General features: G+C 67.3%; 101 protein-coding genes, 4 tRNA genes and 1 riboswitch (2 of these 106 only partly in view). Of the genes, 56 read left to right on the forward strand and 49 right to left on the reverse strand.

The window, feature by feature from the left end:
* From FB478_RS09175 to FB478_RS09185, 3 genes are all read left to right on the forward strand, one after another.
* Window positions 1–525, forward strand: the 3' portion of a protein-coding gene (locus FB478_RS09175; protein WP_056391473.1) for an LLM class flavin-dependent oxidoreductase. It extends 504 nt beyond the left edge of the window; the window shows 525 of its 1029 coding nt (coding positions 505–1029); its start codon lies beyond the left edge, outside the window; the stop codon is at window positions 523–525.
* Window positions 526–681: 156 nt separating this feature from the next.
* Complete coding sequence (locus FB478_RS09180) at window positions 682–1779, forward strand: ferredoxin reductase (protein WP_018770591.1); 1098 nt, start codon at window positions 682–684, stop codon at window positions 1777–1779.
* 13 nt (window positions 1780–1792) lie between these two features.
* Window positions 1793–2977 carry an acyl-CoA desaturase gene (locus FB478_RS09185; RefSeq protein ID WP_144600247.1) on the forward strand — a complete coding sequence of 395 codons (1185 nt, stop codon included), beginning with the start codon at window positions 1793–1795 and terminating at the stop codon, window positions 2975–2977.
* 73 nt (window positions 2978–3050) lie between these two features.
* Here FB478_RS09185 and FB478_RS09190 read toward each other — a convergent pair whose 3' ends face one another.
* Both FB478_RS09190 and FB478_RS09195 read right to left on the reverse strand, forming a co-directional pair.
* A complete protein-coding gene (locus FB478_RS09190) occupies window positions 3051–4097 on the reverse strand; it encodes a cation diffusion facilitator family transporter (protein WP_144600248.1) in 1047 nt (348 codons plus the stop codon).
* Window positions 4094–4501, reverse strand: coding sequence for a metalloregulator ArsR/SmtB family transcription factor (locus FB478_RS09195; protein ID WP_144600249.1), 408 nt, complete (start codon window positions 4499–4501; stop codon window positions 4094–4096). Before FB478_RS09195 ends, FB478_RS09190 begins: the two co-directional genes overlap by 4 nt.
* 174 nt (window positions 4502–4675) lie before the next feature.
* On the opposite strand from FB478_RS09195, the gene FB478_RS09200 reads away from it, so the two are divergent.
* Window positions 4676–5512 (forward strand): alpha/beta fold hydrolase, encoded by an 837-nt coding sequence (locus tag FB478_RS09200; protein ID WP_144600250.1) that lies wholly within the window; start codon window positions 4676–4678, stop codon window positions 5510–5512.
* A gap of 100 nt (window positions 5513–5612) precedes the next feature.
* On the opposite strand, the gene FB478_RS09205 is transcribed toward FB478_RS09200, so the two are convergent.
* Window positions 5613–6023 carry a response regulator transcription factor gene (locus tag FB478_RS09205; RefSeq protein WP_056391459.1) on the reverse strand — a complete coding sequence of 137 codons (411 nt, stop codon included), beginning with the start codon at window positions 6021–6023 and terminating at the stop codon, window positions 5613–5615.
* Window positions 6024–6099: 76 nt separating this feature from the next.
* Window positions 6100–6843 (reverse strand): GAF and ANTAR domain-containing protein, encoded by a 744-nt coding sequence (locus tag FB478_RS09210; RefSeq protein ID WP_144600323.1) that lies wholly within the window; start codon window positions 6841–6843, stop codon window positions 6100–6102.
* A gap of 296 nt (window positions 6844–7139) precedes the next feature.
* Between FB478_RS09210 and FB478_RS09215 the strand changes: the two genes are divergently transcribed.
* The 4 genes from FB478_RS09215 (at window position 7140) to FB478_RS09230 (ending at window position 11495) form a co-directional block, all read left to right on the forward strand.
* Window positions 7140–7733 carry an adenylate kinase gene (locus FB478_RS09215; protein ID WP_056391456.1) on the forward strand — a complete coding sequence of 198 codons (594 nt, stop codon included), beginning with the start codon at window positions 7140–7142 and terminating at the stop codon, window positions 7731–7733.
* A gap of 46 nt (window positions 7734–7779) precedes the next feature.
* Entirely contained in the window at window positions 7780–8658 is an 879-nt protein-coding gene (locus tag FB478_RS09220; RefSeq protein ID WP_018770582.1) for an NAD(P)-dependent oxidoreductase, read from the forward strand.
* 95 nt (window positions 8659–8753) lie between these two features.
* Window positions 8754–10601, forward strand: a complete 1848-nt coding sequence (locus tag FB478_RS09225) for a S8 family serine peptidase (protein ID WP_261377374.1) — start codon at window positions 8754–8756, stop codon at window positions 10599–10601.
* A 96-nt stretch (window positions 10602–10697) separates the two neighbouring features.
* Window positions 10698–11495 (forward strand): phosphatase PAP2 family protein, encoded by a 798-nt coding sequence (locus FB478_RS09230; protein WP_144600251.1) that lies wholly within the window; start codon window positions 10698–10700, stop codon window positions 11493–11495.
* Between the two features lie 61 nt (window positions 11496–11556).
* On the opposite strand, the gene FB478_RS09235 is transcribed toward FB478_RS09230, so the two are convergent.
* Window positions 11557–11874 (reverse strand): MerR family transcriptional regulator, encoded by a 318-nt coding sequence (locus FB478_RS09235; protein WP_056391447.1) that lies wholly within the window; start codon window positions 11872–11874, stop codon window positions 11557–11559.
* Window positions 11875–12018: 144 nt separating this feature from the next.
* Here FB478_RS09235 and FB478_RS09240 point away from each other — a divergent pair, with 144 nt between their 5' ends.
* The 4 genes from FB478_RS09240 (at window position 12019) to FB478_RS09255 (ending at window position 14950) form a co-directional block, all read left to right on the forward strand.
* Window positions 12019–12444: an Hsp20/alpha crystallin family protein gene (locus tag FB478_RS09240; RefSeq protein ID WP_144600325.1), complete on the forward strand. Its 426-nt coding sequence runs from the start codon at window positions 12019–12021 to the stop codon at window positions 12442–12444.
* A 64-nt stretch (window positions 12445–12508) separates the two neighbouring features.
* Window positions 12509–12886: a J domain-containing protein gene (locus FB478_RS09245; protein WP_018770577.1), complete on the forward strand. Its 378-nt coding sequence runs from the start codon at window positions 12509–12511 to the stop codon at window positions 12884–12886.
* Between the two features lie 41 nt (window positions 12887–12927).
* A complete protein-coding gene (locus FB478_RS09250) occupies window positions 12928–13305 on the forward strand; it encodes a hypothetical protein (protein WP_018770576.1) in 378 nt (125 codons plus the stop codon).
* Between the two features lie 97 nt (window positions 13306–13402).
* The gene (locus tag FB478_RS09255; protein WP_056391432.1) at window positions 13403–14950 is read left to right on the forward strand and encodes a glycoside hydrolase family 1 protein; all 1548 of its coding nucleotides are present in this window, start codon (window positions 13403–13405) and stop codon (window positions 14948–14950) included.
* Between the two features lie 21 nt (window positions 14951–14971).
* On the opposite strand, the gene FB478_RS09260 is transcribed toward FB478_RS09255, so the two are convergent.
* Both FB478_RS09260 and FB478_RS09265 read right to left on the reverse strand, forming a co-directional pair.
* A complete protein-coding gene (locus tag FB478_RS09260; RefSeq protein WP_261377375.1) occupies window positions 14972–16084 on the reverse strand; it encodes an App1 family protein in 1113 nt (370 codons plus the stop codon).
* Between the two features lie 32 nt (window positions 16085–16116).
* Window positions 16117–16848, reverse strand: a complete 732-nt coding sequence (locus FB478_RS09265) for a DUF72 domain-containing protein (protein WP_144600252.1) — start codon at window positions 16846–16848, stop codon at window positions 16117–16119.
* A 43-nt stretch (window positions 16849–16891) separates the two neighbouring features.
* Here FB478_RS09265 and FB478_RS09270 point away from each other — a divergent pair, with 43 nt between their 5' ends.
* The 3 genes from FB478_RS09270 (at window position 16892) to FB478_RS09280 (ending at window position 19836) form a co-directional block, all read left to right on the forward strand.
* Window positions 16892–18718 carry a glycoside hydrolase family 15 protein gene (locus FB478_RS09270; RefSeq protein ID WP_261377376.1) on the forward strand — a complete coding sequence of 609 codons (1827 nt, stop codon included), beginning with the start codon at window positions 16892–16894 and terminating at the stop codon, window positions 18716–18718.
* Window positions 18719–18832: 114 nt separating this feature from the next.
* Window positions 18833–19123 carry a hypothetical protein gene (locus FB478_RS09275; RefSeq protein WP_018770571.1) on the forward strand — a complete coding sequence of 97 codons (291 nt, stop codon included), beginning with the start codon at window positions 18833–18835 and terminating at the stop codon, window positions 19121–19123.
* Entirely contained in the window at window positions 19123–19836 is a 714-nt protein-coding gene (locus FB478_RS09280; RefSeq protein ID WP_144600253.1) for an HAD family hydrolase, read from the forward strand. Before FB478_RS09275 ends, FB478_RS09280 begins: the two co-directional genes overlap by 1 nt.
* 37 nt (window positions 19837–19873) lie before the next feature.
* On the opposite strand, the gene FB478_RS09285 is transcribed toward FB478_RS09280, so the two are convergent.
* Window positions 19874–20122: a hypothetical protein gene (locus FB478_RS09285; protein ID WP_134165448.1), complete on the reverse strand. Its 249-nt coding sequence runs from the start codon at window positions 20120–20122 to the stop codon at window positions 19874–19876.
* Window positions 20123–20314: 192 nt separating this feature from the next.
* Between FB478_RS09285 and FB478_RS09290 the strand changes: the two genes are divergently transcribed.
* Window positions 20315–21496: a zinc-dependent alcohol dehydrogenase gene (locus FB478_RS09290; protein WP_144600254.1), complete on the forward strand. Its 1182-nt coding sequence runs from the start codon at window positions 20315–20317 to the stop codon at window positions 21494–21496.
* Between the two features lie 85 nt (window positions 21497–21581).
* Here FB478_RS09290 and FB478_RS09295 read toward each other — a convergent pair whose 3' ends face one another.
* Genes FB478_RS09295 through FB478_RS09310 form a run of 4 tightly spaced genes read right to left on the reverse strand, consistent with a single transcriptional unit; the run spans window position 21582 to window position 26774 of the window.
* Window positions 21582–22394 carry a bifunctional allantoicase/(S)-ureidoglycine aminohydrolase gene (locus FB478_RS09295; protein WP_018770567.1) on the reverse strand — a complete coding sequence of 271 codons (813 nt, stop codon included), beginning with the start codon at window positions 22392–22394 and terminating at the stop codon, window positions 21582–21584.
* 17 nt (window positions 22395–22411) lie between these two features.
* The gene (locus FB478_RS09300; RefSeq protein ID WP_144600255.1) at window positions 22412–23689 is read right to left on the reverse strand and encodes a DUF6986 family protein; all 1278 of its coding nucleotides are present in this window, start codon (window positions 23687–23689) and stop codon (window positions 22412–22414) included.
* Between the two features lie 3 nt (window positions 23690–23692).
* Window positions 23693–25291, reverse strand: a complete 1599-nt coding sequence (gene aceB / locus FB478_RS09305; RefSeq protein ID WP_056391409.1) for a malate synthase A — start codon at window positions 25289–25291, stop codon at window positions 23693–23695.
* Window positions 25292–25325: 34 nt separating this feature from the next.
* Complete coding sequence (locus FB478_RS09310) at window positions 25326–26774, reverse strand: NAD-dependent malic enzyme (RefSeq protein WP_056391405.1); 1449 nt, start codon at window positions 26772–26774, stop codon at window positions 25326–25328.
* A 221-nt stretch (window positions 26775–26995) separates the two neighbouring features.
* On the opposite strand from FB478_RS09310, the gene FB478_RS09315 reads away from it, so the two are divergent.
* The gene (locus tag FB478_RS09315; RefSeq protein WP_144600256.1) at window positions 26996–27751 is read left to right on the forward strand and encodes an IclR family transcriptional regulator; all 756 of its coding nucleotides are present in this window, start codon (window positions 26996–26998) and stop codon (window positions 27749–27751) included.
* Window positions 27752–27840: 89 nt separating this feature from the next.
* Here the strand turns inward: FB478_RS09315 and FB478_RS09320 are convergent, their stop codons facing one another.
* Both FB478_RS09320 and pucL read right to left on the reverse strand, forming a co-directional pair.
* On the reverse strand, window positions 27841–29346 hold the full coding sequence (locus FB478_RS09320) for a nucleobase:cation symporter-2 family protein (RefSeq protein WP_018769697.1): 1506 nt from the start codon (window positions 29344–29346) through the stop codon (window positions 27841–27843).
* A 134-nt stretch (window positions 29347–29480) separates the two neighbouring features.
* A complete protein-coding gene (pucL, locus tag FB478_RS09325; protein WP_018769698.1) occupies window positions 29481–30389 on the reverse strand; it encodes a factor-independent urate hydroxylase in 909 nt (302 codons plus the stop codon).
* Between the two features lie 371 nt (window positions 30390–30760).
* On the opposite strand from pucL, the gene FB478_RS21115 reads away from it, so the two are divergent.
* A complete protein-coding gene (locus FB478_RS21115) occupies window positions 30761–30931 on the forward strand; it encodes a hypothetical protein (RefSeq protein WP_018769699.1) in 171 nt (56 codons plus the stop codon).
* A gap of 30 nt (window positions 30932–30961) precedes the next feature.
* On the opposite strand, the gene ligD is transcribed toward FB478_RS21115, so the two are convergent.
* Both ligD and FB478_RS09335 read right to left on the reverse strand, forming a co-directional pair.
* Window positions 30962–32206, reverse strand: a complete 1245-nt coding sequence (gene ligD / locus FB478_RS09330; RefSeq protein ID WP_056391399.1) for a non-homologous end-joining DNA ligase — start codon at window positions 32204–32206, stop codon at window positions 30962–30964.
* 31 nt (window positions 32207–32237) lie between these two features.
* Window positions 32238–33608, reverse strand: a complete 1371-nt coding sequence (locus FB478_RS09335; RefSeq protein WP_018769701.1) for an 8-oxoguanine deaminase — start codon at window positions 33606–33608, stop codon at window positions 32238–32240.
* Between the two features lie 401 nt (window positions 33609–34009).
* On the opposite strand from FB478_RS09335, the gene FB478_RS09340 reads away from it, so the two are divergent.
* The 12 genes from FB478_RS09340 to FB478_RS09395 all read left to right on the forward strand — a co-directional run bounded on the left by FB478_RS09340 (window position 34010) and on the right by FB478_RS09395 (window position 48016).
* A complete protein-coding gene (locus FB478_RS09340) occupies window positions 34010–34504 on the forward strand; it encodes a nucleoside deaminase (RefSeq protein ID WP_018769702.1) in 495 nt (164 codons plus the stop codon).
* A gap of 9 nt (window positions 34505–34513) precedes the next feature.
* On the forward strand, window positions 34514–36055 hold the full coding sequence (locus FB478_RS09345; protein WP_056391396.1) for an NCS2 family permease: 1542 nt from the start codon (window positions 34514–34516) through the stop codon (window positions 36053–36055).
* A 99-nt stretch (window positions 36056–36154) separates the two neighbouring features.
* The gene (locus FB478_RS09350) at window positions 36155–37372 is read left to right on the forward strand and encodes an XdhC family protein (RefSeq protein WP_144600257.1); all 1218 of its coding nucleotides are present in this window, start codon (window positions 36155–36157) and stop codon (window positions 37370–37372) included.
* A complete protein-coding gene (locus FB478_RS09355) occupies window positions 37363–38298 on the forward strand; it encodes an FAD binding domain-containing protein (RefSeq protein WP_144600258.1) in 936 nt (311 codons plus the stop codon). Before FB478_RS09350 ends, FB478_RS09355 begins: the two co-directional genes overlap by 10 nt.
* Window positions 38299–38300: 2 nt before the next feature.
* The gene (locus FB478_RS09360) at window positions 38301–41144 is read left to right on the forward strand and encodes a molybdopterin-dependent oxidoreductase (RefSeq protein ID WP_144600259.1); all 2844 of its coding nucleotides are present in this window, start codon (window positions 38301–38303) and stop codon (window positions 41142–41144) included.
* Between the two features lie 98 nt (window positions 41145–41242).
* Entirely contained in the window at window positions 41243–42223 is a 981-nt protein-coding gene (locus tag FB478_RS09365) for an aldo/keto reductase (RefSeq protein ID WP_144600260.1), read from the forward strand.
* A gap of 43 nt (window positions 42224–42266) precedes the next feature.
* Entirely contained in the window at window positions 42267–43007 is a 741-nt protein-coding gene (locus tag FB478_RS09370; RefSeq protein WP_144600261.1) for a HEAT repeat domain-containing protein, read from the forward strand.
* Window positions 43004–43654, forward strand: coding sequence for a uracil-DNA glycosylase (locus FB478_RS09375; protein ID WP_056391385.1), 651 nt, complete (start codon window positions 43004–43006; stop codon window positions 43652–43654). The genes FB478_RS09370 and FB478_RS09375 overlap by 4 nt, the downstream gene beginning before the upstream one ends.
* 49 nt (window positions 43655–43703) lie before the next feature.
* The gene (locus FB478_RS09380) at window positions 43704–45206 is read left to right on the forward strand and encodes an HNH endonuclease signature motif containing protein (protein WP_144600262.1); all 1503 of its coding nucleotides are present in this window, start codon (window positions 43704–43706) and stop codon (window positions 45204–45206) included.
* Window positions 45207–45471: 265 nt separating this feature from the next.
* Complete coding sequence (locus tag FB478_RS09385) at window positions 45472–46512, forward strand: zinc-binding alcohol dehydrogenase (protein WP_144600263.1); 1041 nt, start codon at window positions 45472–45474, stop codon at window positions 46510–46512.
* 2 nt (window positions 46513–46514) lie between these two features.
* The gene (locus FB478_RS09390; protein WP_018771245.1) at window positions 46515–46910 is read left to right on the forward strand and encodes a 6-carboxytetrahydropterin synthase; all 396 of its coding nucleotides are present in this window, start codon (window positions 46515–46517) and stop codon (window positions 46908–46910) included.
* 2 nt (window positions 46911–46912) lie between these two features.
* On the forward strand, window positions 46913–48016 hold the full coding sequence (locus tag FB478_RS09395; protein WP_144600264.1) for a glycosyltransferase family 4 protein: 1104 nt from the start codon (window positions 46913–46915) through the stop codon (window positions 48014–48016).
* On the opposite strand, the gene tadA is transcribed toward FB478_RS09395, so the two are convergent.
* A complete protein-coding gene (gene tadA / locus FB478_RS09400; protein WP_144600265.1) occupies window positions 48013–48519 on the reverse strand; it encodes a tRNA adenosine(34) deaminase TadA in 507 nt (168 codons plus the stop codon). The genes FB478_RS09395 and tadA overlap by 4 nt on opposite strands.
* A 55-nt stretch (window positions 48520–48574) precedes the next feature.
* Here tadA and FB478_RS09405 point away from each other — a divergent pair, with 55 nt between their 5' ends.
* The 3 genes from FB478_RS09405 to FB478_RS09415 all read left to right on the forward strand — a co-directional run bounded on the left by FB478_RS09405 (window position 48575) and on the right by FB478_RS09415 (window position 50513).
* Entirely contained in the window at window positions 48575–49378 is an 804-nt protein-coding gene (locus FB478_RS09405; RefSeq protein ID WP_043425400.1) for a phosphatase PAP2 family protein, read from the forward strand.
* A gap of 12 nt (window positions 49379–49390) precedes the next feature.
* On the forward strand, window positions 49391–50026 hold the full coding sequence (upp, locus tag FB478_RS09410) for a uracil phosphoribosyltransferase (protein ID WP_018771241.1): 636 nt from the start codon (window positions 49391–49393) through the stop codon (window positions 50024–50026).
* Between the two features lie 61 nt (window positions 50027–50087).
* Window positions 50088–50513, forward strand: coding sequence for a VOC family protein (locus FB478_RS09415; RefSeq protein ID WP_056389305.1), 426 nt, complete (start codon window positions 50088–50090; stop codon window positions 50511–50513).
* Window positions 50514–50599: 86 nt separating this feature from the next.
* Here the strand turns inward: FB478_RS09415 and FB478_RS09420 are convergent, their stop codons facing one another.
* The 6 genes from FB478_RS09420 to FB478_RS09445 form a co-directional block, all read right to left on the reverse strand.
* The gene (locus tag FB478_RS09420; RefSeq protein WP_018771239.1) at window positions 50600–51313 is read right to left on the reverse strand and encodes a hypothetical protein; all 714 of its coding nucleotides are present in this window, start codon (window positions 51311–51313) and stop codon (window positions 50600–50602) included.
* 5 nt (window positions 51314–51318) lie between these two features.
* A riboswitch (cyclic di-AMP (ydaO/yuaA leader) is annotated at window positions 51319–51479 on the reverse strand.
* A gap of 207 nt (window positions 51480–51686) precedes the next feature.
* Window positions 51687–53750: a glycosyltransferase family 39 protein gene (locus FB478_RS09425; RefSeq protein WP_144600266.1), complete on the reverse strand. Its 2064-nt coding sequence runs from the start codon at window positions 53748–53750 to the stop codon at window positions 51687–51689.
* Window positions 53751–53756: 6 nt separating this feature from the next.
* A complete protein-coding gene (locus tag FB478_RS09430; RefSeq protein WP_144600267.1) occupies window positions 53757–55898 on the reverse strand; it encodes a glycosyltransferase family 39 protein in 2142 nt (713 codons plus the stop codon).
* A complete protein-coding gene (locus FB478_RS09435; RefSeq protein ID WP_018771236.1) occupies window positions 55895–57241 on the reverse strand; it encodes a bifunctional glycosyltransferase family 2/GtrA family protein in 1347 nt (448 codons plus the stop codon). The genes FB478_RS09430 and FB478_RS09435 overlap by 4 nt, the downstream gene beginning before the upstream one ends.
* Window positions 57242–57382: 141 nt before the next feature.
* Window positions 57383–58858 carry a HAMP domain-containing sensor histidine kinase gene (locus tag FB478_RS09440; protein ID WP_144600268.1) on the reverse strand — a complete coding sequence of 492 codons (1476 nt, stop codon included), beginning with the start codon at window positions 58856–58858 and terminating at the stop codon, window positions 57383–57385.
* Between the two features lie 13 nt (window positions 58859–58871).
* Window positions 58872–59612: a response regulator transcription factor gene (locus FB478_RS09445; protein WP_018771234.1), complete on the reverse strand. Its 741-nt coding sequence runs from the start codon at window positions 59610–59612 to the stop codon at window positions 58872–58874.
* Window positions 59613–59838: 226 nt separating this feature from the next.
* On the opposite strand from FB478_RS09445, the gene FB478_RS09450 reads away from it, so the two are divergent.
* The 3 genes from FB478_RS09450 to FB478_RS09460 all read left to right on the forward strand — a co-directional run bounded on the left by FB478_RS09450 (window position 59839) and on the right by FB478_RS09460 (window position 62830).
* Window positions 59839–60786 carry a hypothetical protein gene (locus FB478_RS09450; RefSeq protein ID WP_144600269.1) on the forward strand — a complete coding sequence of 316 codons (948 nt, stop codon included), beginning with the start codon at window positions 59839–59841 and terminating at the stop codon, window positions 60784–60786.
* Between the two features lie 568 nt (window positions 60787–61354).
* A complete protein-coding gene (locus FB478_RS09455; protein WP_144600270.1) occupies window positions 61355–62221 on the forward strand; it encodes a winged helix-turn-helix domain-containing protein in 867 nt (288 codons plus the stop codon).
* Window positions 62222–62302: 81 nt separating this feature from the next.
* Entirely contained in the window at window positions 62303–62830 is a 528-nt protein-coding gene (locus FB478_RS09460; protein WP_026266065.1) for a histidine phosphatase family protein, read from the forward strand.
* Window positions 62831–62845: 15 nt separating this feature from the next.
* Here FB478_RS09460 and FB478_RS09465 read toward each other — a convergent pair whose 3' ends face one another.
* Window positions 62846–63784 carry a LysR family transcriptional regulator gene (locus FB478_RS09465; protein WP_144600271.1) on the reverse strand — a complete coding sequence of 313 codons (939 nt, stop codon included), beginning with the start codon at window positions 63782–63784 and terminating at the stop codon, window positions 62846–62848.
* Window positions 63785–63856: 72 nt separating this feature from the next.
* On the opposite strand from FB478_RS09465, the gene FB478_RS09470 reads away from it, so the two are divergent.
* A complete protein-coding gene (locus FB478_RS09470; RefSeq protein ID WP_144600272.1) occupies window positions 63857–64861 on the forward strand; it encodes an EamA family transporter in 1005 nt (334 codons plus the stop codon).
* Between the two features lie 493 nt (window positions 64862–65354).
* On the opposite strand, the gene FB478_RS09480 is transcribed toward FB478_RS09470, so the two are convergent.
* The 5 genes from FB478_RS09480 to FB478_RS09500 all read right to left on the reverse strand — a co-directional run bounded on the left by FB478_RS09480 (window position 65355) and on the right by FB478_RS09500 (window position 70408).
* Window positions 65355–66002, reverse strand: a complete 648-nt coding sequence (locus FB478_RS09480) for a TetR/AcrR family transcriptional regulator (protein ID WP_018771229.1) — start codon at window positions 66000–66002, stop codon at window positions 65355–65357.
* A complete protein-coding gene (locus FB478_RS09485; protein WP_144600273.1) occupies window positions 65999–68035 on the reverse strand; it encodes a YhgE/Pip domain-containing protein in 2037 nt (678 codons plus the stop codon). Before FB478_RS09485 ends, FB478_RS09480 begins: the two co-directional genes overlap by 4 nt.
* Window positions 68032–68733, reverse strand: a complete 702-nt coding sequence (locus tag FB478_RS09490) for an ABC transporter ATP-binding protein (RefSeq protein WP_144600274.1) — start codon at window positions 68731–68733, stop codon at window positions 68032–68034. The genes FB478_RS09485 and FB478_RS09490 overlap by 4 nt, the downstream gene beginning before the upstream one ends.
* Window positions 68734–68800: 67 nt before the next feature.
* On the reverse strand, window positions 68801–70255 hold the full coding sequence (locus tag FB478_RS09495; RefSeq protein ID WP_144600275.1) for an NAD(P)/FAD-dependent oxidoreductase: 1455 nt from the start codon (window positions 70253–70255) through the stop codon (window positions 68801–68803).
* A gap of 76 nt (window positions 70256–70331) precedes the next feature.
* Window positions 70332–70408, reverse strand: a tRNA-Arg gene (locus FB478_RS09500).
* 277 nt (window positions 70409–70685) lie between these two features.
* Here FB478_RS09500 and FB478_RS09505 point away from each other — a divergent pair.
* Complete coding sequence (locus FB478_RS09505; protein ID WP_144600276.1) at window positions 70686–72518, forward strand: phosphoenolpyruvate carboxykinase (GTP); 1833 nt, start codon at window positions 70686–70688, stop codon at window positions 72516–72518.
* Window positions 72519–72593: 75 nt separating this feature from the next.
* On the opposite strand, the gene FB478_RS09510 is transcribed toward FB478_RS09505, so the two are convergent.
* The 4 genes from FB478_RS09510 to FB478_RS09525 form a co-directional block, all read right to left on the reverse strand.
* A complete protein-coding gene (locus tag FB478_RS09510) occupies window positions 72594–73754 on the reverse strand; it encodes a globin domain-containing protein (protein ID WP_018771224.1) in 1161 nt (386 codons plus the stop codon).
* A 138-nt stretch (window positions 73755–73892) separates the two neighbouring features.
* Window positions 73893–74342 (reverse strand): Rrf2 family transcriptional regulator, encoded by a 450-nt coding sequence (locus tag FB478_RS09515; RefSeq protein WP_018771223.1) that lies wholly within the window; start codon window positions 74340–74342, stop codon window positions 73893–73895.
* A 15-nt stretch (window positions 74343–74357) separates the two neighbouring features.
* Window positions 74358–74855 (reverse strand): hypothetical protein, encoded by a 498-nt coding sequence (locus FB478_RS09520; RefSeq protein ID WP_144600277.1) that lies wholly within the window; start codon window positions 74853–74855, stop codon window positions 74358–74360.
* Between the two features lie 6 nt (window positions 74856–74861).
* Window positions 74862–76280, reverse strand: coding sequence for a phosphomannomutase/phosphoglucomutase (locus FB478_RS09525; protein WP_018771221.1), 1419 nt, complete (start codon window positions 76278–76280; stop codon window positions 74862–74864).
* Window positions 76281–76420: 140 nt separating this feature from the next.
* Between FB478_RS09525 and FB478_RS09530 the strand changes: the two genes are divergently transcribed.
* On the forward strand, window positions 76421–78625 hold the full coding sequence (locus tag FB478_RS09530; RefSeq protein ID WP_144600278.1) for an ATP-dependent DNA helicase RecQ: 2205 nt from the start codon (window positions 76421–76423) through the stop codon (window positions 78623–78625).
* On the opposite strand, the gene FB478_RS09535 is transcribed toward FB478_RS09530, so the two are convergent.
* From FB478_RS09535 to FB478_RS09545, 3 genes are all read right to left on the reverse strand, one after another.
* A complete protein-coding gene (locus tag FB478_RS09535; protein WP_144600279.1) occupies window positions 78549–80030 on the reverse strand; it encodes an MFS transporter in 1482 nt (493 codons plus the stop codon). The two genes, FB478_RS09530 and FB478_RS09535, sit on opposite strands and share 77 nt — an antisense overlap.
* Window positions 80031–80264: 234 nt before the next feature.
* Window positions 80265–80353: transfer RNA gene (locus tag FB478_RS09540), tRNA-Ser, on the reverse strand.
* Between the two features lie 181 nt (window positions 80354–80534).
* Entirely contained in the window at window positions 80535–82778 is a 2244-nt protein-coding gene (locus FB478_RS09545) for a prolyl oligopeptidase family protein (protein ID WP_144600280.1), read from the reverse strand.
* A gap of 84 nt (window positions 82779–82862) precedes the next feature.
* On the opposite strand from FB478_RS09545, the gene FB478_RS09550 reads away from it, so the two are divergent.
* Window positions 82863–84791 (forward strand): FAD/NAD(P)-binding domain-containing protein, encoded by a 1929-nt coding sequence (locus FB478_RS09550; protein WP_144600281.1) that lies wholly within the window; start codon window positions 82863–82865, stop codon window positions 84789–84791.
* Between the two features lie 93 nt (window positions 84792–84884).
* On the opposite strand, the gene FB478_RS09555 is transcribed toward FB478_RS09550, so the two are convergent.
* Window positions 84885–84972, reverse strand: a tRNA-Ser gene (locus FB478_RS09555).
* A 108-nt stretch (window positions 84973–85080) separates the two neighbouring features.
* Here FB478_RS09555 and FB478_RS09560 point away from each other — a divergent pair.
* The 10 genes from FB478_RS09560 (at window position 85081) to FB478_RS09605 (ending at window position 95628) form a co-directional block, all read left to right on the forward strand.
* Window positions 85081–86064 carry an NAD(P)H-quinone oxidoreductase gene (locus tag FB478_RS09560; RefSeq protein WP_056389261.1) on the forward strand — a complete coding sequence of 328 codons (984 nt, stop codon included), beginning with the start codon at window positions 85081–85083 and terminating at the stop codon, window positions 86062–86064.
* A 123-nt stretch (window positions 86065–86187) separates the two neighbouring features.
* Window positions 86188–86793, forward strand: coding sequence for a PadR family transcriptional regulator (locus FB478_RS09565; protein WP_144600282.1), 606 nt, complete (start codon window positions 86188–86190; stop codon window positions 86791–86793).
* Window positions 86790–87527: an ABC transporter ATP-binding protein gene (locus FB478_RS09570; protein WP_144600283.1), complete on the forward strand. Its 738-nt coding sequence runs from the start codon at window positions 86790–86792 to the stop codon at window positions 87525–87527. The genes FB478_RS09565 and FB478_RS09570 overlap by 4 nt, the downstream gene beginning before the upstream one ends.
* The gene (locus FB478_RS09575; RefSeq protein ID WP_144600284.1) at window positions 87527–90391 is read left to right on the forward strand and encodes a hypothetical protein; all 2865 of its coding nucleotides are present in this window, start codon (window positions 87527–87529) and stop codon (window positions 90389–90391) included. Before FB478_RS09570 ends, FB478_RS09575 begins: the two co-directional genes overlap by 1 nt.
* A 93-nt stretch (window positions 90392–90484) precedes the next feature.
* Window positions 90485–90769 carry a DUF1540 domain-containing protein gene (locus FB478_RS09580; RefSeq protein ID WP_018771212.1) on the forward strand — a complete coding sequence of 95 codons (285 nt, stop codon included), beginning with the start codon at window positions 90485–90487 and terminating at the stop codon, window positions 90767–90769.
* A gap of 226 nt (window positions 90770–90995) precedes the next feature.
* Entirely contained in the window at window positions 90996–93293 is a 2298-nt protein-coding gene (locus FB478_RS09585; protein WP_056389249.1) for a carbon starvation CstA family protein, read from the forward strand.
* Window positions 93293–93496: a YbdD/YjiX family protein gene (locus FB478_RS09590; RefSeq protein ID WP_144600285.1), complete on the forward strand. Its 204-nt coding sequence runs from the start codon at window positions 93293–93295 to the stop codon at window positions 93494–93496. The genes FB478_RS09585 and FB478_RS09590 overlap by 1 nt, the downstream gene beginning before the upstream one ends.
* Before the next feature lie 91 nt (window positions 93497–93587).
* On the forward strand, window positions 93588–94214 hold the full coding sequence (locus FB478_RS09595) for a bacterial proteasome activator family protein (protein WP_018771209.1): 627 nt from the start codon (window positions 93588–93590) through the stop codon (window positions 94212–94214).
* Window positions 94215–94221: 7 nt separating this feature from the next.
* Window positions 94222–94665: a hypothetical protein gene (locus tag FB478_RS09600; protein ID WP_018771208.1), complete on the forward strand. Its 444-nt coding sequence runs from the start codon at window positions 94222–94224 to the stop codon at window positions 94663–94665.
* Window positions 94666–94782: 117 nt separating this feature from the next.
* On the forward strand, window positions 94783–95628 hold the full coding sequence (locus tag FB478_RS09605; RefSeq protein WP_026266063.1) for an aldo/keto reductase: 846 nt from the start codon (window positions 94783–94785) through the stop codon (window positions 95626–95628).
* A gap of 219 nt (window positions 95629–95847) precedes the next feature.
* Here FB478_RS09605 and FB478_RS09610 read toward each other — a convergent pair whose 3' ends face one another.
* The 3 genes from FB478_RS09610 to FB478_RS09620 all read right to left on the reverse strand — a co-directional run bounded on the left by FB478_RS09610 (window position 95848) and on the right by FB478_RS09620 (window position 98292).
* Window positions 95848–96033, reverse strand: a complete 186-nt coding sequence (locus FB478_RS09610; RefSeq protein WP_018771206.1) for a hypothetical protein — start codon at window positions 96031–96033, stop codon at window positions 95848–95850.
* Window positions 96034–96133: 100 nt separating this feature from the next.
* Window positions 96134–97225: a hypothetical protein gene (locus FB478_RS09615; RefSeq protein WP_144600286.1), complete on the reverse strand. Its 1092-nt coding sequence runs from the start codon at window positions 97223–97225 to the stop codon at window positions 96134–96136.
* A 62-nt stretch (window positions 97226–97287) separates the two neighbouring features.
* Window positions 97288–98292: a hypothetical protein gene (locus FB478_RS09620; protein ID WP_144600287.1), complete on the reverse strand. Its 1005-nt coding sequence runs from the start codon at window positions 98290–98292 to the stop codon at window positions 97288–97290.
* 122 nt (window positions 98293–98414) lie between these two features.
* Here FB478_RS09620 and FB478_RS09625 point away from each other — a divergent pair, with 122 nt between their 5' ends.
* On the forward strand, window positions 98415–99656 hold the full coding sequence (locus tag FB478_RS09625) for an NAD(P)/FAD-dependent oxidoreductase (RefSeq protein WP_018771203.1): 1242 nt from the start codon (window positions 98415–98417) through the stop codon (window positions 99654–99656).
* 110 nt (window positions 99657–99766) lie between these two features.
* Here FB478_RS09625 and FB478_RS09630 read toward each other — a convergent pair whose 3' ends face one another.
* The 7 genes from FB478_RS09630 to tmk all read right to left on the reverse strand — a co-directional run bounded on the left by FB478_RS09630 (window position 99767) and on the right by tmk (window position 107176).
* Window positions 99767–100708: a polysaccharide deacetylase family protein gene (locus FB478_RS09630; protein WP_261377377.1), complete on the reverse strand. Its 942-nt coding sequence runs from the start codon at window positions 100706–100708 to the stop codon at window positions 99767–99769.
* The gene (locus FB478_RS21120; protein WP_186447769.1) at window positions 100705–100851 is read right to left on the reverse strand and encodes a hypothetical protein; all 147 of its coding nucleotides are present in this window, start codon (window positions 100849–100851) and stop codon (window positions 100705–100707) included. The genes FB478_RS09630 and FB478_RS21120 overlap by 4 nt, the downstream gene beginning before the upstream one ends.
* Before the next feature lie 279 nt (window positions 100852–101130).
* Window positions 101131–103107 (reverse strand): APC family permease, encoded by a 1977-nt coding sequence (locus FB478_RS09635; protein ID WP_144600288.1) that lies wholly within the window; start codon window positions 103105–103107, stop codon window positions 101131–101133.
* A gap of 494 nt (window positions 103108–103601) precedes the next feature.
* Window positions 103602–103674: transfer RNA gene (locus FB478_RS09640), tRNA-Thr, on the reverse strand.
* A 105-nt stretch (window positions 103675–103779) separates the two neighbouring features.
* Window positions 103780–105345, reverse strand: a complete 1566-nt coding sequence (locus tag FB478_RS09645; protein WP_144600289.1) for an alpha/beta hydrolase — start codon at window positions 105343–105345, stop codon at window positions 103780–103782.
* Window positions 105342–106505: a DNA polymerase III subunit delta' gene (locus FB478_RS09650; RefSeq protein WP_056389228.1), complete on the reverse strand. Its 1164-nt coding sequence runs from the start codon at window positions 106503–106505 to the stop codon at window positions 105342–105344. Before FB478_RS09650 ends, FB478_RS09645 begins: the two co-directional genes overlap by 4 nt.
* The gene (gene tmk, locus FB478_RS09655) at window positions 106502–107176 is read right to left on the reverse strand and encodes a dTMP kinase (RefSeq protein WP_018771198.1); all 675 of its coding nucleotides are present in this window, start codon (window positions 107174–107176) and stop codon (window positions 106502–106504) included. Before tmk ends, FB478_RS09650 begins: the two co-directional genes overlap by 4 nt.
* Before the next feature lie 135 nt (window positions 107177–107311).
* Here tmk and FB478_RS09660 point away from each other — a divergent pair, with 135 nt between their 5' ends.
* Both FB478_RS09660 and FB478_RS09665 read left to right on the forward strand, forming a co-directional pair.
* Window positions 107312–108502, forward strand: coding sequence for a PLP-dependent aspartate aminotransferase family protein (locus FB478_RS09660; RefSeq protein ID WP_144600290.1), 1191 nt, complete (start codon window positions 107312–107314; stop codon window positions 108500–108502).
* A gap of 9 nt (window positions 108503–108511) precedes the next feature.
* Window positions 108512–108865 (forward strand): DUF2516 family protein, encoded by a 354-nt coding sequence (locus tag FB478_RS09665; RefSeq protein WP_026266062.1) that lies wholly within the window; start codon window positions 108512–108514, stop codon window positions 108863–108865.
* On the opposite strand, the gene FB478_RS09670 is transcribed toward FB478_RS09665, so the two are convergent.
* Entirely contained in the window at window positions 108850–109704 is an 855-nt protein-coding gene (locus tag FB478_RS09670) for a class I SAM-dependent methyltransferase (protein WP_056389223.1), read from the reverse strand. The two genes, FB478_RS09665 and FB478_RS09670, sit on opposite strands and share 16 nt — an antisense overlap.
* A 99-nt stretch (window positions 109705–109803) precedes the next feature.
* On the opposite strand from FB478_RS09670, the gene FB478_RS09675 reads away from it, so the two are divergent.
* Window positions 109804–110550: a phosphoglyceromutase gene (locus FB478_RS09675; RefSeq protein WP_018771194.1), complete on the forward strand. Its 747-nt coding sequence runs from the start codon at window positions 109804–109806 to the stop codon at window positions 110548–110550.
* 75 nt (window positions 110551–110625) lie between these two features.
* Here FB478_RS09675 and phoU read toward each other — a convergent pair whose 3' ends face one another.
* Entirely contained in the window at window positions 110626–111288 is a 663-nt protein-coding gene (gene phoU / locus FB478_RS09680) for a phosphate signaling complex protein PhoU (RefSeq protein ID WP_018771193.1), read from the reverse strand.
* Between the two features lie 205 nt (window positions 111289–111493).
* Between phoU and FB478_RS09685 the strand changes: the two genes are divergently transcribed.
* Window positions 111494–112726 carry a cell wall metabolism sensor histidine kinase WalK gene (locus tag FB478_RS09685; RefSeq protein WP_144600327.1) on the forward strand — a complete coding sequence of 411 codons (1233 nt, stop codon included), beginning with the start codon at window positions 111494–111496 and terminating at the stop codon, window positions 112724–112726.
* Window positions 112723–113036 carry the start of a response regulator transcription factor gene (locus FB478_RS09690; protein ID WP_026266060.1) on the forward strand. It continues 367 nt past the right edge of the window, so only the first 314 of its 681 coding nucleotides appear in the window; the start codon lies at window positions 112723–112725; its stop codon lies off the right edge, out of view. The genes FB478_RS09685 and FB478_RS09690 overlap by 4 nt, the downstream gene beginning before the upstream one ends.

Genomic DNA, 113036 nt, shown 5'->3' on the forward strand with positions numbered 1-113036 from the left:
CTCCCCGTCCAGCCCCAGTCCCCGGGCCTCGCGGAACGGATCTGGTGGGGCGCCGGCAGCAGGAAGACCGCCGTCTGGGCCGCGGAACTGGGCATGAACCTGATGAGCTCCACACTGCTCACCGAGGACACCGGTGTCCCCTTCCATGAACTCCAGGCCGAACAGATCCAGCTGTTCAGGGACGCGTGGGCGGCAGCAGGACATACCCATGCCCCGCGTGTTTCGGTCAGCCGCAGCGTCCTTCCCATCGTGGATGAGGAGGACAACTACTACTTCGCCGGCAGCGCCCTTCGTGACGGCCGCGACCAGGTGGGCGTTATCGACGGACTGACTGCCAGGTTCGGCAAGAGCTACGTGGGCGCGCCGGACCTCCTGGCGGAACAACTCGCAGCCGATGCGGCAGTGCAGGCAGCGGACACCCTGCTGCTGACCGTTCCCAACCAATTGGGCGTGGACTTCAACGCCAAGCTGCTGGGAAACATCGCCGGGCACGTCGCCCCGGCCCTGGGCTGGAGCCGCCAATAAGGTGCGGAAACCAGGTGCGGGAACAATTTGTGAGACCGAACCGTTACTCTTATATTGCGGCGTGGGGGCTTCGCGCCCTTAACTAGTGTGTGACTGCGGAACGGTCATATGACGGAGAGAGAGATATATGGCTCGCACCGCTCTAGGCTTAACCGTATGATCCGGCTACGTCAGCTGGCCCAGGCGGCCTCAGTGCTTACCACCCCTTTGGCGCCGGAAGACATTCTGGCACTTTTCAACCCTGTCTACTCAGCCAGGCAACTGCGCGGCGTGGTCACCCGCGTGGTCCAGGAGACGGCCCAGTCGGCCACCATCTTCTTCCGCCCCGGCCGCGGCTGGAAGGCGCACCTTGCCGGTCAGTGGGCCCGCATCGGCGTCGAACTGGACGGCGTCCGGCACTGGCGCTCCTATTCGCTCAGCGCTCCGGCAGGCAAGGATCCTGCCATCACCGTCACGGACGTCGGCGCCGTGTCCGGCACGCTGGTGCGCACCACCAAGCCCGGCGATGTCCTGTTCCTGGCTCCGCCGCAGGGCGACTTCGTGCTTCCGGAGCACCCCCGGCCCCTGCTGATGGTTACGGCGGGCAGTGGCATCACCCCGGTGATGTCCATGATCCGTACCCTTGTGCCGCGGCGTCCGGATGCCGACGTCGTGCTGGTCCACTCCGCACGCACTCCGGGCGACAGCCTGTTCCGTGAAGAGCTGGCCGAACTCGCGGACCAGTTCCCCAACTTCCGCCTGGCCCACTGGTACACCGGTGAACAGGGGCGGATGGACTTCTCCAGCACCAAGGAGCTGGACGAAATCTGCCCCGACTGGAAGGACCGGGCTGCCTACGCCTGCGGTCCGGACAGCTTCCTGGACGACGCCGAGGCCCTCTGGAAGCGCGCTGCGCTGACCACCCGGTCGCCGGGGACCGACGTCGCCGTTGCCGGAGACGCCGGCAACCTCATGATCGAGCGCTTCAACACCACCTTCAACGCCGGTGTAGGGCACGACGGCGGCTTGGTCACCTTCGAAGCCTCGGACCGGGAGGTGGAGGCCGACGGCGACACCCCCATCCTGGACATCGGCGAGGACGCCGGGGTGCTGATGCCCAGCGGCTGCCGGATGGGCATCTGCCACAGCTGCCTCACACCGCTCCTGGCCGGCCAGGTCCGCGACCTGCGGACCGGGGAAATCCATGGCGAACCAGGCCAACTTATCCAAACGTGTGTCTCGGCAGCCGCCGGGCCCGTCAACCTCGAACTCTGAGGAGCAGTACCGTATGACTGTCATCTCACCCACAAAGACCACGGCCGCCGGAGGAGCCAGCGCCGGCACCTCACGGACGCGCCCGGGCAAACTCGCCGAATCCGGCAGCCCCACCGTCCGCCCGCCGGCTGCCGCGCACCTCAGCGACGAGCAGGTAGCTGAACTCGGCCGCGAACTGGACGCCATCCGGGACGAGGTCCTGGCCAAGCGCGGGGCCGAGGATGCTGCCTACATCCGCCGGATGATCAAGATCCAGCGCGGCCTGGAGATTTCCGGCCGCGCCGCCCTCCTGGTCAGCAAGAACAAAGCCGCCTGGGTTACCGGCACCACCCTGCTGAGCCTGGCCAAGATCCTGGAAAACATGGAGCTGGGCCACAACATCCTGCACGGCCAGTGGGACTGGATGCGGGACCCGGACATCCACTCCACCACCTGGGAATGGGACTTCGTCACGCCCTCGCGGTCCTGGCAGCACACCCACAATGACCTGCACCACCGCTGGACCAACGTGGTGGGCAAGGACAACGACGTCGGATACAACCTTCTGCGCATGGACGAGAACCAGCCGTGGAAGCCCATCAACCTGGCCAACCCGCTGTTCAATGCCATCCTGGCGCCGGTTTTCGAGTGGGGCATCGCCATCTACGACCTCGAGCTGACCGAGTACAAGGAAGGCACCAAGTCCAAGGAAGCCCTGCTCAAGGACCTCAAGGCGCTGGGCAGGAAAGTCGTTACCCAGTTCACCAAGGACTACGCGGCCACTCCTGCCGTCGCCATGCTGACCGGATCCGGCAAGCAGGCGCTGTTCGGCACGATCACTGCCAACGCCGTCCGCAATGTGTGGGCCCACGCGGTTATCTTCTGCGGCCACTTCCCGGAAGGAACCGACACCTTCACCGAAGAGATGGTTGACGGCGAAACCCGCGGTGACTGGTACGTGCGGCAGATGATCGGCTCGGCGAACATCTCGGGCTCCAAGTTCATGCACCTCATGACCGGCAACCTCTCGCACCAGATCGAGCACCACCTTTTCCCCGACCTGCCCTCCAACCGGTACGCCGAGGTGGCGCCCAAGGTCCGCGAGATCTGCCAGCGCTATGGCCTGAAGTACACCACCGGCCCGCTGCTGAAGCAGGTGGGTTCGTCCTGGGCCAAGGTCTTCAAGCTGGCCCTGCCCGGCAAGGCTGCGCGGGCCTAGAAGCCTCAAAGCAAAGCCCGGGAAGTGACCCGGCCGGCGCTGCCCGGCCGGGTCACTTCTGCGTTGGCGGCCTTTAGTGCCGGGTGCCTGGAACCAGGAGCACGTGGTCCAGCTTGGGCAGTGCATGACGCAGTCGGTGTTCGGCGCTTTCAAGGACCGCTTCCGCCCGGGACAATGCCATGTCCGCCAGGTCAATCCGTGCCGAGCCCTGCAACCGGTGCCCGGACCACCGCAGCTGCAGGTGCCGGACTGCCAGGACGCCCGGCGTCGCCGCCAGCGCGGCTTCGGCACGCGACACCAGGTCCGGCTCGATGCCATCCATGAGCCGGCGCCCAATGCTGCGGACCGTTCCCCACAGCAGGACCATGATGGCAGCGGAGATGATCAGCCCGACGATCGGATCAGCCAGCGGGAAACCCAGCATGACCCCCACCGCTCCGATGACCACCGCGAGCGAAGTGAAGCCATCCGTCCTGGCATGCACACCGTCCGCCACGAGCGCCGCGGAACCGATCCTCCGGCCAACCCGGATGCGGTAGATTGCCACGGCCTCATTCCCGGCGAAGCCGATCAGGCCGGCGGCGATGACCCAGCCGAGGTTTTGCAGCGGCTGGGGATGGATCAGCCGGTCCACGGACTGCCAGCCGGCCACCACTGCGGAGAGGGCCACCACGGCCACGATGAACAGTCCGGCCAGGTCCTCAGCCCTGCCGTAGCCATACGTGTAGCGGCGGGTGGCGGCCCTGCGTCCCAGGATGAAGGCCACCCACAGGGGCACCGCGGTCAGGGCGTCCGAGAAGTTGTGGATGGTGTCCGCGAGCAGGGCCACCGAACTGCTGAACAGGACCACCAGGAACTGCAGCGCCGTCGTGGCCAGCAGGACGAACATGCTGATCTTCAGCGCCCTGATGCCCTCGGTGCTGGCCTCCATGGCATCGTCAATGGAATCAGCGGCGTCATGTGTGTGCGGAACGAAGAGCTCGAACAGCCAGCCCTTGAAGCCGGTGTGGTGATGATGCCCGTGGTCGTGGTCGTGGTCGTGGTCGTGGTCGTGGTCGCCGTGGTCCGTCCCGTGCGGGTGGCCGTGGCCGTGCGTTGACCCGCGGTGCGGGCCGGTCACGACGCGTTCCCCTGTCCGGTGTGGACGAAGCCCTGGTCGTGGGGGACCTGCTTGTGGGGAGCGCGGTGGTGGGCAGGTTCGCCGCCGAGTGCATGCTCGGCCTGGAAGATGGCGTCCGCCACCAACTGCCGCGCGTGTTCATTTTCCAGCCGGTAGAGCACCCGGGTCCCGTCCTGCCGCGTGGAAACCATTCTTGCCAGCCGCATCTTGGCCAGGTGCTGGGACACGGCGGCGGGGGACTTGCCCACCACGTCCGCCAGGGCACCCACCGCCATCTCGCCGTCACGGAGGGCCAAAATGATCCGCACCCTGGTGGCGTCCGCCAGCATGGCAAAGACCTCCACGGCCAATTCCACGTACTGGCTGTCCGCCTTCAGTGAGCAAGCATTACTATCTGCATTCATGCGCATATAGTGTCACACTACTTCACAGCAGCGCATCCAGGCCGCCGCGGGCACCGAACGGCGCGACGAATCGAGGCTGCTGGAGCGGGGGCCGCCCCCTAGAGTAGGAGGTGCAGGGCCCGGCGCTCCGCCGGACCGCTCCGATCAGATCAGTCTCGAAAGGAACTTGCCTCCATGGCTTTCATTACCGTAGGTACCGAGAACAGCACTGACATCGAGCTCTACTACGAGGACCACGGCTCCGGCCAGCCCGTCGTGCTGATCCATGGCTACCCGCTGGACGGATCATCCTGGGAAAAGCAGACCGCCGCCCTCCTGGATGCCGGGTACCGTGTCATCACCTATGACCGCCGAGGCTTCGGAAAATCCAGCAAGCCCACCGAGGGCTACGACTACGACACCTTCGCAGCGGACCTCAACACCCTGCTCAACACCCTGGACCTGAACAACGTGGTGCTGGTGGGCTTCTCCATGGGCACGGGAGAGGTGGGCCGCTACCTCGGTACGTACGGCTCGGCCCGCGTGGCCCGCGCGGCGTTCCTCGGGTCCCTGGAGCCCTTCCTGCTCAAGACCGATGACAACCCCGACGGCGTACCGCAGGACGTGTTCGACGGCCTCAAGGAAGCGGTCACCGCCGACCGCTACGCCTTCTTCACCGAATTCTTCAAGAACTTCTACAACTCCGACACCTTCCTGGGCACCCAGCGGCTCAGCCAGGAAGCCGTCAACGCCAGCTGGAACCTGGCTGCCGGCGCCGGAGCGCATGCTTCTGTCGCAGCGCAGCCCACCTGGCTTACGGATTTCCGCCAGGACATCCCCAAGATCGATGTTCCGGCGCTGATCCTGCACGGCACCGCTGACAACATCCTGCCCATCGATTCCACCGGCCGGCTGTTCGCCAAGGCCCTGCCGAGTGCCGAGTACGTGGAGATCGAGGGTGCACCGCACGGCCTGCTCTGGACGCACGCCGCGGAGGTCAACGAAGCGCTGCTGGCCTTCCTTTCGCAGTAGGGGGTCAAACGGACAAACGGCGACGACGGTATGCCGCCGTCGCCGTTTGCTCACCACCGCGGTCCGCTGAGGTGTCATGCCTCATGTCCAGGAGGCGAACTTAGCAGGCGGGTTTGCCCGTTATGTGCGGCTCCTGGGAAACCGGCGGCGGTGTCACCAGTTGTACGGCGAGATCCCGGAGCTCCTGCGGACGGAAAGGCTTGGTGAGGTACCCCGCGGCCCCCGATGCCATGCCGGCCAGCACATCGTCCTGCTCGGAACGGGCCGTGAGGAACAGCAGGGGCGCGCTGGTAAGGGCGCGGATGGCGCGGGCCACCACGTACCCGTCCATATCCGGCAGCCCAACGTCCAGGGTCACCAGGGCGATGGCGGGATCAGCCGCGGCGGCAATGGCCTCGGCCCCCGTGCCCACCATCCTGACCTCAAAGCCCGCGCGCGACAGGACCACTTCGATCAGTCCGCGGATATCGTCGTCATCCTCCACGACAAGGCAAACACGCTGCTGTTCCATCAAGCCCCCCGGCGAAAAGTTGGCACCAGTCTACCTGCGGGAACGCTGCCGGCATGACCGAAGCAAAAGATGGCCGCTAGCCGTCGTAATGCGTGCGCGCCGGGCCCTGGCCCAGGGCGTTGACGACCGCCGCGGCCACATCATGCAACTTGGTGTTCCGGGTGCTGGAAGCGGTCTTCAGGATCTCGAAGGCTTCCTGCTGGCTGCACCGGTTCTGGGCCATGATGATGCCGACAGCCATGTCAATGACCGTGCGGGACTCAAGGGTGGCCCGAAGGTTCGCGGCCGTTTCGCTGTAGTGCGCGAACCGCACCGCAAGGCGGAGCGCCAGCGAGGTCTGGCTGACGAAATCCTCGGCAAACTTCAGCACGCGGCCCTCGAACCGGTGCGGGCGGCGGGAGTACAGCAGCAGCGATGCCTTGGTTTCCCCCTCAAGCCGGAACGGAACCGCCGCCACGGAGCGGATCCCCTCGGCAGTCGCGGCGGCGGCGTACTCAGGCCAGCGGCCATCCGCGGTGAGGTCCGGAGCGTGCACGATCTCCTGGGCCGTGGAAGCCGTGAGGCCCGGGGTGTCGCTGTACCTGTGTTCAAGCCGTCCGATGGACTTTGCATCCGGGCTGCTGCTGGCGACCGTGGCGGCCTTGCGTTGCCGGAGGAGGGTGATGGCGCACAGCATTTCGTCGCCGGGCTCGGAGAGATTGCGTGCGGAGACCTGTGCCAGTTCATTAAGGAAGTCCTCAACGTCGGAGCTGTTGAGGACAAGTTCATGCAGGTGCTCAGTGATGGATGTATCGGTTTTTGCTGTTGACTCGCTGGCCACGATTTTCTGGTGCCATTCGCTCAGGTCAAAACGAGCCGGCAACACGCCAACGCCCCGCAACTGGGCGGGGAGCCGGTGATGGTCGCTGGATCGACGAACTTTCCAACGGCCTGCTGCTAAACCGATAACCAAAAGTATATACATCCCCGTGCCGCCCAAAGCGTCATATATGGCTGCCCCGGAGCGGGCAAAAGGCTGGCGCGGGGCCGGGCATACCGGCACAATGAAGCAGGCGCCGGTGCTGCTGCGGGCTGGCCGCGGGACCAAGGGCTGCTCAGCGGCGGAGGGACAGGAACATGACCAGGCTGCTCATCATTGGACCACCAGGGTCCGGCAAGGGAACCCAGGCCGAACACCTCGCGCGGCACTTCCGGGTCCCTGCCGTTTCCACCGGGGATATTTTCCGGAGCAACGTCAGCCAACAGACCGACCTGGGGAACCAGGCCGCCCGGTACCTGGATGACGGCCATTTCGTACCGGACCACCTCACCAACGCGCTGGTCAAGAACCGTCTCCTCGAAAGCGACGCGATGCACGGGTTCCTGCTGGACGGCTATCCGCGGACAGCTCAACAGGTACTGGAGCTCGACCGCATGCTTGAGGCACAGGGGCATGCGCTGGACGCCGTGATCGAACTGCAGGCGCCCGACGAGGAACTGGAGCAGCGGATGCACCGCCGCGCCCTGGAGCAGGGGCGCACGGATGACACCATCGACGTCTTCAGGCGCCGGCTGGACCTCTACCACCGCCAGACGCATGAAGTAGTCTCGGTGTACGCGGGCCGGGGCATTCTTGTGTCCGTCAACGGCAGCGGGGACCCGGGCGGGATCACTGCACTGGCAATCGCCGCCGTCGAAAAGTTCCTTGCAGCCCCGCAACCCCCGTCCTGACCGAAAACACCGCACGGTGAACGCACTCGAGCAAAAGGAAACAGTGATGAGAATTGCCGTTACAGGCGGAAGCGGAAAACTGGGGCGGCACGTGGTGCGCCGGCTGACAGGCGACGGCCACCAGGTCCTCACCCTGGACCGTGCGGGTGCCCGCAGCCCGGAACTGCTGGTGGTCGACCTGCGCAACTACGGCCAGGTGGTGGACGCGCTGCTGGGCGTAGATGACCGGCATGACGGGTTCGACGCCGTGGTGCACCTGGGTGCCATTCCCGCCCCGGGCATCCTTCCGGACGCAGCCACCTTCGAAAACAACATGCTGTCCACCTACAACGTCTTCCAGGCGGCGCGGCGCGCCGGCATCAAGAAGGTGGTGTACGCCTCCAGCGAGACGGTCCTGGGGCTGCCGTTCGACATCGACCCGCCCTACATCCCGGTGGATGAGGAGTACCCGCCGCGGCCGGAAAGCACCTACTCGCTGGTGAAGACGCTGGAGGAGCAGATGGCTGTGGAGATGACGCGGTGGGACCCCGAACTGAGCATCACCGGCCTGCGGTTCTCCAACGTCATGGACGAGGCCGACTACGCCAAATTCCCCTCCTTCGACGCCGACGCGACGCTGCGGAAGTGGAACCTGTGGGGCTATATCGACGGCAGGGACGGCGCGCAGGCCGTGGTACGTGCGCTGGAGAACGCCAAACCAGGGTTCGAAGCCTTCATCATCGCCAACGCTGACACGGTGATGAGCCGGTCAAGCGCCAGCCTGGCGGAAGAGGTCTTTCCCGGCGTCAAGGTCACCAAGGACCTGGGAGAGCACGAAACGATGCTGTCCATCGACAAGGCGCGGCGCCTGCTCGGTTTCGAACCCGAGCACAGTTGGCGTAACCACGTGGCGGCCGGCTCCAACACGGTGGAAAGCCAGCGATAACCACCGGTCCGCAGGAATCGCCGAGGGTTCGCGAAGGATCATCCAAGGAGCCGGAAGCCGTGTGCTTCCGGCTCCTATCCTTTTGGTATCCCCCCTTGCCCCGCCACCACAAGGACCCCAAAATTCGTACCCGATTCTTCGTGCTGCCGGCCCTCACGGCGCTGCTCTCCGCCGTCGGCCTTTCCACCGTGTCCCTGCCGGCGGCTGCTGCTCCTGCCCCCGCCGCCGCAACCGGCCGTTACATCGTGCAGTACGCCGCCACTGCCGACCTCGCAGCCGAGGTGTCCGGGCTGCGCGGCCAGGGCCTCGCCGTCGGCCGTACCTTCGAGCATGCAGTCCGCGGCGCCGTCGTCACGGCCAACCCCGCGCAGGCGGCAGCCCTTGCCAGGTCCGGGAAGGTGCTGTCCGTGGAGCCCGACGCCCCCGTCAAGGTTTCCGGGACCGAGCAGCCCGCCCCCTGGGGCCTGGACCGCGCAGACCAGCGGACCCTTCCGCTCTCCGGTTCGTACTCGTGGACCGCGGCGGGCGCCGGGGTGACCGCCTACGTGGTGGACACCGGCATCCTGGCATCGCACACCGACTTCGGTGGCCGGGTCGCGGCAGGCTGGACAGCGGTGGCGGACGGCAACGGCACCACCGACTGCAACGGCCACGGCACCCACGTGGCCGGAACCGTGGCCGGAGCCACGTATGGCGTCGCCAAGAGCGCCACGCTGGTGCCCGTGAGGGTGCTCGACTGCAGCGGGTCCGGCTACAACTCGGACGTGGTGGCCGGCCTGGACTGGATCGCCGCCAACCATGCGGCCGGAACCCCCGCCGTGGCAAACCTCAGCCTGGGCGGAGCGGCCAGCAGCACCGTGGACGCCGCCATCCAGGCAGTTCTTGGCGACGGCGTCACCACAGTGGTTGCCGCAGGAAACTCCGCCGTGGATGCCTGCACCGCTTCGCCCGCCCGCGTCCCCGGGGCTGTCACGGTGGCAGCCAGCGACTCCGCCGACAAGCAGGCCTCGTTCTCCAACTTCGGGTCCTGCGTGGACCTGTATGCGCCCGGCGTCGGCATCACCTCCGACTACTACACCTCCACCACCGCCACCGCATCCATGTCCGGAACCTCCATGGCCGCGCCGCACACCGCCGGAGCAGCCGCCGTCCTGCTGTCGCAGAACCCTGCCCTGGCACCGGCCGACGTAGCAGCGGCGCTAATAGCCAATGCCACGTCCGGCGTCATCGCCGGCGCCTCCGCGGGAACCCCGAACCGCCTGCTGTACACCGGCGCAACGGCACCTGCACCTGCGCCTGCCCCTGCACCCGCTGTCACGTCTGTTTCACCGGCCGCCAAGGCCACCGCCGTGGCAGCTGGAACGAACGTCACGGCCACCTTCAGCACCGCTGTTCAGGGCGTGAGCGCCGGGACGTTCGTGCTCAGGAATGCAGCCGGCAACAGCATCGCGGCCACCGTCACGTACAACGCCACCACCCTGGCCGCCACCCTTGACCCGGCAGCAAGCCTTGCCCCCGATGCCAGCTACACCGCAACCCTGACAGGAGGAGCCTCGGCCATCCGCGATGCCGCAGGCACCCCGCTGGCGTCCACCAGCTGGACGTTCACAACTGGCCCCGCGCCCACCGTCACCAGCTACTCGCCGGGCAGCAACGCCCTCCTGGTCCGCAGGAGCAGCAGCATCAGCGCCACCTTCAGCGAGGCGGTCCAGGGCGTTAACACCACCACGTTCACCCTGAAGAACCCGGCCACCGGCGCCGTGGTGGCAGCAACGGCCTACCGCAACGGCACCACCAACCAGTGGATCCTTGACCCCCAGGAGACCCTCGCCGCCAAGACGCGGTACACCGTGACCCTCACGGGCGGGACCAGCGGCATCCGGGACCTGGCCGGCAACCCCCTCGCCAGCCGGAGCTGGCAGTTCACCACCGGCTCTTTCTAGCCGCCTGATGGAGTGAATGGGCCGTGGCCGGGATAATCTTCACCCTAGGCATTCATCACGGCACGCATCTTCCGCGGCGTAGGGACGGGCAGCACATTGGCACAGAAATCAGCAGGTTCCGCAGTCTCTGAACGGAAAGCGGGAAGGTGGCACGCCTTCCACGAGAAGTTCGTGGTGGAGGAACGCTACGTGGACCCTGCCGACCGGCGGGGCCTGTACCGCGCGTCGATCATCCTGGCCGTCGTGGGGCTGGCACTCTTCATTGCCACCCTGGTCAGCGTGGTGCAGGCCGACGGCCTTTCCGTTGCCGACACTCCCGTGCATGACTGGCTGCTGACCACCCGTTCAGCGGCCGTCACTGCCATCATGATCTTCCTGGCGGTGATCTTCGGCCCCATCGCGCTGCCCATCATCGTGCTGGTGGTGATCCTTGTCTGGGGATTCGCAGCCAAGCACGCCTGGCGCCCCATCCTGCTCGCCTCCGCGATGCTGACCGGAGTGATCATCTCGCAGATCATCCTCCACATCGTCCAGCGCTCCCGGCCCCCCGTGGACCAGATGCTGTTCGGCGCGGACCAGACCTTCTCGTTCCCGTCCGGGCACGTCCTGGGGGCCTGCGACTTCCTGCTGGTGGGCGCCTACCTGATTTTCTCCCGGCGCCGGAACCCGCGTGCCGCGGTGTTCGGCTTCCTCGGGGCCGGGATCGGCATCATCCTCGCTATCGCCAGCCGGTTGTACCTTGGCTACCACTGGCCCACGGATGCGTTGGCGTCGTTCGCGCTCTCGCTGCTCATCCTCTCCGGGGTCATCGCGCTTGACACGTGGCGGACGGCCAGGATTCCGGGGGAACCGATCACCGGAGAGCTGTCAAGGGCCGAATCCACCGGAGAGTAGGAACTTACCGGGAGCAGTCCGGGAACCGGATCCCGCTTCCTGGGCACTTCCCGGCCCCCTCTTATTGCGGCCGCGATTTTGCCCGCTTGAGTGCCCGGTGCAGCTTCACGTTGGCTGCCTCCAGCTCCAGTACCTTCGCAACGCCCGCCAGGTTCAACCCCTCCTGCAGGAGTTCGCCGATCCGCAGCAGTACGGCAATATCGTCGTCGCTGTACTGCCGCGTGCCGCCCGCCGTCCGCGAGGGCGTCAACAGTCCCTTGGTTTCGTACAGCCTGATGTTCTGCTGTCCGGTTCCCGTGAGCTCCGCCGCCACCGAGATGGCGTACAGGGCCCGTGAACCGGGGGAGCGGCCAGCCCGACCTGCTTCAGGATCCGCCATTCTTTCTCCCAAAAATCGCTTCCGCTGGTACCTTGCTTCAGTTTTGCACGAGTGCTATAAAAAATCTATATCCACCACCATAGATTAAAGGAGGTGGTGGGTAGCTGCAGATCCAGCACCTGGAAGCTAAAGGAGTGGGAAATGATGTTGATGCGTACGGACCCGTTCCGTGAGCTGGACCGGCTCACGCAGCAGGTCTTTGGAACCTCCGCCCGCCCGGCAGCCATGCCCATGGACGCGTGGCAGGAAGACGGGGAATTCGTGGTGGCGTTCGACCTTCCCGGTGTGAACGTGGATTCCCTGGACCTGAACGTTGAGCGGAACGTCCTGACCGTCCGGGCGGAGCGCAAGGACCCCACGCAGCCCAACGTGGAGCTCGTGGCCTCTGAGCGTCCCCGGGGCGTGTTCAGCCGCCAGTTGATCCTGGGTGACACCCTGGACACTGGGCACATCAAGGCCAGCTATGACCAGGGTGTCCTGACCCTGCGGATTCCGGTTGCCGAGCAGGCCAAGCCGCGCAAGATCGAGATCCAGACCCAGCAGGGCGAGAAGCACCAGATCGGCAGCTAGGACCATGCTTTCGTGCCGGCGCCCCTGACCCTCCGGGCGGGGCGCCGGCGAAACAGGAGGCAGGATGACTGATCTCCCCGACTACTACGCCATCCTGGGCGTAGGCCGGGACGCCGGCCGCCAGGAAATCTCGCATGCCTACCGCGCCCTCATGCGCACCCACCATCCGGATATGGACGGCGGGCGGGCTTACGAAGGCATGGAGACCATGGGGGATACGACGGCGGAGAAGGGCAACACTGCACAGGGGGAGGAACTTCTCCGGATCATGCAGGCGTTTAACGTGCTGCGTGACCCCGGGCGCCGCGCCGACTACGACAGGAAGCTGGCGGCAGCTGCGCCCACCATCATTCCGGTCCGGAAAGTCCGCAGCCGTGGCGGGCAGTCCGGACCTCCCATCCGCGTCACCCCGGTGCGGTGGGAAAGCGGGCCCTGGTCCTGATCCAGGCCCTGGGCCATTGATCCAAGGAGGCGGAAAACTGCATGGGCGACTGGCGGCGCTACGATTCACACCTCATTCCTGCATTCTTCGAACGCTTTGAGCAGCGGTGGGGCGAGGGAACCGCGCCCTTCCTGGACCCGGAGGCGCACGAACAGCCTCTGCCGCGGGCACAGTGGATCAACCCCACCACGGGTGCCGCGCTGGCGGTGGTTCCGGTATGGACCGCCGATGAGAGGCAGCAGCGTTCCTTCGGCGTGTTCTACCTCCCGCCGGGCGGGGACATCTGGGTCCTGCGGCCCGGGTACACCGGCTACCTGGAGCCGTCCGACGACGACACGGAACACCTGGTGACGCTCCGGAATGATGCCTTCCGCAAGGCAGTGGCGCACGCCAAGGAGTTCCTGTTCGGCACCCAGTAGTTGCCGGCGCAGGGAGCGGAGTTGCTGCTCGTCAGCCGACCTCCGCTGTGACATTCTGGGACGTACCCTAACTACCGTGACCAAAGGCTGGACCCCAATGCACATCACCGCCAAGGACCTCGCAGCGCTCATCCCCCCGGGGTTCACGCTTGGCGTCGCAACCGCAGCATTCCAGATCGAAGGGGCGCTGGACGAGGATGGACGGGGACCGGCGGGCTGGGACAGGTTCGCTGCCCGGCCCGGTGCCATCGTTGAGGACCACAGCCCGGTGGTGGCCACGGACCACTACCACCGGATGCCGCAGGACGTGGCCCTCCTGAAGCAGCTCGGCGTTGACTCCTACCGGTTCTCCTTCTCCTGGCCGCGCATCCAGCCGGGCGGCACCGGCCCGGCCAACCGCGCAGGCATGGCGTTCTATGACCGGCTCCTGGACGAGCTCCTGGCCAACGGAATCTCGCCCATGGCCACCATCTACCATTGGGATACGCCCCTGGAACTGGATGAGGCCGGCGGCTGGATGAACCGGGACACCGCCTACCGGCTGGGGGAGTACGCGGCGCTCGTGGCCGATGCCTTCGGTGACAGGGTGGCCCGGTGGGTCACCATCAACGAGCCGGCAACGGTGAGCGCCAACGGCTACTCCCTGGGGCTGCACTCCCCAGGCAAGGAGCTGGCCCTGGGTGCCTTCCCCACGGTCCACCACCAGCTGCTGGGCCACGGGCTCGCCGTCCAGGCCCTTCGCGCGGCGCGGGTGCCCGGCGAAATCGGCATGACCAACGTCTACTCACCCATGGTGCCCAACTCCATCAACCCGCTGGACAAGATCAGCGCGGGACTTATGGACCTGGGGCAGAACCGGCTCTACGCGGACCCTGTCCTGACGGGCAAGTACCCGGACCTCATCCGCGCGGCCAAGTTCTTCAGCTCCTTCGAACATCCCGAAGAGGACATGGAGATCATTTCCCAGCCCCTCGATTTCTACGGGCTCAACTACTACATGCCCACCAAGGTGGCCGTTGGGCCGGGCAACGGCGCCGTGCCGGCCAGCATGGCCGAGGCCATGGGCAGCGACCTCAGCGCGGCCGGAAACGGCGCTACGCCCTTCCACGTGGAGACGTGGCCGGAAGCGGACGTCACCGCATACGGCTGGCCGGTCAAGCCGGAGTACATGGCCGTGGCCCTGAAGGAGATGGCCGAGCGGTACCCCAACCTGCCGCCCGTGATCATCACCGAGGGCGGAGCCAGCTTCGAGGACATCATTGTCCGGGACAAGTCCACCAACACCAGGTTCATCCCGGACGAGCGGCGGCTGAAGTACATTTCAGACCACCTTGAAACCGCGCTCCGGGCCACGGCGCCCGGTGGGGTGGCCGAATCCGTGGACCTGCGCGGCTACTACGTGTGGTCCTTCCTGGACAACTTCGAGTGGTCCGCCGGCTACAACCAGCCGTTCGGCCTCCTGCACGTGGACTTCGAAACGCTCGACCGCACACCCAAGGCGTCCTACTTCTGGTTCCAGGAGCTCATCGAGGAACGCGACCTGGCTGCCGCGGCCGGGGCGGCCATCGCGCAGGCAGCGGTTCCGGAGCTGTTGGACAGTGAATTGCCCGACGACGGCGCACCCCTGGGTGCCAACGCGCAGTAAGGCTGCGCAGCCGGGAGCCGTTCAGCCCCGGAGCAGGTCCAGCATGGCCAGCTGCTTGGCGATGCCGGCGCCGTCGGGCGAGTAGATCCACGGCACGCGGGAGGTGGTGTGGTCGCCGTCCTCGGAGTGGCCGCCGGCGAACACGGATTCGCTGACGGACAGCTGCCGGATGGCGATTGCTGCAACCTTGTCCGGGTTTTCGGCGGCAAAGGCGGAGTAGATGGCCTCGTCATGCTGTCCGTTGTCGCCGATCAGGAGCCACCGCATGTCCGGGAATTCCTGGGCCAGCCGCTCCAGGTTGCGGTGCTTGTGGTCCTGGCCGCTGCGGAACCAGCGGTCCTGGGTGAGTCCCCAGTCCGTGAGCAGCAGCGCGCCCTTGGGGTACATGTTGCGGGTCAGGAACCGTGCCAGGGTGGGGGCCGCGTTCCAGGGGCCGGTGGACAGGTAAATGACCGGGGCTTCAGGGTGCTCGATGGTCAGCCGGTCCAGCAGCACGGCCATCCCCGGAGTGGCCATGCGCGCCCGTTCGCTGAGCACGAAGGTGTTCCACAGGGCCAGGAAGGGCCGGGGCAGGGCGGTCACCATGACGGTGTCGTCGATGTCCGAGACGATGCCGAACTGCACGCCCGGAGCGATCACCTGGATCAGTGCCTCCGCCGGCTCGGTTCCCTCGGCCCGCAGCACGGCAGTGTGCCAGCCGGGGGACAGCTGCACGTCCACCTCGGTGTCGATCAGCCCGCCCCGGTCCGCCGTGACGTGGGTGACCACATCACCGATGGTGATTTCGACGTCGGAAAACTGCAACGGCACCCCCGTGAACGCCCGCCAGCCGCGGATGTTCTGGTTGCCGTTCCTGGCCGCGTGCTCGGCCTTGCTTCCGGGCGGCGGCTTCTGTGTCAGCAGTACCCTGCCCAGGACGCGCACCCGGGTGGTGGAGCCATAACCCTGGTACGCGATGGTCTGCGGCACGAACTTCCACCGCTTGGCGAGCTGGATCCGGACGTCGTTGACCGCGTCCGACAACCGGTGTGCCAGCCGGAAGAACTGGCTTCCGGACAGGGCGGTGCGGCCCTTCGTGTTCCGCCGGGGTGGGCGTGCCGTGTCCTGGTCGGGGTTCTGCGGGGCCGAGTCCATGCCACCACTCTGCCACAGGGCGGCAGCGGGCATCAGCCGTTGCCGAGGATCGCGCGCAGGGTCCGGGCGTTCCACACGGCGTTCCCGCCGCCGTCGTTGTTGAAGTACGCGTAGACATCGATGCCCGCGCCGTCCCACTCACGGATCCGGTCGGCCCACCAGTGGAGGTCGGCGTCCGAGTAGGAGCCGCCGTAGAGGTGCTGGTGGTCGGGTCCGTGCAGCCGGACATATGCGAAGGGGGCGGTGGTCCGCAGGATGCAGGGCAGGTTGGCGCCGCTCATGATGCAGTAGGCGGCCTGGTGCCGCTCCAGCAGGGCAAACACCTCAGGGCAGTCCCAGCTGGGGTGCCTGAACTCCACGGCAACCCTGATCCACGGCGGAACCGCAGCGAGGAAGTAGTCCATCCTGGCGTCGTCGCGCTCCAATTGGGGCGGCAGCTGGACCAGGAGCACGGCACGTTTGTCCCCCAGTTCGTGCCAGCAGCGGGCAATCCGCTCCACCCAGACTTCCGGTGAATACAGTTTCCGCGCGTGCGTGAGTCCCCTGGGAGCTTTGACGGACATGGCGAACCCGGTCGGCAGGCGCCTGTTCCATCCGGCGAAGGTGGTATCCCTGGGCCAGCGGTAGAAGCTGGCGTTCAGTTCCACCGTGCTGAATTCGGCGACGTAGCACTGGAGCCGGTCCCGCACGGGCAGCCCGGGCGGGTACAGGACGTTCTCCCAGTGGTCGTAGCTCCAGCCGGAGGTGCCGATGTGGATTCCCATTTGCCTCAGGCTACACCGGGCTTCCCCTTCCGTTCGGGCCCGGGTGTGGCAGGGTAATGTCATGGCGCGAATCGAAGATTATGCGGTTGTTGGCGACCTTCAAACCGGAGCCCTGGTCAGCAGGGAAGGCTCGATCGACTGGCTCTGCCTCCCGAGGTTCGATTCCCCTGCCTGCTTCAATTCGCTGTTGGACACGCCGGACTCGGGGCGCTGGCTGCTGGCTCCGGAAAGAGGGGGCGAATGCACCCGCCGGAGCTACCGCGAGGGCACCCTCATCCTGGATACGGAGTGGGAGACGCCGGACGGAACCGTGCGCATCACCGATTTCATGCCGCCGCGTGATTCCGTCGCTGACATCGTCCGGATTGTGGAAGGCATCAGCGGCAGCGTCAGGATGCACGGCGAACTGGTCCTGAGGTTCGACTACGGGCACATCATTCCGTGGGTGCGCAAGGACAAGCGCGGGCTGCACGCGATCGCCGGTCCGGATGCCGTCTACCTGGTCACTCCGGCACCCCTGCATGGCGAGAACATGCACACCGTCAGCGACTTCACCGTGAACGCAGGCGAAAAGGTACCTTTCGTGCTGACCTGGGCGCCCAGCCATGTGGGACGCCCGGTATCCGTGGACGCGGAAGTAGTCCTTGACAGCACCTTTGCATTCTGGCGGGGCTGGTCCTCGCAATGCACCGTCAAGGGCAAGTACCGGGAGGCCGTGGTCCGTTCCCTGATAACGCTCAAGGCGCTGACGTATGGCCCAACCGGCGGGATCGTCGCGGCCGTCACAACGTCGCTGCCGGAGCAGCCGGGCGGCCAGCGTAACTGGGACTACCGCTACTGCTGGCTGCGGGACGCCGCCATGACGCTGCAGGCGCTGCTGGCGGCCGGCTACACCGCGGAGGCCGCGGCCTGGCGGGACTGGCTGCTCCGGGCCGTGGCCGGCGACCCCGCCGACCTGCAGATCATGTACGGGATCCATGGCGAGCGGCGGCTGCCGGAAATGGAGTTGCCGTGGCTGAAGGGTTACGAGAACTCGGTACCGGTGCGGATCGGGAATGCGGCGGCTGAGCAGTTCCAGCTGGATGTATGGGGTGAGGTCCTTGACTGCCTGGCGCTGACCCGGAACTCGCTGCTGACGCATACGGACGAGGCCTGGGACGTGCAGATTGCGCTGATGGAGCACCTTGAAACCATCTGGGACCAGCCGGACAACGGGCTCTGGGAGATGCGTGGGCCGCGCCGGCATTTCACCCACTCCAAGGTCATGGCGTGGGTGGCTGCGGACCGGATGGTGAAGGGTGTGCGCGAGTCCGGCCTGCCGGGCCCCGTGGAGCGCTGGGAGCTGCTGCGGGACCAGATCCGCAAGGACATCATGGCCAACGGCTTCGACGCGGAGCGCAATACGTTTGTCCAGTCCTACGGCCGTCCGGAGCTGGACGCCAGCCTGCTGTTGATTCCCAGGGTGGGGTTCCTGCCGCCCGATGATCCCAAGGTGGTGGGAACCATCGAAGCAATCCAGCGGGAGCTGACCCAGGACGGGTTTGTGCTGCGGTACCGGCCGGAGCAGAGCGACGACGGCCTGCCGGGCGACGAGGGCGTCTTCCTGGCGTGCTCGTTCTGGCTGGTGGAGGCGCTTCTGGGGGCGGGCCGCCATGAGGAATCCCGCGAACTCTTTGAGCGGCTGCTGGAACTGCGCAACGACGTCGGGCTGCTAAGCGAGGAATGGGCGGTGAAAGCCAAGCGTCAGCTGGGCAACACGCCGCAGGCGTTCAGCCATTTTGCCCTTGTGACTAGCGCCCTGGAGCTGCATCAGGATACGGTTCGGCGCAGTGACAGCCCCATTCCGCCTGAAGGGGTGGATTCGCGCTGAGGCGGCGCGGACCGGGGCTGGAACTTCTCCTTCGCAGGATAGATAAGTATACTTACTAATACCTCATGGAGTGCTCCCAAGCACAGCGCCGTGATTGATGGAGGAGTGATAGTTATGGCCGGATATTTTGAGCTCGTTGATGCCCCCGACGGCGGGTACCGGATCAGGATGATGGACGGAAGCGGGAACCTGATGGCCATCTCGGTAACCTTTCCCACCAAGAGGGCTGCTGTGGCGGGCGTCGCGATGGCCCGGGAAATTGCCGGCACCGGCCTGATCCGGGACAAGAGCCTGGACGGCGCCGGATCGGTCATCCGCGACCGCGTGCGGCCCGTCAACTCCCCCAAGGAGGAGGCGGCCCGGCGGAAGAAAGCGCCGGAGGCACGACGGGCAGCGGTGAGCTGATGCCGGATTCCACTCCACCCCCCGGCGGCCCGCGCCGGGGGGTCCTCTTTGACGTTGACGGGACGCTGATCGACTCGTCCTACATCCACACCGTCGCCTGGTGGGGGGCGTTCCGCCAGTACGGCCACGACGTGCCCATGGCGGCCATTCACCAACTCGTTGGCATGGGCGGCGCCCGGCTGGTGGACAATCTCCTGCCATCCGGCCGCGACCGCGGCGAGGATGAGGACATCATGGCCAGCCACGGCGCGCTGTATGCCTCGCACTGGCCCTCCCTCCGCGCCCTCGACGGGGCCAAGGAACTGTTAGGCCGGTGCCATGCAGGCGGGCTGGCCGTGGCCCTGGCATCCTCGGCGAGGGACCGCGACCTCCAGGTGATGCGGTCCGTCCTCGACGCCGACCCCTTCATCGATGCCGCCACCAGCGCGAATGATGCGGAGGAAAGCAAGCCTGCGCCGGACATCCTGGAGGCGGCCCTGGCGGCCACCGGCCTCGATGCCGCAAACGTTGTCTACGTCGGGGACGCGGTATGGGACATGAAGGCGGCGGCGGCGCTGGGGATCCCTTCCATCGGCGTGACCTGCGGTGGAATCCACGCCGGCCAGCTGCGTGACGCCGGCGCGGTGGAGGTCTACCAGGGACCGCGCGACCTGCTGGAAAACCTGGGCTCAAGTGCCATTGGCCGGCTGCTCGCGCTCCAGCCGAACGCCTGACAGCACCCCGCTTGACGGCACCCACGCCTGGCGGCGGTCATAACGGCTGGCCGCCGGGCACCGAATCCTCGTTGCCGGCGATGGCGGGCTTCGTCCACGACACCACCACCTTCACCGAGCCGTCGTCATTCCGCTCGATGTCAGTGGCCACCTCTGCTGCGGGCGCGCCCATTTCCGCGATCCGCGCGCGGTAGGTGCTGACCAGCTCAGCCAGGCTTTCTTCCGTCCATTCACCCGGACGCATGCGGGTGGAGATCTCGACTGGTTCCGGCTGGTACAGCGACATGGCATTCCTCTTTCCCGTTGTCTTTTGCCTGCCCTTCCTACGCTAGGAGCAGTCGACGGCGGTCACAAGGTTTTCATCAGCATGCTTACTTTTTTCCCCTAAAACAGATAGCGTCGAAGAAAGGGTGCCTGCAGGCGCCCTTCGCACGCCCCCGGAGAGAGCCCGGCGGCAGGACAGAGTGAAAGGGAGACTGTGAAAGCACTGACGTGGCAAGGAAAACGGTCGGTAAGCGTTGAAGAAGTACCCGATCCCGTCATCCAGGAACCGACGGATGCGATCGTCCGGATCACCTCCACAGCCATCTGCGGCTCGGACCTGCACCTCTACGAAGTCCTGGGGCCATACATGCACAAGGGCGACGTCATCGGCCACGAGCCGATGGGCATCGTGGAAGAAGTGGGAAGCGGCGTCACCAACCTCCGCAAGGGCGACCGCGTGGTGATTCCCTTCAACATCTCCTGCGGTTCCTGCTTCATGTGCAGCCAGGGCCTGCAGTCGCAGTGCGAAACCACACAGGTGAAGGAGAAGGGTTCCGGCGCGGCACTGTTCGGTTTCTCCGAGCTGTATGGATCCGTACCCGGCGGGCAGGCGGAATTCCTTCGCGTCCCGCACGCGGATTATGGCCCCATCAAGGTGGGCAGCGAGCTACCGGATGAACGCTACCTGTTCCTTTCCGATATCCTGCCCACGGCGTGGCAGGGCGTGGAGTACGCCAATGTCCAGCCCGGTGGCACCTTGACGGTTTTCGGGCTGGGGCCCGTAGGCCAGTTCGCCACCCGGATCGGGATCCACCGCGGTTACCGGGTCATTGGTGTGGACCCGGTCCCGGAGCGGCGTGAAATGGCCGCCCGCCACGGCGTGGAAACTCTTGACTACAGCAAAGGCGTCGCCGACGAACTGCGGGAGATAACAGACGGCAGGGGCCCGAACGGCATCGTGGACGCCGTCGGTATGGAGGCGCACGGTTCCCCGGTGGCCGGCTTCGCCCACCAGGCCCTTGGCCTCCTGCCGGACAAGCTCGCACAGAAAGCGATGGAGACTGCCGGCGTGGACAAGCTGGCCGTGCTGCATACCGCAACCGACGCGGTCCGCCGCGGCGGCACCCTGTCGCTGAGCGGCGTCTACGGCGGCGAAGCCAGCCCCATGCCACTGATGACCATGTTCGACAAGCAGCTCCAGCTGCGCATGGGCCAGTGCAATGTCCGCAACTGGACGGACCAGCTCATCCCGCTGGTGGAGGACGACGCCGATCCGCTGGGCGTCATGGACCTGGTCACCCACCGCTCCGGCCTGGAGGGTGCGCCCGCCCTGTACGAAAAGTTCCAGAAGAAGGAAGACGGCTGCATCAAGGTGGTCCTCAACCCCGGCGCCTGATGCCCGGGTGTCTGTACACACAAGCAGGGGCGGCTACGGAAATCCGTAACCGCCCCTGCTCCTGTCCGGACAGGCCGCAAAACTCCTAGGTGAGCTTCACCTGGCGGTTCATGTCCTTGTAGAGCAGGTAGCGGAACTCACCCGGGCCGCCGGCGTAGCAGGCCTGCGGGCAGAAGGCACGCAGCCACATGAAGTCGCCGGCCTCCACCTCCACCCAGTCGTTGTTCAGCAGGTACATGGCCTTGCCCTCCAGGACGTACAGGCCGTGCTCCATGACATGGGTTTCCGGGAACGGGATCACGCCGCCCGGCTGGAAGGTCACGATGTTGACCTGCATGTCATGGGCGAGGTCGCTGGAGTCCGTGAAGCGGGTGGTCTTCCAGACGTCGTTGGTGTCCGGCATGGACGTGGGCGCCACGTCCTTTTCGTTGGTGACGAAGGACTTGGCCTCATAGCCTTCCAGGCGCTCGTAGGCCTTGCGGATCCAGTGGAAGGACACGATGTCGTCGGAGATGTTCTCCAGCCCCCACTGCGCGCCGGCCGCCAGGTAGGCGTAGCCGCCCTCCTCCAGCTGGTGCAGCTCGCCGTCGAGGGTCAGGTTGACCGTGCCCTTGGTGACGAAGACGACGCCCTCAACGCCTTCCTCGAACTCCGCCTTCGGCGCCCCGCCGCCGGGAGCGATTTCGACGATCAGCTGCGAGAACGTGGTGGCGAAACCGGAGATGGGGCGGGCAATGATCCAGGAGCGGGTCTTCGAGAAGCCGGGCAGGTTGGACGTGACGATGTCCGTCAGCACGCCCTTGGGGATGACCGTGTAAGCCTCGGTGACGATGGCGCGCTCGGTGGTGAGGTGGGTCTGCGGCGGCAGGCCGCCTTGCGGGTAGTAGTACTTGCCCATGAACGAAGGTCCTTTTCTTAGGAGTTTGACGTGGTGGCGAGCCGCGGGTGCGCCAGCGCGGTGAGCTGCGGAATCCCGACGCCGGCAAGCGCCTGGACTTCATCCGCACCGACTGCGCCGCACTGGACGCCGCGGAGCACGAAGGCGGCCAGGGCCCGGGCTGTGGCGGGCTCGTCCATGACGCCGCCTTCGGTCCGCTCCACATAGTTCCGCAGGCGGGCGGCGGCGGCCGGCAGGCCCTCGCGGTAGAACGCATAGGTGGCGGCAAACCGGCTGGGCAGCTGGGCCGGATGCAGGTCCCAGCCCTGGTAGTAGCCGCGTTCCAGCGACCGGCGGACCAGGCGCCCGTGCAGCTGCCAGGCGTTCTCCACGTTGTCGCCCACCGGGATGATGTTGGTGGACCCGTCGGAGAGCCTGATGCCGGTGCCGGCGACGGCCAGCTGCATGACCTCCTTGGCGAAGTCGGCCACCGGGTGCTCCATGGACTGGTACTCGGCAGAGATCTGCAGCGACGCCGAGTAGTCGTAGGTGCCGTAGTGCAGCCCGCTGATCCGGCCCGGCACGGCATGCGGCAGCTGCGCCACCGGGGAGGTGCCGTCGGGGCCGAGGATCAGCTGTGGCGTCTCCACCTGGACCTCGAAACGGAGCCGTCCGGCGGGCAGCGAGTGGACTTCCTCCAGCCGCGACACCGCGTAGTCCATTGCCTGGACCTGGGCCACGGTGGTGACCTTGGGCAGGGTCAGGACCAGGCCCTCCGGCAGTTCGCCGGCGGCGGCGAGGCCGGAGACAAACAAGTCCAGGGTGCGCAGCCCCCGCGCACGGGTGGCCGCCTCGAAGCACTTGAAGCGGATGCCGATGAACGGCGGAGCGGACCCGGCCGAGACGGCGGCGGCCACCGCGGACGCCGCGGCAACCGCGGCGGCGTCCTCGGCGTCGTCGCCCCGGTCCCCGAAGCCGTCCTCAAAATCGAGGCGCAGGTCCTCGATAGGTTCGCTGGTGAGCTTCGCTTCCACGCGCCCGGCGACTGCTTCGGCGAGGCTGCCTTCCTGGCCCAGGAGCCGGCCCAGTGTTTCCAGGCCGCCGTGGGCGTTGGCCACAGCCAGCGCCTGGGCGCCCCAGTCCGCAGCGAACGACGGCGTGAACCGGTCCGCGGGCACGTAGACCGTATGCACGGGCTGGCGGGAGCCGTCGTCGCCCGGGTAGTTGCGCTCCAGCAGCCGGTCGGTGGCGGCCAGCTGCCCGTCGATGTGCGCGAGGTCCCCTGCGGACAGCGAGGGCCTGGATGCTGCGGCCATGCCTCAGCCCACCAGTTCGTAGGCCGGCGTGGTGAGGAAGTCCGTGTAGTCGTCGGAGAGGCAGATGTCCGCGATCAGTTCGCTGGCCGGCTGGTAGTAGCGGCGGAACGCTTCATCGCCGAACTCCGTGCGGAGCCGTTCCGTCTCCTCGGCCAGGATCCGCTCCACCAGTTCCCTGGTCACGGTGTTGCCGGTGTCGGCCAGGACGGACTTGTTGCGGATCTGCTGCCATACCTGTGAGCGGGAGATTTCCGCGGTGGCGGCGTCCTCCATCAGGTTGTGGATGGCCACGGCACCGTTTCCGGACAGCCAGACGGCCGTGTAGGCGACAGCCACGTAGAGGTTCAGGCGCAGGCCGGCCTCTGTGACCTGGCCGTCGGCGGAGGAAACATCCAGCAGCTGTTCCGCGGTGACCGAGACGTCCGGGCGCTGCTTGTCCACCTGGTTGGGCTTGTCGCCCAGCACCGAGTCGAAGACTTCGCGGCAGGTGGGGACCAGGTCCGGGTGGGCAACCCAGGAGCCGTCGAAGCCGTCGTTTGCCTCGCGGGTCTTGTCCGCCCGCACCTTTTCGAAGGCAGCCTCGGTGACTTCCGGGTGGCGCCGGTTGGGGATCACCGCGGCCATGCCGCCCATGGCGAAGGCGCCGCGCTTGTGGCAGGTCTTGACCAGGAGCTCGGTGTAGGCACGCATGAACGGCGCGGTCATCACCACGGAGGCGCGGTCCGGGAGGACGAATTCCTCGCCGGCGTCCCGGAAGTACTTGATGATGCTGAACAGGTAGTCCCAGCGGCCGGCGTTCAGGCCGGAAGCGTGGTCCCGCAGTTCGTACAGGATCTCGTCCATCTCGAAGGCGGCCGGGATGGTCTCGATCAGCACGGTGGCGCGGATGGTGCCCTGGTGCAGTCCCAGGAAGTCCTGCGCGAAGACGAACACGTCGTTCCACAGCCGGGCTTCAAGGTGGCTCTCCATCTTGGGCAGGTAGTAGTACGGCCCCTGGCCGTTGAGCACCAGCTGCTTGGCGATGTGGAAGAAGTGCAGGCCGAAGTCCACCAGCGCACCCACGGCCGGCTCGCCGTTGACCAGCAGGTGCTTCTCCTGCATGTGCCAGCCGCGGGGGCGGGCCACCACCACGGCGAGCGGCGCGTCGGTGCGGAGGCGGTACTCCTTGCCTTCCTCCGAGGTGTAGCTGAGGGTGCCTTGGGCGGCGTCCCGGAGGTTCAGGATGGCGTCGATGACGTTGGCCCAGGTGGGTGTGCTGGCGTCCTCGAGGTCCGCCAGCCACACCTTGGCTCCGGAGTTCAGGGCGTTGATGGCCATCTTCGCCGGCGAGGCGGGCCCGGTCATCTCAACCCGGCGGTCCTGCAGGGCTGCCGGTGCGGGCGCAACCTTCCAGTCGCCGTCGCGCACGTCCTTGGTTTCCGGCAGGAAATCCAGCTTGCCGGTTTCTGCCACCCGCTGCCGCTTGACGGCGCGGGCCGCCAGCAGCTCGTTGCGGGTGCCGGCGAACCTGTTGTGAAGTTCCTCCACGAAGGCCAGTGCCTTGGGCGTGAGGATCTCCTCTGCGCGTGCGATGGGCCGGGGATCTGTGACGGTGATGGCCATTTCTGGTCCTTTCCTTTGGCTGGACGTCGGGCGGTCAGGCGGAAGCCAGTGCTGCTGCTGGTTCCAAGGCGGAATCGGCCGGTTCAGCCGTTGCAACGTGTGCGGACCGGGCGGCCGCGGCCACCGCTGCGGCAACGTCGGCAGCCACATGGGGATCGAAGACGCTGGGGATAATGTAGCTGGCATTCAGCTCATCGTCAGCCACGCGGTTGGCAATGGCCTCCGCGGCGGCCACCAGCATGTCCGGTGTGATGTCCGAGGCTCCGGCGTCCAGCAGGCCGCGGAAGAAGCCGGGGAATGCCAGCACGTTGTTGATCTGGTTGGGGAAGTCGCTGCGCCCGGTGGCCACCACGGCGGCGTGCCGGGACGCGATGACGGGATCGATCTCGGGCGTGGGGTTGGCCATGGCGAACACGATGGCGTTCTCCGCCATGGCTGCCACCTGCTCCTCGCCGATCACGTGCGGTGCACTGACGCCGATGAAGACGTCCGCGCCCACGAGGGCCTGGTGCAGGCTACCGGCAAAGCCTTCCCCGTTGGTGTTCGCGGCGATCCAGCTGCGGTGCTCATCCCCGTAGGTCTCGCCGGAGTGGATGGCACCGGAGCGGCCGGCGGCGATGATGTGCCGCGCACCCTGGGCTTTGAGGAGCTGGATGATGGCGGAGCCGGCGGCGCCGACGCCGGAGACCACGATCTTGACGTCCTCCAGCTTCTTGTCCACTACGCGCAGGGCGTTGACCAGGGCTGCGAGCGTGACGATGGCGGTGCCGTGCTGGTCATCGTGGAACACGGGGATGTCCAGCTCCTCGCGGAGCCGGTTCTCGATCTCGAAGCAGCGCGGGGCGGCGATGTCCTCAAGGTTGATGCCGCCGTAGACGGGGGCCATGGCCTTGGCGATCATGATGATTTCTTCGGTGTCCTGGGTGTCCAGGCAGACCGGCCACGCGTCCACGTTGGCGAACTGCTTGAACAGGGCAGCCTTGCCCTCCATTACGGGGAGGGCTGCGGCGGGGCCGATGTTGCCCAGGCCCAGGACGGCCGAACCGTCGGTGAGGACGGCGATGGTGTTGCGCTTGACCGTCAGGTTGCGGGCTGCCGCGGGATCCTCGGCAATGGCCAGGCAAACGCGGGCGACGCCGGGCGTGTAGGCGCGGGAGAGGTCGTCCCGGTTGCGCAGGGCTACCTTCGGGACGACCTCGAGCTTGCCGCCCAGGTGCATCAGGAACGTGCGGTCCGAGACGTGCTGGACCGTGACGCCGTCGAGCGCGTCCAGGGCGTCCTTGACGCGGGCGGCGTGGGCGTCGTCGGTGGTGTTGCAGGTGACGTCCACCACCAGGGTCTCGTGGTGGGATTCGCTGACGTCCAGGGCGGTGATTGCTGCGCCTGCGGCTCCCACGGCTGCGGCGAGTTCGCTGGTGGCGCTGAAGCTTGACGGTGCTTCCACGCGCAGGGTGATCGAATTTCCGGGGCTGGGGTTCGCCATTGAATGTCCTCCTGTTGGGCCTTGGGCCGGCTGCTGCTCGGATCCGAATGTTTTCGTATTATGGATATTATTATCTACTTTATGGAAACACAACCCCTCCGATTGCGACCGGAGGCCAACGTCGCCGTGGAAACCCGCGTGCTGTATCTTGGGTGTTCTAAGCAACTCTTTTCACGATGCGGATAAGAGTTGTCGGATTCCGAGCCGTAGGAGACAACGGAATGGCAGAAAAAGCCTTTGGTGGGGTGCAGTCGGTGGAGCGCGTTTTCGAACTGCTGGAACTCATCACCGATGCCGGCGGCGACGTCACGCTCAGCGAGCTGTCGTCCTCCACGGACCTGCCGCTGCCCACCATCCACCGCCTGCTGAGGACGCTGGTGTCGCTGGGCTACATCCGCCAGCTGCCCAACCGGCGCTACGCCCTTGGTCCCCGGCTCATCAGGCTGGGGGAGGGTGCCAACAAACAGCTGGGTGCCCTGGCCCAGCCGCAGCTGAAGATCCTGGTGGACCGGCTGGGGGAGACCTCCAACATGGCTGTGCTGGACTCGGACATGGTGATCTACGTGGCCCAGGTGCCGTCGCTGCATTCCATGCGCATGTTCACCGAAGTGGGCCGGCGCGCCCATACCCATGCCACCGGCGTGGGCAAGGCCATCCTGGCCCAACTCGACGACGACACGGTCCGCGGCATCGTGGCCAGGGCCGGGATGCCCACCCCTACCGCCAAGAGCATCGGAGACGTGGACGAACTCCTGGCGGACCTTAAGCTCATCCGCGAGCGGGGATACTCCATTGACGAGGAAGAGCAGGAACTGGGTGTCCGCTGCTTCGCCATGGCAGTGCCCAACGCGCCCACCCCCACGGCGATTTCCGTATCCGGTCCCGTATCCCGGGTGGACGAGGACTTCGCCGACAAGGCCGTGCCGGTCCTCCGCGAAGCGGCCGAGGCCATCTCCCGCGAGCTCAACCGCACCTGACGCACCTGCCCTGCGCGGGCGGTGCCAACCACGCGCGACGGCGGCCCCTCCTTTCCGGAGCGGGCCGCCGTCGTCGTTTGCGTGGAAGGTCAGTGCTCTGTTGCCTTGCCGGCTGACTGGATGGGGACTTCCTTACCGTCGCAGTCGATGAGCTTGCCGTTCTCGAAGCGGTCGCCTTCGGCCAGGCACCGGAGGTCCTCCGAGCGCACCAGCCGCTCCGTGCCGGCCACGAAAACGGACTGGTTGTCCGAATTTCCGGCCCGGAGGTGGTTGAACAGCAGGTTCAGCAGGATGGCCATCACGGCGGCCGAGCTGATGCCGGAGTGGAAGATGGTGCCGAACCAGGACGGGAACTGGTCGTAGAAGGCCGGGGCGGCGATGGGGATCATGCCGAAGCCGATGGAGGCGGCCACCACGATCAGGTTCATGTTGTTCTTGTAGTCCACCTTGGACAATGTCCGGATGCCGCTGGCCGCAACTGTGCCGAAGAGCACGACGCCGGCACCGCCCAGGACGGGGGTGGGCACCGCGGCCACCACCCGGCCAAGGACCGGCAGCAGGCCAAGGACCACCAGGATCACGCCGCCGGCGCTGACCACGAACCGGCTCTTGACGCCGGTGATGGCCACCAAGCCTACGTTCTGCGCGAAGGCGCTCTGGGTGAAGGAGTTGAACAGCGGGGAGACGGCGCTGGACAGCATGTCCGCCCGCAGGCCGTTGCCGATCCGCTTGGAGTCCACCTTGGTTCCAACGATCTCGCCCACGGCAATGATGTCTGCGGAGGTCTCGGTGAGGGTGACCAGGATGACGATCAGCATGGAGATGATGGCGGCGAGTTCAAACGTGGGCGGTCCGAACGCGAAGGGGGTGGGGAAGGCGACGATCCCGCCCTGGCCCACCTTGGAGAAGTCGGCCATGCCGAACGCGACGGCGATCAGCGTGCCCAGGACCATCGCCAGCAGGATGGACAGCCGGGAGATGGCGGCGCTGCCCACCTTGCTCAGCAGCAGGACGATGCCCATGGTGGCTGCCGCCAGGCCGATGTTCGCAACGCTGCCGTAGTTGGGCGCCTTGTTGTTGCCGCCCATGGCCCAGTTTGCGGCAACCGGCATCAGCGTCAGGCCGATGGTGGTGATCACCGTGCCGGTGACCACCGGCGGGAAGAACCGGATGATCTTCGAGAACAGGGGGGTGATCAGCAGGCCGATCAGGGAGGCCGCGATGACCGAACCGAAGACGGCCTGGATGCCCCCGCCGCCGTGGACGATAGCCACCATCGTGGAGACCCCTGCGAAGGAGACGCCCTGGACCAGCGGCAGCTGCGAACCGAAGAAGGGGACGCCGACCGTCTGCAGGATGGTGGCCAGGCCGCCAACGAAAAGGCAGGCCGCAATGAGCAGGCCAATGTCCTGGGAGTTCATGCCTGCGGCCGCGCCGATGATCAGGGGCGGGGCAATGATGCCGCCGTACATTGTGAGGACGTGCTGGAAGCCGTAGGCAAACATGCTTCCGATCGGGAGGCGCTGGTCCTCGGGGCGGGCGGGCCGTGCGCCTTTTTCGGCGGCTGCAGTGGCCAGTTTCTTCTTGGTGTTCATGGCAGACTTTCTTGGTTCATGGCAGACGTCATCGTCTGGCTAACGTTGTCTGGCTAACAGGTGAAGCTGTGGGGTGGCCTCGACGGGCCCAGCCGCCAATGGTGGTTGGGCCCGTCGAAACCTGTTGCCGTGCTTTAGCAGAAGCCGGCGATACCCGACCAGGCGGCCGGGGCCGCCGCAGCGTCCTCGCGCTGGACGGTGGCCTCGATCAGGCCGTACGGGCGGTCGGCCGCGTAGAAGACCTCATTGGGGTTGTCCAGGCCGAATGGGGAAAGGTCCACCAGGAAGTGGTGCTTGTTGGGCATGGAGAACTTGATCTCGTCGATTTCGCTGTGCGCCTCCAGGACCTTGGCGCCCATGTCGAACAGGGTCTGCTGCAGTGCATGGGAGTACTTTTCCGTGAAGCCTTCGAGCAGGAGGCCCTTGACGTCGTCGTAGCTCTTGTTGAAGTCCAGCGCGCTGAAATCGGTGCCGGTCTTGAAGCGCCAGCGGGCCGAAACGTCCGTTGCAAGGATGCGGTCGGTGGTCTCGGGAAGCGTGGTGTAGCGGTCCCGGGGGTAGCCGACAAAGCCGGACTGGGTGGACTTGAGGACGGTGAGGTCCTTCAGCCCGGAAATCAGGTGGCTGGTGGCCCCGTCACGGACCAGGACGGCGGTCCGGACTTCCTGGCCGTTGCGGACGAACGAGTGGTCGTGTTCGCTGCCGTGGGCCTGGATCCGGTTCCATGCGTAGGACTCGGCTTCCCAGCGGCCCCCGGTGACCCAGTCGAAGCTGGACGTGAAGTGCTCGCCGAGGCGCAGCAGGAACGCTTCCGGCGAGCCGATGCCCTCACGGGCGAAAGCGTAGATGGTGTTTTTCTGGGTGTCCGTGGCCACCACGTGGGCGTTGTCGCCCTCAAGGTGGGCCGCGGCAAAGTCGCCCCGCAGCTGCGAGGTGACGTTCAGGTCCTCGATCTCGTGGCGGTTGGTGTCGCGGGTGATCTTGACGACGCGCACTTCTGCCTTGCCGTACTGGTTTTCGCCGAGGATGATCTTGCTGCTCATGGTCTTTTCCCAACTTCCGGTAAGTGGAACCTAGGTTCCATCACTGAAATTAAGCGCGCATTTCATGCGCGTTTCCGATGGAGCCGACCCAACAAAAAAGAGCCGGCATCCGTTGATGCCAGCTCATTACGACCCTGCCTGCTGCTCCCAGGTTACGTGACGTGCGCCACGAGTTGCCTAACAGCGTACCTCCGCAAACCGGTGGTGTACATCACAAGGCCAAAAATCATTTTATGACTGCCGTATGCCCAGCCGGCCCCGGAGCACCATTGACGGAACCGTTGACGTCAAGCTGCTCCACTACCTACACTTTTCATATAGCAATAAATAAATTCCGAGATACGGAAACGCTATAGGAACAGGAGGAGCAGATGAACCCCCAGGAACAGAACCAGGTTGTGGAATTCCCGGCGCCGGGCCAGGAGTTGTACCTGCCCTTCGGAGCCAGTGATCCCGACTTCTACATTCCGGCCGACCACGAGCGGCGGTCCGGAGGCTTTTCACGCTGGCTCCGCGCCCTTCCGGTGTTCGGGCGCCGCTGACCCCGGCCGCCGCTGACCCCTGGCCGGGCGTCAGGAGCCGGGGCCTCCGGGCCACTGCTTGCCCGCCCAGGGGTCGTAGTCCGCGACGAGTTCCTCCTGGGGCGGGCGGTCCGCCTCGGGTACATGCTGCAGGTTTACCCGCACCCGGTACCAGAGCGAGCTGGATCCACGCATCCCGTCCACAAGGACATCGGCGGGCTGAAGGGCCGCCACGACTCCGGCGTGCCGGGACCTCCATTCATCGAGCGCGGCGAGCGCCTCGGGCTTGGTCCTGGTCCGGGCCACTTCGATGAGCGGCATCACCGACTGCCGGCGTCCGGATCCGTTGCCGCCGCGCGGTGCCTTCTCTGCGGGACCCAGTTTTTCGGCAAGGGCCAGGAGGCCATCGAGCCTGCCCACCGCGCCGTCAATACCCGCATGCGGATCGCCGATCTCGGCGAACCGCTCCAGGACGGTGGGCACCGTGAACTGTTCCGGCCTGGCGGTGCGCACCTCTTCCCAGGTAAGCGGCGCCGAGACCCGGGCATCGGGCAGCGGCCTGACTGAATAGGCGGAGGCCACGGTGCGGTCCTTGGCGTTCTGGTTGAAGTCCACGAACACGCTCTCGCCGCGCTCCTCCTTCCACCACCGTGCCGTGGCGAGTCCGGGAGCGCGGTTTTCCACCTCCCGGGCCAGGGTTTCCGCAGCGAGCCGGACATCGCGGTAGGACCACTCCGGGGCAATGCGCACCAGGATGTGCAGCCCCCGCGAACCGCTGGTCTTCGGCCACCCCTCCATGCCCACGTCCGCCAGGACCTCCTGCGCCACGTAGGCCACGTCCACGATCTGCGGCCAGTCCACTCCCGGCATGGGGTCCAGGTCCACGCGGAGTTCGTCCGGGTGTTCCAGGTCCTCTGCCCGGACCGGGTGCGGGTTCAGGTCAAGGCAGCCGAGGTTGATCACCCAGGCCAGGCCGGCCGCATCGCGGATCACTGCCTCCTCCGCCGAGGTCCCGGACGCGTAATGCAGCGTGGTGGTGTCAATAAAGGGCGGGTGGTTTTCCGGGACGCGCTTCTGGAAGAACGGCTCCGCGTCGATCCCCTTGGGAAACCGCTTGAGCACCATCGGCCGCCCTCCCGCACCCCGCAGCGCTCCGTCCGCCACAGCCAGGTAATAGCGCACGAGGTCAAGCTTGGTCAGCCCCGGCTGGGGGAATACCACCTTGTCCGGGCTGGAGATCCGGACCTCAACACCCTCGATATCCAGGACTTCGGCCGGCGTCTTTGACGGAGTCATGCCGCCACGGTAGCAGCGGCCAGTATCCCTGTCAGCCGTTTATCAGGCGTCGTGCCGCGGCGGAGTGCTCCGCGATGAGCCCCGCCACGTCCAATCCCGGAACCTGGCCGTCCACCACACGCCACTGGCCGCCGACCATCACCCGGTCCGCCCGGTCCGCGGCGCACAGGAGGAGGGCGGCCACGGGATCGTGGCTGCCGGAGAAACGCAGGTCGTCGAGCCGGAAGAGTGCCAGGTCCGCCTGCATCCCGGGTGCCAGCTGGCCCAGTCCGGTTCTGCCCAGGACCGCGGCGGATCCGCGGGTGGCCCAGCCCAGGGCCCGTTCCACCGGTACGTCGGCCCCGTACCGCAGCCGCTGGAGGTAGAGGGCCTGCCGCGCTTCCAGGATCATGTTGGAGGCGTCATTGGATGCCGAACCGTCAACGCCCAGCCCCACCGGAACTCCGGCGTCTTCCAGTTCCAGGACCCGGGCGGTGCCTGACGCCAGACGCATATTGGAGGTGGGGCAATGCGCCACCGCGGTCCCCGCGGCACCCAGCCGGGCGATCTCCGCGTCGCTGAAATGGATGCCGTGGCCCAGCCAGGTGCGGTCCGTCAACCAGCCGACGCTGTCCAGGTAGTCCACCGTCCGCAGCCCGAACATCTCCCGGCAGAAGTCCTCCTCGTCGAGGGTTTCTGCCAGGTGGGTGTGCAGCCGGACGTCCAGCCGCCCGGCGAGGGCCGCGCTTTCGGCCATGATCTCCTTGGTTACCGAGAACGGGGAGCACGGCGCCAGCGCAATCTGGATCACCGCGTCATCGCCGCGCTCGTGGTACCGGCCCACCAGGCGCTCGCTGTCCGCCAGCACCACTTCCGGGGCCTGCACGGTGGACTGCGGCGGCAGGCCGCCGTCGTCCGTTCCCAGCGTCATGGACCCGCGGGTGAGGGTGGCCCGCATGCCCAGCCGGCGCACCGCCTCCACTTCAATGTCAATGGCGTCCTCAAGGCCCGCGGGAAAAAGGTAGTGGTGGTCGGCAGCGGTGGTGCAGCCCGAGAGCAGCAGTTCGGCAAGGGCCACCGTGGTGGCCAGTTCCAGGTCTTTCGGCGTCAGCCGGGCCCACACCGGATAAAGGTTCTGCAGCCACGGGAACAGCGGGGCGTTGGCCACCGGACCCCAGGCCCGGGTGAGGGTTTGGTAGAAGTGGTGGTGCGTGTTGACCAGGCCCGGCAGCAGGACGTGGCTGCCGGCGTCGAACGTTTCGGTGCAGGGCGCGGCCGGCTTCTGCCCCGCTGCCAGGACTTCTTCAATCACTCCGCCGTTGACCACCACGCCACCCGAGGCGTCAAGAGTGTTGGCGGTGAAGGCGGCCAGGGGGCTCCGGATCCACAGGCGGGAGGCGGGCGCTGGATGGGGCTGGGGCATGGGATGTCCTGTTCTGGGCGCAGTGGCAGTTGTTCCAGCTCAGTGAGGCCCTGTCTGCTGATCCAGGTGCCCGCCACCTGCAGGCAGGACGGGTGGGATCAGACTAGGAAAACGCCTCCACCTGCGTCAATGGACGTGATTGTCACTGCGTGGCGGCATCCGCCGTGAAGGCGTCGAAACATGGATTTCACATTGCGAAATTAAATTTCCAGAAAACTATGGCGCAGCCCACAAAGCGGTGCTAATCTCGATTCTGCCAAAGGCGGGCGCCCCTCCTCGGGGAAGCTATCTACCAGGCGCAACTTAACCTTCACAGCACATGCTGAAGCCTGGTAACCGTTCGCACCTGGTTCTACTGGTACTGCACGGCATCAGGCTTCCCGGCAAAAGGAAGTCGCATCATGAGTACCACCGTCACGGCCGAACAATTTCTGGCCCGCTCCATCCGGCTGGCAACGGCCAACGTCCTTAACAGCGGAGGCCCGTTCGGCGCCATGATCGTCACGGCGGACGGCCAAACGTTCGACGGCGTCAACCGTGTCACAGCGGACAACGATCCCACCGCCCACGCCGAAGTCACCGCCATCCGCACCGCCTGCCGCGAACTGGGCACCTTCGACCTCAGCGGCGCAGTCCTGTACACCAGCTGCGAGCCATGCCCCATGTGCCTGGCGTCCGCACTTTGGGCCCGGGTGGGCCGCGTGGTCTACGCCGCGGACCGCCACGACGCCGCCTCCGTCGGCTTTGACGACGCCGTCTTCTACGAATACTTCGAAAACCAGGACAGGGACTCCCTGATGCCGGTATCCAAACTGGAGCTGGGCGATCCCCAGGCCCCGGCACCACTGGAGCCGTTCAACACCTGGAACACGCTCGAATCCAGGATCGACTACTAGGCGGCTGGGATGACCATCCTGGACCATTCCCACGAGGAGCATCCGGCTCCAACCACCAGCACCTCCCGGCGGGCGCCGCGCACTTCGGCACAGGGACCGCACGTCCCGCTGCCGCCGGCCCCGGAATCCTTCCTGGACCGCTTCTTCCAGGTCACCCGGCGCGGCTCAACCCTTGCCCGCGAATTCCGCGGGGGCCTGGTCACCTTCTTCACAATGGCGTACATCGTCATCCTGAACCCCCTCATCCTCGGCGGGTTCAGCGCGGACAACGCCCCCACCGACGTCGCCGGGGGCTGGCTATCCGCAGCCCAGGTGGGTGCCGTCACCGGCCTCACCGCCGGCGTCATGACCATCCTCTTTGGCCTCATCGCCAACCTGCCCTTCGGACTTGCCGCCGGCCTGGGCATCAACTCCTTCCTGGCCGTCTCGGTGATCCAGGAAGTCACCTGGCCCGAGGCCATGGGCCTGGTGGTGATCAACGGCATCCTGATCGTCCTCTTCGGCGTCACCGGCGCCCGGACCGCCATCTTCCGGGCAGTGCCCAAGGAACTGAAGGCCGCCATCACCGTGGGCATCGGCCTGTTCATCGCCTTCATCGGCTTCGTGGACTCTGGCTTCGTCCGGCCCACGGCAGGCGGTCCGCCGGTCCAACTGGGCGACGGCGGCTCCATCACCTCGGTACCCACGCTCGTCTTCGTCATCGGCCTCCTTGCCATGGGCATCCTCGTGGCACGCAAGGTCCAGGGCGGCCTGCTCATCGGCATCGTCGGCACCACCGTGCTGGCCGCCGTCGTGGAAGCCGTCCTGAAGCTTGGCCCGGCCAGCGCCACCAACCCCGGCGGCTGGCACCTGAACACCCCCGTCCTGTCCGGCCGGCTGGTCTCGGCACCGGACCTCGGTTTGGTGGGGCAGTTCGACCTGTTCGGCTCGTTCGCCCGGATCGGCGGCCTGGCCGCCACCATGCTGGTGTTCACGCTGGTGTTCACCAACTTCTTCGACGCCATGGGAACCATGACCGGCCTGGCCAGGAGCGCCGGCGTCGCCCACAAGGACGGCACGTTCCCGCGGCTGAAGGCGGCCTTCATCGTGGAAGGCTTCGGCGCCGTGGCGGGCGGGGCAACCTCCGGTTCCTCCAACACCGTGTACATCGACTCCGCCGCCGGCATCGGCGAAGGGGCACGGACCGGCCTGGCCTCAGTGGTCACCGGCGTGCTGTTCCTCGGCTCGATGTTCCTCACCCCGCTCACCAGCGTGGTGCCGCTCGAGGTCGCGGCCGCCGCCCTGGTGGTGGTGGGGGCGATGATGATGGCGCAGATCCGGGAGATCAAGTTCACCAAGTTCACCGTGGCCCTGCCGGCATTCCTGACCATCGTCACCATGCCGCTGACCTACTCGATCGCCAACGGCATCGGTGTTGGCTTCGTGAGCTGGGCCGTCATCGGGGCTGCGTCAGGCAAGGCGAAGAAAATCCATCCGCTGATGTGGGTGGTGAGCATCGGGTTCCTGGTGTACTTCGCCCGCGGTCCGATCAACCACCTGCTCGGCGGCTGAGCTTGCCCCAGCCACACCGGGGGCCGGGCCAACCCTTGGCCCGGCCCCTGCCAGGACCGACAATGGACACCACCGCCGCGCGGAAGAAGGAGTGCCGCCATGCTTGACCTGATCCCTTCGCTGGGCCCGTGGCTGCACCGGCTTGCAGACGGGCAGTTCGCCGTTGCCACCATCGTGGCGGCGTCGGGTTCCGTGCCCCGGCCGGTGGGAACATCCATGCTGGTCACCGAATCCGGCGAGGTGCTGGGCAGCCTCTCCGGCGGCTGCGTGGAAGGCGCCGTGGTGGTGCTCGCCCAGGAGGCAATGGACGACGGCGGCCCGCGCCTTGAGTCCTACGGGTTCAGTGCCGCCGACGCCTTCGCCGCGGGGCTCACCTGCGGGGGACGGCTGGACATCCACATCCAGCCGGTGCCCGCCGCGGTTCCGGGCGAACCCGCCCATCCGCTGCGCACTGCCCTGCTGCAACTCGCCGAACCCGGCCCGGACCAATCCATGGCCCTGGTACGGCTGCTGGGCAGCCCGGGAGGCGCCGCCGTCGTACTGCACCATCCCGCCACGGCCGGCGTGGCCGCATCCCCGGAGCTGTCCTTCCTCCAGGGGGAGACGGCACTGCAGGTGGAGGCCATCCTGCGCCTCGGTGGCACCGGCCTGGTCAGTATTCCCGGGGCAGGGGACTGTCTGCCAGACCGGACAGGGCAGCCTATGGACGGGTCCGCCGTCCTCGTGGAGTCGCGGCTGGCCCCGCCGCGGATGCTGGTGTTCGGCGCCAACGACTTCGGCGCGGCACTGGTACCGGCTGCGAAGCTGCTGGGCTACCACGTGACCCTGGTTGATGCCCGGCCCGCCTTCGCCAGGCAGCCCCGTTTTGCCGCCGCCGACCAGGTAGTGGCCGAGTGGCCGCACCGGTACCTGGCGGCGGAAGCGGCTGCGGGCAGGACGGACCACCGCACCGTGGCCGCCGTCCTGACCCATGATCCGAAGTTCGACATCCCGTTGCTGGAAGCCGCGCTGGCCCTGGACCTCGCCTACGTTGGCGCCATGGGCTCCCGCCGGAGCCACCTCCAGCGGGTGGGCGAACTCCTCAGCGCGGGTGTCCCGCCGGAGCGGATCGCCCAGCTGCACTCACCCATCGGGCTGGATCTTGGTGCCGCCACCCCCGCCGAAGTGGCGGTGTCCATCACCGCGGAAATCATCGCAGCCCGCAACCGCGCCGCCAGTTGCCTGCCGCTGCGTGAAACCTCCGGCACCATCCACCCCCACCCCGCGCCCACGCCGGCGCCTACAGACTCTGACAAGCAGGAGATCGCATGGACATGAACACCATTGAGGCGGTGGTCCGCACCACCGACCCCGCGGAATGGCGCGACGGCGACGCCTGGCTTGCCGGCGGGACGGTCCTTTTCTCCTACGGCAGCTACGCCTTCGGGCCCCAGCCGCTCAAACGGCTCCTGGACCTCGGCGCCGCAGGCTGGACGCCGATCACCGTCACCGACGACGGGATCGAGCTTGCCGCCACCTGCACCATCGCCGGGCTGTACAGCCTTCCCGGGCTTCCGGATGTGTCGGACCGCGGCTGGCGGGCGCTGGACCTGGTCCGGGCATGCTGTGACTCCTTCGTGGCTTCCTTCAAGGTGTGGAACATGTCCACCGTGGGCGGCAACCTCTGCACCTCGCTGCCCGCCGGGCCCGTCATTTCGCTTTGCGCCGGACTGGACGGCACAGCCACCCTCATCGCACCGGATGGCGGCAGCCGCACCCTTCCGGTGGCGGACTTCATCACCGGCGACGCGAAAAACGCCCTGGCACCCGGTGAGCTGCTTCGCAGCGTCCACCTCCCGGCGTCGGCCCTTTCCGCCCGCGTGGCGTTCCGCCGCCTGTCCCTGAGCAACCTGGGCCGGTCCGGCGTGCTGCTCATTGGAAGGCTCGACGGCGGCACCTCCCTGGTGCTGACCGTCACCGCCGCCACCAAGCGGCCCGTGCAGCTGCGCTTCGACGCGCTGCCGGACGCGGACCGGCTGGCGGCCGGACTCGATGACCATATTCCGGCGGAGCTCTACCACGACGACATCCACGGGCTGCCCGCCTGGCGCCGCGACATGACGTACCGGCTGGCCGAGGAAATCCGGGCCGAGCTGGCAGCGCCACAGGGAACGCCGGGACTGGCTGTGTCCGGGGACTTCTGGCCGCCCCGGACCGGCGGGATGCCGGGCTCCGGGCCCACAACTCTTTCGAAAGGGGCCTGAGCATGGCCATCGAGATTAACGGAATTTCCGCGGACGCGGCACCCCGTCCCGGGCAGTGCCTGCGCACGTTCCTGCGGGAGCAGGGAAACCTGGGGGTAAAGAAAGGCTGTGACGGCGGCGACTGCGGTGCCTGCACGGTGCACGTGGACGGCACCCCGGTCCACAGCTGCATCTACCCGGCTGTCCGGGCGGAGGGCCATGCCGTCACCACTATCGAGGGGCTCGCGGATGCCGGCGCCCACGACGGGCAGCTCCACCCGGTGCAGCAGCAGTTCCTGGAGCGCCAGGGCTTCCAGTGCGGCTTCTGCACGGCCGGCATGGTGATGACGGCCGCCACCTTCACAGATGAACAGAAGGAGAACCTGCCCCGGAACCTCAAAGGCAACCTCTGCCGGTGCACCGGCTACCGTGCCATCGCGGATGCCGTCTGCGGGGACGCCGGGCACCCGGATCCCCAGGGGCCGGGCTCCGGCATCGCAGGGGACGGGCAGCCGGTTCCGGAGCCGGGCCGGCTGGGCGATGACGTCCCGGCGCCGGCCAGCCGCGCGGTGGTCACGGGCGCTGCCCGGTACACCCTGGACGTGCCGCCGGAGCAGCTGAGGGAACAGCTGCAGGGGCTGCTGCACCTGAAGGTCCTGCGTTCGCCGCACGCCCACGCGCGGGTGGTGTCCATCGACAAGTCCGCGGCACTAAGGGTTCCAGGCGTGGTGGCTGTCTTCACCTCCGAAGACGCCCCGGAGCAGCTGTTCTCCACCGCCCAACATGAGCTGTACACGGACGACCCCGACGACACGCGGGTGCTCGATGACGTGGCGCGGTTCATCGGGCAGCGGGTTGCCGCCGTCGTGGCTGAATCGGTGGGCGCCGCGGAAGCCGGCGTCCGTGCCCTCCAGGTGGACTACGAGGAACTCCCGGCAGTCCTCTCACCGCAGGAAGCACTTCTGCCCGGCGCCCCGCTGGTCCACGGTGGCAAGGATGCTGCAGGCTCCCGGATCGCCCGGCCTGATCGGAACGTGGTGGCGGAGCTCCACTCGGAGCTGGGCAGCGTGGCCGACGGTTTCGCTGCCGCCGACTTCATCCACGAAAAGACCTACCAAACCCAGCGGGTCCAGCACGTGGCACTGGAAACCCATGCAGCCATCGCCTCGGTGGACGCTGAAGGACGGCTGCAGGTGCGCACCTCCAGCCAGGTCCCCTTCCTGGTCCGCCGCACCCTGTGCCGGATCTTCGGCCTGGAAGAGGACAAGGTGCATGTGGTGGCCGGCCGCGTGGGCGGCGGGTTCGGCGGCAAGCAGGAAGTGCTCACCGAGGACCTCGTGGCGCTCGCGGCCCTCCAGCTCGGCCGGCCCGTCCAGCTGGAACTGACCCGCACCGAACAGTTCACCGCCACCACCACCCGGCACCCCTTCACCATCAAGCTGAAGGCCGGAGCCAGCAAGGACGGGAAGCTGACGGCCCTGGAGCTGGACGTGGTGACCAACACCGGCGCCTACGGAAACCACGGCCCCGGCGTCATGTTCCACGGCTGCGGCGAATCGCTGGCGGTCTACAACTGCGCCAACAAGAAGGTGGACGCGCATTCTGTGTACACCAACACCGTGCCGTCCGGAGCTTTCCGCGGGTACGGGCTGAGCCAGATGATCTTCGCCGTCGAGTCCGCCATGGATGAGCTCGCCGCCGGGATCGGCATGGACCCGTTCGAGTTCCGCCGCCGGAACATGGTCCGGGAAGGGGACCACATGCTGTCCACCCAGCCGGACCCGGAAGAGGACGTCCATTACGGCAGCTACGGGCTGGACCAATGCCTGGACCTGGTCAGGGACGCGCTGGACCGCGGCCGCGAACGCTACCGGCAGGCCCGCCTTGAGGACCTGGGGCCTGACTGGATGGTGGGCGAAGGCACGGCCCTGTCCATGATCGACACCGTGCCGCCGCGCGGCCACTTTGCCCATTCAAGGCTCCGGCTCCTGCCGGACGGAACGTACCAGGCCGACGTCGGGACCGCCGAGTTCGGGAACGGCACCACCACGGTGCACGCCCAGCTTGCCGCTACCGCCCTCTCCACGGAAGCGTCCAGGGTGGCGGTGCGGCAATCGGACACGGACCTGGTGGAGCACGATACCGGCGCCTTCGGCTCGGCCGGCACCGTAGTGGCCGGCAAGGCCACCCTCGCCGCAGCAGAGGAACTGGCCGTCCGGATCCGTGCATTCGCCGCCGGCATCCGGCAGACCCAGGCGTCCGCCTGCGTCCTTGAGGACGACGTCCTGGTGGTCGACGGGACTCCCGTGGCACTGTCTGAACTGGCCCAGGCCGCGGAGAGTGCCGGCGTCGAACTCGCCGCCGAGGGGCGCTGGGGCGGGACTCCGCGCTCCGTCGCATTCAATGTGCACGGCTTCCGGGTGGCGGTGAACCGCGGCACCGGCGAGCTGAAGATCCTGCAAAGCGTGCAGGCGGCCGACGCCGGCGTGGTGGTCAACCCGCGGCAGTGCCGCGGCCAGATCGAAGGTGGGATCGCCCAGGCCCTTGGCGCCACGCTCTACGAGGAGGTGGTGGTGGACGACGCCGGGAAGGTCACCACGGACATCCTGCGGCAGTACCACATCCCTACTTTTGCGGACGTGCCGCGCAGCGAGGTGTACTTCGCGGACACCAACGACAAGATGGGGCCGCTGGGGGCCAAGTCGATGAGCGAAAGCCCCTTCAACCCGGTGGCGCCGGCGCTGGCCAACGCCATCCGCAACGCCACGGGCGTGCGCTTCGCGTCGCTGCCAATTGCCCGGGACCGCATCTACCTGGGGCTGAAGGAGGCGGGGCTGGTGCCCAAGCTCGAGCACGCCCAATCATAACCCCGGGGCCGTGCCCGCACCGTGCGTGCGGAAGGCCCAAAAGGTGCTCGCAGCGGGGCAACCTGACTGCGGGTTGCATCGTTGCATATAGTCAGGGGATGGAACAGCGGATTTTAGGCAAGACCGGACGGAACGTCTCCATCGTGGGGCTCGGCACCTGGCAGCTCGGCGCGGACTGGGGCAACGTGGACCCGGCACAGGCGCAGGCCATCCTCGCCGCCTCCGTGGAGGCCGGGGTCACCCTCTTCGACACCGCAGACGTGTATGGCGACGGCAAGAGTGAGCAGGCTATCGGGAAGTTCCTGGCGGACAACCCGGGCCTCGGCGTCACGGTGGCCACCAAGATGGGCCGCCGGATGGAACAGCGGCCGGAAAACTACACGCTGGCCAATTTCCGCCAATGGGTGGACCGCTCAAGGAAAAACCTGGGCACGGACACCCTGGACCTGGTCCAGCTGCACTGCCCGCCCACCCCGGTCTACAGCAACAACGAGGTCTACGACGCCCTGGACACCCTTGTGGGCGAAGGCGCCATCCGTAACTACGGCGTCAGCGTGGAGCGGACGGACGAGGCCCTCGAAGCCATCCGCCACGAGGGAACTGCCTCGGTGCAGATCATCCTGAACGCCTTCCGGCTCAAGCCGCTGGACGAGGTGCTTCCGGCCGCCAAAGCGGCCGGGGTGGGCATCATCGCCCGCGTGCCGCTGGCGTCCGGCCTGCTGTCCGGGAAGTACTCGAAAGAGACCACCTTCGCGGAGAACGACCACCGGAACTACAACCGCAAGGGCGAGGCGTTCGACGTTGGCGAGACTTTCTCCGGCGTGGACTACGAACTGGGCCTGAAGGCCGTGGCGGAGTTCGAACAGCTGGTGCCGGAGGGCGCCACCACCGCGCAGGCGGCCATTGCGTGGATTGCCGCGCAGGACGGCGTCACCTCGGTGATCCCCGGCGCGCGCAACGTGGATCAGGCCAGGGCCAACGCCGCCGCGGCCACGGTCAGCATCAGCGAAGAGTTCGACGCCGGCGTCCGCTGGATCTACGACCACTACTTCCGTGAGGCCATCCACCCCCGCTGGTAGGCAGCTCCAACGGCAGCACCTGTGGGCGGCAGGGAGTTGAACGATGACCAAGACGTCGGACTACCGGGCGGTCCTGGAAGCGCTGCCGTCGGCGCAATGGGAGGCGTACCTCCGCGCCGAGTCAGGATTGCCGGGGCCGCGCGGCAACCTTGAACTGGTTGCGGCGTTCGCCGACGTGGCGGATCCCGGCCTGATCCGACGGCTCGTTGACAGTCCGGACGAGTACCTTGCCATGTGCGCTGCTGTCGGCCTCGGCCGCCTGCTTGCCGCGGGTGACCAGCGCGCCGCGGAAACACTAAGGGTCTTGGCGGAGGACGGGCGCTGGCGGGTTCGTGAAGGTGTTGCCATGGCCCTGCAGCGGCTGGGAGACGCGGACATGCGGGCACTGTGGGCATTGGCCAGGGAATGGGTGGACGGGAAGCCCCTGGTCCAACGTGCCCTTGCAGCCGGGGTCTGCGAACCACGGCTGCTCCGCGTACCGGAAGATGCAGCCAAGGCAGTGGAAACCCTCGACCGGATCACGGCGTCGGTCGAAGGAACCGGCCCGGAATCGCGGAAGCTGGATCAATTCCGCGTGCTGCGCCAGGGGCTCGGCTATTGCTGGAGCGTTGCCGCGGCCGCTTCCCCTGCCCTGGGCTTCGCGCGGCTGGAGCGGTGGGCAGCCAGCCAGGACAAGGATGTCCGCTGGATCGTGCGCGAAAACCTTCGGAAAGCCCGGCTGTCCCGCGCGGACGCACCGGCAGCGGAACGCGTTGCGGCGGTCCTGGACCACTCCGGCGGATGACAGCGCCAGCAATTCAAGCCTTCGTTGAGCGGCTGGCCGCCGTCGAGGCCGGGCCGGCCTGCAACAACTTCTTCAACCGTTCCGTCCCGGCGAATGAGCTGCGCCGGCGCAACCTTGAGATCTACCTGCAGGAAATGCTGGACCGGCGGCCCAGGGTACTGCTGGTGGGTGAGGCCCCGGGCTTTAGGGGCATGCGGATCACGGGCGTGCCCTTCACCAACAGGACCATCATCGAAGGTCCCGTCAACAGGTTTGGACTCTTCGGCCCCGGCAAAGGCTATGTGCTGCCGCCGGACGCCGCGGGAATAGCCGCCGAACCTACTGCAACGGTGCTGTGGCAAGTCCTCGAAGAAGTGGACATCGTACCGCTGCTCTGGAGTGCTTTCCCCTGGCACCCCCACCAGCCCGGCAAGCCCTTGTCCAACCGCACACCAAAACCCTCGGAAACCAAGCTCGGAACATCCTTCTGGCAGGAGCTCGCGGAGATCTTCGGGATCAGCTCCATCGTGGCAGTGGGAAATGTGGCCCAGCACAGCCTGCAGCGCAGCGGCCTGGCTGCCCCTAAGATCCGGCATCCTGCCCATGGCGGCCGGTCCGGCTTCAAGCGGGGACTCGAGGAGTTGCTTGAGGGAAGGCTGCAGGATTGACCTGACTCTTCACGGCCAGAATGTCGGACCCCCTTGCCATGATGGGTTTATGGGGAAAGCGGCGGTGGTGAGGGCGTTCGAGGAGATCCGTGCTGCCCTTGCTGTGCTTCAGGCTGAGGTGGATGGGGAGGGTCTGGAGGCGTTCGCGGATGCTGATGCGGTTTCTGATCCGCTGGCCGGTTTGGCGGATGGGTGCCTGGACATCCTCGCCGGGGCCCGGGAGGTCGAGGCGCGGGTTGCGGGGGTGAAGGCGAAGGCTGCGGTGGGGTACGCGGAGGCTGCGCATGCTGTGGCGGGGCCGGACGTGCCGGTGGTGGCGCAGGAGATGGCGGTCGCGGCGGAGATCGGGTGCGTGCTGGCCCTGGGTCCGCGGGCGGCGGCGTCGTTCCTGGCCACGTCCCACGCCCTGACCAGCAGCTTGCCGCGGACTTTGGAGGCGTTGCAGTCCGGGACCCTGTCGTGGCAGCACGCGATAGTGCTGGCCGACGAAACGGCGAGCCTTGATGCGGCGGGGGCGGCGGCGTTGGAGGCGCATTTCCTGGACCCTGAAGCACAGGATGCCGCCCGGGGCTGCCCGGTTGGGGAGCTGCCGGCGCACCGGTTCCGGGTCAAGGCCCGGACCTGGCGGGAACGCCACCACGCCGAATCGATGGAGAAGCGGCACGCCAGGGGTGTGGCGGAGCGGCGGGTGGAGTTCCGGCCGGACCGGGACGGGATGGCGTGGCTGGGCGCGTACCTGCCCGCGGACCAGGCCATGTCCGGGTGGAACCGGCTCACCGCTGCCGCACGGGGCCTGCAGGGGCCGGGCGAGGACAGGACCATGCCCCAGCTGCGCGCTGACAGTTTCACCGCAGCGATCCTCGGCAGCGGCAACACCCGGGGCGGCAGCACCAGTCTCACCAGTGCCAGTGCCACTGCCGGCGCCTTGGCTGCTGCGCGGCCGGGCGCCGGTGCCGGTGGCACTGACGGCGCCGGGCCGGGACGCTTGCCATCGGTCCGCGCCGAGGTCCTGGTTACGGTTCCGGTGTTCGCGCTGATGGGCCTGACCGATGAACCGGCGATGCTGGACGGGTATGGTCCGGTGCCGGCGTCGATGGCGCGGCGACTGGTCGCGGACGGGGCGGCCTCGTTTTACCGGGTGTTGGTGGACCCGCGGGACGGGGCGCCGTTGGAGATCGGCCGGAAGAGTTACCGGATTCCCAAGGCGATGCGGGCCTGGCTGCGGATGCGGGACGGGAAATGCCCGTTCCCGGGCTGCAGCAACACCTCCCTGGACACGGAGGCCGACCATCTCCTCGCCTGGCACCACGGCGGCACCACCGGCATCAGCAACCTGGGACAGCCCTGCCCGAAACACCACAGGCTCCGGCACACCACCGCCTGGAAACCCACCCCGGCCAGCACGAACGAACCACCCGGCTGGACCTCACCCACCGGCCGCCACTACACAAGCGAACACCAGGACTGGGAACCACCAAAGTGGCCACCCGGGTTCCTGCCCGGCGAACGAAGCCTCCTCGAAGAGGCACTGCTTAAACACCTCGGCGTCTAAGCCGAAGCTGCTGCACTGCCGCGTCTTCAGTCCGGTCCGCCCGCACAAGTTGCGGCACGTCCGCCCGGGCCCCTGCCCGTCCGCACATGTTCCGGCAGGTCCACGCCCCGCCGCCCTCTGCACCTGCACCTCCTGACGCCCTACCCGCCCCCAGCAAAGGCTCCTCAAGAAGGGCCGGCACGGACGCCGCCGCGCGGCACCAAACCCCGCCATCCGCCGTCGGACTTTCCCCGCCACCGCGCGTCCGGTTAGATTCATCAGCAAGATGACAAATTCACAGACTCCGATCCACGCAACCGCTTACTGGACCACCGCCAAGGAACACGGCGAGCTCAGAGCCGAAGAAGTGCCCGCGCCGGGGACGGGCGAAGCTTTGGTGCGTGCCCTGTACTCCGGCATCAGCAAGGGCACCGAAATGGTGGTCCACGCCGGAGCCGTGCCGCCACGTGTCGCGGAAGAGATGCGTGCCCCACGCCAGGAGGGAACGTTCCCAGGGCCGGTGAAATTCGGCTACCTCTCGGTGGGAGTCGTGGAGGAAGGTCCTGAGGAGTGGAAGGGCCGGCGCGTCTTTTGCCTGAATCCGCATCAGGACCTCTATGTGGTGCCGGTGACCTCTCTAACCAGGGTTCCCGACAGCGTTCCATCCCGGCGGGCGGTCCTCACCGGCACGGTGGAAACCGCGGTCAACGCCCTGTGGGAAGCCGGGCCTCGGCTGGGCGACCGGATTGCCGTTGTCGGAGCCGGCCTGGTGGGCGGCATGGTGGCTACGCTGCTGCGCACCTTCCCGTTGCAGCGCCTGCAGTTGGTGGACCTCGATCCGGGCAGGAAAAAGCTCGCGGACACCCTGGGCGTGGACTTCGCACACCCCGATGACGCCCTGGCGGACTGCGACATCGTGTTCCACTGCTCGGCCTCGCAGGAAGGCCTGGAGCGCAGCCTGCAGCTCGCCGGCGATGAAGGCGAAATCATCGAAATGTCCTGGTATGCCAACCGTGAGGTCACTGTGCCGCTCGGAGAGGACTTCCACGCCAGGCGGCTGTCCATCAGGGCGAGCCAGGTGGGCATGGTGGCGCGTTCCCGGCGCCACAGGCGCACCAATGCGGACCGCCTGGACCTGGCCGTGTCGCTGCTCAAGGACCCCGTCTTCGACGCGTTCCTGACGGGATCGTCCCGGTTCGAGGACCTGCCGAGCGTGGTCCAGAGCCTGGCGGACGGCAGCCTGGAAGCCCTGTGCCACGTCGTCGAATATCCTGCCGGCAGTCCCGCGCCCAGCCCAGCCACCCACAACCCCAAAGACTTGAGGTAACAATGTTCAGCCTGACCATCCGCCGCCACTTCATGATTGCCCACAGCCTTCCCCGTGAGGCTTTCGGCCCCGCCCAGGGCCTGCACGGTGCAACCTTCGTCGCCGAGGTGGCCTTCCGCCGTCGCGCCCTGAATGCCGACGCGATCGTCCTGGACATCGGCGCCGCCGGGACCATCATCGAGGAGGTGCTCGCCGGCCTGAACTACCGCAACCTGGACGAGCACCCGGACTTCGAGGGCAAGCTCAGCACCACGGAAGCCCTCGCCGAGTACATCGCCCGGAAGGTGGCTGCAGAGATCAAGGACAACGACGACGGCCGTGAACTCGCAGGACTGGAGGTCACCCTGCGCGAGAATCCTGACGCCTGGGCCACCTTTTCCCTGGACCTCACCGCGTAGCCATGCGTCCCATCCGGCTGCTGGTTCCCGGCAATATCCGCCACAGCTCAGGCGGCAACGTCTACAACGCGCGCCTGGTTGCGGGCCTGCAGGAACGGGGCGCGGAGGTGGAGGTGGTTGCCGTGGAGGGCAACTGGCCGGACGCCGGCGCCAAGGAACGACGCCGGCTGGGCACCCTCCTCGGAGCATGGGAACCTGAGGCACACCACGGGGACGCGGTGGCCATCGTGGACGGCCTGGTGGCGGTAGGTGCCCCGGATGAACTCGAATACGCCGCGAAGGCGGGCGGGGAAACATGGGTCCTGGTGCATATGCCCGTTGAGGAAAGCTCCGGGGCTGCGGCCCTGGAACGCGAAGCGAGAGCCCTCCGTGCGGCAACCGGCGTGATCTGCACCAGCACGTCGTCTGCATCCCTCCTCCTGGAAAGGGGGCTTTCCCGGGTCACCGTTGTCCTTCCCGGCGTCAACCCCGCACCCCTGGCCCAGGGATCCAGGCCGCCGCACGTGGCGGTCATCGCCGCGCTGCTGCCAAACAAGGACCAGCTGCTGTCCGTGCATGCCCTGGCCCGGATCCAGGACCTTGAATGGACTGCGTCGTTCGTGGGCTCCGAGCAGGCGGACCCGGACTACGCACGGGAGGTCCGGGCTGCCATTACTGCCCACGGGCTCCAGCGGCGGGTGCAGCTCACCGGCGAGCTCATTGGCGAAGCCCTGGAGGCCGAATGGGCGCGGACGGACCTGACCCTGCTGGTGTCGCGGCTGGAGGCTTTCGGTATGGCCGTCACCGAATCCCTGGCCCACGGCATTCCTGTTCTGGTCCGTGCCGGGACCGGGGCGGTGGAGGCGCTTGGCATGGGCGGGCTGGGAACGGCCGACGGCGAACCCCGCCTTCCGGGGGCAGTGCTTACCCTTCCAGACGGCGGACAGGAGAGTCCCGGCCGCCTGGCCAATGCACTGCGGGGTTGGCTGGTGGATGGAAAGACCCGGGAAAAATGGCGTTCAGCTGCGCTCGATGCGCGGACCAGGCTGCCGGGATGGAGCGAACCAGCGCAGGACGTGCTGGCCCTCCTGGAGGGACCCGGCGGACACGGGGAGCGGCAGGGCTAGAGGCTGCTCCGGTGGGCGGCGAAAAATTCGCGCAGCAGTAAAGCGCACTCTTCCCCGCGGACCCCGGGATACACCTCAACCCAGTGGTTCAGCCGGCGCTCGCGGAGGATATCGAATACCGATCCCGCAGCGCCGGCCTTCTCATCCCAGGCCCCGAACACAACCCGGGGAATCCTCGCCAGGACGATTGCGCCCGCACACATGGCGCAGGGTTCCAGGGTGACCACCAGCGTGCAGTCGGACAAGCGCCACCCGTCGCCCTGGCCGCCGCCGAGCCGTGCCCGTTCCTGCAGCCGTCCGGCCGCCTCCCTGATGGCCACCACCTCGGCGTGGGCTGTGGGGTCGCCCAGCTCCTCCCGCTGGTTGCGTCCCGAACCCAGAACGTCGCCGTCGGGCCCTATCACTACGGCGCCGATGGGCACGTCCTCCGTGTCGAGCGCACGGCGGGCCTCCGCCAGGGCAAGGCCCATCCAGGCCTCGTGTTTCTTTTCGGGCAAGGGCATGGCTCAATGATAGTTTCGGGGTTAGTCAGGTTACTTGCCGATGCCGGGAGGCACCATGGACACTCTTCGGGACCGATTGGGTATTTGGTTCAAACCCTATGCGGCGTTGATCCTCACCATCCTTGTGGGCGGTGTGGTCATCGTGTCCCTGGCGCTGCTTGGGGCAGAGGTCTACGACGATGTGGTGGACTCCGCTGGCCTGGCCAACCTGGACAAGCCTGCCCTTGCCTTTGCCGAAGGCCTCCGCAGCCCCGGCCTTGACTCCTTTGTCACCGGTTTCACCAACATCGGCGGCGGCATCGGGATGCCCATCCTGGCCAGCATCCTCACCGCGTGGTTGACCTTCCTGAGCCGGAACTGGCGTCCGCTGGTCCTGATCGGCGGTGCAGCGGCAGCGTCCGTCACCGCCACCACGTTCGGCAAGAAGCTGGTGGGCCGTACCCGGCCCGACCATGCGGACGCCGTCCCCCCTTACGAGGATTCGCCATCCTTCCCCAGCGGGCACACCCTGAACACCACCGTGGTGATCAGTCTGGTGATCTACCTCATCTGCCTTCAGTTCCACACCATGCGGGTCCGGGTTACCGCCATCACCGCCGGCTCGATCTTCATCATCGCCATGGGCCTGAGCCGGGTCTTCCTGGGCCACCACTGGCTCACGGACGTTATGGCCGGCTGGATCCTGGGCCTGGCCTGGGTGGCAATCGTTATCCTGGCCCACCGGCTGTTCCACCTGGTCCGAAGGCGCGAGCACGCAGGGGCAGCGCCGTCGTTCGACCGTCCCATCGTCCGGGACGTGGTGGCCGAGGAACTGCACGACGGCGAACACTCCGGACGCGGGAAGGGCAGCGCCGAGTGATAGTTTTGGGGGATGCGCACTCTCGTTGTTGACCACCCCCTGGTCGCCCACAAGCTCACTGTCCTGAGGGACAAGAACACGCCGTCGCCGGTCTTCCGCCAGCTGACGGAAGAGCTGGTGACCCTGCTGGCCTACGAAGCCACTCGGGAGGTCCGCACCGAGCCCGTCACCATCGAGACGCCCGTCAGCACCACCGTCGGCACCGCCTTCACCAAGCCCACCCCGCTGGTGGTTCCCATCCTGCGCGCCGGCCTGGGAATGCTGGAAGGCATGACCAAGCTGGTTCCCACCGCTGAAGTGGGTTTCCTGGGCATGGCCCGGGACGAGGAGACACTGGACATCATCACCTACGCGGAGCGCCTGCCGGAGGACCTCACCGGCCGCCAGGTTTTCGTCCTGGACCCCATGCTGGCCACGGGCGGAACCCTGCGCGAAGCCATCAAGTTCCTGTTCAAGCGCGGCGCTTCCGACGTCACCTGCATCTGCCTGCTGGCCGCCCCCGAGGGCCTGGCGCGGCTGGAGGAGGAACTGTCAGGGGCCAACGTGCACATCGTCCTGGCCTCCATCGACGAGAAGCTCAACGAGAAGTCCTACATTGTCCCCGGGCTGGGCGACGCCGGCGACCGCCTCTACGGCATCGCCGGGTAGCACTTCGGCCCTGTTTGAACGGGCTCTTTCCCAACGGGTGTCCCGCCGCTAGCCTGTGCAGATGGACTGGAAACTCGAGCTTGTCTTTGTCCCCGTATCCGACGTTGACCGTGCCAAGGACTTCTACGTCAACAAAGTGGGCTTTAACGCCGACTACGACGAGCGGCCGTCGGACTCCATCCGCTTTGTGCAGTTGACGCCGCCGGGCTCGGCCTGCTCCATCTGCATCGGCGAAGGACTCGTCGACGCCCCGCCCGGCACGGGCTCCAACCTGCAGATGGTGGTCGACGACATCAATGCGGCGCATGACCAGCTCAAGAGCAACGGCGTGGATGTCAGCGATGTGGACGTCCAGGACTGGGGCCACTTCGTGTACTTCGCCGATCCGGACGGAAACAAGTGGGCTGTCCAGTACATCCCGTGGCGGAACGCCGGGCAGGGCGCTGGCGGGAACACCGGACAGGACGCCGGACCGGGCGCTGGTTAACCAAAGCGGCGGGCCGCATCATGATGATGCGGCCCGCCGCTTTGGTGCAGTTCCCCCGGCATCGCTGCCGCCGGGGGGAGGAGTGCCTAGTACCAGTTGTGGGCCAGGTGGAAGTTCAGGGCACCACAGGGCGACTGGTAGCTCTTCTTGATGTAGTCCAGGCCCCAATTGATCTGCGTGCGGTAGTTGGTGAGGTAGTCCGCGCCGGCGCTTGCCATCTTCTCAGCGGGCAGGGACTGGACGATGCCGTATGCCCCGCTGCTGGAATTGGTGGCCGTGGTGGTCCAGTCGGACTCCTTGGTCCACAGCGTCTGCAGGCACTGCATCTGGTCCGGTCCCCAGCCAAACGCCCCCAGCTGGCTGGCGGCGTACGCTTGGGCGCCTGCAGGATCGTTAACCGCGACGGCGCGAGCCGGCTCAGGTGCGGGGGCGGGCTCAGGCGCCGGGGCCGGGGCAGGCGCTGCGGGTGCTGCCGGTGCCGCTGCGGGGGCCGGTTCCGCTGCCTGCGGTGCCACGCTGATGGCAGCGGGCGCGGGGCTTGCTGCCGGGTTGGAGCGGATCTCGCTCTTCTCGATGCTCATTTGAGCGTCGGACGCTGACGTGGAAGGGTTGGACGCGGTGGATGACACCGGAGTCATGCTGCTGGTGGCCTGTCCTGCCGCGCCTACCCCCACCAGCACCGCGCACGATGCTGCAAGGACGGCGGCGCGCTGGCCCAGGGTGGTCTTCTTGGCCTGCTGCGCGGCCCTGTGTTTAGCCTTGGCCTGCAGCAGGCGTGCTTCTGCCGTGTTTTTGGACATGATTGATCGCCTCTCACACCTGCGGAGTTAGCTGTCGGGTTCGGATGAGGGCATCCGGCCGTACGGAAAGATCACGTACTGGCTTAACCCCAAGGGCATTCAATGCCCGGGACGGTGGGTCCCCCGCCTCTGCCGTAGCTCAATCGGAATCCGGGGAAGCGGCAGAGCTTGGCGTCGACCCGGGATATGCGGCCCGAACGGGGGCCGCACCCAATCGACGCTACAGGAAGTGCACGCGAAAGTCACATTTAGGTAACGGAAGTCACGATCCTCAGCGCGTTGATTTGCCGGATTCCCCGTTCGTAACCTCGGTCCCATTGGGGTATGGCCGCCCCATTTCATGAGCGCAGCGCGCCGACCGTTACAGTTCCCGTTACCCAGCCAACAGGTAGACGGTGGTGCCGCCAATGCTCTGCGCCGTGAAGTTGTTCGCCACCCACTGGGCGATCTGGGCGGCAGCGTCCGAACCGGTACTGGCCCGGATGGTTCCGCCTGTGATGAAGTAGTGGATCTTTCCCTGGGACACCAGATCCTGGAACTCCGCCAAGGTAGGGGCGGGATCTGTGCCGTTGAACCCACCCACCGCCATGACCGGCAGTTCCGTTGCCAACTGGTAACCGGCAGCGTTGTTCGAACCCACCACTGCCGCTGCCCAGGTGTAGCCTGAGGCGCCATTCCTGAGTGCTGCCACGAGTTCCGCGGACGGCGTTGGGGCGCCCAAGAGGCCTCCCAAGGCTCCGCCTCCGCGACCACTTGCAGCAGCGGTTCCGCCGGGAAGTGTTCCTCCGGGCGCGCCCTGCTGGCGGGCCGTGTTTCCCTGGGTTGCTGGCTGCCTGGTGCTGCCTGTCCCGGTCCCGCCAAGGCCGGTCCGGCCAGGGCCCGTCCCGCCAGGGCCGAAGCCCGACGACGGCCCGGCACTGACTATCGCCCCGCTGTGCGTTGTCGACGCCGTGGAAAGGGAGTACGCCAGCGGCCCGGTGAGCGACGCCGCAATGGCGAGCGCCGCCGTCGTCCGCTGCACGGCACGCCAGCGCAGGAACCTGCCGAACGCCACGCCCGCTGCGGCCGCCAGGCCTCCGGAAAGGACCAGCCAACGCAGCCCCGCGCCGTAGGCGGACGTGGTGCCAAGCAGCTGGAAGGCCATCAGGGCGGCCGCGGCCACCGCTGCGGCCAGCAGGAGTGCGGCGGGTGGCTGCTGCCGGTGCTGCCACAGGAGGACCGTGCCCAGCCCCGCAAGCCCGGCGATCCCCGGCGCCAGCGCCACGGCGTAGTAAGGGTGGATGATGCCCGCCATGAAGCTGAAGACCAGGCCCGTCACCAGCACCCACAAGCCCCAGATGATGACGGCGGTGCGGACCGCATCCGTCCGCGGTGCCCGCCGGCCCAACCACAGCAGGCCCGCCGCAAGGATCAGGGCGGACGGCAGCAGCCACGCGATCTGGCCGCCGAACTCGCTGTTGAACATCCGGAGCAGCCCGGGATCTCCCCAGCCGTTGCCGCCGCCCACACTGCCGGTCTCGTCGCCCGTCAGCCGGCCCAGCCCGTTGTAACCCAGCGTGAGCTCCAGGATGGAGTTGTTTTGCGATCCGCCGATGTAGGGACGCAGGCCGGCCGGCGTCAGCTCCACCGCCAGGAGCCACCACCCGGCGGAGGCCACCATGGCCGCTCCCGCCGCGGCCAGCCGGAGCAGGCGCCGCGGGAGCCTGTGCGGGCCTGCCAGCGCGTAGGCGATGGCGAATCCCGGAACCACCAGCAGGACCTGCAGCTGCTTGGCCAGGAAGCCGAAGCCCAGGAACACTCCGGCCAGCAGGAGCCAGCGCAACCGGTCCTCCTGGACTGCACGGAGGACCGCGTAGGCGGCTGCCGTCATGAGCAGCACCAGCAGGGCGTCCGGGTTGTTGAAGCGGAACATCAGCGTGGCAACGGGGGTGAGGGCCAGGACGGCTGCGGCGATCAGTCCTGCGCGGTGCGCCAGCCGTGGATCGGCCGTGGCAGGCGCCGCGGCCCGCCGTACGGCCAGGTAGAGCAGCCAGGCGGTGCCGACGCCCATCAGCGCCTGGGGGACCAGGATGCTCCAGGAACTGAGGCCGAAGATCCGGACGGACAACCCCATGACCCACAACGACGCCGGCGGCTTGTCCACCGTGATGGCGTTGGCGGCGTCGGAGGAGCCGAAAAACCAGGCCGCCCAGTCCTGCGATCCGGCCTGGGCCGCGGCGGAATAGAACGCGTTGGCCCAGCCGGATGCTCCAAGGTTCCACAAGTACAGCACGGCGGTCCCGGCCAGCACCGCTGCCAGTTCCAGCCGCCGCCGGAGCGCCCGCGGGTCCGGCCGGAAGCGGGCCGGGACAGGATGATGCGCGGCGGCAGGAGCACCGGCAGGGTGTCCGGTGTGGACCGACGCAGTGTGGACGGACACTGGGTAGTGGCTGGCCATTGAGTCCTACTTGGTGAGTTGGTACACGGTGGAGTTGCCTACGGTCTGGGCCTGGAAGTTGGCCTGGACCCAGGCGGCCACCTCTGAATTGCCGCGGCCACCCATGCCGCCGCCTCCCATGCCACCGCCTTGGATGAAGTAGCCGATCTCGCCCTTGGCCACCATGTCCTGGAACTGGGCGAGCGTGGGGTAGGGGTCCCCGCCGTTCCAACCGCCCAGGGCAATGACGTTGGTGTTCGTGGCGAGTTCCAGGCTGGCTGCCTGGCTGGCGCCGGAGACGATCGCGGACCACTTCGTGGTGGTGGCCTTCAGGAGTGCCGCCACCGCCGCATCTGCGGATCCTTCGCCCGGGCCCCCGGCGCCGCCGGCGCCCCCGGTACCGCCGGGGCCGGCTGCGCCGTCGATGCCGCCGAAGGGATCGAGTCCACCCGCGCCGTTGGCAGCGTCAGTGGCGGCCTCCCTGCCGTCAGCCCGTGCGCCGCCGAATCCAGCGGCACGGTTGCCGAAGCCACCCGCGGACGAACCCGCCGGGCCCGACGTCGGAATGGAACCGGAGTGGGCGGAAGCAGCGGTGGCGAGGGTCCACCCCGCTGTCCCAAGACCGCCGGCCAGGAGGGATACGACGACGACGGCGGCCGCACCGGCCCGGCGGAACCGTCCGGAGGCGCCCAGTTTCGAGGTGCCCGGTTTTGAGGTGCCCAGTGCATCGAGGCGGAGGAGGATTGCGGCGGCGGCGAGGACGCCGAGCACGATGATGGCGACCCGCAGCCAGGGGAGCCACGACGTGTCGCGGCCCAGCAGGACTGCCGACCACACAGAGGTGCCGAGGACGGTCACGGCGAGGACGATCCGGGCCGGCCAGTAGCTGCGGCCACGCCAGAGCTCCACTGCGCCTATGCCCACCAGCGCTGCGATCGCCGGCGCCAGTGCCACTGAGTAGTAGGGATGGACAATGCCGCTCATGAAGCTGAAGACACCTCCGGTGACCACGAGCCAGCCGCCCCACAGGATCAGGGCCGCGCGGCCCGGGGAGGTGCGTACTTCCCGGCGCGTGAACCAGAGGCCTGCCACCAGCAGGACCAGGGCGGCGGGCAGAAGCCACGAGACCTCACCGCCAAAGCTGGTGCCGAACATCCGCAGCAGCCCGGCCGCCCCGCCGAATCCGGCGTTGCCGCCGCCGAAGCCGCCTCCGGGACCGCCGGCAGCAGCACCCCCGGCCCCGCCGGGCATGCCCTCGCCGGAACCGGTGAGACGGGCCAGTCCGTTGTAGCCGAACGTCAGTTCAAGGAAGCTGTTGGTGCTGGACCCTGCCATGTACGGCCGCTCGGAGGCCGGTGTCAGCTGGAACAGGGCGATGTAGCTGCCGGCAACCACGACGATTCCGCCCAGCGCGCCAAGCAGGTGCACCAGCCGGCGCCCCATCGGCGTGGGTGCGGCCCACAGATAGGCCAGTCCCAGCGCGGGAACAATCAGGAAGCCCTGCAGCATCTTGGTCAGGAATGCCAGGCCAACCACGGCGCCGGCGGCCACCAGCCACTTCCAACCCGCCCTCTCAATGGCGCGGGTGGTGAAGTAGGCAGCAAGCACCAGGCACAGGGTGAGCATGGCGTCCGGGTTGTTGAACTTGAACATGAGCGCAGCCACCGGCGTCAGCGCCAGGGCAGCGCCGGCCAGCAGGCCTGCGGCAGGTCCCGAGACGCGTTTGACGGCCAAGTAGAGGAACCCGACGGCGGCCACCCCCATGAGTGCTTCCGGCACCAGCATGCTCAGTGGTGAAAAACCGAAGATGCGCCCTGCGAGGGCGGGGATCCAGAGTGCTGCCGGCGGCTTGTCCACCGTGATGGCGTTCCCTGCGTCCAGCGAGCCGAAAAGGAACGCCGTCCAGTCCTTGGTGCCGGCCTGGATGGCGGCTGCATAGAAGGAGTTTCCGTAGCCGGTTGCTGCCAGGTTCCACAGATACAGGACCGCCGTGGCTGCCAGGAGCCCCACGGCGGAAGGCCTCACCCAGCGGGGCTGCGCACCGAAGGCGTAGCGGGTCCAGCGGGGTGCGGTATCGGCCGCCCCGGGGGAGGAGGCAGCGTGGCCGGATGGCGACGGCTGCCGGCCGGCGGGTGAGCCGGCGTCCGCCGGCGAAATGGTGGAGGTCATGATGCTGCCGTTTCTGTCGAAGTGGGGGCGTCTTTGGTGGTCCGGTTGCCGTGGTTGCCGCGGAACACCCAGAGCCGGAACAGCAGGAACCGGACCGCCGTGGCTGCCAGGTTCGCCGCCACAACGGTGAGGACTTCCACCCACCGGTCAGGCGTCGTCGTCCGGTGTACAAAGGCGAGTGCTCCGGAGGTGAGCAGCAGGCCGATGCCGAACACGATCAGCCCTTCGAAGTGGTGCCGGACCGGGTTGCCGCCCTGGATGCCGAACGTGAAGCGCCTGTTGGCGCCAGTGTTGGCCACGGCGGTGATCAGCAGTGCAAGGAAGTTGGCCAACTGCGGGTCCATGAATCCCCGGCAGAACACGAAGATCAGGAGGTACGCCAGGGTTGAGGCGGCGCCAATCGCGGCGAACCGGACCAGCTGGCCGAAAAGGCTGCTGCCGCGTGTCTGCTCACCGGACCGCGAGGACGCCGGGATCGGACCCCGTGCCAGGGCTGCGCGCAGTTCCGGGACCGGGATGCGACCGTAGACCAAGTCGCGGGTGAGCCGGGCCATTCCCCTCACGTCGGCCAGTGCTGTGCGTACCACGTCCACGCTGGAATCGGGATCGTCGATCCAGTCAACGGGGACCTCATGGACACGCAGGCCGCAGCGTTCGGCGAGGACCAAAAGCTCGGTGTCGAAGAACCAGGAGTTGTCCACGGTGTAGGGCAGGATCTGCTGGGCGACGTCGGCGCGGATGGCTTTGAACCCGCACTGCGCGTCGCTGAACCGCGCGCCCATGAACGAGTGCAGCATCATGTTGTAGCTGCGTGAGATGAACTCCCGCTTGGGCCCGCGGACGACGCGGGAGTTGCGGGTCAGCCGGGTGCCGATGGCGAGGTCCGAATGCCCGGAAATCAGGGGCGCCAGCAGCGGCGGCAGGGCGGCGAGGTCGGTGGAAAGGTCCACGTCCATGTAGGCCAGCACCGGTGACGGGGAGGCCAGCCACACTTTGCGCAGGGCGTTGCCGCGGCCCTTCTCATCCAGGTGGACCGCCACGAGCTCAGGGAACTCCCGGGCCAGCCGCTCGGCGATCTTCAGGGTTCCATCCGTGCTGGCGTTGTCCGCCACGGTGATCCGGAAGCTGTGTGGAAAGGTATCCAGCAGGTGCCCGTGGAGCCGGCGAAGGCATTCCTCAAGGTCACGTTCCTCGTTGAAAACGGGAATGGTCACGTCAAGGACGGGGACGGTGGTACGGGTGTCCACGGGTGCGCGCCGCGCGGCATGTCCGCGGGAAGGAAGGCCCGCCGGGGCCACCGCGGCGTCCGGCAGGGTTCCTGAAGTGGAGTCGGTGAGCGTCATGGATCAACAGTGGCGCCGCCGGATTTGAGGGCTTTAGGCGCAACCTGTGATGTGCCTGTGTAACTGGCGCTGTGCAACCGGCGCTGTGCAACTGGCGCGGGCTTGGCCTTCAGTGGCCACCGCCCTCTGCGTGTGTGGCGGTCAGGCGGCGGCGGGTCCGGGCACGGGAAGGCGGACCGCAAACTCGGTCCTGCCTGGCCGGGACACCAGTTCCACCGTGCCTCCGTGGGCCATGACGATGGATTCGACGATGGACAGGCCCAGGCCCGACGAGCCTTCTGAGCCTGAGCGGGCGGCGTCGGCCCGGGTGAAGCGCGAAAAGATGTTGCCCTGGAATTCGGCGGGGATGCCGGGCCCGTCGTCGGTAACCGTCACCACCACGCTCCCATCGGCCGAGCGCATCAACCCGGTGGTTACGGTGGTGCCGGCCGGTGTGTGCTTCCGGGCGTTGGACAGCAGGTTGGCCAGCACCTGGTGCAGCTGGGTGGCATCCCCGCGGACCGTGACGGGCTCATCGGGCAGCGTCAGCTGCCACGTGTGGTCCGGGGCCATGATCTTTTCATCGCTGACGGTTTCCACCACCAGCTGGGTAAGGTCCACATCGGTGGTTTCGGTTGCCTTGCCCTCATCAAGCCTGGCCAGCAGGAGCAGGTCCTCCACCAGCGCGGTCATGCGCTCGGACTGGCTTTGGACGCGGCCCAGTGACTTCCGGCCGTCCTCGGTAAAGGTCTCGGTCATGCGCATCAGCTCGGTGTACCCGCGGATGGCGGTCAGGGGCGTCCTGAGCTCATGGGAAGCGTCCGCAACGAACTGGCGCACCTTCATCTCGCTGCGCTGCCGGGCCTCCAGGGCGCTGGAGACGTTGTCCAGCATCAGGTTCAGGGCATGGCCCACGCTGCCCACCTCGGTGGTGGGATGCGCTGCGGACGGCGGTACGCGCACGGCAAGCGCCACCTCGCCGGCGTCGAGGGGCAGTTTGGAGACCTTGGTGGCGACGTCGGACAGCTGTTCCAGCGGACGCATGGTCCGGCGGATCAAGGCAGTGCCCGCAAGCCCGATCACGACCAGGCCGCCCAGTGACACCAGCACCATCGTGAGCACCAGCGAGGCCTCGGTGCTTTGTTTCGTTGCCAGCGGCAGGCCGGTGATCACCACGTCGCCGTAAGGGGTGGCCGTGGCCATCAGCCGGTAATCGCCGTTGGACAGCTTGCGGTCCACGGGAAGGCCATTGCGGGGCAACGCCTGCAGGGTGGCCACATCGGCGGAAGTCAGCGCCGTGCGGGTGGCATCGGAAGACAGGAAGCCCGCCTCCCGGCTGACCTGGCCGCCCACCACCCGTGCGTTGAGCGTCCCCACACTCTGGCCCCGGGCATCGAGGGGGTCCGGTCGGCCGGACGGGTTGCCCTCCGGCGGCCGTCCGCGGGAGGCCAGCATCAGCTGCGAGTCCAGCTGGTTGGTCAGGACCACATCCATGGAGGCGTAGCTGACCACGCCGATGGCGCTGGAGATGGCCACCAGGAGCGCCATGGAGAGCAGGATCAGGCGGGTGCGGAGGTGCCAGGTGGACGGGTTGAACCAGGACCGGCCGGTGGGCCGGGGGACACCGGAAAGGGACACGCGTTTCCTTTGGCTAGTCTGCGGGCTTGATGACGTAGCCTGCTCCGCGCACGGTGTGGATCATCGGCGGATGGTTGGCTTCGATCTTCTTGCGCAGGTAGGAAATGTACAGTTCCACGATGTTCGCCTGGCCGCCGAAGTCGTAATCCCAGACGTGGTCCAGGATCTGGGCCTTGCTGACCACGCGCTTGGGGTTTTCCATCAGGTACCTGAGGAGCTCGAACTGTGTTGCCGTCAGCTGGATCCCTTCCCCGGCACGGGTGACTTCACGGGTGTCCACATTGAGCACCAGGTCGCCGACCACCAGTTCGGCAGTGTCCATGGCGGCCACGCCGGAACGCTGCACCAGCCGGTGCAGGCGCAGCAGGACTTCCTCCATGCTGAAGGGCTTGGTGACGTAGTCGTCCCCGCCGGCGGCCAGTCCCACAATGCGGTCCTGGACGTCGTCTTTGGCCGTCAGGAAGAGCGCAGGCACCTCCGGCGCAAAGGCGCGGATCCTGCCCAGCAGCTCCACGCCGTCGAACCCCGGCAGCATGACGTCCAGCACCAGGACATCCGGGTGGAAGTCCTTGGCGAGCTTGACGGCAGTGGGACCGTCCGCTGCCACGGCCACAGACCAGCCCGCCATGCGCAGGCCCATGCTCATGAGCTCGGACAGGCTCGGCTCGTCATCCACCACCAGGGCGCGGATCGGCGACCCGTCCGGGTGGGTGAGCTGGGGAAGGTTGTTGGTCATGGAGTGCGGGGATGCCATGGGACAACTCTCCGATCTGTCGGTTTGCCGACGCTTTGCCGTTGCTGTGCTCCAGCTGTGAGGTCCAGCCTAGCCACCTGAACCCACCGCAAGCTCTGCCTTGGGGATGCGGCCCCGAAGGTCACAGGCAGGCTTGGCCTGCCGCACAGCCGCCGCACAGCATGGCGGCAGACCCTGTTGGAACAACAGCATCACCACCATCAGTTTCAACTTCTTGGAGAAAGCCATGGATCAGCAAGATGACCGCGCCGTCCCCGGGGCATCGGGGCAACCCGGCGCCTCAGGACACGCGCCCCAGCCGGCTCCAGTCTGGGGCGGGGCAGCCGACGGCACCGACCGGGACGGGGCAGCCACAGGATGGGGTGTCCCCGCAGGCAGTACCAGCGGCCGCGGGGAGCCGGCCCGGTCACCCCAGGGGCAGCCTGTGCAGGGTTGGGGTTCATCCGCTTCCGCTGCGCCTTCCGCAGGCTGGGGAACGACGGCGGCACCTGGCCAGGCGCCAAACGCCGGCGGTGGGTGGGGCGTGCCGCAGCCGTACGCCTCCGGCACGTCTTCCCGTTCCGGGAAAGGAAACTGGACCGCGAAGAAGGGCCTGTTGGTAGGCGGCGTGGCGGTGGTTGTGGGCGCCGCGGCCGGTGCCGGCGCCTACGCTGCCGGAAACGGTGCCACTGCGGCGTCCGCGAACAACGGCCAGGGCACAGGTGCCGCGGGCCAGTTGGGCCCGGGAGGACAAAGCGGCATGACCGGACAGGGCGGCATGATGGGCCCCGGCGGCATGGGCATGGACGGCGGCCCCGGTGGCCTGGGGATGGGAGCGGCCGGCCTGAACGCTGCCGTCCACTCCGAATACGTGGTCCTCCAGGATTCGACCTACGTGACCATGGCGGGCCAGACAGGCACGGTCACGGAGGTTTCCGCGACCTCCCTGACCGTCAAGAGCGGGGACGGCTTCTCCCGTACCTATGCGGTCGGTTCCGGCGTGCAGGTCACGCAGGGAATGCGGCAGCGGGGCAGTGCATCCACCAGCAGCTCGCTCAGCATGTCCAACGTGACCACAGGAGCGGGCGTCCGGGTGACGGCCGTGAAGGATTCGGACACCTACACCGCCCAGACCATCCAGCTGGCAACATCCGGCACGGCAACCACTCCGGGCTCCGGAGCAAGCAGTAACTGACACGCAAAGACGAACGGGGCGAACCATATGGGGCCGGGCACTCGACGGTCCCGCGGCAAAAAAATTCTGGAGGAGAGGCAATGTCGGCTGGACAGGAGAGGGGCCTGTCCAGCCGATTCTATGTCAAACGGTTGAATTTCAGAGAGATTCGGTCAAATCTGATTCGAGCGAATAATGTTCTGCAAACGGGTAGATAGAAGGCCGTTCACCGGATAAGCATCAAAAATAAATCCCTCTTCCGAAATAGTGATCTACCGCACAATTCTGCGTTTCGTCTCACAATGCGGACGATTTGGTCCATTGTTACTTGCAAGTTGGCATTGTTACGCTGCACACTTCCAATGTGAACAAGAACTCAACAGCACCTGCAGCCGCAGAATATTGGCCCAGCACATCCGCTGCTGCCGACATGCGCTGTTGTCGAATGCACGCCTGACCTTCCCACCCAACGAAGTTCTTAGGCATTCGCCCCCAAGCCCAGCGTCGGGCGCCCATCCCCGGTTCCTGTGACGGGGAAGCCAGCATTCGAGCCGCGAAAACGGCCATTTCACATTGAGGTAAGCATTTCATGTCAGTTGCATCCGGATACGTCCACATCTCAGTCCGTAACGCCGCCAAGGCAGGCCAGCCCTCCGGCCTTCGTCCCGGTTTCGGCCTGCGCCCGGCACTCGCTCCCTCCACTCCCGGAAGCAGCTTCCCCGGCCAGGGTTTCGCCCCGCAGGGATACAACCCCAACTCATACGGGCAGCTCCGCGCCGTACATCCCGCAGACTCCGCGCCGGTGACCGCTCCCACCCCCGTCGTTCCCGGCGCCAACGAGGTCCGCCCTGTCGCCAACGAGAACGTCGCCCGCGGTTTCGTCCTCTACATGGGCATCGACGAGGAGACCGCGGCAGCAGCCGGAACCTCCATCGCCAAGCTCGCACAGGAAATCCGCGCATACGCCCAGTCGCTGGTCTCCGGCGCCGAAAGCTACGCCGCCGTCGCAGTAGCCCCGGCCGGCACCCCCGGTTCCGCTCTCGACGTCGTCCGTTCCACCTTCGGCGACCCCACCGTGAACTCCCGCCAGCGCTCGGAAACCCCGCGCCCTGCCCAGCCGCAGGAACCCCGCCCCTCCGGCGTGCTCATCGACCTCGCCCGCCGCGAAGTCCACCTCGACGGCGAATCCCTGAACCTGACGTTCAAGGAGTTCGAACTCCTCAACTACCTCGTCGAAAACGGAACCCGCACCGTGGGCCGTGACGAACTGCTCGAAGGTCTCTGGCGCAACGCCGAAGAGGTTCCCAACGAGCGCACCATCGACGTCCACATCCGCCGCCTCCGCTCCAAACTGGGCCGCCTCGCCAACACCGTCCGCACCGTCCGCGGCCAGGGCTACCGGTTCTACGAGCACCCGGAAGTTGTTGTCTGGGCCGCTCCGGAGTACTCGATCTAGTTCCTCTGTACGGGAGGCGCCCGCCCTCTGGGGATCCTCGTGTCACTGTGGGCATGCTTTTGCTGGGGCTAGGCTTGGGCCATGAGTTCGCACCATGTCCGACGCCTTGTGATCATGCGCCACGCCAAGGCCGACTGGCCCGGCGGGGTGGCCGACCATGAGCGGCCGCTCGAGGAGCGCGGGCACCGGGAGGCGCCGCTGGCCGGCCGCTGGCTGCTCAAGCACAACATCGTCCCGGACTTCATCCTGTGCTCCAGCGCGCTCCGCACGCGGCAGACCTGCACCTGGGTCTGCTCCGAACTCGGCGACAAAGCGCCGACGCCCAAGCTGGAAGACGGCCTGTATGCGGCCTCGGCCCTCCGCATGCTCACCGTGGTCAACCACGTGCCGGACACCGTGACCACCCTGATGGTGATCGCGCACCTGCCCGGCGTGCAGGACCTGGCCATGCACCTCGCCTCCCGCGACTCCGACCACGACGCCTACATGGACGCCGCCACCCGCTTTCCCACCAATGCGCTTACCGTCCTGGAGACGGAGAAGACGTGGGCGGAACTCGATGGGCAGGATGCCCGGATCACCCGCTTCAAGGTGCCCCGGGCCCACTAGCCCCAGCCTCACCAGCTACCGGGCCCACTGGCTACCAGCCTCACCGGCTCCTGGCCCATCCGCCGCGATGCCGCGCAGCAGCGCCGCGACGTGCCTGATGCCCGGACTGGCCGTCATGGTCCTGCGATAGACCAACCCCACCTGCCGCGCCTGGACCGGATTGACCACTGGAATTGCGACGACGTCCGGAGGCAGCGCCGGGCGTCCCAGCCGGGGCACCAGTGCAACCGCCACGCCCTGCTCCACGAAAGCGATGTGCGTGGCAAAATCAGGATCGTAAACCCTGATGTCCGGAACCCGGCCCAGGTCGGCGAAGATCCGCAGGAGCGCTTCATTGCAGATCGCGCCGGCCGGCGTACTGATCCAGCGCTCGTCGACAAGCTGGGCAGGGTCAACTTCCGCCCTAAGTGCGAGTGGATGCCCGCGGTGGACCAGGACATCGGCCACGTCCTCGCACAGCCACTCCAGCGCCAGGTGCTCAGGGATCACCAGCGGGACGGAGTTCCAGTTGTGCACCAGGCCCAGGTCGGCTTCGCCGTTGGCTACCCTGGCTACGGCCTCGCGCGGGTCCTCCGCCAGGACGGAAATGTCGAGCGCCGCCCCCGACTGCCCAACCTGGGCCAGCAGAGGCCCCACCAGTCCGCGGCAGGCAGTGGAAAAGGAAGCGATGCGGAGGCTGCCGCTGGGCTTTGCCGGGTCTGCCAGCAGCGTGGACTCCAACTCCTCCAGCTCTGCCAAGATGCGCCGCCCGTAAGCCGCCAGGGCCAGCCCCCGCTCGGTGAGCAGAACCCCGCGGCCGCGGCGTTCCAGGACAGCGAAGCCGCCCTCTTTCTCCAACTTCTTCACCTGCTGGGACACGGCGGACGGGCTGAATCCCATGGCTTCCGCCGCCGCAATAACCGTCCCGTGCTGCTCGATTGCCGCAAGGGCGCGCAGCGACCCGATGTCGATCATGAAGAAAACGTACACGATTCAGTGCTGAATTACGCGCTGGTGCTTCATTGATACCTCTGCCAGAGTGGGAGCGTGAGCCTGCGCGAATCCCTCCTTGCCGTCCTTGTAGCCCTGCTGTGGGGCCTGAATTTCGTGGCCATCGACATCGGGCTCCACGCCGGCGGCCGGAATTTTCCCCCGTTGCTGTTCGTCGCGCTGCGTTTCGTCCTGGTGGTTGTCCCCTGGATCTTCTTCGTCAGGAAGCCGGACGTGGGCTGGAAGGCCATTATCGGCGTCGGACTTTTCATGAGCGCCGGCCAGTTCGGCCTTCTGTACCTTGCCATGGCGCTTGGCATGCCGGCCGGTCTTGCCTCGCTGGTGCTTCAGGCACAGGTGCTCCTGACCGTCCTGCTCGCCGCCGGGTTCCTGCATGAGCGGCCCAGCGCACGCCAGCTGGCGGGTGTCGGGCTGGGGGTAGCAGGACTCGCCCTGGTGGCCGTGGGACGAAGCGCCGTGGCACCGCTCCTGCCGCTGGTCATCGTCCTGGCGGCGGCACTGTCCTGGGCAGCCGGAAACGTCATTGCCCGGAAGGCCAGGGCTGCCTCCGGCCTGGGGCTGGTGGTCTGGTCTGGAGCTGTGGTGCCACTGCCGCTGGGGGCGTTGTCGCTGGTGGTTGACGGGCCGGGCGCCGTGTGGGACTCGCTGTCCAATCTCCAGGGGCCAACCATGCTCAGCGCCCTCTACACCGCTGTTTTCGCCTCACTGGTGGGCTACGGAATCTGGAACCGGCTCCTGGCCAGCCACCCGTCGTCGGCTGTTGTTCCGTTCACCTTGCTGGTCCCCGTGGTGGGCATGAGTGCTGCATGGCTGGTGCTCGGTGAGGTGCCGTCGCCAACGGAGCTGGCGGGCGGGCTGCTCCTCCTGGGCGGGGTGGCGACGGCGGTGCTCACCGGTGCAGGCAGGCGGCGTCAGCGTCGGGAAGCGGAGCCGCTCCCGGACCTGGGTGCCGGCCTGGCTGAGGGGGAGGCGGACGACGACGGGCGCCTAGCTGCCGTCGAAGAGCCGCCGGACGGTCTACGGGTGACGGAGGCCCGCTGAGGGGCGGAGGCCTGGTTGCCGGAGCGCGCGGAGGGGAGCGTTGCCTGGGGACTTCCGCGCCTGGCGGAGGAAGGCCTGCGGGCCGGGATTGTCTGGCCCCTTCCCGGCCATAATGCACCCAGGAAGAGGATCCCGAAGGTTCCGGCAAGGGCGCAGGCGGCACCCACGAAGTAGTTGTCGGGGTCGTCCGTGGGGAGTGGGGTGCCCAGGAATGAGGACTGGCCGCTGAACGCCAGCTCCCACGTGCTGACGAACGCCAGGGAGAAGCCGAGTGCCAGGGCGGTCCCGGCGCCCGCGGCCAGCAGGGCAAACCGCCGCCGCCTGACCAGGATCTCGGCAAGCGCGCCGAGGTAGGCCAGCCCCAGGACGCCCAGGAAAGCCAGGAAGACCGGTTCGGCCAGTGTCATCGCCGTGAGTACCAGCAGCCCCGCAGCGACGACGCCACAGATGACCGCGAACTTTCCGCTCTTCCCCGTATGGCGCATGTGCTCCATCATCCCCGAGGAGCCGGCTCCTTGAGGACGTAGCCGCGCATGATGGCCATGATTGCTGCAACACTTTGGTCACGGGTGCGCTCGGGGTTGTAGGTCTGCCGGTCCAGGCCCACCACGAAGCAGGCCCCAAAGATGGCCGTCTCCAGGCTGCCCCGGGACACCGATTCGTCCACGGGATAGGCCTTGGCCACCCTCTCCACGGCCTGGCCAATGACCTCCAGGAGCTCGCGGCGCAGGACCGAGAAGGTGCCCTGCCATTCGCTGGGGATCCGCCAGTTCTCGCTGACCCACAGGCGGGCGAAGGAAGGGTACTCGGCCATGAAATCCATGGCCTGGCCGATCATCGCTTCCATGGCCAGCAAGGGGTCCCGGCCGGTGCCTTCGCTGTCCGCGGCCTCGAGCAGCTGCGCCTTGAGGATGTCCACACCGTGCCGCAGAAGCTGCGCGATCAGCTCCGATTTGCTGCCGAAGTTGTAGTAGACGGTGCCCTTGGAGACCCCGGCCGCCGCTGCAATCTCATCCACCGTGACACTGGCCGCGCCGCGCTCGCCGATCAGCTCCATGGAGGCATCGAACAGTTTCTGGCGGGTGGCGTTGGTGCGGGCGGGCCGGAGCCCTTTGCCCGCGGCCGTGGGTTCGGTGCTCATACCGCGATCTCCGGTTTCAGTGTCTTGAGCGTCCAGTATTTGTTCTTGCGTACTGCGAGGGTGGACATGGCCGCCCCCAGCAGGGTGTAGCCCAGCAGGCCCGCCAGCGTGGGGGCAATCATGGACAGGTCACCGCCGTAAATCAGGTGCCGCATCCCGGTCACCACGTAACCCATGGGCAGGACCTGGTGCACCACGTGCAGCGGCTGCGGGGTGGTCTGCCACGGGAACGTGCCGCCGGATGACACCAGCTGCAGGACCAGCAGGATGAGCACCACCAGCTTGCCCGGCGAACCCAGCAGCGCCACCACACCCTGGATGAGCGCGCTGAACGCCATGGCAGCGGCGAGCATGAACAGCCACATCAGGACCGGGTGCGCCGGGTCCAGGCCCAGGGCTACGTCCACCACCAGGGTCAGCAGCGACGCCTGCACCACCGAGACCAGCAGGAAGGGAAGCCAGCCGCCCAACGCGACCTTCCACGACGGCGCGTTGGAGGCCAGTGCCCGCTGGGTGATGGGGCGCATGGCCTGGACCAGCATGAAGATCCCGATCCACAGGGCGAGCGTGAGGAAGAACGGCGCCAGCCCCGCACCGTACGATCCGGCCTTGGCCTGCGAGACGTTGCTGACCGCCACAGGGTCGGCCATGACCTGGGACAGGTTGCTCTTCTGGGCATCGTCCGGGTTGGGGACCTGGCCGGCGCCCTTCCCGATCTCGTCGGCGAGAGTACCGGACCCCGTCGCGGCCTGGGCCGCTCCGTCGGACACCTGCGCCGCCCCCGCATCCACCTTCCGTGCTCCGTCCGCAAGGCCGGCGGCACCGTCGACGGCGGACTGCTCACCGGCTGCCAGCGCGGCAGCGCCCGTGTGCAGCTGGTCAGCCCCTGCCGAGGCCTGCGCGATCGCGTCCCTGAGGGCCGGCATCCCGGCTGCCAGCTGGGCTGCGCCGACACTGACCGCCTCGGAACCGCTGGCCAGCTGCTGGACCTGGGCCGCATCCGTCTGGATCCTGCTTTTGGCCGCTGCCACGGGGCTGGATGCCGCGGCGGCGTCGAAATCCGCCAGCACCTTGTCCGCCTGCTCCTGCGTCAGGACGCCCGAGGCGACGAGCCTGCTGTTGGACTCCACCACCCGGGAGCGCAGTCCCTGGTCCGCTGCCTCCAGCTGCGCCGCCACATCCTGGACCTTGGCGTTCAACTGGGCGTTCCCGGCAGCCACCTGGGCGGCGCCGGACGCGAGGGTCTGGGTATCGGTTGGCAGGGTGGCCGTCTTGTCCTTCAGGACTGACAGTCCGCTGCTGAGCTGCCCCGCGCCGTCGGTCAGCTGGTTGGCGCCGTCCCGCAGCTTCAGCTGGCCGGCGTACAACTGGTCCGCCCCGCTGCTCAGGGCCGAGGTCCCCTCGTGGAGGGTGACCGTTCCGTCCCTGAGCGTGGCCACGCCGTCTGCCAGCCGGGTGGCACCGTCCGCGGCCTGGACCATCTTGGAGTGGATGGTGCCGAACCCGGTGAGCAGCTGGTTGGCGGTCTCCTCACCCACCTCCTTGGCGACACTGGAGTGCACGGCAGTGGTCAGCTTGTCCACGATCGTGCTCAGGAGGTAGTTGTTGGCGTCGTTCGTGGTCACGTTCAACATGGCCTGGCTGGCCGAGTCGAAGCTGCCGGGCGATACCAGGTTGGCCGAAAAGTCCTTGGGGATCTTCAGTGCGAAGGCGTACTGCCCGCTGCTCACACCCGCGTCGGCCTCCGTGGAGCTGGCCACCGGCACCCAGTGGAAGACATTGCCTTCCACCAGGCTGTCCGCCACTTTTGTTCCGGCCTCAAGCCGGCTGCCGTCCGCCGTGGTTGCGCCCGCATCCTCCACCACCAGGGCTGCGTCCAGGTTGTTGAGGTGGCCGTACGGATCCCAGTTCGCGTAGAGGTACACCGCGCCGTAGAGGAGGGGGACCATGGTCAGCGCCAGAATGGTCAGCTTGGGGAGCAGGCCGCCGGTCATGCGCTTGAGTTCGGAGCGGGCCAGCCGCAGGACAGTCACTTGGCAACCTCTGTTTCGAGTGGGGTTTCCTGGTTTTCCGGGTCCGGCCCGGCTTCCGCGGCAGGGGCCGGCTCCGGGGCGGCGTTGCCGATGGCGGCGACGGGCCCGTCCCATGAGCCGGGGACGGCGCTGACGGCCGCAACGACGGCAAGCGGCCGCCCGCCGTCGTACGCCAGCTGCTGCAGGCGCGGCAGCCAGGTGAGCTCATCTGCACTGTGGCGGTCCGGGGAATCCACCACCAGCAGGTCCGTGCGGGGGTTGGCCAGGGCCAGCGCCGTGAGGAGTTCGAGCCGCCGGCGGGGTTCAAGCTGTTCCGTCCAGAGGCCCGCGATGTCCTCGAACCGGTTGACCTTGAGCCACGGGCCGCTGAGCAATGCCCCACGGTAGCGCCGGGGTATCAGGGCCAGGTCCTCGGTCACCAGGTCGCGGACGCTGAGGTGTTCTTCAGGTTCATTGACGCCGGGGGAGTCCACCAGGGCCGCTGCCAGGCGGAGCTGCTTGGTCCGGGGACTGTTGTCCCAGCCGGCCTGGCCGCCCGAAGCCTTCATCCTCCCGCTGAGCAGGAGGGACAAAGCGGTGCGCTGGTCCTGGCGGTCACCGGTAACGAGCAGCAGTTCGCCGCGGCCCAAGGCCAGCGAGGTTGGCGGAAGCAGCGGGTCCCGGCGTCCTTTGGCATGGAGCTGGAGTGCTGAGAGCAAGGCTTGCCTTTCGCAGGAATGGTCTGCATCAAGGCTAACCGAACTGACTGGTCAGTTCAAATAAGTGTCACAGGCCGTACTTCTCCAGCAGCCGGAGCCACACCTCACTGATGGTGGGGTAGGAGGGGACGGCATGCCACAGGCGGTCCAGCGGCACCTCGCCCACCACGGCGATCGTGGCCGCGTGCAGCAGTTCCGCCACGTCCGGGCCGGCGAACGTTGCGCCAAGGAGGACCCGTCGGTCTTCATCAACCACCAGTTGGGCCCAGCCTTGGTAGTTCTCCGAATGGAGCGACGATCCGGCCACCTGGATGGGCAGCTCCACCGAGGACGCGTTGTACCCGTCCTTCCTGGCCGCCTGCAGGGTGCGTCCCACGCTGGCCAGCTCGGGGTCCGTGAAGACGACGCTGGGCACGGCGTGCTGGTTGGCCGTCTGGGCGAAGCGGGTCCACTCGCCGGGCGTGCCCTTGAGTTCGCCCCTGGCCCGTGCAGCAATGGCGTCAGCGGTGGCCCGCGCCTCGTACTTGCCCTGGTGGGTGAAAAGGTTATGGCCGGCGGCGTCTCCCACCGCGTACAGCCAGGGTTCGTCACCGGGGGTTCCCTGGACCAGGCCGGAGGTGTCCGTGGTGAGCGAAAGGTGCCCGGAGCCGTCCGGCTCGAACCCGACGCTCTCCAGGCCCAGGCCTTCGAGGGCCGGATGCCGGCCCGTTGAGACCAGGACCTTCTCGGCCGTGACGTCGGTTCCGTCGCCCAGGCTGACGGTGAGGGTGCCGTCGCCGTTCTCGCTGATGCGCTTGGTGGCGGTGTTCAAGCGGAGTTCGACGCCGTCCGCGCGCAGTCCCGCCGCAACCAGTGCCGCGGCCTCCTCCGGAAAGTTGCCCAGCAGCCCGCTGCGCGCCACCAGGGTCACGCTGGAGCCCAGGCGGGCGAAGGCCTGGGCCAGTTCGGCGCCGGCCACGCCGCCGCCCAATACTGCCAGGCGCTCCGGAACCTCGGCCGCCGATGTGGCTTCACGGGTTCCCCAGACCTGTACATCCTGCAGACCGTCGATGGGCGGGGTGTTGGGGGTGGAGCCGGTGGCGAGTACTACGGCATGCCGCGCCCGCAGCAGGTGGCGGGTACCGTCCAGGCCTGCCACCTCCACCGCCCTGGAGGCGGTCAGCCATGCATGGCCGCGCACCAGGTCGATGCCGGTGTCCTCCACCCATGAGACCTGGCTGTCGTCCTGCCAGTTGGAGGTGAAATAGTTTCGGCGTTCCAGGACGGCCGCGGCATCGAGGGTACGGGTGACTGCTTCCTTGGCGCCCGGCGTCGTCTGTGCTCCGTGCAGCGCGGTGCCGGGCCGCAGGAGTGCCTTCGATGGCATGCAGGCCCAGTAGGAGCATTCGCCGCCCACCAGTTCCGCTTCCACGAGCACGGCGGTGAGCCCGCCCTCCACAACGCGGCCGGCCACGTTTTCCCCCACGGCGCCTGCGCCGATAACAACAACATCAAATTCGCGCTCAGCGGCGTCGGGCATCATGTGCAAAGCCTAGCCGGGGATCACGGGCCCGGCTGCACAAAAAAGGTCCGCACCGGCGAGCCGGTGCGGACCTTGTTGGTGCGCCCAAAGGGATTCGAACCCCTGACCTTCTGTTCCGTAGACAGACGCTCTATCCAGCTGAGCTATGGGCGCATTCCGTGTCCCGGGAGAAGAACCGCTCTCCCCGAACCTCGAATTACTTTACGCGAGCAGGGCCCGTAGTGCCAAATCGAACCGACTGTAATCTCCGCAACTAGACCGGTATAGGTGACCTTTGTCACTTAATCGGCGCTTTTGCGGGAATAATTCCTTGATTTTCCGCGGAATTCACTTTTGGTGACCGGAGATGTCAGTCAAGCTCCCCAAAAACTCCACTGGTCCGGACCATAGCATTTAGCTCACACCGATGAACCCGAGGAAGGGAACTGCAATGGGCGATCTGGCGCAGAAGCCGCTGCTTGAGAAAGCACCCACCACACATGCTGGCCTGCTGGCATGGGTCGAAGAGGTTGCTGAGCTTACGCAGCCGGACCGCATTTACTGGGTTGACGGGTCCGAAGAGGAAAACACCCGCCTTACCGACGAGCTTGTTGCTGCCGGCACCCTGACCAGGCTCAACCAGGACCTCTTCCCGAACTCCTTCGCTGCGTTCTCCGATCCCGCTGACGTCGCCCGCGTCGAGGAACAGACCTTCATCTGCTCGGAAAACCGGCGTGACGCCGGCTTCACCAATAACTGGATGGAACCGCGGGAGATGAAGGAGAAGCTGCGCGGGCTGTTCGCCGGTTCCATGCGCGGCCGCACCATGTACGTCATCCCGTTCGTCATGGGCCACCTCGACGCAGAGGACCCCAAGTTCGGCGTGGAAATCACCGACAGCGCCTACGTTGTCGCTTCCATGCGCATCATGGCGAACATCGGCACCGAGGTCCTGGACAGGATTACGGCCACCAACGCCTTCTTCGTTCCGGCCCTGCACTCCCTCGGCGCACCGCTGGCCCCCGGCCAGGACGACGTGCCGTGGCCCTGCAACCCGGACAAATGGATTGTCCACTTCCCCGAAGAGCGCTCCATCTGGTCCTTTGGCTCCGGCTACGGCGGCAACGCCCTCCTTGGGAAGAAGTGCTACGCCCTGCGCATCGCCTCGGTCATGGCGCGTGACGAGGGCTGGCTGGCCGAGCACATGCTCATCCTCAAGCTCACCTCGCCGGAGAAGAAGTCGTACTACATGTCCGCGGCCTTCCCCTCGGCCTGCGGCAAGACCAACCTTGCCCTGCTCGACCCCACCATTGAAGGCTGGGAAGTCGAAACCCTTGGCGACGACATCACCTGGATGCGGATCGGCAAGGAAGGCGAGCTGCGCGCCACCAACCCGGAGGCCGGCCTCTTCGGCGTAGCCCCCGGCACCGGCTGGGGCACCAACCCGAACGCCATGCGCGCCATTGCCAAGGGCCACAGCATCTTCACCAACGTGGCATTGACCGACGACGGCGGCGTCTGGTGGGAGGGCATGACGGACGAGGTTCCGGCGCACCTGACCGACTGGCAGGGCAACTCCTGGACCCCAGATTCGGGCCGTCCCGCCGCCCACCCGAACTCCCGGTTCTGCACCCCCATCTCGCAGGTGGACATGCTTGCCGAGGAATACTACAGCCCGGAAGGCGTGGAGCTCTCGGCCATCCTGTTCGGCGGCCGCCGCAAGACCACCGTTCCCCTGGTCACCGAGGCACGCAGCTGGACCAACGGCATCTTCATGGGGTCCACCCTTTCCTCCGAAACCACGGCCGCAGCCGCCGGACAGGTCGGCGTGCTCCGCCGCGACCCGATGGCCATGCTGCCCTTCATCGGTTACGACGCCGGCGACTACCTGAAGCACTGGATCAGCGTCTCCGGGAAGGCCAACCCCGAACGCCTGCCGCACATCTTCCTGGTGAACTGGTTCCGCCGCACCGCCGACGGTGGATTTGCCTGGCCCGGCTTCGGCGACAACGCCCGCGTACTGAAGTGGGCCATCGAGCGGATCGAAGGGACGGCGGACGCCGTCGAAACACCCATCGGCTTCGTGCCCGCCGGCCATTCACTTGACCTCACCGGCCTTGACCTGACCCACGCCCACGTGGAGGACGCTGTCCGCGTGGACCGCGGGGAATGGGACGCCGAGCTGGCCTCCATCGAGGAGTGGTACGCCAAGTTCGGGGATTCACTCCCGGATGCCCTGCGTGCCGAGCTCGCTTCCCTCAAGGAACGCATGGCCAAGCACTAGTCACTGCTGAAGCCAGGACGGCGGCCCCGCACCTTTTTCGAAAAGGTGCGGGGCCGCCGTCGTTGGATGGCTGTTTCAGCTGGCGAGCCAGATGTCCGGGCCGAAGACCTCGTAGTGGATCTTGGTGGCCGGGATGCCGGCGTTGATGGCCTCGTTGCGGATGTTCTTCATGAACGGCAGGGGGCCGCAGAGGTAGAGGGAGGCGTCCGCCGGAAGGTCCACTTCGCGCAGGGACATGAACCCTTCCCGGGCGCCCTCCACCGGCTTCTCCAGCCACAGCTGGAGTTCCGCGCCGTCCAGGCGCTCGACGTCGTCCGTCATCTGGCTGCGCAGGGCCCAGCTGTCCAGGGTGCTTTCGGCATGCAGCACCAGGACCTGCCGGTCGGAGCCTGATTCGGCGAGGGAGCGGAGGATGGAGGCGGTGGGCGTGCAGCCGATGCCGGCGGAGGCGAGGACCACGGGGCCGTCGCCCTCCTTGAGCGTGATCTCGCCGTAGGGGTTGGAGATCTCGACGACGTCGCCCACCTGGACGGTGTGGTGCAGGACGGGGGAGACCTCGCCGCCGTCGTCCAGCTTGGTGGTGAAGATGCGGCTGGTGCCTGCATCGCCGGAGAGGGAGTACTGGCGGACCTGGCGCAGCCCGTCCGGGAGGGCCACCTTGACGCTGATGTACTGGCCGGGCAGGGCGGGGGTGACGGGGGTGTCGTCGGCCGGCTCCAGGGTGAAGGTCATGGACCCGGTTCCTGCCGGTGCCTTGGCTGCCACCCGCCAGGGCGTCCACATTTTGTCGTTGGCCTGCGCGGCGTAGAGGCCCTTTTCGAGCTTGATCAGGGCGTCCGCCATCAGCCAGTACACCTCGGTCCAGGCTTCGGCGATTTCAGGAGTGATCACCTCGGCCAGGTCCTCGGCGATGGCGGCGAACAGGTGCTCGTAGACCACCTGGTACTGCGGCTCCGTGATGCCCAGGGAGGCGTGCCGGTGCGCGATGCGCGAAAGGACAGTTTCCGGCAGGGTGCCCGGGTTGTTCACCAGATGGGTGGCGAAGGCGGCGATGCTCCCGGCGAGGGCCTGCTGCTGGTTGCCGGAGCGCTGGTTGGAGCGGCTGAACAGGCCATCCATCAGTTCGGGGTGCGCCGCGAACAGGCGGGCGTAGAAGTTGGGGGTGATGGATCCGATCCGGGAACCGACCAGCGGCAGGGTGGCCTCAATGACGGGGCGGGACTTGTCCGAGAGCATCTGAACTCCTGAGGTAGTGGCCGGGGCCTTCGTCCGGCCGGAGGAAAACTCATATTTGAAATACGAGTATTTCTGCCTCAGTTCTACACCTTGTAGAAGTTTGAAATCAAACCGGGAGCCTGCGCTCGGATAGTCGGTTCAAAGCCCTGGGCGGAGGCCGATCATCTGGAAGACCGGAGCCATTTGCCGGGCCTGGGGGAGTTCCGCGATCACCACGGAGTCCAACTCCGCATAGAAGGCTTCGCGGGCGCGGGCCAGTGCGCCGCGCAGTTTGCACTCGTTAATGAGCGGGCAGTTGCCGCCAGGCGCAACACAATCGGCAGGATCGGTGCGGGTATCAAGCTGCCGCAGGATCTGGCCCACGGAGGCGATCCGGCCCGCATGGCTGAGCCGGGAACCGCCGGACCGGCCCCGGACAACCTCAATCAGGCCCATGCTCCGCAGTTTGGCCATGGCCTTGCTGACATGGTTGTAGGGTGTGCCCACCGCGTCCGCGATGCTCTGGGTGGTGAGCAGCGTGCCGTCCGGAACGGCTGCGAGCACCATGAGTGCTCGCAGGCTGACGTCAGCGAAGGCATTGATCTTCATGGCTGCGGGTCCGGTCTAGTCCACCCAGATCGCAGGCTCGCTGGCGTCCGCGCCCAGTTCACCGAACTCCCAGGACTGTGTGGTTGCGTTGGCGGAGTATGGCAGCACGGCCGCAAACAGGGATCCGTCGCGGTGTTCGGCGGCCACATGGATGGCGTCCGAATCCTCCTCCACCAGCAGGATGTCGCAGACCACCGCGGCGGCGCGGAAATCGTCCCGGTTCTGGCGGAGGAGGGCCTGAAGGTCGTGGATCATGGCATCCGCGTCGAAATCCCCGTCCGCGCCGTCGGCGGCATCAGCAGGCGAGACGGCCACCAGCCGCACCTCGCCGTCGTTCTGGACTGTCAGCGCGAAAGGCAGGAAACCGCCGTTGCGCTGGAGCTGCTCCTGGGCCGCGCTGACGCCCGTGCCCAGGAGGTTCTCCAGGTCAGTTGCCGTGGCCTCGGAGACGGAATCGCGCCAGCTTTCCTGCCCGCCGGTTCCGCCTGCTGCCTGCCCCGTGTGGTCAGCCATCCGCTGTTAGGCCCGCACCAGGGACAGGACGCGGTCGCGGATGCGTTCCATGGTGGCCCGGTCCGTTGCCTCGGCATTGAGCCGCAGGAACGGTTCGGTGTTGGAGGGGCGGAGGTTGAACCAGTAGCTGCCGTCGTTGGCCGTGAACGTGCTGCCATCCATGTTGTCCACGGTGAGGTCCTCGTCCGCGAAGGCCTGGCGCACCCGCTCCACCGCTGCGGGCTTGTCCTCCACCTCGGAGTTGATCTCGCCGGAGCTGACATACGGCTCGTATTCGCGGGCCAGCTCGGAGAGCGGGCCGTCCTGCTCGCCCAGGGCTGCCAGGACGTGCATGGCGGCCAGCATGCCGGTGTCAGCGTTCCAGAAGTCGCGGAAGTAGAAGTGGGCGGAGTGCTCGCCGCCGAATACTGCGCCTTCCTTTGCCATGACTGCCTTGATGAAGGAGTGGCCCACGCGCGTGCGGACGGCGCGGCCGCCGTCGTGCTCCACCAGTTCGGCGACGGCGCGGGAGGTCAGCAGGTTGTGGATGATGGCGGGCTTTTCCTCGCCCTGGGCCTTGGCGCGGGCGATCTCGCGGCGGGCCACCATGCCGGTGATGGCCGACGGCGAGACGGGCTCGCCCTTCTCGTCGATGACAAAGCAGCGGTCGGCGTCGCCGTCGAAGGCCAGGCCGATGTCCGCGCCGTGTTCGATGACAGCTGCCTGCAGGTCGCGGAGGTTTTCCGGCTCCAGGGGGTTGGCCGGGTGGTTGGGGAAGGAACCGTCCAGTTCGAAATACAGGGGAACGATATCGAAAGGCAGCTTGGGCAGCAGCGCGTCACCCAGGACGGCCGGGGTGGTCAGGCCGGCCATGCCGTTGCCTGCATCCACCACCACCTTCAGGGGGCGGGACGCGGAAAGGTCAACGAGCTTGCGGAGGTACTCGGAGTAGTCCTTGAGCACGTCGCGGACACTGATGAGGCCGCGCGTGCCGCCTGCGGGGATGGACCCGGAGTTGAGGTACTGCTCCGCGAGGGCCTGGATCTCCTTGAGGCCGGTTTCGGAGGAGATGGGGACGGCGCCCGCCTTGGCCATCTTGATGCCGTTGTATTCGGCGGGGTTGTGGCTGGCGGTGAAGGTGGCCCCGGCGCGGTTGAGGAACCCGCAGGCAAAGTACAGCTCATCGGTGGAGATCAGGTCCAGGAGCTCCACATTGGCGCCGCGGGCTGCCGCTCCGTTGGCGAAGGCCTTGGTGAACTCGGGGGAGGAGGGGCGCATGTCCCCGCCCACCACGATGGTCTGGCCTTCGAGCTGCAGGACATCCACGAACGCGGCCCCCACGGCTTCGACGATTTCGGCGGTGATCGACTCGCCTACAATCCCACGGACGTCGTAGGCCTTGAAGGATGCCGAAAGGTCAAATGTCGTTGTCTGTTCGCTAGTCACGGGCTTTATCTTACGTGGGCAGCGCTTCCGGCCAATGTGGATTGGGGAGCTCTTTCGTAACAGGTCCGCTTTGCGGCCGGCTTTCCACATAGCAGCCCGCGGCTGTGCAGGGTGTCGGAGGGTGCTGGGATACTGAACCAATGGCCGATAACCAGTACACGTCCACAGTTTCCGCTACCGCCGTTGCAGACATGGCAGCTCCCGGCGCACCGGGCACCGCCACCCATGCCGAAGCGCTTGAGGTCCTGCGGGGCCTGGTGGGGCACCCGGACGCGGTCTTCCATGACGGGCAGTTTGAGGCCATTGAGGCACTGGTCGACGGCGGGCGGCGGGCTTTGGTCGTGCAGCGCACCGGCTGGGGCAAGTCGGCTGTGTACTTCGTGGCCTCCCTGCTGCTGCGGCGCCGGGGCGCCGGGCCCACGCTGATCGTCTCGCCGCTGCTTGCCCTGATGCGGGACCAGGTGGCCGCCGCCGCCCGGGCCGGGGTGCGTGCCGTTGCCATCAACTCCGCCAACCAGCTGGAGTGGGACGCCGTGCGTGGCCAATTGGCCGCCGATGAGGTGGACGTCCTCCTCGTCTCGCCGGAGCGGCTGACCAATCCCGCGTTCCGCGAAACCCAGCTGCCCGAACTGCTCCGCCGGACCGGCCTGCTGGTCATCGATGAAGCCCACTGTATTTCCGACTGGGGCCACGACTTCCGCCCCGACTACCGCCGGATCGCGGACCTCATCATGCGGCTGCCGGATTCCGTCCCGGTCCTGGCCACCACCGCCACGGCCAACTCACGCGTGGTGCACGATATCGAAGAGCAGCTCGGTGAGGGAGTCCTGACCATCCGCGGCTCCCTGGGCCGTGACTCGCTGCGGCTTGGTGTCCTGTCGCTCCGTGACTCCAAGGAACGGCTGGGCTGGCTGCTGACCCACCTGGCCGATCTTCCGGGCAGCGGGATTATTTACACCCTTACCGTTTCCGCGGCCGAGGACACCGCCCGCCTGTTGTCAGAAGCGGGGCACAACGTACTCGCCTACACCGGACGGACCGATCCCGCAGACCGTGAACGGGCCGAGCAGTTACTGAAGGACAACCAGGTCAAGGCGCTGGTGGCCACGTCTGCCCTGGGGATGGGCTTCGACAAGCCCGATCTTGGCTTCGTCGTCCACCTCGGTGCGCCGTCCTCGCCCGTCGCCTACTACCAGCAGGTGGGGCGTGCCGGACGTGGTGCCGCCAACGCGGACGTCCTGCTGCTCCCGGGCGCGGAGGACCGTGAGATCTGGCAGTACTTCGCCACCGCGTCCATGCCGTCCGAGGAGAAGGCCGGAGCCGTGCTGACGGCCTTGGCTGAAGCCGGAACCGCCCTGTCAACCGTGGCGCTGGAGGCCAGGGTGGACCTTCGCCGCACGCCGCTTGAGCTGTTGCTGAAGGTGTTGTCGGTGGACGGGGCGGTGGAACGGGTCGGCGGAGGATGGCGGTCCACCGGCCAGCCCTGGGTTTATGACGCGGAACGCTACGGCCGCATTGCCGAGGCACGGGTGGACGAGCAGGACTCCATGGTGATCTACCAGGACACCGCAGGATGCAGGATGGAGTACATCACCTCGGTCCTGGATGACGAGACGGCCCGTCCCTGCGGGCGGTGCGACAACTGCGCCGGCCGGTGGTTCCCGGCAGACGTGGCAGCCGATGCCACGGCGGCGGCCGGCCAGACCCTGAGCCGGGCCGGCGGCGTCCTTGAACCGCGTCTTCAGTGGCCCAGCGGGATGGACCGGCTGGGAGTACCGGTGAAAGGAAAGCTCAAGCCGGCAGAGGGCCTTTCGGAGGGACGTGTCCTGGCCCGGCTGACCGATCTGGGGTGGGGCGGTGCCTTGCGGGAGCTGTTTGCCGCCGGCGCGGAGGACCGGCCGGTGGATCCCGGCATGCTCCAGGCCTGCGTGCAGGTCCTGCGCGAATGGGGAACCGGCGATGCCCGGAGCCCGGGCTGGAGCGGCGCGGGCAGGCCGGCCGCCATCGTGGGTATGCCGTCCCGCAGCAAACCGCAGCTGGTGGGCTCGCTGGCCAGGGGGATTTCCGAGATCGGGCGCATTCCCTACCTTGGTGATCTGCAGCCGGCGCACGGCGGTCCCACCGGCGGACGCGGCGGAAACAGCGCTTACCGGCTGGCGGGCGTGTGGGACAGGCTGGTGGTGGGCCCGGAGCTCGAAGCCGCCCTGCAGTCCGTCCAGGGCCAGACGGTCATGCTGATTGATGATCTCGCCGACAGCCGGTGGACCCTTACCGTCGCGGGGCGCGCCCTTCGGCAGGCCGGGGCGGGAGCGGTGCTTCCCCTGGTTTTGGCCCAGGCCGGCTGACGGCTGCCCCCGCATGGCGGGGGAGCAGGATGCTGTCCGCGGTGCTGGCCAGCATCAGGACGGCCATTGCCACAAAAGCGCCGCGGAAGGGCCCGGCGGGGTCCTGCGGTCCGAGGGCCAGCCCGTCAAAGGTCCGGATAAGCAGGGCTGCCACCGCGATACCCGAGCCGGTGGCCAGCTGTACCAGGGTGGCCGACACCGTGTTGGCGGAGGTCAGCTGTGCCGGCGGAATGTCGGCGTACTGCACGGAGGCATAAGCCGAGAAACCGATGGAGCGGAAGGCCCCGCTGCACACCAGCAGCACAAACATCAACGCCTCAGGGGTCTGCGGTGTCAGCAGGGCACAGAGGGCGAAGGTGACGGCGGAGGCCACTGATGCGAACACCAGCATTGCCTTGAAACCGAACTTCCGGATCAGCGGGGTGGTGGCCGGTTTGATCCCGATATTCCCAATGAACACGGCCGCCACCAGCGCCCCGGCATGCAGGGGAGACCAGCCGAACCCGGTCTGGAACATCAGGGGCAGCAGGAACGGCACTGAACTGATGGTGACCCGGTATATGAACCCGCCGGTGGCCATAGCCCGGAAGGTCCGGGTGCGGAAGACCTGCAGGTTGAACAGCGGATGGGGAGTCCTGCGCATCCAGAACACGGCCCCGGCCAGGGCGGCAACCCCGGCGGCGGCACTGATCCCGGCCCAGGGCAGTTCAGGATGGCTGCTGGCCAGTTCCAGACCGGCCACGAGTGCGCCCACCCCCACCGTGGTCAGTGCCATTCCGGGCCAGTCCAGCCGCCGGTGCGGATCTCCCGGAGCCGGGGGGACCAGGCGCAGGGCGGCAGCAAATGCGGCGGCACCAAGGGGAATGTTCACCAGGAAGATCCAGTGCCAGGAAAGATACGTGGTGAGCGCGCCGCCTACCAGCGGCGCGAGGACGGGTGCCAGGAGCCCGGGCCACACCAGGAAGGCGGTGGCACGCAGTAATTCGGATTTCGGCGTTCCGCGCAGGACCACCAGGGTTCCCACCGGCACCATCATGGCCCCGCCAACGCCCTGGGCGATGCGGCTCAGCGTCAGCGTGGCAAGGTCCTGGCTGAGGGCGCAGGCCAGGGAAGCGAGCGTGAAGATGGCGATGGCCGCGCAGAAGATCCGCCTGGCGCCGAACCGCTCCGCCAGCCAGCCGCTGATGGGAATGCCGACGGCTACCGTCAGCAGGTACGCGGTCATGGTGATGTTGACGTCGGCGGCGGGGATGGCGAAGTCCGACGAAATGCTGGGAATGGCCGTGGTCAGGACCGTGCCGTCCAGGAATTCCATGAAGAACGTTGCCGCCACCAGAAGCGCCAGGCGTGGATTCCATGCCGCCCGGCCCACATCCGGTTGGTTTGAGTTGCTGCGTGCCGCCATGCGCTAATCCTGCCACTGCGGCAAAGCCTGCGCGCCCAGCGTCCGGCTACCGGACAGCGTTTTCCGCGGACCGGGCCCACGCCCGGCGTTTTCCGCGGACCGCGCCCACGCCCGGCGTATCAGAAGCTTGTTCGCGTTTCCGAACCTTCAAGGCGCTGATTCGCGAACGGGCTTAGGACTGGCCAAGGGCACCCTGAAACGCAAAAGGCCCCGGTCCAGGACCGGGGCCAAACGCGGAGACGGGGGGATTTGAACCCCCGGTCGAGTTTAACCCCGACCCTTCATTAGCAGTGAAGTCCATTCGGCCGCTCTGGCACGTCTCCAATTGCTATTCCTAGCCCACCAAGGATACGCAGATCCGGCCATGCAGTGCAAAACGGTCCCCGCCACGGCCGCGGGCCGCGGCCCCGGCGCCCTATGGCAATCGTTGCCCGGGGCGGACGATGCGGATTTCCGGGAGGCCGGAACCGGCCCTCCGGACAGCCAGCCAGGGGCCCACGCCGGTCAGCCTGCCAGCGCCTTCCACAGGAAGTGCTGGCTGCGGGCCTGCAGCGCGGCAGCCTGCCGGTTGTCCGAGGCGCCAGCATGGCCACCCTCCAGGGCTTCGTGGAACCAGACGTTGGGGATGCCCATGGCCAGCATCCGGGCTGCCATCTTCCGCGCCTGCACGGGGCCAACCCGGTCATCGGAGGTTGCCGTCCAGATAAAGGTCTCCGGGTACTCCACCGCGTCCTTGAGCAGGTGGTAGGGCGAGAAGGTCCTGATGTACTCCCACTGTTCGGGAACGTCCGGGTCACCGTACTCGGCGATCCACGAATGCCCGGCGGAGAGCTTGGTGTAGCGGCGCATGTCCAGCAGGGGCACCCCGCAGGAGACGGCCCTGAACAGTTCGGGGTACCTGGTGAGCATGTTGCCCACCAGGAGGCCGCCGTTGGAGCCGCCCACGCAGCCCAGGCGGCGGGGCGAGGTGACGCCGCGGGAGATGAGGTCCCGTGCCACGGCCGCGAAGTCCTCGTAGGCCCGGTGCCGGTTTTCCTTCAGTGCCGCCCGGTGCCAGGCGGGCCCGTACTCCCCGCCGCCCCGGATATTCGCCACCACGTACACTCCGCCGCGGGAGTGGGGCGCCTTCCCGCCGTCGCCGCCGGACAGCGTGGTCCGCCGCTCCAGCCATGCCCGGCCCACCGTGCCGCTGTAGGCCGGCGTCCGCGAAACCTCAAACCCGCCGTAGCCGGACAGCTGGGTGGGGTTCTGCCCGTCCAAAGCCAGCCCCCGCGGAGCAATCTGGAAATACGGAACCCGGGTGCCGTCGTCGGACACTGCGAAGTGCTGCTCCACTTCATAGTCAGTGTCGGCAAAGAACGACGGCGAGGCCTTGATTGCCGCATGCCGGCCCCCCACGCCGGACGTCCCGGCGCTGTGGTGCTCCAGGGTGCCGCGCATGAGCGTGGTGGGGGTGGTGAAACCGGTGGCGACGAGCCAGAAGTCGTCGCCGGCGCCGCCGTCGGCTGGTCCGTCGTCCTCGTCGTCCACGGCGTAGGCATTCACGTCATGCAGCGGTGGGCAGGCGTCAAGGAGGGTGGCCGCCCAGCCGCAGTCCGTGGTGCCGGCGGGCCTGGATGGATCCAGGACCCGGATTTCCGAGGAAACGTCCCTGAGCAGGTTCAGCAGCAGGAAGCTGCGGGTCCAGCTCCAGGACTGCAGCGATGTGTGGTCATCGGGGGTGAACAGCACGGTGAGCTGCCGGCTCCCGGCGAGGTAGTCCTCGAAGTTTGCGGCGAGCAGGGCGCCGGAGGGGTAGGTGGTTCCGTCGAGGACCCAGTCCTGTTGCGGGCGGAAGAGCAGCCATTCCCGGTGCGCGCTGACGTTGACGTCGGTGGGCACATCGATCGGCGTCCAGTCACCGTCCCGGAGCACAAAGTTGGTCCGGTTGAAGAAGTCGATGTAGTCAACAGCGAAGGTGCGCTCAAATCCGGGTGTGGAATCGTGCGCCGCGACGGCCATCATGTGGTCCTCCGGCACGTCGAAAAGGCGCGGGGCAGCGGCCAGGGAACCGCCGCGTTTGAGGGTCACCGCTGTGCGGGCGTAGGACGACGCGGTCTTGGGCAGGCCTTCCGCGGTGGAGGAAACCAGGAGTGTGTCGGCATCCAGCCACGACACGTTGCCCTTCGCCGTCGGCAGGTCGAACCCGCCCCGGGCGGGGTCAACGAAGCCGCGCGCCTCGACGTCGAACTCGCGGTAGCGGTTCGCGTCGCCGCCGTCGGGGGACAGGGCCAGCAGCGCCAGCCGGTAGGGGGCTCCGGCCGCGGGGCGCAGGAACGTGGCGCCGTGGAACACCCACTCTTCGCCTTCGGTCCGGGACAGCTCGTCCACGTCCAGCAGGACGTCCCAATCGGGGGAATCGGTGAGGTAGCTCTCCCAGGTGGTCCGCCGCCACAGGCCCTTGGGGTTCTGGCTGTCCTTCCAGAAGTTGTAGTACCACTCGCCCCGCTTGCCCACCATGGCAATCCGGTCCGTGGAGTCCAGGACCTCCAGGATGCTGGTCTCCAGTTCGGCGTACCCGGCGTCCTCCAGCAGGTCCTCGGTCCGGGAGTTCTGCTCCCTGACCCAGGCCAGCTGTTCCTCGCCGTAGATGTCCTCCAGCCACACATTCTCGTCGACGGGCACGGGCGCAGTTCCCTGGGATGCGGTGCCGGAGGTGTCCTGGCCGGGGCCGGGAGCGGAGGCTTGATCAGCTGCTGTGGTGGTCATGCGCCCCATCCAAACAACATCCCCCGAGGCTGGCAAGTCAAGCGTCCGGCACATCCTCCGCTTCCAGCCCGTACGCTGGATGCCGTGGAATTATCGCAGAGCAACCGGGCCGTCATCATCGGCGGCGGCCCCCGTGGCACCAGCGTGCTCGAGCGGCTGCTCGCCCACGCCGCCGCGGCCGGAGGCCCTGCACAGCTGCACATCGACGTGGTTGACCCCTACCCGGCGGGCCCGGGGCACGTGTGGCAGCCCGGCCAGTCACGGCTGTTCCTCATGAATACGCAATCCTTCTACCCCACGCTGGTTCCCCAGGAACCGTCGCTGCCGGCGCCCGTGGCCGGCACCACGTTCGACCAGTGGCGTGCCCGGCAGCAGCGGCATCCGTTGCCGGCCCTCACCGGTGAGGAGCGGGCGGAACTGGCGGTGCTGGGGTCCAATGACTTCCCCAGCCGCGCCCTGTACGGCCGCTACCTGAAGTGCATGCTGGAGGAGCTGCTGGCCAAAGCTCCCGACGGCGTCACGGTCGAATTCCACGAAACGTCGGCTGTGTCCGTGCGTCCGGTGGGGGACGGAATGTTCGACGTCGGCCTGGCCACCGGGGCTGCCCTCCGCGCCAACGCAGTGGTGCTCGCCCTGGGGCACATCCCGTCGCGGCTGAATCCGGAACAGCGCGGCCTGCACGCCGCGGCCGAGCAGCTGGGCCTGCAGTACTTTCCCCCTGCCGTGCCCGCAGACGTGGACTGGACACGGATTCCCGCGGGGAAACCCGTGCTGGTCCGCGGGATGGGCCTGAACTTCTTCGACACGATGGGGCAACTCACCGAAGGCCGCGGCGGAAAGTTCGTCTCCACGGGAAGCCGCCTGGAGTACGAACCGTCCGGCCAGGAACCCCTGATCATCGCGGCGTCCCGGCGCGGAACCCCCTACCGTGCAAAAGCAGCCCTCAACGGCTATTACGCCACCTCCATCACGCTCCGCTACCTCACCGAAGCCGCCCTGGAGCGGCTGGCCAAGGCCGGAATCCGGCCCTCGTTCGACCACGACCTGTGGCCCCTGCTGCACCGCGATGCCCTCTGGGCGTACTACGCAACCCTGGTGCGCTCGCAGCCAGGGGCTGTCCCCGATGCGGCGGCTTTCCTGGCAGCGCTGGAGGAAGCCCTGCAGCCGCACGCCCACAGCGCCGCCAACTGGGAAGACGCCGTGGAAAGCGTCCTGGCCGTCCACGTTGGTCCGCGGCACCGGCTGGACCTACCGGGCCTCGCGGCCCCCTTGGCGGGGCGCTCCTTCGCGTCCCGGCGTGAGCACGATGCCGCCGTGGTGGAGTTCCTGCTGGACGATGCACGCCGGTCCGCGCTCGGCGAGGACGACCCCGTCAAGATGGCCATCGGCGCCCTGCACCACGGGCGGGCCCTCCTCAAAACGGCGGTGGCCGACGGCGGCATCACCGATGAATCATGGGTCGCCGGGCTGCGCGGCTGGTTTGAATCCTTCGTGGAAGGCCTTGCCAGCGGGCCGCCGGCGCTGCGCGCCGAACAGCTCGCCGCACTGGCCAGGGCAGGGGTGGTCAGCTTCGTTGGACCCGACCCCAAGTTCGGCGTGGACCGGCAGTCCGCGATGTTCACGGCTTCCTCGCCGTGGGTTGCCGGTCCGCCGGTCCTGGCACGGACCATGGTGGAGGCCCTTGCGCCGGGCAACAGGGTGTCGGCCAATGATTCGCCGGTCCTGGAGCAGATGCTGTCCGATGGGCTGGTGCGTCCACGGCTCATGATGACGGCAGAAGGTGCCCCCGTCGAGTCCACGGGCCTGGACGTGGAGCCCCACCCGTACCGCCCACTTGCCTCCAACGGGTCCGTGACGGAAAACCTGTACGTGCTGGGCCTCCAGTTGTCCTCCACCCAGTGGGGCACGGCCATCGCGGCCGAAGCCCTCCAGCCGGGCAGCCCCGCCTACCGCAGCGGCCAGCGCACCCTCAGGGATGCAGATGAGATCGCGGCAGCCATCCTGCGACGCTGACCCGAACGCCCTGTCACGCTTGACCGGTAAGGCAGCAGCGCCCAAAACACAAAACCCCTGGCGGCCGGTGCCGGCTGCCAGGGGTTTCCAGTGCGGAAGGTAAGAGATTCGAACTCTTGGTACGGGGTTACCGCACACTGGTTTTCAAGACCAGCTCCTTCGGCCGCTCGGACAACCTTCCTCAGCTAGTAGTGTTTCATAGGCACTTGCCTGCAACAAAACAGGAGCGGGAAGGTGCCCGGTGCACACTTGTTGCAGCCAGGATTTGAGTCAGGAACGGGAGAGGTCCATGAAAGCCGTCTACATATCGGAACCGGGCGGCCCGGAAGTGCTGGAAGTCCGGGACGTGGATGCGCCGGTGCCTGGCCAGGGCGAAGTGCTCATTGACGTGGTGGCTGCGGGCCTGAACCGGGCCGATGTCCAGCAGCGCCGGGGTTTCTACCCGCCGCCTCCCGGTGCCTCCGGGATCCCCGGGCTGGAAGTTTCGGGCCGGATCGCAGGCTTTGGCCCCGGCGTCAGCAAGCCATTTTCTTTGGGGGACAAGGTGGTGGCCCTGCTGGCCGGCGGCGGCTATGCCCAGCAGGTGGCGGTTCCGGCCGAGCAGGTATTGCGGGTGCCGGACGGGGTGGACCTGGTCACAGCGGCCTCGCTGCCGGAAGTGGCCGCAACGGTCTATTCGAACCTGATCATGACGGCGCAGCTGCAGCCGGGGGAGACCGTCCTCATCCACGGCGCCACCGGCGGGATCGGCACCATGGCCATCCAGCTTGCCAAGGCCTTTGGCGCCAAGGTGGCCACGACTGCCGGCACTGACGAGAAGGTGGGCACCGCCAAGGCGTTCCTTGGTGCTGACATCGCCATCAACTACGCCGAGGAGGACTTCCCGGAGAGCCTGCGGCGGCAGAACGATGGCTACGGGGCGGACGTCATCCTGGACGTGGTGGGGGCCAAGTACCTCAAGCAGAACGTGGAGGCCCTGGCCGACTACGGGCGCCTGGTGGTGATCGGCCTGCAAGGCGGCACCAAGGGGGAGCTGGACCTGGGCCTGTTGCTGAAGAAGCGGGCAGCCGTGGTGGCCACCGCCCTGCGGCCCCGGCCGGTAGCGGAAAAGGGTGCCATCATGACTGCGGTGCGGGACGCCGTGTGGCCGCTGGTGGCTGACGGCCGGATCCGTCCGCTGGTCGCCAAGACCTTCCCGCTGGACCAGGTTGCGGCAGCCCACCGCTATTTCGACAGCGGCGACCACGTGGGCAAGGTCCTCCTGGTCATGTAGGAACCCTCGGTTGCATACCCGGTATTGCGCCGGGGCGTCAGTCGGGGCTAGGCTGCCTATACGCGGTATGCACGGGTCTTGGGGGCTCGTGCATACCGGTTGGAACCAGCCCGGGGGAGCACAATGTCCATTCGCCACAGCCTCCTTGCCCTGTTGCAGGACCAGCCGCGCTACGGCTACCAGCTGCGGGTCGAGTTCGAGAACCGCACCGGGGCCACGTGGCCGCTGAACATCGGGCAGGTGTACACCACGCTTGACCGGCTGGAGCGCGATGCCTTGGTGGCTAAGGAGGGCGACGACGGCGAAGGGCACGTGGTGTACAGCATCACCCCTGCCGGCAAGGACGAGGTGCGGAACTGGTTTGCCGCCCCCGTGGAGCGGAACAGCCCACCACGCAACGAGCTCGCCATCAAGCTTGCGCTCGCCGTTACCCTGCCCGGGGTCGATGTCCAGGCCATCATCCAGGCCCAGCGCGTGGCGTCCATCCGCGCCCTGCAGGACTACACCAGGGCGCGCCGCGATACGGCGGCAAACCAGCGGGCCACGGATACTGCCTGGCTGTTGGTGCTCGATTCACTGATCTTCCAGACCGAAGCGGAAGTCCGCTGGCTGGACCTTTGCGAGGCCAGGATGGTCCAGCAGGCGCAGGCCACGGCGGCAAGTGGAGCCCGGAAAGCCTCCAACGGGGCCACGGAAGACACCCCGCTCAACGCGGACATCCGCCGGTGAGCGTGCAGGGGCCGCAGCAGGTCGTTGAACTCGCCAGGGTGGGAAGGACTTTCGGGCACGGCGCGACGGCGGTCGCCGCCCTCCGCGACGTTGACCTCACCATTTCAGCAGGGGAGTTCGTCGCGGTCATGGGCCCGTCGGGCTCCGGCAAGTCCTCCCTGCTGGCCATTGCCGGCGGACTGGACCGGCCGACGTCGGGCGCTGTCTACGTTGAGTCCACGCCGCTGGCCGGGCTGGGCCTGAACGAACTGGCCCGGCTGCGCCGCCGGGCCGTGGGGTACGTCTTCCAGGACTTCAACCTGGTTCCCACGCTGACCGCCGCGGAGAACGTGGCGCTGCCGCTGGAACTGGACGGAACTTCCACCAGGAAAGCGCACCGGCAGTCCGCCGATGCGCTGCGGCAAGTGGGGATTCCCGAACTGGCGGACCGGTTCATGGACCAGATGTCCGGCGGCCAGCAGCAGCGCGTCGCGATCGCCAGGGCCATCGTGGGCCAGCGGCGGCTGATCCTGGCCGATGAACCTACAGGTGCATTGGATTCGACAACGGGCCAAGGGGTCATGGAGGTCCTGCGGGCCCGTGCCGACGCCGGAGCGGCCGTCATGCTCGTCACCCACGAAGCCAGGCACGCCGCCTGGGCGGACCGCGTGGTTTTCCTTCGGGACGGGCGGATCATCGACCAGGCCGCCGCCATGCACGATCCCACCATGCTGCTCACCCAGGCCGGTCTCTGATGCCGGTGGACCTTGCTCCGGCGCCCACAAGCCGCCGGAGCAGCCTTCGGGTTGCCCTGCGGCTGGCGCGCCGGGACATCACCCGCCACAAGGGGCGGTCCCTCCTCATCATCCTGCTCATCATGCTGCCCGTGGCCGGGATGACGGGTGCCGCCACCCTCTACCAGAGCTCACAGCGGACGCCGGGTGAAATCGTCACCTACGAACTGGGAAACACCCAGGCCAGGTTCAGCGTCCTGCCCGTTCCCAGCGCGGACTCCCTCCAGGACCCGCTCAATGACGGTGTGGTCGCCTCCAGCACCGGCCGGTTCGATCCTGAATTCCGGCGGACCGACCCGCTTGACGCCATTCCCGCGGGCTACGATGTGCTGCCGCAACGCCTGCTCCAGCTGACCACCGGCGTGGGGGAAGCACTTGTTTCGCTGCAGGGCCGCGAAGTGGATGCCCTCAATCCGGCCTTCACCGGAAAGTTCAGCCTCCTGGCGGGCCGGCCCCCGCGCGACGGCACGGAGGTGCTGGCGTCGCCCGGGCTGATGACGCGCTTCCACCTCACTTTCGGACAGGAATTTACGACGTCGGCAGGCACCTTCGTGCCGGTGGGCACCATTCGCGATGCCGGCCTCCCGGACGGCACCAGCTTCCTGTACCTGCAGGCAGGACAGGTACCCTCTGACCTTGCCAAGGGACCGCAGACCCGCCAGTCCGTGTCCTACTACCTGGTGGGTCCGGAGCCGGTCACCTGGCCGCAGGTCATGGAAGCCAACAGTAAAGGCGTGGGCGTGCTGTCCCGCAGCGTGGTGCTGGACCCGCCGTCCCGGGAGGAACGGACCGTTGCCGGTTCCGTGCCCCGGGATGATTCCACGGAAGCGGTGGCCGTCTACGCCGGGTTCGGCCTGATCGGCGCCCTGGCGCTGCTGGAGGTGGGCCTGCTGGCCGGTGCTGCCTTCGCCGTGGGCGCCAGGCAGCAGGTGCGTGAGCTGGCACTGCTGGCATCCTCGGGTGCGGAAGGCCCCGCCATCCGCGCTGTTGTCACCGCGGGTGGACTCTGGCTGGGCGGCGTTGCCGTTGCCGCCGGAGCCGCGGTGGGGCTGGGAGCCGCTGCCGTCGTCGTCCACGTGGTCCGGTTGCACGGCTCGGCACGGCTGGCAGGGCTGCATCCGGATTTCCTGCTGACACTCGCCGCCATGGCCATGGGGCTGGCATCCTGCACCATCGCGGCGATGGTACCTGCCCGCCAGGTTTCCCGTCAGGCGGTGCTGGGTGCCCTCAAAGCCGGCCGGGCACCCTCCGCGAAGCCGCGGCGGGCACCCCTGGCCGGCGCCGGGGTGCTGGTACTCGCTGCCGGGCTGTTGGCGGCGGGCTGGCTGTTGGGACGGTCCACCAACGATCCGGACCGGCTGGCGGAGCAACTGCCGCTGGTGGTCACGGTGCTCATCCTCGGCGCCGTGCTGGCGGTTGTTGCCCTGGTGCTGCTGACCGGCTGGCTGGTCCTCCGCCTGACCTCCCGCATCCAGTGGATGCCGCTGTCACTCCGGATGGCGGCCCGTGATTCGGCCCGGAACCGCGGGCGCAGCGTTCCCGCGGTGGCCGCGGTACTCGCCGCCGCCACCCTGGCAAGCGCCGCCCTGGTGCTCTCCGCCAGCCAGCAGGCAGGGATGCGGGAATCACATTACTGGGGCGCCCTGGAAAACCAGGCGTACCTGCCGCTGGTGGTGGACCCGCCGGCGTCGGCCGATGGCAGCAGGAAGCCGGCCGTCCGGGTGGATGTCCCTAAGCTCTCCTCTGCGGTGGCAGATGCCCTGGGCACCGTCGAATCGACGCACGTGATCACGGCGCCGGAGAGCCTGCGCAACTGCCCCGAGGGCCCGGCTGATCCCGGACTGCCGGCGCGCACGGATACGTCAAACTGCCTGCTGTTTTCGCTTGCCAGGCCGCAGGCAAATGAATGCCCGAGGACTCCCAAGGGAAGGGTGTTGGACCCGGGCGACTGGCGGTGCCGCGGTTCCATGGTCAGCGAACAACCGTCCGGCCGGGCCATCCTGGTGGGCGGCGGCGAGGAGATCCGGGCGGCGCTGGGCCGCAGCGCCACCGCCGAGGCAACGGCGGTGCTGGACGCCGGCGGGATGGTGGTGACGAACCCGGTGTTCGTCAGTGATGGAAGGGTACTGCTCGAGGGAAAGGACGTACGGACCCAAGAGCCGGCATCCTCGGGGCCGGGCACCGTCCCCTCAACCGTCAGGAGCGACTCCCTTGCCGCGGCAGTGCTTGAACCGGCTGTCGCGGTGCCCTACTACGGCGTTGTCTCGCCGGAAACCGCCGAACGCCTGGACCTCCGCGCGGCCCCGGCCGGACTGCTCGTGCAGCTCTCTGCCTACCCCTCCGAGGCTGAGGCAGATGCGGCCTCCGCTGCGGCCGCCGCCGTCTACGGGCAGCCGGGCATGACTTTCCAGGCGGAACCGGGCGTTTCGCAGGTAAGCCAGTGGATCACCTGGTCCATCGTGGCCGCGGCTGCGCTGATCACCTTCAGCGCGGCGGGCATTACGACAGGACTCTCCATGGCTGATGCCCGGAAGGACCATGCGGTCCTCGCCGGCGTCGGGGCCTCGCCAAGGCTGCGCAAGGCCCTTGCCGGGTCGCAGGGACTGTTCACCAGCGGCGTTGGAGCCGTTCTGGGGACGCTGGCAGGAACGGTGCCAGCGGTCCTGCTGGTCCTTTCCACGGACATGCGGACAGCCCTCGAGGTTCCCTGGCTGCACCTGTCCGCGCTGCTGGTGGCAGTGCCCTTGACGGCGGCAGCGCTCGCCTGGGCCTTCACCCGGTCCGGGCTGCCCCTGTCCAGGCGCAGCCTGGCGGAGGGGCATTAGGTCAAAGTATTGGGTCTTTTTGATCACCGGGATCAGGCCTACCGTAGGTGCACGAGCCGCCCGCCCGGGCGGTGGAACTTACGGAGGAACTTCATGACGACCCATGTTGCCGACTGCAGTGTCACCCGTTGTTCATTCAACGACCATGAAGGCTGCACGGCCCATGCCATCACCGTGGGGGGAAGCCAGGACCACGCATCCTGTGCCACGTTCATCGAGACCGGCATCCACGGCGGCCTGCCCAAGGTCCTCGCCGACGTGGGAGCCTGCCAGCGGGCCGAGTGCGTCCACAACGACCACCTGATGTGCAACGCCCCGGAGGTGCACGTCGGGCCGGGAGCCGACAACGCCGACTGCCTCACCTACGCCCACGCCTGACCGTCCCTGCCGCCATGCGAAGGGCGAAGGCTCCCGTCCGGAATCCGGACGGGAGCCTTCGCTTTTGCCGCAGCCCGCCGTCGTACGTCCGTCACCGCTCATTCAGCGCCGGACTGCCGCCGCTCGCCGCACAGGCCGGCGCCGCGCCGCCGTCGGACCCTTTTGGCAGGATCGGCGTTGGTAGGGTGCCCAGTAGCAAACGAGGGAAAACTCTCAAGGAGGAGACATGGCCGGAATGCCTGACCAGCGGAACAACGGATCCCGGGCGGAGGGCGGGTTGGCGACTGACCCGAATCTTCCCCCGCCCGCTGTGGACGAGGCACGGCTCGACGCCGAAGACCGGAGGTGGACGCCAGGCAAGATCGCGCTCTGGGCAGCAATCGCCCTCCTCGGCGGGGTGGCCTGGTTCATGCTGGCGATCGTCCGCGGGGAAACCGTCAACGCCATCTGGTTCGTCTTTGCCTCCGTCTGCACCTACCTCATCGGGTACCGCTTCTACTCGAAGGTGATCGAGCGCTACATCACCAAGCCTGACGACCGGCGCGCCACCCCTGCCGAATACAAGGCAGACGGCAAGGACTACGTCCGCACCGACCGCAACGTCCTGTTCGGCCACCACTTCGCCGCCATTGCCGGCGCCGGCCCGCTGGTGGGGCCGGTCATCGCGGCGCAGATGGGCTACCTGCCCGGCACCATCTGGATCATCCTCGGCGTCGTCCTTGCCGGGGCCGTCCAGGACTACCTGGTCATGTTCTTCTCCATGCGCCGCGGCGGCCGGTCGCTGGGCCAGATGGCCCGCGAGGAACTTGGCGTCATCGGCGGCACGGCCGCCCTCATCGCCACCCTGCTCATCATGGTGATCATCGTGGCCATCCTGGCGCTCGTCGTCGTTAATGCCCTGGGCGAAAGCCCGTGGGGCGTGTTCTCGGTGGGCATGACCATCCCCATCGCCCTGTTCATGGGTGTCTACCTCCGTTACCTGCGCCCCGGCAAGGTCATGGAGGTCTCGATCATCGGCTTCGTCCTCCTGATGGCGGCCATCATCGGCGGCGGCCTGGTGGCGCAGACCCAATGGGGCGCCACCGTGTTCCACCTGGACAAGGTCACCATCGCCTGGGGCCTGATCGTTTACGGCTTCATTGCTGCGATCCTGCCCGTATGGCTGCTCCTGGCTCCGCGCGACTACCTCTCCACCTTCATGAAGATCGGCGTGATCGTGATGCTCGCGCTGGCCATCATCGTGGTCCGGCCCGAAATCACCGTCCCGGCCTTCAGCGAATTCGCCGGCCGCGAGAACGGGCCCGTGTTCTCCGGCGCACTGTTCCCCTTCCTGTTCGTGACCATCGCCTGTGGTGCGCTGTCCGGTTTCCACGCCCTGATCTCGTCCGGCACCACCCCCAAACTGGTGGAGAAGGAACGGCAGACCCGGTACATCGGCTACGGCGGCATGCTGATGGAATCCTTCGTGGCCATCATGGCGCTGGTGGCAGCCATCTCGATCGACCGCGGCCTCTACTTCGCCATGAATGCCCCCACGGCGCTGACGGGCGGCACCGTGGAAACGGCAGCCACCTGGGTCAACGGCCTGGGCCTGAGCGGCGTCAACATCACCCCCGGCCTGCTCAGCGAAACCGCCGCCAACGTTGGGGAGCAGAGCATCGTCTCCCGCACCGGCGGCGCACCCACGCTGGCCGTGGGGCTGGCGCACATCATGCAGCAGTTCATCGGCGGGACGGCCATGATGGCGTTCTGGTACCACTTCGCCATCATGTTCGAGGCGCTCTTCATCCTCACCGCCGTGGATGCCGGCACCCGCGTTGCACGTTTCATGCTGCAGGACTCGATCGGCAACTTCGTCCCCAAGTTCAAGGAAGCCTCCTGGCGGCCCGGGGCCTGGCTCTGCACGGCCATCATGGTGGCTGCCTGGGGTGCCGTGCTGCTGATGGGCGTGACCGATCCGCTGGGCGGCATCAACACCCTGTTCCCGCTGTTCGGCATCGCCAACCAGCTCCTGGCCGCCATCGCGCTGGCTGTATGCCTGGCCATCGTCGCCAAGCGCGGCACCTTCAAGTACCTGTGGATCGTTGCCCTGCCGCTGGCCTTCGCCGCCGTGGTCACCATCACCGCCAGCTACCTGAAGATCTTCTCGCCCGTCCCTGCCGTGGGGTACTTCGCGAACAACGCCGCCTTCAGCAAGGCGCTGGCGGACGGCAAGACCGAGTTCGGTACCGCCAAGACCGTGGCCGCCATGGAAGCTGTGGTCCGCAACACGGCCATCCAGGGCTGGCTGTCCGTGATCTTCGTGGTGCTGAGCATCATCGTGATTGCCACGGCGGTGCTGGCCACGGTCAAGGCATTCCGTGACAGGGCGGCCGGCACTGCCACCACGGACAACGAGGACCCGGCGGTTCCCTCGCGCGTCTTCGCCCCCGCCGGACTGGTGCCGACGACGGCCGAACGTGAGTTGGCAGCCGAGTGGGACAGGGTGCCCGCAGACGCACGGCTTGAACGGGCCAGGCACTGATGGGCGCCGGTGTGGCTTTGGTGGCCAATGGCTTCCGCGGGTTCGCCCGCTACCTGGGCGGCGTCATGGGCGCGGACGCCTACACCAAGTACCTCGAGCACCACAGGGCAGCCGGGCACCAGGAGGAGCCCCTCAGCGAACGCGAGTTTTGGCGGGACCGTACGGACCGCCAGGACAACAACCCGCAGGGCAGGTGCTGCTGATTGGGCCTGCTGATTGAGCCGGCAGCGGACAAGCCCGCCACAGGCGTTCACGGGTGGACTCCGGGCGGATGGGCCGTGAGAGTATGAACGCATGAGCGATCCCAACGACACTCAGGCAGCTGAGGACCTCCCGGTAGAAGGCACTCCCGTTGACGACACCCAGGACCCCGTGCAGATTCCGTCCGCCGCGGACGGCAAGCCCAGGGGCAGCAGCCTGCAGGATCTGGTGGACGAGCCTGCCAAGGTGATGCGGATCGGCACCATGATCCGCCAGCTTCTCGAAGAGGTGAAGTCCGCGCCGCTTGACGACGCTGCTCGGGGCCGGCTGGCCGCCATCCACGCCCGCTCCATCAAGGAGCTGGAGGACGGGCTTGCGCCGGAGCTGGTGGCAGAACTGGACAGGATCAACCTGCCCTTCTCGGACGACGCCACGCCCTCCGACGCCGAGCTCCGGATCGCCCAGGCGCAGCTGGTGGGTTGGCTTGAGGGCTTGTTCCACGGGATCCAGACCGCCATCGCGGCGCAGAACGCCGCCCGCGAACACGCCGCCGCGCAGCTGCAGCTGCGTCAGCTGCCGCCAGGCACCATGATTGCGCCCGGCGTCGTCATCGGCGAAAACGGCGAGCCGCAGCGCGCCCCGGCCGGAGCACGGCCGGGGGCGCAGGCACGGCCCAACCAGCGTGACGAACCGGACCACGGTCCCGGGCAGTACCTGTAGGCTCCGCTTGGGCTTTTTCAGCGCCGCACGGCAGGGGCGCAAGGATGATGTTGAACTGGGCAAGGGGTTGTGGCGCCGCGCGCACGACCGCTTCCAGCGGGGACTTGACCGCTTCCACCAGGTGCTCGAAGGGGTGGAGGACGACCAGCTGTACGGGGAACTGGTGGATATCGCCAACGAACTGGCCGGCCTCCTGCAGCGTGTCCGGACGGTATGCATGGAAGCGCAGCGGCGTGCGCCCAGTGACGGCCTGGACATACCGGCCGGCCTTGCAGACGTCCACAGGTCCCTCTCCAAGGCGGGCAATTCGCTGGCCACCACGGCTGAGGCGGCGGCAATGCTGCGGCTCGCCGTGGGGCCGGTACCGGTTGGTGCGGTGTCGGTCCGGCGCCGGGCTGAGGCGGTGTTCCAGCAGGTGAACGACGCCGAGAGGCAGCTTCGCGGGGAGTAGCTGGACCGGTGCCGCGCAAATATTCCCGGTTTGGGACGTAAATATCGCGGTTACGCGTGTGGCTGACATTGAACCAAACGGGAGCCTGAAGCGGGGGACGTTTGGCAGGATGAAGAAATGACTTCTTCACCTACCTTGACTTTCAACGACGGAAACACGATCCCCCAGCTCGGCTATGGTGTGTGGCAGGTTGAGGACGGCGTGGCTGAAAAGGTTGTCCGCCAGGCCTTCGAAGCCGGCTTCCGGCACATCGACACGGCGAAGATCTACGGCAACGAGGCAGGCGTTGGCCGTGCAATCGCCGGCTCCGGCCTGTCACCGGAACAGATCTTCATCACCACCAAGCTGTGGAACGCGGACCAGGGGTACGAATCCACCCTCGCCGCCTTCGAGGAATCCATGGACCGGCTTGGCCTCGAAACGCTGGACCTCTACCTGATCCACTGGATGCAGCCCAAGCAGGACAAGTACGTGGACACGTGGAAGGCGCTGATCGAACTCCAGAAGCGCGGCCGGGTCAAGTCCATCGGTGTCTCCAACTTCACCGCCGAGGGCCTGCAGCGCCTGATCGATGAAACCGGAGTGGTTCCGGCCATCCACCAGATCGAACTGCACCCCTACTTCAGCCAGCGTGAACTGCGGGAATTTGGAGCAGAAAAAGGCATCCTGACCCAGGCATGGTCCCCGTTGGGCCAGGGCGGGGAACTGCTGCAGGACCCTGTTGTTGCGTCGATCGCTGCCAAGCACCAGGCGACTCCCGCCCAGGTGGTCATTGCGTGGCACCTGGCCATCGGCAACGTGGTCATCCCCAAGTCCGTGACTGAGTCCCGCATCAAGGAGAACTTCGCGGCACTCGAGGTTTCCCTGGACGCCGGGGACGTTGAAGCCATCAACAACCTGGACCGCACCGCCGGCGGCGAGGGCCGCATCGGACCCGATCCCGCGGTCTCCGACTTCGCGTAACCCGCGACCGGCGGTGCCGGCCCAACCGGCCGGGGACCTCCGCCGAACCAACGTCAGCCCGTGCTGCCGGCAACCGCCAGGCAGCGCGGGCTGACGGCTTTAATGCGAGGCTGGCGCCCGTAACCGGCGTGGCTGTCCTGCCTGGTTTGCACCCTGGTTGGCGGAGCTGGGCCGCGGCTGGCCTGGGCCGTGGACCGCGGGGGTTTTTGGCTGAACCGGTCAGGCGGCGATTCGGACGTGCTCCACGGTGACGGCGTCCACCACGGCCCAGCTGTCTTCGCCGTGGCAGTGCCGGGAGGCGAAGCGCTCGGCCTCTTCGAGGGTGTCAAAATACTCGGAGCGGGCCCGGCCGCAGTCGGCGTCGAAGTACGTTACGTGAAATTCCTGTACGGCTTGGTTTTCCATAAATCCAGTGTGCAACCGGGGTCTGACATTCACCGGAAGCAGCGCCGCGTGTTGTTGGGATTTGCCAACCCGGCTGAAGCCAGGCCGCGCACCTGGCGGGCTAAAGGGCCCGTGGATCCGGGACTGCGGCGCCGGTGGCCCGCACCTTCAGCACGAGTGCGGCCACGGACAGCATTGCCAGCCCGCTCCATGTGAGGGTTCCGCTCCATATCTCGGGCGGGAAGCTGAGCGCCCGGTCGTGAAGCGCCACAGTAGCGAAATAGGGGGCCCAGAAGACGACAGGTGAGAGGCCTGCCGCGGTCAGGAGCCGCGCGGGACTGTCCGGGACCGGCCGCGCCGCCGCCCACACCACTCCTACCAGGAGTGAACCGGCCAGGGCAGCCGGCAACAGCCAGGCATCCCGCAGGGCCACCATGATCTGCAGGGCTGCGGAGGGGACCAGCACCATCGCCGCCGGCACCAGGGCCGGCAGCCGCCACCGCAGCGACAGCAACAGGATGGGAACGAAGAGCACGAACGTCGAGACCAGGAATGTCGCCAAGGAGACCATGATGCTCGACGACGTTGGACCCGTCACCGCCGGCTGGGTCCCGGCGGGGCCGGAGTACGTCTGGATGAGGCCATGGCGGGAGAAGACCGCAAACTCCTGCAGGATGAAAGCTGCAACCATGCCGGCGAGCATCGCGCTCACGAACGCCGGCACCAGCCGGGCCCACGGCCGGGCAGGTGAGTGCCACGCTGCCGAGAAAGGTGCACCAAGAATGAGGAAGCCGCCGGTAGCCAGACCCAGGTGGGACGGGCTGAACAGGGCGCTGATGTTCTGCTCAATGCCGAACACCGAATGCCAGGCGAAGTCGCCCAGCCCGGAAGCAAGGAAGAGGAGTACGCCGGCGGAGGCTGCCCCATAGCCGGCAGGGACTGCTTCCCGCCACCTCGTCCCCGGGGCGTGCCGGCGCCAGGTCAAGGCGCCGATCCAGAGGGCGCAGGCGGCGAAGCCTGAGTAGAGGATCGCGTGCCACGGTGTGAAGAACGTCTCCAGGCCGCGGAGGTTGTTGTGCGCCCAGCCGTCAACGTAGGTCCCCGTGAGGAGCCAGACGCCGGCCGCGAGGGTGACGGCGTCTTCCACGGCCGTGGTGGGACGGTGAACCGATACCGGCGGGATCGCAAAGGCGTGTGCTGCTGCGGCGTCCATAGCTCCACAGTAGGTCCCGCCGATGCCCGGGGCGAGAGGGCATGCCAAGTAGTTGGCGCCCCTCAGGTGCTGGCCAGGCGGAGTACGCGTTCCTGTGCCAGCATGGCCGTGCGGCTGGCTTTGTCGGCCGCCCGGACCGCCTGTTTCGCTTCTGCGGTGGTGGCGGCGAGCCGCTTCCGGGAACGGTCCAGGCTTTCCTCGGCGGCCTTGAGCCGGTTTCGAAGCTCAGCCGTTTCCTGCTGCAGTAACGCGATTTCCGCACGTGTCTGCTCCTCCCGGTCCTGCAGCTCGCCCGCGAGCCGGGAGGCCTCCTCTTCAGCGGCCTGGGCCTCGGCCAGCGCGGCCCTGGCCCTTTCCAGCGCCGGCGGCGAGGCCGGCCGGGGAGTCTGCCGCACTGCCTCAAGCCGGGGCTTGGCGGGCTTTGGCTGGGTGTAGTGCTCCGCCGTCGTGCGTGTCTTTGCCGCTGTTGCCTTTGGCCCCGCTGCCTGCGCCTCCGTTTTCGTCTTTGGAGCCGGGGGAGCACTTGCGCGGGCGGTGGCCGGCGCGGCCGGGAGCAGCCCGGGGAGGGCCACCGCCCCGTCCAGGTCGACGTCGTTGATGCCGTCGGCTGACAGGACTTTCAGCAGCCGGCCGCTGCCCACCGCAGCCGCCGCACGCTCGTCTGCCGTCAGTGCCCGCAGGGTCTCCTCAACGTCGGCGGCCATCGCGTCGCTGATGGAGCGGCCCTGCTCCTGGGCCACAGACCGGGCAGCGTCGACGGCGTCAGCCAGCATGGTGCGGCGCTCCCGGCCCAGTTCGCGCAGGGCGGGCGCATCCAGCGAGTTCTGCGCTGCCCGCATGCGCTCGCCAAGTCCGCGAAGCGCGGCCAGCACGTCCGGCCGGTGCCGTGCCAGCATGTTGAGCGCCCACGCGGCGACGGATGGTTTCGGCAGGGCGCGGACCGCTGCCCCCAGTTCCTTGTCCTGCCGCCCGGCGTCCTTCGCAGCGGCGGTCCTGGCCGCTATGAAGTCGTCCAGCGTCCCGCCGTACAGCCTGTCCGCAATGTCCGCCAGGGCTTCGTCTTCCATGCCGCCATCTTAGGTGCCGTGCTCCCGCCGGCGTCCGGTCCCGGCGGGCGCCGGACGCCGGCCGCCCTGCCAGTGGCCTCGGCACTCTGTTACTCATCGGCCCGGAGGGGTAAGTTGCACGAATGGACGATTCATACCAGGTCATCGTGGTTGGCGGCGGATTCGCCGGAAAGACGGCGGCTGAGGAGTTGGGCCGCAAGGGCGTCCGGGTGCTGTTGCTCGATGCCAACAATTACCAGCAGTTCCAGCCGCTCCTGTACCAGGTGGCTGCATCCCAGATTGGCGTCTCGGCGGTCACCCGGCCGCTCAGGTCGGAGTTCCGCAAGGTCAACAATGTCCGCGTCCTCACCGCGGAGGTGACGTCTATCGATGCGGCCAACCGCACCGTCACCACCGCAGACGGCTCCAGCTACCGGGCCAGGATCCTGGTCATCGCCACCGGGGCCGTACCGAACTTCTTCAACACCCCGGGCGCCGAAGAGCACGCCTACCCGCTGTACTCGGTGGCGGACGCAACGCGCCTGAGCGCCGCGATCACTGCTGTTTTGGACGAAGCTGACCGCGAGCCCGGGGCGGAAGCCGACGTGGTCGTGGTGGGCGGGGGTCCCACTGGTGTGGAAACTGCAGGCGCCTTGGCGGAGAACGTCAAATACATCGTGCCCAAATACTTCTCGCCGGGGCTGGCTGCCCGGTGCCATGTCCACCTGGTGGATATGGTTCCGAACGTCCTTGCCGCGTTCTCCGAAAAGTCGCAGGCGTATGCGCGGGACCGCCTGACCAAGCTGGGCGTACAGCTGCACATGGGCCAGCCTGTTGGTGAGGTCCGCCCGGACGGCGTGACCCTCAAGGACGGCACCGTTATTCCCGGCCGGGTGGTGGTGTGGGCCGGTGGCCTCCAGGCCGGCCGGATCATTACCGGGTCCGGCCTGAAACAGGGCAAGGGCGGCAGGGTGGACGTGCAGGCCGATCTGACAGTCCCTGATTTTGACGGCGTGTACGTGCTGGGGGACTCCGCCAACATCACCGATGCCACTGGAAACAAACTGCCGCAGCTCGGGTCGGTTGCGCAGCAATCAGGCAAGTGGGCGGCCCGCAATATCTATGCAGACCTTACCGGCGGTGTGCGCCAGCCTTTCCGGTACTGGGACAAGGGGTATATGGCCATGGTGGGACGCGGCGCAGCGGTCGCGGAGCTGGGGCGCCGCCGCCTGCAACTGCAGGGCCCACTGGCGTTCGTGTCCTGGCTGGCGGTCCACCTGGCCCTGCTGCCCGGATTCCAGCAGAAAGTCAGGGCGCTGTTCTCCTGGGCCAACGGCTACGTCACCCACAGCCCGGCCCAGGTGGTGGTGGGCAGGCCGGATTAGTTCCCGGCGAAACCCGGAAGGTGGCGCCCGCCATCGCGCATCGACGGGGTCCTGCGTTCGCTAACGTATGGATCAGCACCTACCCGGCCGGCGGAGCTCCGGAGGCATGCTCAGGGCAGATGGGTGAAGGAGATTCCTGCTGCCAGCAGCTTGTCCACCGCCTGCTTCACGCCTTCCGCCGTTCCGCCGTTGGGGTGGTTTCCATGGCAGATGACCACATCTCCGGCCCGGGCCTTTCCCACTTCTTTGGCGACGACGGCGGCGGGATAGGTGGCGCCGCCGTCGCCATTGATGCTGAAGCCTGCCGGCTTCACGCCCAAGGTATTCAGGATGTCCACGGCGATGTCATCCATGTACGCGGTGCCCGGGCGGAAGTACCGGGGACGCTTACCGGTGATGCCGGCCAGGACGCCGTCGTTGGGTATGACCTCGTCATAGACTTCCCCCGCGTTCCTGGTGCCCGGGATGCCGTAGGCCGTGTTGCCGGCGGTGGATAACGGCTTATGGGACGTCCCGTGGTTGGCGATCTCAAAGAGCGGATCCGCTGCCAGCTGACGGGCCGTGGCCGGGTTGGCTGTGATCCACCGCGAATTCAGGAACAGCGTTGCCGGGACGTGCCGTTGGCGCAGGGTATCAATCAGCACCTGATCGTAACCGCTGCCGCCGGGACCGCCGCAAAAGTCGAAGGTGAGGGCGATGCCCTGTGATCCGGGCGGCAGCCGCGTTAGGACGCCGGGTGCCTCCAGACCCCAGTAGTGGGCCTGGCGTTTCGCATAGGTTTCGATGATCTGTGCCCGGGCGGGCACGGTGCCTGCAGGCGTCCTGGATGCCGGCCCGTCGCCGTCGGAGCCGGTATGCGACAGCGGCGCGGAGCCGTCCGCCGGACCGTTGGCGGTGTCCGCGGACGTGTCCTGTGCCGCGGAAGGGTGCCCTGGTTGCGGCTGCAGGTCGGGCACGGCGGCCGACAACGTCAGCACGGCTGCCAGGAGGATGGTCCTGCGGGCGGGTCCTTTCCCGTCCTGGTTCATGTGCCGGGGTGCGTGCTGGTTCACCCCTGGGATCCCCCCAACGCCGCGAAGTGGGCGCTTGTCCTGCCCCGCCGGGCCGGGCCTCCGGGGGTGTACGGCAGGAGGTGGCCGAAGCTGCTTGCATGTGCCGCGGCGCGCGGAACAGCAGCCTGGAAGCGGGTGGTCATGTGGGGAGGATACCTTGGCTTTCTTGCCGTTCCCTGAACCTCGCACTGCACCGGGGTGGCGGGCGTAATAAAGTGCGGATCCGGGCCTGGCGGTGGCAGCTCGGCGTCCCGGTTCGGGGCAGGCCGTTCCTAAGTTCCCTTCCCTGGGCGGCCCGGACAGGAGCGGTTGTCAGGGCGGCCCTGAAGGTAGCTGACCAGGTTCGGCGGCCGGCAGGGGACGCCGGAGCGCCCCCTTCACGTTCTACTGCCGACACCTGCTTGACCTCCGCGCCGCGCTCGTCAGCCGACGTGAATGCCTGGCCTTGCCGCCTGGTCGGGTTCAATCTCGCGGAGGATCTCCCGCACCAGCGGCGGGGTGTCACCCTGCCCGAGGAAAAGATAACGCATCAGGTGCGCCACCGGGCTTCCCTCGGACCACTCGAAATAGCACTGCGGTTTCGCGCCGGTGGAGTTCCGCATCGCCAGCAGGACCGCCGCGATGGCATTTGGCACGGCCGGGGATTTCACCCTAAGCACCCGGTAGCCCTCGACTTCAAGACCTTCGACCCGGAGCGTGTGCGTGAAGTCCGACGGGTCGGAGATCTCGACCTCGAGAAAGATAACGTCGGCTGGGCCCGGAACCGGGTTCAGCCCCCGCTGTTCGTACTCCTTCTCGGCGTACTCAGCCTTGTCACCGCTTTGCTTCTTGTTGGCGATGATGTGCAGCTCGCCGTCGAAGGCAATCGAGTCTGTGATGAACTGGCGGGCGGCCTCATCGAATTCAATGGTATCCACGCGCAGTTCGGTGGAGCGGGTGACCCGCGAGATGAGCGAGACCGCGATGATCCCGGCGATGAAGAACGCCGAGATGACGATCCCGTCCGGTTTTTCGAGGACGTTGTCGCCCAGGGCGTACAGCAGGATCAGGGTCAGGATGCCGAAGCCTACGGCCCCGGCCCTGCTCCGGCGCCGGATGGCCGAGACCGTGACGGCGACCGCCCCGGAGACCATCATGGCCAGGATCCCGGTGGCGTACGCGCCGGCCTGGGCGTTCACGTCGGCGCGGAACGCGATGGTGATGCCGATGCTCAGGACGGTGTAGACCAACACCACGGGGCGGACCGCGCGGGCCCATTCCGGTGCCATTCCGTAGGCGGGCAGGTACCGCGGCACGATGTTGATCAGCCCTGCCATGGCGGACGCGCCGGCGAACCAGAGGATCAGGGCGCTGGAGATGTCGTAGACGGTACCGAACCCGGCTCCGAACAGGTCGTGGGCGAGGAACGCGAGGGCGCGTCCGTTGGCCTGTCCACCCTCCTCGAATTCCTTGGCGGGGATCATGACCGTGGTGATGAAGCTGGTGGACATGAGGTAGACGCTCATGATGAGGGCGGCCGTGGTGAGCAGCTTGCGGGTGTTTTTGACCCGGGAGGCCATCGCTTCCTCGGGTGTGCGTCCCGTGGCCTTGATCAGCGGCATCATGGAGACGCCGGTTTCGAAGCCGGACAGGCCCAGGACCAGCAGCGGGAAGGCGATGATGGCAGGGCTGACCAGCCCGATCGGGCCGCCGCCGCTGGAGAACAGCCGGTCGGTCCAGCCGCTGACCAGCGACGGATCCGCGGCCAGGTGGAGGAACCCAGCCACCACAACGGCGGCATTGAGGAGCAGGTAGATGGCCACCAGGGGGATCGCCACACCTACAGCTTCGTTGAAGCCGAGCAGGAACACCCCGCCGAGGATCAGAAGCAGGATCACGGTGATGATGACGGCGCTGCCCTTGAGGGCCTCGGGGATGAGCGGGTTCTCGAGCAGGTGGACGGTCGCGTCAGCGCCGGAGAGGGTGATCGTGATGATCCAGGAGGTTGCGACGAAGCCCAGGAGCAGCAGGACGAAGAACTTGCCGCGCCAGAACGGCAGCAGCTTCTCCAACATTGCCACCGATCCTTGCCCGTGGGGGCTTTCCTGCGCGACCCTGCGGTACATGGGAAGCATCCCCAGCAACGTCAGGGCCACAATCAGCAACGTGGCCAGTGGGGAGAGGGCGCCGGCAGCCAGGGCGGCGATGCCGGGCAGGTAGGACAAGGTGGAGAAGTAGTCGACTCCGGTCAGGCACATGACCTTCCACCAGGCGTTGGGTTTATGGTCTTCCTTGGCCTCCGGGCCGGCGGGGGCCACCTGGTTGGCGAGCAGCCAGCGGACCAGGGGAGCCTGGTCCAGGCTTGAGTCCTGCTTCAGGGAGACCTGGGCCGGAACCGGGTGGTCAGAAGGGGGTGTCATTGAGGACTTTCTATTGATGACCAGGGTGGTCGGCGACGAATCGAAGCGCACGAACGGGCCAATTCTAGTCCGGGTCTGTACGTGGAACTGGGGTTACGGGGCGTCCATTTGGGCATGTCCCACAGCGGCGGCGGCTGGTCCGGGACGGGTTGCGCAGTGTCGGTGACTGGCCGGCCGACCATGAGCAGATGGTCAGGTGTGGAGTTCGCGCCAAAGGCGCTGCAGCAGTTTTCGGGGAACGCCCCCGGTTCGTGCCAAGTAGGCGTAGAACGGCGCGTTGTGGTGGTTTCAGCGGCAGCTCGCTCCCGTCAATAGCCCTGGCGGACTGACGTCGAGGGCCTGCTTGGCGCACGTTCCGGGCGGCCAGCACTGTCTTTGGATCGTGGCCGGGAGGGGTTCCCATCATGTGCCCTGGCCTCAGGCAGTACTACCCGCTTAACCAGCGAAAAACCCCGGAAACCCCTGAAATCAGGGGCTGTCCGGGGTTTATCCCGAGCTTCCTATCAGAATCGAACTGATGACCTTTTCATTACGAGTGAAACGCTCTACCGACTGAGCTAAGGAAGCACCGCACCAAATCCCCCGGACGAACCGGGCGCTTCATGCAAGAGTCAACTGTAATAGAGTCCCGCCGCCCCGGTCAAAATGGCCGGCGTGACGCTGCTGCGACCCTCAGCACACCGTATTGTCGGCCGGCAGCTTGCCGCTGACCAGATAGTTGTCCACGGAATCCTCCAGGCAGCTGTTGGCCCGGCCGTACGCGGTGTGTCCTTCACCCTTCCAGGTCAGCAGGGAGGCGTTCCCCAGCTGCTTGCGCAGTGATGCTGCCCATTCAACGGGGGTTGCGGGGTCGCCGGTGGTGCCGATGACCACGATGGGGGAGTCGCCGCTGTACTCCACCGCCGCCGGCGTGCGGACGTTTTTGTACGGCCAGTCTGCGCAGATGGTTCCGCCGTAGGCAAAGAAGTAGCCCAAGGTGGGTGAATCCTGTTCCAGCCGCTTTTCCTCCGCCCGCATGCCCGCGGCGTCCGAAACCATGGGGTAGTCCAGGCAGTTGACCGCATTGAAAGCGAGCGCCGAATTGGACGTATAGGAGCCGTCGGGGGCCCGGTCGGCACCGATATCGGCAAGCCGGAGCATGAGGCTGACGTCCCCGGAAACGGCGGCCTCCAGCGCTTGGGTGAGGGCCGGCCAGCTTTGGTCGTTGTAAAGCGGGGTGATCAGGCCGCTGACGAACTGGGTTGCATTGACCAGCCGCCCGTCCTTGGCCGTGCGGGGTGTCTGCCGTATGGAGTCAATGAGGTCCCGGATCTGCTGAACGCCGGAGTCGACATCACCGCCCAGGGGGCACTTGGTCTGCTTCTGGCAGCTGGCCACGTAGCTGTGGAGCGCCTTTTCGAAGGCCCGGGCCTGGCCGCTGGTCAGGTCCTCATTGCTGATTGACGGATCGAGGGCGCCATCGAGGACCATCCGGCCTACGTTGTCCGGGAAAAGCGAGGCGTAGGTGGAGCCCAGGAACGTGCCGTAGGAGTACCCCAGGTAGTTCAGCTTGGAGTCGTTCACAACCGCGCGGAGCACGTCCAGGTCCTTCGCGGCGCTGACGGTGTCAATGTGGCCCAGGACGGGGCCTGTTTGTGACGCGCACTGGGTAGCGATTGCCTTGCTGTCAGCCAGTGCCGCCGCCAGCCCGGCATCGGTTTCGTACGCGTAGATCTTGGCCCGGGCGGCGTCGCGTTCGGCGTCCGTGGCACAGGTGACCGGAGCGGAGCGCTTCACGCCACGCGGATCGAAGCCCACGAGGTCGTAGGCGTTGCGGACAGCCGCTGAAAAGTGGGTTCCGGCAGCGTCTTTGACAAAGTCGTAACCGGAGGCGCCCGGGCCGCCGGGATTGACCAGGAGGCTGCCGGTCTTCTTACCGGTGCTGGGTGCCCGGAGCGCTGCGATCTGGATGGTGTCGCCGCCGGGATTGGCGTAATCCATGGGCACGTTCACCTTGGCGCACTGGAATTCCCCTTCGCAGGGCTCCCACACGATTTGCTGCGAGTAGAACTTTTCCAGCCCTGCGGGAGCAGACGCCACGATGGAGGGGTCAGCCTTGGCCGTGGCAGCTTCCGGCGGGTTCTTGTCGCCACCAAGGAGGCTGCAGGAGGCCAGGACAACGGCCACGGCCATTGCTGCGGCGGCGCGGACAGCGACCGTCAGGGACCTGTGGCGTGCGGGCAGGGGGCGGGCAGTCATCGGGTCTCCTTGGAGGGCTGTATCAGGCTGGCAGCCATGGACTCAATGGTCAGCAGCGGGGCAACGTTGGTGGTGGTGATGCGTTCACGGGCTTTGTTAATGGCGTCCATGCGGGCCAGCGTGGCTTCCGGCGTGGAGCGGGCTGCGAACTCTTCCAGCTCACTCCTCAGCTCAACGTTGACCAACTCCACGGCGTTCCCAAGCTGGATGATCAGGACGTCGCGGTAGAAGGACAATAAATCCGTCAGGGTCCGGTCCAGGGAGTCCGTGATGGATCTCTTGGCCCGCCGCTTCTGGTCGTCTTCGAGCTGTTTCAGCTGGCTGCGCATGGCCGGGGGGAGGGCGCCGGTTTCCGGTGCTCCCAGCGTCGCCAGCAGTGCGGCCTTCTCTGCTGCATCGCGTTCCTCGTTGGAGCTGTTGGCCTCCGCAGTGGCGATCTTGACCAGCTTGTCCGCCATCATGACCGCCGCTGTTACGCCGCGCAGCCCCAGCGGGAAGCGGACAGTCTCCAGGCGGCGTTCCCTTGCCGCCGGATCCCTGGCCAGCCTCCGGGCGATGCCCACATGGCTTTGGGCAGCGCGGGCGGCCTGCTCCGCAAGGGCAGGGTCCACGCCGTCGCGCCGGACCAGCAGCGCTGCCACGTCCGACGCGGGCGGCAGCCGCAGGGCAACGCTTCGGCAGCGGGACCGGATGGTCACCAGGACATCGGCCGGGGACGGCGCGCAGAGCATCCACACGGTCCGCGGCGTGGGTTCCTCGATGGCCTTGAGCAGCACGTTGGTGGTCCGCTCGGCCATGCGGTCGGCGTCCTCCACCACGATGATCCGCCACCGCCCGGACGACGGCCGGTTGCCGGCGGTTGCCACCAGTTCGCGGGCCTCGTCAATAGTGATGGTGACCTTCTCTGTGCGCACGAAGGTCACGTCCGAATGCGTTTCACCCAGGATCGTGTGGCAGGCCTGGCACTGTCCGCAGCCACGCTGGCCCACGTCCTCCTGGTCGCAGTTCAGTGCGGCCGCGAACGCCTTGGCGGCATTGGAGCGGCCCGACCCCGGCGGACCGGTGAACAGCCAGGCGTGCGTCAGGCTTTCGCCGCCGGCGGCTTGGCGCAGTTGTTCGACGACGGCGGGCTGGCCCTGGAGGTCATCCCAGACGGTCATGAGTCACCGCCGTCCGTGGCTGCTGCGGCGGCAGGAACGGCAAGGAGGGTTTCCACCCGGGCGAGGATCTGAGCGGCAAGGTCTTCCACCGGCAGGTGGGCCGGGAGGACCAGGTACGACTCCGGGCGGTCCGCAGCAAGGCTAAGGAAGGCCTCCCGGATCCGGGTATGGAACTCGTCAGCCTCGGATTCCAGGCGGTCTTCCGCTGCCTGGCCGGCAGTTCGGCGGCGGCGGCCAAGTTGGGGGTCAACGTCCAAAAGGACTGTGAGGTGGGGCTGGAGGCCCGATGTGGCCCACTCATTGAGGGAACGCACCGCGTCCAGGCCCAGGTTGCGGCCGGCACCCTGGTAGGCCACCGAGGAGTCGATGTAACGGTCCGTCAGGACGATTTCACCGCGGCCAAGAGCCGGGCGGATTACCTGGGTGGCGTGCGCGGCCCGGGAAGCCGCAAATATGAGGGCCTCGGTGTGCGCGTCGATGTCGCCATTGCCGTGGTCCAGCACAAGCGACCGCAGCTTCTCGCCAACCGGGGTGCCGCCGGGCTCCCGGGTGCGCAGCACGGTGTAGCCCAGGGACTCCAATGCTGCCGCAAGCCGGCCGGCCTGGGTGGACTTGCCTGCACCATCGCCACCCTCGAACGCGATGAATACGCCGGCCCTCTGTTTGTTCACTTCTCAAGCCTACCGAGGGGTACCGACTTTTCCCGATCCGTAGCTACCTCGAAGGCGGCAGTCCGGTGAACGGCAGCCGTCCACAAAACGACACCGCTTTCCGGCGGATCCGGCAGGAACAGTACGCTTTTCACCATGAGTCTTTCCGAGCACCAGGCCGCTTCCCTTTCACCCGAGACCGTGGTGGTGGCGGCCGGGCGTCCGCCGCGGGAAAGGGACCAGCCGGTCAATCCTCCCATCACGCTTTCCTCCACCTACTTCGGTACCGGTCCGCTGGGCGACGGCGACCGGGGTTATGGCCGCTATTCCAACCCCACCTGGGATCCCTTTGAGGAGGCCCTCGGCCAGCTTGAAGGAGCTGCCCTTCCCGGACTGCTCTACGCGTCGGGGCTGGCGGCGGTCAGTTCCGCGCTGTCCCTGATCCCTGCCGGCGGCGTGCTGGTCATGCCCAACCACAGCTACTCCGGCTCCCTGGTGATGGCGACGGAACTTGCCCAAAAAGGATTCATCGAACTCCGGACAGTGGACATTGCCGACACGGACGCCGTCAAGGATGCCCTGGCACCGCAAGGCCCGTCGGCGAAAACCGCGGCCATGCTGTGGCTGGAAAGCCCCACCAACCCCATGCTCGGAATAGCGGACATGCCGGCCGTCGCTGAGGCCGCCCATGCAGCCGGGGCAATCGTCGTCACTGACAACACCTTTTCCACGCCACTGGTGCAGCAGCCCCTGCAGCTCGGATCCGACGTCGTCCTCCACTCGGTGACCAAGTACCTCGCCGGGCACTCCGACGTCGTCCTTGGCGCCCTGGTTACTTCCAATCCGGACATCCGGTCGTCGCTGCTCCACCACCGCATCATCCACGGCGCCATCGCGGGTCCCTTCGAAGCGTGGCTCGCACTGCGGGGTCTGCGGACCCTCGCGCTGCGCGTGGAACGGTCGCAGGAGTCGGCAATGATCCTGGCGGAACGCCTCGCCGCCCACCCCGCCATTGATTCCATCCGGTTCCCCGGGCTCGATTCCGACCCCGGCCATGCCCGCGCCAAGGAACAAATGCAGGGCTTTGGCTCCATTATCTGTGTCCAGGTGGCACCCACGGCGGGCCTGGGCGGCGCCGACGCCGCGGACAAGCTGGTGCAGGCGTTGGAGCTTTGGCTGCCGGCCACCTCCCTGGGCGGGGTCGAATCCCTGATCGAACGGCGGCGCCGGCACTCGGCGGAACCCGCCAGCGTCCCCGAAAACCTGGTTCGGCTGAGCGTCGGGGTGGAAAATGTTGAGGACCTGTGGGCTGACCTGAAGCAGGCGCTGGACACGCTGGAGGGCTAGGCTGGGCTTGTGGACGGTCGAATAATTATCGCGTACGTAGAGCAGGCAGTGTTCTTTATCCTTGGCCTGGTGGCCCTGGGGCTTGAACTGTGGGCGTTCGTGGACTGTGCCAGGCACCGGGCCAACGCCTTCGAAGCCACGGGCAAGCGGACCAAGACGTTCTGGCTTGCCCTCACCGGCGGTGCGTTGCTGGTGGGCATCATTTCGCTGTTCGGCGCCGGTGGCGGCATTATCAGCACCCTTGGCCTCTTCGGGCTCGCCGCCGTGGTGGCAGCCTCCGTCTACCTGGCCGACGTCCGTCCCGCAGTGAAGGACGCAGGCCGCGGCGGCAGCCGCAACATGGGCCCCTACGGCCCCTGGTAACCAGGTTCCACGGCCGCCCAGTCCACCGTCAGCTCGCCCAGCCGCCACCTGGCCGGCCCGTCCTGCACCGGCCACCCGGCCTCGCGCAGGCCCCGGCACATGCCGACCCAGCGCTGCCTGTTGCCGAACGAGGCGAGCGGCGCGCTCCCAAGCCATGCGCGGTCCATCGCCTGCATGAAGGCATGAACAGGTTCGCCAGGGACGTTGCGGTGGATCAAGGCCTTGGGAAGCCGCTCGGCCACGTCCGAAGGCAGGTCGAAGCTCCCGAAACGGACCGAGATGCTCAGCGACAGCGGACGGACCCGGTCGAGGGTCACCCACGCCACGCGCCGCCCGATCTCGTCGCACGTGCCGTCCACGAATATGCCGCCCGGCGACAACCTGCCCTGCACCAGCTGCCAGATGCCCCGGACATCAGCTTCCTCGTACTGCCGCAGGACATTGAAGGCGCGGACCAGGACAGGATGGCCGGGAACGGGCAGCTCGAAGCCGCCCAGGTGGAAGGTCAGCCCGGGCCGCTGCAGCGGAAGCGCAGCGCGGACGCGCTCCGGTTCGATCTCGATCCCGCAGACCCGCACGTCCGGCCGGACAGCGGCGAGCCTTTCATGGAGTTCGACGGCGGTGGCTGGTGTTGCGCCGTAGCCCAGGTCAATGACGAGCGGGTCAGCCGCCGACCGCAGGCGCCAGGCCTGAGGTCCGGCCAGCCAGCGGTCCACCCGGCGCATCCGGTTGGGGTTGGTGGTGCCGCGGGTGACGTTGCCCACCGGACGGCCCTGCCGGGCGGCGGATGTCCTGCCGGATAGTTGCGGGGAGTTCACCCGTTCAGCCTTTTGAACCACCGCACAACCCTATCCCTGGCCCTGGGGGAAGCGGGCCCCACCGCGGCCTGGCTTGTAACGCTGGGCGGGCGGCAACACTGCTCGGCTAGGATGAAAATCATGACTTACAAGCTGATTCTGCTGCGCCACGGCCACAGCGAATGGAACGCAAAGAACCTGTTCACCGGCTGGGTGGACGTTGACCTGAACGACCAGGGCCGCGCGGAAGCAGCGCGCGGCGGTGAGCTGCTGGTGGAGAACAACATCCTTCCGGACGTGCTCTACACCTCCCTGCTGAAGCGGGCCATCAACACCGCGAACATCGCCCTGGACAAGGCCGACCGCGGCTGGATTCCGGTCAAGCGCGACTGGCGCCTGAACGAACGCCACTACGGCGCGCTGCAGGGCAAGGACAAGGCGCAGACCCTCGCCGAATACGGCGAAGAGCAGTTCATGGAATGGCGCCGTTCCTACGACACCCCGCCGCCGCCCCTCGACGACAACTCCGAGTTCTCCCAGGCGCACGACCCCCGTTACGCGGGACTCGGCGATGCCCTGCCGCGCACCGAGTGCCTCAAGGATGTCCTGGTGCGGCTCCTGCCCTACTGGGAATCGGACATCAAGGAGGACCTCAAGGCAGGCAAGACGGTCCTGGTGACCGCACACGGCAACTCGCTGCGTGCCCTGGTCAAGCACCTCGACGGCATCAGCGACGAAGCCATCGCCGGCCTGAACATCCCCACCGGCATCCCGCTGGTGTACGAACTGGACGAGGACTTCAAGCCGGTCAAGCCCGGCGGAACGTACCTGGACCCCGAAGCTGCCGAAGAAGCCATCCTGGCAGTGGCAAACCAGGGCAAGAAATAGGACATTAAACCCGTACGACGGCGGGCCGGTCACCTCAGGTGACCGGCCCGCCGTCGTCCTCCGGCAGCTTGGGTGTCAGCTGTGTTCTGTCCCGGTGGGCTGCCATGCGCCCGTAACCAGGTAGGTCACCTTCTGGGCGACGGAGACGCCGTGGTCGGCGAAGCGCTCGAAGTAGCGGCTGGCGAGGGCCACGTCCACGGTGGTGGCGGGGGACTCGTGCCACTCAGGCGCGGCGATGGCCTTGAAGACGCTCAGGTGCAGGTCATTGATCGCCGTGTTGGCCTTGAGGATGTCCCTGGCCACCTCGAGGTCGCGGCTTTCAAGCAGGACGGTCAGCTTGTCGGCGATCTCCTGGTCGAGCTCGGCCATCCGGTTGAAGGTCTCCGTCATGGACTCCGGAATCACCGTGGAGGGGTAGCGGAGGCGGGCCAGCTGGGCGATGTGGCGGGCCAGGTCACCCATCCGCTCGAGGGACGCGCTCATCCGCAGGGAACCGACGATCATGCGCAGGTCGCTGGCGACAGGACCCTGCAGTGCCAGAATGTCGATGGCCCGCTCATCGAGGCTGTTCTGCAGGAAATCGATGCGCGCGTCCGCGGCGATGACATCCTGCGCGAGGTCCACGTCCGCTACCTGGAACGAGGTAGTGGCCTTGTTGATCGCTTCGCTGACCAGTCGGGAGATCTCCACCAGCTGGTCACCGACCTGGGTGAGCTCTTCCTGAAAAACCTTACGCACGTAGGCGTCCTTTCCTTGGAACTCCCGCCGGCCGCTGCGGGGCAGCAGGAATCGTGTCGCCATTAGGCGCTCTGACCACCAACTCTGTCATCGCCCGGTAAACGATTATGCCCACACAGATGAACGTTAGTTGAACCGTTGGCCGGATAGGCCGGAAGTCGGCAGGAGGCTTAGGGCAAGAGCATAAAGTGGAGCTGTGGATCCTATGCTCATTGGTCTGGTTGCCGGCCTTATTGGCCTGGCGCTTGGCACGTTCGGCGTGCTTGCCTACCGGGTCAGCGAGAAGCAGCGCGAGCTGCTGGACATCGACGCCGGGGAGCTGGCACTGCCGCCCGGCGCAGCGGAGGTGCTCGCCGTCGTCGGACGCGCTTTTGTGGTGCTGGACGACGTGGACGGCGTGGTCCGGGCCAGCCCCGCAGCGTACGCGTACGGCCTGGTCCGCGGGCACACCGTGGTCCACAGGGAACTCCTGGACATGACCGCGGGAGTCCGGCGGGACGGCGTCATCCTGGAAAAGCAGCTCGAACTCCCGAGGGGGCCGCTGGGCAAGGGAACCATCATCGTCCAGGTGCGGGCGGCCATGCTGGGTGAGGAATACATCCTGCTCCTCGCCGATGACCGGACGGAGATCACGCGCACCGAAGAGATCCGCAACGACTTCGTCGCCAACGTATCCCACGAACTGAAAACCCCCGTGGGTGCCATTTCGCTGCTGGCCGAGGCGCTCGAATCCTCCGCCGACGATCCTGACGCTGTCCGCCGCTTCGCCAAGCGCATGCACAAGGAATCCGCCCGCCTGGCCGCCCTGGTCCAGGACATCATCGAACTTTCCCGCCTGCAGGGCGCCAGCGTGACCCAGCAGGGCGGCCCGGTGGACATCAACGCCGTCATCGCCGAGGCCGTGGACCGGTCGCAGCTTCCCGCGGAAAGCAAGAACATCAGCATCGTGGTGGGCGGCCGCACCGAGGGCAAGGTCTTCGGTGACCAGGACCTGCTGGTGACGGCGCTGCGAAACCTTATCGACAACGCCATCCGCTATTCACCCGACAACACCCGGGTGGGGATCGGTGTACGTTCCAGGGAAGGCGTAGTCTCGATTTCCGTGACGGATCAGGGCGAGGGGCTGACCCCTGAGGACCAGGAACGCGTGTTCGAACGCTTCTACCGGGTGGACGCCGCCCGTTCCCGCCAGACGGGCGGTACCGGCCTGGGCCTGAGCATCGTGAAGCACGTGGCGTCCAACCACGGCGGCGAAGTGACCCTCTGGTCCCAGCCCGGGCAAGGGTCCACCTTCACCCTCCGGCTGCCCGAAATGGAAGGCCAGGACGGCGAGGACGCGCCGGCCGGGCCGGAAGCACCGGCACAGGCGCCGGAAAAACCCAGTCTTACCCACCTACCCCGCGCCGCCGGCGCAACAGATCGAGGAGCCAGCGCTTGAGCAGGATTTTGATTGTCGAGGACGAGGAGTCGTTCAGCGATCCGTTGTCCTATTTGCTGGGCAAAGAAGGGTTCGAGGTGGAGGTGGTGGACAACGGCCTTGATGCCATCACCGAATTCGACCGCAACGGCGCCGACCTGGTGTTGCTTGACCTGCAGCTCCCGGGTCTCTCCGGCACTGAAGTGTGCCGGCAGCTCCGCCAGCGCTCAAGCGTCCCCGTCATCATGCTGACCGCCAAGGACTCGGAAATCGACAAGGTGGTGGGCCTGGAACTCGGTGCTGACGATTACGTCACCAAGCCCTACTCCTC

The organism is Arthrobacter sp. AG367, assembly GCF_007828995.1.
Classification (GTDB): Bacteria; Actinomycetota; Actinomycetes; order Actinomycetales; family Micrococcaceae; genus Arthrobacter.

Bases quoted from the DNA above. Each gene is read 5' to 3' on its own strand.
- FB478_RS09575 (WP_144600284.1), top strand. From the start codon at position 87,527: ATGCCGGTGGACCTTGCTCCGGCGCCCACAAGCCGCCGGAGCAGCCTT.
- FB478_RS09415 (WP_056389305.1), top strand. From the start codon at position 50,088: ATGGACTGGAAACTCGAGCTTGTCTTTGTCCCCGTATCCGACGTTGAC.
- FB478_RS09320 (WP_018769697.1), bottom strand. From the start codon at position 29,346: ATGAACACCAAGAAGAAACTGGCCACTGCAGCCGCCGAAAAAGGCGCA.
- FB478_RS09295 (WP_018770567.1), bottom strand. From the start codon at position 22,394: ATGGGCAAGTACTACTACCCGCAAGGCGGCCTGCCGCCGCAGACCCAC.
- FB478_RS09365 (WP_144600260.1), top strand. From the start codon at position 41,243: ATGGAACAGCGGATTTTAGGCAAGACCGGACGGAACGTCTCCATCGTG.
- FB478_RS09180 (WP_018770591.1), top strand. From the start codon at position 682: ATGATCCGGCTACGTCAGCTGGCCCAGGCGGCCTCAGTGCTTACCACC.
- FB478_RS09265 (WP_144600252.1), bottom strand. From the start codon at position 16,848: ATGGGAATCCACATCGGCACCTCCGGCTGGAGCTACGACCACTGGGAG.
- FB478_RS09450 (WP_144600269.1), top strand. From the start codon at position 59,839: ATGGATCAGCAAGATGACCGCGCCGTCCCCGGGGCATCGGGGCAACCC.
- FB478_RS09425 (WP_144600266.1), bottom strand. From the start codon at position 53,750: ATGGCCAGCCACTACCCAGTGTCCGTCCACACTGCGTCGGTCCACACC.
- FB478_RS09335 (WP_018769701.1), bottom strand. From the start codon at position 33,608: ATGCCCCAGCCCCATCCAGCGCCCGCCTCCCGCCTGTGGATCCGGAGC.
- FB478_RS09235 (WP_056391447.1), bottom strand. From the start codon at position 11,874: ATGGCGGATCCTGAAGCAGGTCGGGCTGGCCGCTCCCCCGGTTCACGG.
- FB478_RS09350 (WP_144600257.1), top strand. From the start codon at position 36,155: ATGCTTGACCTGATCCCTTCGCTGGGCCCGTGGCTGCACCGGCTTGCA.
- FB478_RS09505 (WP_144600276.1), top strand. From the start codon at position 70,686: ATGGGCGATCTGGCGCAGAAGCCGCTGCTTGAGAAAGCACCCACCACA.
- FB478_RS09390 (WP_018771245.1), top strand. From the start codon at position 46,515: ATGTTCAGCCTGACCATCCGCCGCCACTTCATGATTGCCCACAGCCTT.
- FB478_RS09275 (WP_018770571.1), top strand. From the start codon at position 18,833: ATGGCCGGATATTTTGAGCTCGTTGATGCCCCCGACGGCGGGTACCGG.
- FB478_RS09590 (WP_144600285.1), top strand. From the start codon at position 93,293: ATGGGCGCCGGTGTGGCTTTGGTGGCCAATGGCTTCCGCGGGTTCGCC.
- FB478_RS09455 (WP_144600270.1), top strand. From the start codon at position 61,355: ATGTCAGTTGCATCCGGATACGTCCACATCTCAGTCCGTAACGCCGCC.
- FB478_RS09375 (WP_056391385.1), top strand. From the start codon at position 43,004: ATGACAGCGCCAGCAATTCAAGCCTTCGTTGAGCGGCTGGCCGCCGTC.
- pucL (WP_018769698.1), bottom strand. From the start codon at position 30,389: ATGAGCAGCAAGATCATCCTCGGCGAAAACCAGTACGGCAAGGCAGAA.
- FB478_RS09460 (WP_026266065.1), top strand. From the start codon at position 62,303: ATGAGTTCGCACCATGTCCGACGCCTTGTGATCATGCGCCACGCCAAG.
- FB478_RS09595 (WP_018771209.1), top strand. From the start codon at position 93,588: ATGAGCGATCCCAACGACACTCAGGCAGCTGAGGACCTCCCGGTAGAA.
- FB478_RS09480 (WP_018771229.1), bottom strand. From the start codon at position 66,002: ATGAGCACCGAACCCACGGCCGCGGGCAAAGGGCTCCGGCCCGCCCGC.
- tadA (WP_144600265.1), bottom strand. From the start codon at position 48,519: ATGCCCTTGCCCGAAAAGAAACACGAGGCCTGGATGGGCCTTGCCCTG.
- FB478_RS09360 (WP_144600259.1), top strand. From the start codon at position 38,301: ATGGCCATCGAGATTAACGGAATTTCCGCGGACGCGGCACCCCGTCCC.
- FB478_RS09260 (WP_261377375.1), bottom strand. From the start codon at position 16,084: ATGGACTCGGCCCCGCAGAACCCCGACCAGGACACGGCACGCCCACCC.
- FB478_RS09205 (WP_056391459.1), bottom strand. From the start codon at position 6,023: ATGGAACAGCAGCGTGTTTGCCTTGTCGTGGAGGATGACGACGATATC.
- FB478_RS09635 (WP_144600288.1), bottom strand. From the start codon at position 103,107: ATGACACCCCCTTCTGACCACCCGGTTCCGGCCCAGGTCTCCCTGAAG.
- FB478_RS09370 (WP_144600261.1), top strand. From the start codon at position 42,267: ATGACCAAGACGTCGGACTACCGGGCGGTCCTGGAAGCGCTGCCGTCG.
- FB478_RS09310 (WP_056391405.1), bottom strand. From the start codon at position 26,774: ATGGCGAACCCCAGCCCCGGAAATTCGATCACCCTGCGCGTGGAAGCA.
- FB478_RS09195 (WP_144600249.1), bottom strand. From the start codon at position 4,501: ATGAATGCAGATAGTAATGCTTGCTCACTGAAGGCGGACAGCCAGTAC.
- FB478_RS09215 (WP_056391456.1), top strand. From the start codon at position 7,140: ATGACCAGGCTGCTCATCATTGGACCACCAGGGTCCGGCAAGGGAACC.
- FB478_RS09545 (WP_144600280.1), bottom strand. From the start codon at position 82,778: ATGACCACCACAGCAGCTGATCAAGCCTCCGCTCCCGGCCCCGGCCAG.
- FB478_RS09430 (WP_144600267.1), bottom strand. From the start codon at position 55,898: ATGACCTCCACCATTTCGCCGGCGGACGCCGGCTCACCCGCCGGCCGG.
- FB478_RS09685 (WP_144600327.1), top strand. From the start codon at position 111,494: ATGCTCATTGGTCTGGTTGCCGGCCTTATTGGCCTGGCGCTTGGCACG.
- FB478_RS09200 (WP_144600250.1), top strand. From the start codon at position 4,676: ATGGCTTTCATTACCGTAGGTACCGAGAACAGCACTGACATCGAGCTC.
- FB478_RS09385 (WP_144600263.1), top strand. From the start codon at position 45,472: ATGACAAATTCACAGACTCCGATCCACGCAACCGCTTACTGGACCACC.
- FB478_RS09510 (WP_018771224.1), bottom strand. From the start codon at position 73,754: ATGCTCTCGGACAAGTCCCGCCCCGTCATTGAGGCCACCCTGCCGCTG.
- FB478_RS09220 (WP_018770582.1), top strand. From the start codon at position 7,780: ATGAGAATTGCCGTTACAGGCGGAAGCGGAAAACTGGGGCGGCACGTG.
- aceB (WP_056391409.1), bottom strand. From the start codon at position 25,291: ATGGCCATCACCGTCACAGATCCCCGGCCCATCGCACGCGCAGAGGAG.
- FB478_RS09515 (WP_018771223.1), bottom strand. From the start codon at position 74,342: ATGAAGATCAATGCCTTCGCTGACGTCAGCCTGCGAGCACTCATGGTG.
- FB478_RS21115 (WP_018769699.1), top strand. From the start codon at position 30,761: ATGAACCCCCAGGAACAGAACCAGGTTGTGGAATTCCCGGCGCCGGGC.
- FB478_RS09495 (WP_144600275.1), bottom strand. From the start codon at position 70,255: ATGATGCCCGACGCCGCTGAGCGCGAATTTGATGTTGTTGTTATCGGC.
- FB478_RS09520 (WP_144600277.1), bottom strand. From the start codon at position 74,855: ATGGCTGACCACACGGGGCAGGCAGCAGGCGGAACCGGCGGGCAGGAA.
- FB478_RS09560 (WP_056389261.1), top strand. From the start codon at position 85,081: ATGAAAGCCGTCTACATATCGGAACCGGGCGGCCCGGAAGTGCTGGAA.
- FB478_RS09395 (WP_144600264.1), top strand. From the start codon at position 46,913: ATGCGTCCCATCCGGCTGCTGGTTCCCGGCAATATCCGCCACAGCTCA.
- FB478_RS09300 (WP_144600255.1), bottom strand. From the start codon at position 23,689: ATGGCCGCAGCATCCAGGCCCTCGCTGTCCGCAGGGGACCTCGCGCAC.
- FB478_RS09650 (WP_056389228.1), bottom strand. From the start codon at position 106,505: ATGACCGTCTGGGATGACCTCCAGGGCCAGCCCGCCGTCGTCGAACAA.
- FB478_RS09435 (WP_018771236.1), bottom strand. From the start codon at position 57,241: ATGACGCTCACCGACTCCACTTCAGGAACCCTGCCGGACGCCGCGGTG.
- FB478_RS09645 (WP_144600289.1), bottom strand. From the start codon at position 105,345: ATGACTGCCCGCCCCCTGCCCGCACGCCACAGGTCCCTGACGGTCGCT.
- ligD (WP_056391399.1), bottom strand. From the start codon at position 32,206: ATGACTCCGTCAAAGACGCCGGCCGAAGTCCTGGATATCGAGGGTGTT.
- FB478_RS09185 (WP_144600247.1), top strand. From the start codon at position 1,793: ATGACTGTCATCTCACCCACAAAGACCACGGCCGCCGGAGGAGCCAGC.
- FB478_RS09315 (WP_144600256.1), top strand. From the start codon at position 26,996: ATGGCAGAAAAAGCCTTTGGTGGGGTGCAGTCGGTGGAGCGCGTTTTC.
- FB478_RS09620 (WP_144600287.1), bottom strand. From the start codon at position 98,292: ATGGAAGACGAAGCCCTGGCGGACATTGCGGACAGGCTGTACGGCGGG.
- FB478_RS09465 (WP_144600271.1), bottom strand. From the start codon at position 63,784: ATGATCGACATCGGGTCGCTGCGCGCCCTTGCGGCAATCGAGCAGCAC.
- FB478_RS09285 (WP_134165448.1), bottom strand. From the start codon at position 20,122: ATGTCGCTGTACCAGCCGGAACCAGTCGAGATCTCCACCCGCATGCGT.
- FB478_RS09530 (WP_144600278.1), top strand. From the start codon at position 76,421: ATGGCCGATAACCAGTACACGTCCACAGTTTCCGCTACCGCCGTTGCA.
- FB478_RS09380 (WP_144600262.1), top strand. From the start codon at position 43,704: ATGGGGAAAGCGGCGGTGGTGAGGGCGTTCGAGGAGATCCGTGCTGCC.
- FB478_RS09345 (WP_056391396.1), top strand. From the start codon at position 34,514: ATGACCATCCTGGACCATTCCCACGAGGAGCATCCGGCTCCAACCACC.
- FB478_RS09250 (WP_018770576.1), top strand. From the start codon at position 12,928: ATGGGCGACTGGCGGCGCTACGATTCACACCTCATTCCTGCATTCTTC.
- FB478_RS21120 (WP_186447769.1), bottom strand. From the start codon at position 100,851: ATGACCACCCGCTTCCAGGCTGCTGTTCCGCGCGCCGCGGCACATGCA.
- FB478_RS09280 (WP_144600253.1), top strand. From the start codon at position 19,123: ATGCCGGATTCCACTCCACCCCCCGGCGGCCCGCGCCGGGGGGTCCTC.
- FB478_RS09585 (WP_056389249.1), top strand. From the start codon at position 90,996: ATGGCCGGAATGCCTGACCAGCGGAACAACGGATCCCGGGCGGAGGGC.
- FB478_RS09340 (WP_018769702.1), top strand. From the start codon at position 34,010: ATGAGTACCACCGTCACGGCCGAACAATTTCTGGCCCGCTCCATCCGG.
- FB478_RS09625 (WP_018771203.1), top strand. From the start codon at position 98,415: ATGGACGATTCATACCAGGTCATCGTGGTTGGCGGCGGATTCGCCGGA.
- FB478_RS09240 (WP_144600325.1), top strand. From the start codon at position 12,019: ATGTTGATGCGTACGGACCCGTTCCGTGAGCTGGACCGGCTCACGCAG.
- FB478_RS09610 (WP_018771206.1), bottom strand. From the start codon at position 96,033: ATGGAAAACCAAGCCGTACAGGAATTTCACGTAACGTACTTCGACGCC.
- FB478_RS09615 (WP_144600286.1), bottom strand. From the start codon at position 97,225: ATGGACGCCGCAGCAGCACACGCCTTTGCGATCCCGCCGGTATCGGTT.
- FB478_RS09675 (WP_018771194.1), top strand. From the start codon at position 109,804: ATGACTTACAAGCTGATTCTGCTGCGCCACGGCCACAGCGAATGGAAC.
- FB478_RS09565 (WP_144600282.1), top strand. From the start codon at position 86,188: ATGTCCATTCGCCACAGCCTCCTTGCCCTGTTGCAGGACCAGCCGCGC.
- FB478_RS09605 (WP_026266063.1), top strand. From the start codon at position 94,783: ATGACTTCTTCACCTACCTTGACTTTCAACGACGGAAACACGATCCCC.
- FB478_RS09580 (WP_018771212.1), top strand. From the start codon at position 90,485: ATGACGACCCATGTTGCCGACTGCAGTGTCACCCGTTGTTCATTCAAC.
- FB478_RS09420 (WP_018771239.1), bottom strand. From the start codon at position 51,313: ATGTCCAAAAACACGGCAGAAGCACGCCTGCTGCAGGCCAAGGCTAAA.
- FB478_RS09660 (WP_144600290.1), top strand. From the start codon at position 107,312: ATGAGTCTTTCCGAGCACCAGGCCGCTTCCCTTTCACCCGAGACCGTG.
- FB478_RS09405 (WP_043425400.1), top strand. From the start codon at position 48,575: ATGGACACTCTTCGGGACCGATTGGGTATTTGGTTCAAACCCTATGCG.
- FB478_RS09255 (WP_056391432.1), top strand. From the start codon at position 13,403: ATGCACATCACCGCCAAGGACCTCGCAGCGCTCATCCCCCCGGGGTTC.
- FB478_RS09245 (WP_018770577.1), top strand. From the start codon at position 12,509: ATGACTGATCTCCCCGACTACTACGCCATCCTGGGCGTAGGCCGGGAC.
- FB478_RS09445 (WP_018771234.1), bottom strand. From the start codon at position 59,612: ATGGCATCCCCGCACTCCATGACCAACAACCTTCCCCAGCTCACCCAC.
- FB478_RS09535 (WP_144600279.1), bottom strand. From the start codon at position 80,030: ATGGCGGCACGCAGCAACTCAAACCAACCGGATGTGGGCCGGGCGGCA.
- upp (WP_018771241.1), top strand. From the start codon at position 49,391: ATGCGCACTCTCGTTGTTGACCACCCCCTGGTCGCCCACAAGCTCACT.
- FB478_RS09355 (WP_144600258.1), top strand. From the start codon at position 37,363: ATGGACATGAACACCATTGAGGCGGTGGTCCGCACCACCGACCCCGCG.